Source organism: Paenibacillus sp. MAEPY2 (assembly GCF_000499205.1).
GTDB lineage: Bacteria > Bacillota > Bacilli > Paenibacillales > Paenibacillaceae > Paenibacillus > Paenibacillus vandeheii.
Genome location: NZ_AWUK01000016.1, coordinates 1 through 115343 on the forward strand (window position 1 = coordinate 1; position 115343 = coordinate 115343).

The following is a 115343-nucleotide window of genomic DNA, read 5'->3' on the forward strand; positions in this document are numbered from 1 at the left end:
AAAGTGCGTTGCAAGAGGTTGAACCTCTTGCAACGCACTTTTTAACATAGATTGGGTCATATTAATCTGAAGATTTGATTGTGATTGCTTAGTTAAATTGGCATTGAACTTTAATTAGTTTAAACTATAGTTTGTAGTTGGAAACAGAAATAGTAAATAAGAACGAAACTTTTCTGGAAGAGGTAGCTAAAATATGCGAGTAAAGAGATTCCATCTAGATGAAGAAGGTATCAATAAATTTTTTGGTTCTTTAGAAGCCAAAATTATGGAGATTTTGTGGAACAATAGCAAGATGACAATTAAACAAGTCCATGAGTTAATAAATGCAGAATCCCCCATCTCATTGAACGCAGTCATGACGGTAATGACAAGACTGACTGATAAAGATTATTTAATAAAAGAATCAAGTGGCCGGGGAAGAACGAGATTAACTTTTTTCTCAGCACCTACAACTAAAGAAGAATTTATTCAGGCGCAAACCCAAGCAGTCACTGATGGACTGATTGCTGACTTTGGTTCATATATGGTTCGTAATTTAATTGAAAGTTTGGACAAAGCCGACCCTGAGCTGATTCAACAACTAGAAAACAAATTGAAGGAATTAAAAAATGAATAGTTATTCGAAGATACTAATTGACCCAAAGCGGGCTTTGTTCGTGGCGATAGTTATATGCAGTTTGGTTATTTTTCAGATGGGCTATGTTATATATCATCAGCTTCAAGATGTACCAAGTAACGATAATATAATTTTATTGCTTCAGGCTACTATTACGGATATGTTTGTGAATCATGTAACTACCGAAATGATTATCAATGCTTTTATTGCCTTTTCAGTTATAACCTTTGGGTATCAAGTATTTAATCAATATTTACGTTATATGAATATGAAGAAACTCCTTTTCCAGATGGAGAAGTTAGAGTTATCTAATGGGTATTCAGAAAAATACAACTCCCTAAAAATAAAAATAAAAGTGGTATCACATCCAAACAAAATAGCAATGTCAGCTGGATTCTTTAAATCAGACATTATCCTTTCAACGAGTCTATTAGATCAATTTAATGATGAGGAAATTAGGGCAATTATTTACCATGAATATTATCATTGTACAAAACGTCATCCCTTTTACACGGTTATTTTAAAAATATTATCTGAATGTTATATTTTTTTGCCGGTAATAAAAAAATTAGCTAGCTACTATGAAGTTGAAATGGAATTAAAAGCAGATCAATTTGTAATAAATAAAATGAAAAGTACAAGACAGATAGGAAACGTTTTATTGAGTCTGATTAAGGAACATAAAAGGGAACCGATGCTTAAAGGTGTTCATTTAGCTCATGTAGCTATAAATTATCGACTGCAACAGATTATTTATCCTAATGCCAAGCTAACTGTCCCTATTTTAGAGACACATACGATTCTCGTCTCTATGATCACACCGATCGTTATGGGAATAATTCTGATAATCGACTGTGCCTAATATATATCTAAGTGAAAGCTTGTAACCTCATGACTTGAAGTTCTCGTTATTAAAAAGAATCGTGTGGGTGACCTCCCGAGAGTTAAACGTATGGCTACATCGGCAGATGGTGGTCCCTATCGCGAAGTAACCGTTGTGCATAGCGAAAAAAACTATGGTGCGCCGTCATTCCTCAAAGTAAATAAACGATTTTTTTCCTTATAGAAAAATGTGTAAATTCAAGTTGGTGTTTCCCTGGAAACTGGAGTGAGTTATCCCGTCGAACTAAAGATGAAAGCCATAGAAATGAGATTGGCGAGGTACCCTTGAAAGAAGTTATGAAAAAGCTGAATATACGGAATATCATATCTGAAAACGTGGATGGGGTAAGAAGAAGTTCATCGTCTGGAGCAACCCATAGGCAAGCATTATAAACTATGGCAAGTTGCACTCAACACAGGTTTCGATATAGATATCTTAGGATCACTGCTTGCTTCGATCAGAAGGTTTCATAATCTTTTAATTAATGATATTTCGTACTATGTCCAATATGTAAGATGAAACCTAAACTAGAAGATATTCCTAATGGAGTCGCTATTTTAGCGGCTTTTTTATGTTATCGGTACAAGTTCGTGTCCCGAGCCAAGGGTAAGAACTTGTACCGATTACCGATAAGGACAAGAACTTTTGATCCCATTATTTTCAATTATTTTTAGGATTGTTGTTGCGCTGATTGCGCAATTTACTGCACATAACTCAAGTTAGGCGTAGTTTATTTGAATTTCTTGCTAATATATCGACATAGTCTCTATCTCTACAACCGTGAACACTACATAACAAAATATTATTTTAATCTTCAAATTACTCTTCAACATAGAATGCTCCTGTTGGCGTGAATTTTCAAGGTGAACTTGAAGTTCAATATTCCTTTTGCTGAATCATGATAAAATAGATTTGTAGAGAAATTTGTTAGACTACGACTTGAGGGGGATAAAATGGAGACAGAGTTGATTTCCATAAGAGAAGAATACGAAGAACTTATTGGCCTAGCTTCCAACGCAACAGGAGTTGATAAAAGGCGCAGAGGATTTGCATTCGAGCGATTACTGTATAAGCTTTTTAATTTTGAACAACTTGAACCGCGCACAGGATACAGACCTTTGGGTGAGCAAATTGATGGCTCTATTTATCTTGACGGACGTATATATCTACTGGAAGCCAAGTGGCATGCAGAGCCACTACCAGCTTCAACCCTCTACCAGTTCAAAGGCAAGGTCGAAGGTAAGTTGGCAGGTACAATTGGAATATTTATTTCAATGTCAGGATATGCAGAAGACGCCGTTGATGCACTAGTTTTAGGTAAGACGCTAAATATTATTTTACTCGACCAAAGAGACTTAGATGTTGCTATAGCTCGTAGTCTTGGATTTACAAATGTTCTCAAACGTAAGCTTCGTATGGCTGCTGAGGAAGGAGCTATTTATTTCCCTTCTGAAGGTGAGATCGTGACCGCTGAAAAGAAAAAACTCGTAGAGATCGATCTTCTTCATTATGACCATGTCTCAGGTGGGGTAGTGACTACGCAAGCAATTGATGCAACTACAGCTGATTTATTAATTGTATGCGAAGGTGATACTGACCGTGAAATAATTGCCCTACTGTCTGAAAGGATTCTAGGTAAAGCGGGTTCAAATCGGTCAATTAAAATTACTGTTGCAAGGGGCAAGATCACAATTCCCCGTGTAGCGAATGCTTTGTGGAATACTTTTTATTCAGAATCTAAGGTCTTAATAGTGACCGATGGTGATGATGATCCTGTTAGGACAAAAGAAATGTTGCAGAAAGGCCTCGAATTTAACGAGTGGATTGCTGCTATCCCTAATCCTTCTATTGAAGTATGGCTTGACCTCGACGTTAGTCTGATGAAAAAATGGAGATTAGAGCATCGCCTTGAGCAATGTCGTCAAGCAGCGAGTAATTTAGAAATTGAAGAATTGCTGAAGAGAGATGAGCAGTTTGCTTTATTCCACGATGCAATCCTCGGGAAATGAGAGATCTTACTAGGTGAGAACTAGGAAATACTGCTGTTATAGAACCTTTATAATTTATTCAGGTAATTAAGAAACGATAATTGAAGGCTGATGCAAAGATGTTCTCACTGCATGTATCTCGCTAATTTTATTTTAAAGGAGTAATACATAATGAAACTATCAAAAGTCAAAGTTCTTAATTTCCGTAACTTAAAATGTATTGATATCAGTTTAAATAGAATTACGATTCTAATCGGTGAAAATAATAGTGGAAAAAGTAATTTACTAAAAGCCATCACACTTCCATTTTTAAACGACGAGGTAGGAAATTTAAGTAAAAAATTAGGATGGCATGACATAAATAATTCAGCTAAGGAAATGTATTTTAACTTTTTAAAGACAAACAAAGAACGAATAACGAACCAAGAAATAAACATAGAAGAGTTTATTAAGATTGTGCCTATAGTTACAGTAGATGTATCATTTTCTCCTGATGGATCAGACGAATATTACATACATAAATGGATTACTGCTATGGATGAAGAAGTGCCACAATACAGTATTCAATATAAATATGCTGTACAAGACCACCAAAAACTATTAGAACTAGTTACTAATATTCTGATGACGAACTCATCCATTGATAATATTAAAATGAACCTCCTACCCATTGAGTTTTACAAATATACGATACAAGTACCTCTCACAGAAGATCCAGTATCCTTTAGTGATCTTATTAATTTCAAATATAACTCCCTCGCTGCGGAGAGAGACGATTTTTCAATTAAGAATAACCAGTTAGGTTCTAGAGCTTTAGTGAATTTATTACAAAACAAGCTTAGTGATGAGCAGAAGGTAGCTGTAGAAAAATCTTATGAGGACTTTTTCTCAGATCTCAAGCACATCAGTAAATTAGAGGGAGTTTTTAATTGGCAAGAAGATTCTGCCTTAGAGAACGCAAAAGACTTTTTCAAAGAAATTACATTGCTCCCGAATATGCCAAGCATGGGTTCATTATTGAACAATCTAAGACTCGGTTTTGGCGAAGAATATTTGAACACTCAAGGATTAGGTTACCGTAACTTAATTTATTTGCTTGTGATGATAAATTCTTTAAAAGTACATACCGACAGTGCTTTAAATATATTAACAATTGAGGAGCCTGAGGCACATTTATGTGTCAGTAATGAGCATCTCCTTGCCAGTTTTTTTAATTCGATTTTGAATTCGAGTAGTAACTTACAGTTGTTCCTCTCAACACATAGCACAGAATTTGTTAATAAACTCGAATTACAAAACGTTGTTGTTTTAGCAAATGGATCTGCATTTTCTTTAAAGGACACAATTACCTCACAAGAATTGAACTATTTAGCCAAAAAGCCTAACTTAGATTTTCTAAAGTTTCTTTTCTCTAGAAATTGCATTTTAGTAGAGGGGCCCACTGAAGAGATGCTTATAAAGGCATACCTGAGTTCTAATGCTAATTCCTTGTACGATATAGAGGTTATAGCCTTGCATAAAGGCTTCACTAAGATGTTGGACATTTGGCTTAAAATAAACCAGTATACTACCAGTAGAATAGGAATTATTAGGGATTATGATGACCAACCAAATGCACAAATAAATCATGAAAGATATAATGAGTATTCAAACATATATGTAACGACAACAACTGAATATACTCTAGAACCAGAGTTCGTAAAGACGAGCACTAATTTTAAGAAAATGAATGAGTATTTTACTCAAAATCACGGGTGGGAGAAGTGCACAAGCCCTGAGGAGTTATCAGAACGTTGGAGATCGGCAAAAGCTTCTACTATGTTGAGGTTTTGTAGGGATTTTGGTAAAAATGAGCTTACCAATATAGTGCTACCTAAGCACATAGCTAATGTTCTTGAATTCTTAAAAAGTGGAGAGAAAAAATGAATATAATAGTTGCTGGAGCTGGGGCTGGGAAAACAACCTCTATGGCTAGTCATATTCTGAACCGGTTGGAAAAAGTTGAGGATGGAAAGATACTCTACGTAATTACTTACACTAATTCTGCAAAGAATAAAATTCGAGAATTGATTATTGAGAATAAAGGGATCATCCCGAAACAATTACGAATTGAAACCATCCATGCTTTCCTTCTCCATGAAGTCATTTACCCATTTCATCATTTACTATTCGAAGGACATTTTAATAGTGTTTCATATATAAATTTACCTACAAATAGAGCATTCTCTGCTGGGAAATTAAAGGAACTAAAACAAAATAATTATATCCACGTAGAGAAAGTGACGGAAACTGCTAAATGGATTCTGTGCAAGAAGACTGGTGACAATAGGTTAATTAAAGAGAAACGCGAAAAAATCATCAATACCATTTCAAGATATTTAGATTGTGTTTATATTGATGAGGCTCAAGACATGGATGAACATATGACTCAGATAGTCAAACTTTTAGATAATAAAGGGTTATATATATTCTTAATTGGAGATCCGAAGCAAGATTTACGTGGTCGTAATTTTTTCTCAAATTTGGTCATACAACATCAAGAGGCGGTTGTCTATGAACCTACTAATCATAGAAGTCCACTATCACATGTTAATTTCTCGAATCATTACATTCCTTTTGAACAAAAGCAAATTCCACTATCTAAGATAGAAGGGGAAATAAAATTTGTGCTCGAAAAAGAGATTGAATCAAGCGAAGATTTCTTTAATAACCAAAATTGGGATAGGATTTATATATATCAAAAAAACAATCGATTTAACACTCATGAAAAAGATAAAGCTAGCAATCATAATTTGATTTTTGAACTCGAGAAACTAATTTCTAGAACAACTGATAATGAGAAAGAAAGAAAATTAATTCAGTATGAATTGCTAAAAGATATTTTCTCTAGACTAAAAGATTCCAACAATAACGAAATATTATTACTCATAGAGAAAGTTTTAAATTTGAAATTGAACTCACAAGACAAAGCCAAGATACATGATTCATTGAAGATTGCTAATGAAAAATCCCATTCACCAGGTATTTTGGTAAACTCAATTGACTCTATAAAAGGACTAGAAGGAGAAAAGTGTTTATTCATTGTTACTACAGAAATTGCAGAGTATTTGCTTGGTATAAAAAAAGATCAGAATAAAATGATGAATTATCTATATGTAGCGCTCACAAGATCAAAGAGAGAACTTGTGCTATTTATCACCCTAGAGGTACACCTGAAATATACAATCCAAAACTGGGAGGCCTTTCTTTCTAGTAAAAAAATAAGTAAATACATCTCAGTTCCATTAGCGCCCTAGGAAGATTATTTAAATAACATGAAAGGGAAAAATAGAGTAATAATTGTACGATCAAAAAATCATACAGAGGAAGTGTTAACTTGATTAAAGAATACATAATACCCAATATTTCTATATATTTGGATTTGATAAGAACTAATGATTTTCACAATTATATTTTCAGAGGACAAAACGAAGCTTACAACGGAATTCAAGCTAGTGGTTTTAGATCATATTCAGGTAGCGCAGAGGCAAGTAAATATTATGATATTGAGGAAATGAAAAAGCAATTCTATAGTAAAGTAGTTAGAAAAATATCAGAAGAAGAGAAACAATATTTTTTAGCATTTTGCCAACATCACGGCTTACCTACAAATTTGGTTGACTTCACTACATCTCCTTTGGTCGCTCTATTCTTTGCTTGTTACGGAAAAGACCAACTTACTAGTAATGAAGCAGAAATCTACCTTATTAATAAGAAAAAGTTGATTGATATTACTCCATTACTTCTGCAGAATGAGAATTTTTTTGAATTGTTAATTCAAACTAAAGATGCTCAATTAAAGTTGTTTTCCAATTTACGAAAAATGTTCGCAAATCAAGCTCATGATTTGCCAAATTATATTAACAAACTGATCGAATGCTATGAATTAAACAATATAGATATCGATGGCGAAGAGCTGACTGAGAGTGTAGATCTGGATGAAGAATTCTTAGAGGATGATTATGACAATCTGAAAAAACTTACTGATTTTAAAGGGAAAAACGACGTTATCGAACTTTATTACTTTCTCGCTAATGAGATTTATGACGAAAATATTACTCATGGGGAAGTATATCACTTAAATAATGCAGAGTATTATTCTAATGAGGAACTGGGTATAAGAGTCTTTTTTGCTTTATTAATAAATTTGCTTCAGCTCCAATATAGAAACATTGATAAGCCCCTTAAACTGGATCTTAATGTTTACTTCACTTATCAACCTCCAGATCTTTTTGATAGAATTATTAATCAAAAGGGAATGTTCATTTACCAATTATATTTGTCAAAAACGGATGAACATAATAAACATAGAATGCTACGTTTTCAATCTATACAACCGGATTTTATTATTAAGATTCAGAATCATCAGGCAATTTTAAATGAACTCAACTTATTAGGAATAAATATCGAAAGTATTTATGGAGATTTTGATAACATTGCTAAATCGATTAAATTTAATCAACAGTATACTTTGAATTCTTAAAAAGAAAAGTCACAATTTAACGAAGTGAACTTTTTAATAATGTTAAGAAGATCATTTTTGACTTATTATTTAGAGACTAAGAGCATCTAACAGATCTAAGTAGTGGGGTCTAGCACATTCCTCCAAAAAAAAGAAACGTAAAGCTTAGATCCCTAGAAAGCTGCCGTTAGGCAGCTTCTTTGTTTTTTCTTTACTCAGATGATGAATAAATTTAATTTGAACCGTCAATACCATTCACTATCTTAAAAAAGGAGTAAACACATAGTGAGCATAGATAAAATAAGTCATTTTGTTCAATCACCCCACTACGAGGAGATGTTTTTCTCTGGAGCTAAAGTAAATATTCTAAGACAACTAATCAGTGAATATCAGGCTTCTCTTGGATTACAGCGGCTTGAGTGGGCTGAGCGGAATGTGGTCGGCAAATTCATTGCAACTAAACATTACGATTTGAATAATGATCAGTTATATGAGCTACTAGATAGTCATGGTGTGCTCCCTAAGACTGTTCGAATTAAATGGAATAGTTTAAATGAGCTGGAACAACACTCACTTCAGGAGAACTGTTTAGCCAGCAAGCCATACTTAAAATTCACTCCAAAGAGGATCAATCAAGAGGAACGTGATGGGGGACACATCAGCTACAGAAATGACTTGGTGAACTATGGCATAGACGGGTTATTAGCTAATTGGAAACAACAAAAATGGATCTACTCTAGGTTGTTTGATCAATGGAATGCTTTACGTGTTTCTGCTCTAACGGAGATGCTTAAGACCAAACAAATCACGATATCCCTGTCTGAAGGAAAGCTAAGTGTAGTTATACCTGATCCATGCGTCGATACTAACGCTGCATTTCAATGGGGAGGAACAGAACTACTACAGCGATGTGGAAAGATTGATATGGAACAAGTAAAGTTATTAGCAGCCAAAGGCTACTATTCGATGACTGAGGTTCAGAAACACTTAAAGGTAGTGGATGTAAGGACAAAGTATATTCTCCTGACATTAACAAGTGAACGTAATATGATGGAGGGAATGATTCAACAATCTAACCGGTATTCTTGGGTGAATCTACGTAGCCAAAAGGGATGGGAAGTTTAAATTGAATATGTAATAAAAAGCCGACGTCTAAAGACATCGGCTTTTTAGTTTAGTTATCAAAAATTTCAGATAAGAGCAGGTTAACCTTTTTGAGATCAGAAGACTTCATTGGCCAGAGCTTCTCATTGATCTCGTTTAATAGCTTTTCCTTGTCATTGTTTCCAACTTTAACATACTTACTGTAATGAAAAAGTTCGTGGACACTAACTTGGAGCGCATCTGCAATCTTTTGAAGGTTTAACAAGGTTATGTTTTTCTCGGCACGCTCAACGCCCCCAATATAGGAGAAGTGGAAGCCCGCCATTTCTCCTAATTCTTCCTGCGAATATCCTTGTTTTTTCCGTAATTCCCGGACACGTTGTCCCACTAATCTTAATACAGGTTCGTTCATTGCTACACCTCTAATTTAGTCTAAACAATGCGAAACCCTCGATACATTAATGTATATAGATTATTTTTAAAAAATGATAAGTTTATATATCATTTCAAATGGACATAAATAATAGGGGAGGTGGAGAGGATGAATGAAAAACTCAAACTCAAAGCAGGTATTGAAATTGCTACGGTAACGGCAAATGGAATTTTGTTTAACGGAAGAATGTATACCAATCGAGAAGTGATCAAAAAGAAGTGGTTTGACGCAGCTAGAGATCAAGGAGAGTGGAAGATTCCAATTGTTCATATCAAAGACTATCAAGAAGCAATTCTGATCATTTCTATAAAGTTTCAAGAGGTCAGTGTCGCTACATGGGTAAGCTTAGAAAAGAGAAACGTAAAGGATGTGAATGAGTACCACGATCGATTGAATCAACTAAAGCAGCTTAAGAAAAGCATTAGAAAACAGATAAACTAAATATAGAAAAAAAGCCTTGCTTAAAGCGAACAAGGCCCAATAGATCTATTATTTATTCATGTAAGCTCGACAAAATAAAGTACTTCTCAAGAGATTCAATATTTCGTTGGGCTAGCTGCTGTTTCAAATTGCGGATATTATTTGTTTCTGCATACTGAAAACCAAAAGAATGAGTAAGCTGGCGAACAGTAACCTCTGAAGTTCCAAATTTAGAAGCGTATTTTTTAACCATTGCCTGAATAGTACGCTTTGAAATTCGTTGACCATGTGATTCTCCGTTAGGTTTTGCTAAAAATAAGGCCGCCTCATCAGGATTAGGGGCATAAGTGCCAATTCTAACTTTCAAGTACTCATACAAAAAAGTTTTGGCACTTTCTCCAAACATGATTCGATGTTTCTTTCTTACTTGTGACTGTTGCCTGGTCACCATAACGTAGCCATCTTGGATGCAAATATCATTGAGATCCAGATTGACAATATCACTTACTAAGATTCCAGATTCCAATAACAAGGTGATGATGCTAACATCCCGGTTTCGATTTTGGTTATGAAACCATTGTGCTTGAGGATTATTTAGTTTTGACACGTCTTGTTGAACAAACTTAACGAATGCAGGGATTTCGTTGACACGTAGAATTTTGTCCTGCAATTGATGTGCGACTTCACTAGTGTTTTTAGGTCTTTTCATGGTAAAACTAGCAAAAACATTACGTCTTAAAATAGGGTTGCCGTCGTTATCAAATTCTTGATGTAGGGACCCAAACATGGATCGTAACGATAGAATTTTCCGGCACATAGAGGAATGTTGTAATTTCTTGGAATACGTTAAGTGATTCATATATTGTTTTACATGATCTGCATTTATATCATTAAACAAAGCTAAAGTCAGCTTACTTATTTCAACATGTGGCCATAGTTTTGGCGATATCCAGTTAAAGAATATACCAAAATCTCTTACGTACTCTAAAGCAGAAGAGGGAGAAAGGTTATTGTCTAACTTATTTTTTATGAAAATTTGTACGGGTTGAGGCATCTCATTCAATCGGATTAAGACTAGTTCTAAATCTTTACGTTCTTGTACTTTCATATTATCACGCACCCTTTGGTCCTTTTTCAGGTTGTGTTCCCACTGTGCTTATGTTTTATACATTCACGAGGTAATTTCTTAGGTCGGGTTATCATTTTGAAATTGTATTTTTAAACAATGTTTCAAGAGGCAAATTCAACGCTTCTAGAAGTAAATATAGATTATAAGCACTAATTACACGCCCACCTCTTTCAATATTAGCAATTGAAGATCGGGCAAGATGAAATTCCTGACATAGCTCCTCTTGTGTTTGATTCTTCAGCTTTCGAAGATCACGTAAACATCCTCCAAGCCATTTATAGAATTCTTTTTCAGACATCTTAGACTCCTCCATCTATCATTCTATTACTATTTAGTATGTTCATAGAGAGACAACATTTATACATAGATGTGTATAAGAATTTAATTTTTTGTTCATACATTAGAACAAGTAGGAAGGGATGATCATGATGGACAGAGGCGGATTCATAAAATATCAGCCAATTAAGATCCCGAGAGGAACAAAATATGGAAATAATTATTGGATTCCACGGGGAAATAAGATAGGAAAACGAACTCTTGATCTCTATAGTGATTTAGAATTCGAGCATTGGCTTACTGTGGAAACAAATCCTGAAGTAATTGGATACTGTGAGCAGCCTTTAGAGATATCATATCTCCTAAATGGGAGGCTGCGTAAATCGATCTTTGATATGTGGATTCTATATCGAGATCATTCTGAAACGTTTGTCGAAGTGAAATATGAAAAGGAATTAACTTCAACAGAGCCGAGGTATGATCGAACTAAACGTCAGATTGAGGCTCAACGAGAGTGGTGTAGAAAGAACAATATAGCTTATGAAGTTCGTACAGAAAAAACAATCAGAAAGGGGAGACACTCCATTGAAAATAGGATCGCAATTACGACCGCAGTACTAAACAGTAGAAAGCCAGTATGTACTTTAGAAGTACTACATAGCGTTTCTTTGCACAAGAAAACAATTTCAAATGTTTTTTGTGAATTACCTCAGTATCCAGAAGATCAGGTCAACCTAGCACTTAAATGGTTGTATTATGAAGGGCAGGTTTGTGCGAACATTGAAGATCAAATCTTTGGAAAGAGTTTGGAGGTTTATAGGAATGAGTAGAGAACGAGTGTATGAACAAAGCGGCTTAGCAATGGAACAAACGAATTTAGAATATTGGCCTACAGTTGATGAAAGCACTTTAGATGAATCAGAACGTTTTATATACATTAACCGTAAAAAAGCTGTGACAATGTATTTTCAAAGAGTCAGCTTAGAAGAAATCAAACAGGAAACCGGAATAGTGCGTCAAAACGTTAGGAGATTCACTAAACGTTGTATGCAATATGATCAAACAGGTATTGTTTGGGGATTTAGAGCATTGATTCCTCAAAAGAATGTAAAAGAATATCAATTGGATTTATTCACTAAGAAGCAGAACAACTTGCGAAGGACAGGAGAGTTCAATCGTTTCCTAGACAAATATCCTGATATTCGAGAGCTTTTAGAAGACCTTTTTCGTGGAAGAAAGGGACGCTCTATAGAACCAGTCATGAAAGTAAAGTACATTCATAAACGTTTCGTTGATGAATGCCGTAAGAAAGGAATTACACAAGCAGAATACCCCTTGAATACAGAATGGATGGGATATAAAGCAGTACAGCGGTATGTAAAACGGATTTCTTATGAATATTTTTCTAGATCTGCCGAACGACATGGGGACGATGCATTACAAAAAGCGAGACACGTTGGTGAAGGACAACAAAATCAACTTTCCAACTTGTTCCCCTTTCAGAAAGTCCAATTCGACGCCCACAGAATTGATGGTTACTTTGTGGTCGAAATACCTACTCCTGATGGGGATATTATGACTGAGGTATTAGAACGTTTCTGGGTTCTGACGATTATTGATGTAGCGACCAGAAATATTTTGGGATACCACATTAGTTTAAATCATGAATATAGTGCAAGTGATTTTATGCAATGCGCACGTAATGCTGTAATGCCACATAAACGATTAGAACTTACGATTCCAGGATTGTCCTACCATCCAGAAGGAGGCTTCCCATCAGAGAAGTTTCCGGAAATAGCCTGGGCTGTATGGGATGTTATTTGCTTGGACAATGCTAAAGCCCATTATGCTCGAATGGTGAAAAATCGCCTGGAGAACTTAATCGGTTGCTTCATGAATTTTGGACCGGTAGCTCTTCCCATGAGAAGAGGAATTATCGAACGTTTTTTTCAGACTTTAGAGGAAAACGGGTTTCACCGTTTACCTAACACTACAGGAAGTGGACCAAAGGATCCGAGAAGAAAAAATCCGGAACAACAAGCCATTCAATTGAATATCACTTATGATCATTTAAAACAACTCATTGATGTATTAATCTCAAATTATAATGGGACACCTCACGGTGGAATCTACCATCAAACTCCATTAGAACTCCTTGAGAAAAGAATGAACACCTCGGGGCTAATGCCACGAATTTTAGAGGAAGATAAAAGATCGGAGATACTCTTTATGCAAACGATACAAAAACGAACAATACGTGGATCATTAAAATCAGGTAAGAAGCCGTATATAGAATACGAAGGAGTTCCTTATCGAAGTGACAGACTTGCGAATTTAGCTTACTTGATAAATACCGAGATTACACTTCATGTGAACGTTGATGATCTTCGGACACTGAAAGCATTTCTACCCGATGGAAGCGAACTTGGATATTTGACAGCAAGCGGACGATGGTCTTTAACTCCACACTCTCTGCAAACAAGAAAAGCTATCAATTCCTTAGTAAGGAAGAAATTGATACATCTAACCACTTGGGATGATCCGATCTTTGTTTATACTAACTATATTATGAATCAAAAAAAATCTAAAAAAATGGTTAATAAACAGATCAAGATCATGGAGGAGAGTACGTATAAGCCTGACAACGCACCCAGTGAACAAAAAAAGGCTTTGGAAGAAGCTAGTTTCCAACATGAAAGGTTGGATAAAGTACGTCAAGAGCAAATGTATAAAGAACAGCTCAGTGAAATGGAAGATTACGATCGACTGGCCAAACAATTCAAAACCAAGATGTACTAATAAAGGAGAAGATCTACATGGATAAACAAATTGTACCTATTGGGACACACCCTATTGAAGTGGGCTTCTATAAACTCCCGACTAAAGAAGTGGTTCGATTAATGGAAAACATAAAAAAAATTGTAACGAACCGATTACCTGGGATGATTGTATATGGGCGCCCACGTTTAGGAAAAACAACCGCACTGAAGTTTGCATTAGAGAATTTACCAAATTATCTTCAATCACCAATCCCCATTTTTATAGCCAACAGTAACTCATACAGGGTCCCTAGTGAGGAGAAGTTTTACTCTGACCTACTGTATGATTTTAATTTCCCGTTTGTTGCACGTAGAAAACCTGGTGAAATGAGAAACCAAATTGTGAACTTGCTAAAAGAGAAAGCAGAAACTTCGGGTACAAGAAGAGTCATCGTAATTATGGATGAGGGCCAAAATTTAACCGAAGCTCATTATCAATGGTTAATAGACATCTATAATCAACTAGATCGTTCAAGGATCAGTATGTCAGTGATTTGTGTTGGCCAAGAAGAATTATTGACTAGAAGGACTTTTTTCCTTGGGCAAAGGAAATCACAAATTATCGGTCGTTTTATGACACATGAGCACCGTTTTTTTGGTATTACATCACAAGGAGACATTAAAAGTGTACTTCGCTGCTACGATTCAGCTGAAATTTCGGAGTACCCCGAAAACAGCAATTGTAGCTTTACGCAATACTTTTTTCCGGAAGGTTATGAAAAAGGACAGCGTTTAGAGAAAGACACTAATATTATTTATCGTCATTTCACTGACCTTCGTAAGCAGCATGGTGTAACATCAAAGCTTGAAATTCCAATGGAGTACTTTACCTATGCCGTGGAAAATGCTTTGAAAATATACGGAACTCATGGGGAGAAACTTGAATGGATTACTTCACAGCAGTGGTTGGAGGCCATTAAATTAACTGGTTATATTGAATCTGAGATCTATATGACACTGGCTCATAAGGAAGTTAAGGAATGAATATTGTCTGGAGGAAAGATTGGATACATGAGTACGAATCACCTTGGTCAGTATTTGAAAAATTAGCTTTAGTTAACCTAATAAATCGAAACGAGATTTTATATGTTTTTGGCAGCAAAAAAGTCAAAAAAATCAAACAGCACATTGGTGATACTCATCGTGATCTTTTGCGATTAAACGGATTTGATCTTGAGAAACTTCATCAAACACTGGATTACAAACTAAAAGAACATAGTGATAACATCATTATGCAGTTGCTTGCACCTTTTTACGATTTTTATGGCGTTTGGGATCCTTGGTTTCACGATGATTTGCAGTGGTGTCCGCAGTGCATGGAGGGGGGGTTCCATTCTTGGTTACATCAGTTTAAGCTCTTCGATACATGTGCATTTCATGAAAATAAACTTATTGATACCTGTCCAAAATGTATGCAGACAATACCTTTCTTATTGTCTAACAAACAGCTGGAAAGTGCTTTTCAATGTAAGTGTGGACATATACTTGCTACTCTTGGTTTTTCAAATTGGAACGATTGGAAGGAGTCCCCTCAATTAAATCAGTCTATACTTAGCTGGCTTGAATTTAACATGAATTCAGTAAACGAGCAGCAAACGAAATGGATTGTTCATGAACAACATTGTAATTTAACATTGTTACTTCAAAATGAGCCTGAAGAAATTAAGTATTTTGATCCAATAGAACCTATTCAACAAGATTATCTTTATTCAAACTTGTTTCGAAAAGAACAGCAAAAAATTTGCTCAAATGCCTTTCAAATAGTAGAAGAAAGTTTATTACAAGAATTCCTTGGGAACCATCAGGACTGCATCACTCAATTAATAGATCTAAGAAAAAAGGATGACATGTCTGATTTCCCAACAATTTGCCCCTATGCATATACTTATGTTTTTTGGAGAAAATCATTATTGATGGAAGAGCGTTTTTATGGATTTAATCCTTTCAATAATGAATTGATTTCTACTAAAGCTCCTTTATTAATTGAAGAGCATCTAGAGCACTTTACAACACAACTTATAAATTATCAAATAAAGATGCACAATAGTATTGATAGAAGAATTATATTGTGGGTTCTTGAAAAATTAGTCACTCAGTTTAGTGAAAATTTCTTCGATGCATGGTTTGATATAGCAGGGAAGGGATGTGAAGAGATCAGTGTTCCTCCTTGGAAAGAAGTCATTAAAATGAGAGACCGAGCGTTTCCGAATATTGCTCTCAAATGTAGAACTGATGAGCTAGGAACTTACGTCGAGTACCATCATGGTGAAAATACTGAGACGACACTGTTTAACAAATACGAATGCATATATCAAAATGAAAATATTCGACTCAACATTAAAGAAATGAGTTCTTATACACCACCAGCAGTTGCGCTAATGCTCAGAGGCAACACACCTGATGAGGATAAAAAGATACTCCAAAAATCAATTGAAGCATATGTGAAAAAATTAAATTTTTAAAACCGTTAAATCTTGTGATATGATGATATAACGGTTTTTTTGTTGTAAGAAAGGGCAGAATAACAACAATGGAACAATGTTCTTGTCCTTTAAGGAACAATGTTTTTGTCCTCAGACACAAAAAGTTGCCTACCAAGTGCCTAAGAAAAAGGCGTTTATACATATGTACAAATGACGGCTTTTGTGCATATGTATAAGGCTAAAAAGTCAAAGTTAGTCAAAGTCAAAATTATTTTTCATTACGACCCACCTTTTATATGCGATTTCAGATGGCTGATCTTCAATCGGAAACAAAAAACACTCTTTTTATAGAGTGTTTTAAAGCTATTCACCATGCTCCAAATGCTGTACAGCCACCATCAACGTTGAAACAGCTTCCTGTCACAAAACTAGCTTCATCTGAAGCTAAGAACGAAACCACGTTAGCGACCTCATTACTAGTTCCAAATCTCTTCATTGGTGCACGATTGATAATATTTTTTTCATCCGTATAACCGCCATCTGCTTGATCAGTTAGATCTAGTTCTGTTTTGATGTAAGCAGGTGCGCATTAACACGTGGAGTTTCGATTAGCGAAGTTAACCCAAGAGTTAAAACGAATGTCATAATTAACTTTATCAAATGCAAACACCTCATAGTTGGGATAATTTATTTTTCCCAAAATGAGGAGTTGAATACGGTTTAATTGGAATTAACCTGCCCGTTAACTTAATGAATTGAAGGGTAAGATGCCGATTAGATACACGCCTAATCGGCAACAGGAACATGTTCTTGTCCAATACGGTAATCGGTACAAGTTCTTGTCCTTGGCTCGGGACAAGAACTTGTACCGATAATATTTTTACCCCGTAATGCCTTGTTTTCTACCGTTACAAAATGTCGGAGGAAACAATGAAGCAATAAGGGTTACGGCATTCCCGGTCGTAACACTTATTTGTATAGTCAGACCATAGGCTGATAACTGCGTGCAACAGGCCAGTGTTTATTTTTCTAACGAACGGACGCTTTTTCTAAAGAAGGTAACAAAAGCCCCTATCAAGATTAGGCAGCCGGTCACCGTCAGCACCACCGCTGTTCCCGCTCCCGTTCCGTATTGATGCTGCAGCCTAGGCTCCAGCCAGCGATCGACCAACGGTCCTGTAATGATAAACGACAAAGGTGCGGTCAAAGCGTTGATTTGCCCTATTGCAGCGAACACTCTCCCATGCAAATGAGCGGGTATATGGATTTGAACGAGTGTGCTGAACAGCGCGCCCATCATCGGCAGCGGAATCATAAGCAGAAAGATGGATACAGCAAGAACCCATTGACGGTCCGCCAAACTGAATACGACAAACATAACGGCCGTCACAAGCGAACCGGCAAACATCGGGGTAAGTCGCTTGCGGAAGGTCAAGCCGCTCAGAACGAGCAGCGCTCCGCACAGCGCTCCCGCGTTCATAGCAGCCAGCACCAGCGAGGTTATCCGGTCGCTTCCGGTCCGGGCGAGTAAATGCGGGATTGCCAGCTCTAACGGACCGTTAAGCATCAGATTCCACCATGCCATGAAGAAAACGAACGCCAACAACCCTTTTCGCCTGAAGATGCAGGTGAATCCTTGAAGCCCTTGTTTCCAGAACCCCGGCTTATCTGCGGCTCCCTCCGTTTCTTGTTTGTGGACAGTCGTAGAGACCGGCAGCAGAAACGTCCCCACGGCGGCCGCCGCAAAAGCGGCTAAATCGATCAAGATAATACCCCGGATTCCCAACGGAGCATATAACATACCCGCCAGAAAAGGGGCAAGGACACCGGCCAACGGAAACATCAGCTCCTTCAACCCGTTGGCCTTATCCAGTTCATCCTCGGATACCAGTTCGTAGGTAAAGGCGGAGATCGCAGGACCTTGGAATGCTGCAAATATACCTTGAAGCGTAACGATGGAGTACAGCTGTGCGAGCGGCAGTTTACCGTCCGCGACGACAAACAGGAGCACCAGAGTTCCCGCCGCTTGTCCGGCGTCTGCGAAGATCATCAGCTTCTTTCGGTCAAAACGGTCAACGGCAAGCCCAGCCCATACGCCAAGAAATAAAGCCGGCAGTTCCTGAAACAAGGGAATCAGCAGTAGAGGCGTAACCGATCCATACGCCTTCACCAGCCAAAGTCCGACAGCAATGCCGGAAAGACGGCTTCCCAGCAGTGAAACCCCTTGTAAAATAAATAACAAATAAAGTGGCGATTTTAGTCTTAAAATCATCGATCTTCTCCTCATTTTGCGCAAACAAAAAAAGCTTTCATGACGAACATGAAAGCTTCGGACGACTATCCCGAAGGATACCTTGCCGTTTTGCGTTCTATTGGTTTCGTTATGACGGAGTCTGAACGGACGCATGAGAAAATAAGCCTTTACAGGCCTAAAAAATTGACGCGGCGTTCACATATGAAATTAGCTTAGTTTCTGTCATAACGAATAATGAGGGTCATATCGTATCGATTCTCCTTTGCAAGGCAAAAGGTATTTACTGAATAAATATAGCATGCATTCTGTCTTTAGTTCTAGAGGTCTTTCCAAAAGGCAGCATATTTTTTTGTTTCAATTTTTTCACATACATCTCAACTAATTTTTAAATCACCTTCTGCTGATTACATTACTTCGTATTTTGTTTTTTTCTTGCCCAAATATACACTGCTGTTGAGCCTACTAACGCAATAACCAAACTTGTTATCGCTATGCCCGTGTAACTGTTTTTCGACGTATGAGATTCGATTGCCGGGTAACCCCCAGCTCCGTCCACATTCGGATCGGCTCCTTGGGACTGTACCTCTTTGAGGAAACTAATCGTCTTGGCAGAATCCCATAATTGATTGTTGTCCATACCTCCCATGAGTGATTTCTTTTCTGAAGGTACGTCTGGTAGATTCACTTCTTTCCCATTGACTTTAGCAACCAGATAACGGATGTTTCCATCTTTAATCAACACCGGATTTAGAGTATCTATGTCAGTGGATAAAGACTTCGTCATTGTATTTAATGATCGATCCAACCTAGATGCGTCTCCTCCTGCAAGAACCACCCTAAACTCACCTTCAAATCGTTCGATACTGAGAAATGATTTGCCAACACCCTTGGATTGCACAATAAAGTCATACTGCCCTGTCGGCTTAGATACATCAATTAGACTGTCAGATACATGATTAAATTTTTCGGAGTCAAATAGGTGTACTTCAAAACCCGGGCCCAAAGTTACAGCCTTAACCTCCTCTTCATTCGCATAACCGTATCCTGCAGGGTCATCTAAAACTAATGTTTTAAACTCTTCCAACCCTTGCCCCTTAGCATAAATCTGAACATCTTCAGGTACAGTGCTGCTCGCATGAATACTTGGAGCAATCATGTAACTGACCATCAGACCAATACATATCGTTAAGAACATTCTCATATGTTTCATTATTATAGTCCTCCCAATTTAATCCTTATTGATAATGCCAAAAGTCTTTAAGTCCCCATCTCCATGTTCTATCCGCTCCTGTGCCACCGTTAAATTTTGAGTATTCCATTGAAGTTTTCACTCCATCCCATGGATCAAGATAATGCATATAATAAGTATATGTTGGTGTATTACTATATCCATAAATAGCAACCGCATGACCTATAAGAGCTGTAGGACTGTTCCATTTCCAGCTTACATAGACAGGGCGCCCACCATCAATTTGACTTTTAACTTGGGCAACATTAAGATTTCCGGAGTAATAATTGGAAGATACCCCGTAGTCATGCATTCCACTTTGTGCTTCTACCGTGGATGCGGATACATTAGCACACGAACTGGTTGACTTCACTGTCTTTACAAAGTCGCATTGATACACATTTTTTTTAGCCATGAACTTGAGTACACTTGAACTTACTGCAGCCCAGCACCATTCATCTTTCTCTTGCTTTGCAATTGGATATGACGGCAAATCTGTAGCATACGCTTGTGACATGAAACTTAGTGTAAATATTAATGCAAATACAGAGAATATCATCGATTTTTTATGTTTCATTTTAAACCTTCCTCCTCATTTCATCGAAATTGAATTGAAAAATTCAATAGCTCTTACCTGTGCCAATCTTCATGCAGCCCTCCCTTCTCATTCATCCAAAGTCATATTTTTCTTACACTATAAAAAACGCCCCTTTTAGTTGAAAAGTTTCCTTTTTTATCAATTTTTTATCAAAAAAAATATAATCCCTAGAGGGTCTGAATCTGAACAGATTGCTCCAAACTAAAAGGCATATCCCGGTAATCTGTACAGGTTCTAGCCTTTGCTCGGGACAAAATCTGTACTGATAAAATATAAAAGCCGCTATTTTAGCGGCTTCAATGGATTAGCAATCGGTACAACCCTTTATCCTCGACTTGAGAACCGATAACCGTCATATGAAATTACACATATGAAACTAAAAAAGCCACCACAAAAGAGTGGTGACTCATAAATAGTGAGTTTTAGAATTACAACCCTTTCACTACTTCTAGCCTTTTCATAACTTCCAAGTGTGCCATCCTATAATCTTCTAAAGCTTTTTTACCTTTCTCAGAGAGACCCCTTAACTCTTCTTCCTGCTCTCTAGCAGTCACATGATTGCCTAACCAATCTAAGACTGACTCTAACCATCTAGTCGTCTTACTCTTTCCCATCTTATCAAATGCAAATTTGTCAGCTTCTAACTCAGCGTAGTAAACATCCCCACGTGCCATGGCTTCAGCACGTTCTAAACCATCATAATCCTTCAGATGATTCAACTTAATATGACCTAATTCGTTATAAAAGGTGCAGAGCAGGTTGTCTTTATCTTTTTTTGTATCATTGAGCACAATAAATGATTTATCTATAAACTGATCACCAGCTTCAATAGCCCCATCAAAGCTAAACCTATGCATTGCGAACGCATGTCCAAATTCTTTTGCATGCATAACAACGATATCCTCGTACCAAAAATACTTATAAGGACGACTATGTCCATTAGTGAACGTTACAATCATTTCTTTGTCGAAATTAAATATAGGTTCCATTTTGACACCTCATCACATTTTTTTCGCTTTAATCGTTAAATCATCCTGATGTTTTAGAAGGACTTGGGAGCTTATGTTAAAACACTCGGTTTGGAGATCTTGATAATAATGCCTTCTTGATCGGCATCAAAACTAACACCAAGCGCTTCCCATAGATCAATAATGACTCTTCCAAAAGGCAAAAAGTCCCTTATACCATGCCAGTCAGGATAACTATTATAAAGTTCCTCTAATTCTTCACTGAAACGAACAAGATATGGAGTGTAATAATCCATTCGCATGCTTTCTAAGTATTCCTGCAATTTTAGACCATGAACTCTGCCTAGTAGATTTCCTGTAATATTTAGCAATAGATTTGATTCCTCTTGTATTTTGATAAATACCTTATACGAGTCTCCATCCATAACATATTCATGAAAAGTGTTACCCATTGTCTCTACTAAAGATAAGGCCAGACTTCGTACATCAGCATCTCTTAAACTGGTGGTTTCAGTGAATGAACTAATTGCCAAACGGTCTGCAATAAATTCCATCCACATAAATTCTCCTAACTTACAAGCGATGGTCATAAAATCATCTGTACGAGTGATCTCAAATGGTTCATACGAATGGAATCTCAAGCTATGATCATGAACATGCCCTAATTCGTGGTGCAGTGTATGAACAGCCCAATTTTTATATTTCTCATTCTCTTGGTTAAATAATGCCCAGAATAGAGGGGAATCTAAAAAAACCACATATCTCTGCTGAATACCCTCTTTATAACTGATAACCTTAGCTACTGCTGAACCAAATGAGGCTTCAGTGTATCCCTCCTGAACGTTCTTTAAGCGTTGGAATGATAAGATATCCTTTTTAAACTCACTTGTGTATACAACTGAATCGAGATAATTTATATTTAATTTCGAAGTTAGGTGAAGGACAAGGTTATATATAGATTTTGTTGCATCCTCTCTTTGCTGTTGATCCAGATCATCTATTCTCAAATCAATATCAAACATTTTTTCCTCCCACGTTTCCTAATTAGTTATTTAAAGAAGTTGTTAATCGATGTATATATGCTCTGGTCAACGGTTGAGTTCTCAGCGTTAACAACATAATTTTACAATATTAAACCTACGATTTAAACGCTGTAACCCCGAGTTTTCTTATGTTCTGCAAGAAATTAATGGTTCACATAAAAATCGGAATTTTCCAGCCTAAAGTTAAGGTGTGTATAAACTAAAAAAGACGCTCCCCTCATCAAAGATAGGGAGCGTCTTGATTTTCATCTTACTTAAGCTTTTTGTAATAAAAGCTCTCGAAGGCGATAAATTAGTGTAGCGGCCTCTGCACGTGTTAGACCCTGTTTAGGCCTGAAAGTATTATCTGGATATCCTTTTACTAATTGCTGTTCCATAGCCATCTTTACATCCTCGGCAGCCCATACTGAAATATCCGATTCATCAGAAAACTGCTGTATAGTTACTCCAGGTGCTACCCCTTCACTTAATAAAACATTGATTAGCATTTTAGCAGCTTGCTCACGATTTACAAGAGCCTCTGGACGAAATTCGAGTGTACTAAAACCTTTTGCTATCCCATTTACGATAGCTGCATTTAGCTCTCTCGCGTACCAAGCAGAATCCTTTATATCCTGAAAGGTTAATGTGATTGACTCGTCAGGATTAGCAGACATGGTGCGTACAATTAATGCTGCGAATTCCATTCGTGTAATCTGCTTATCTGGAGCAAACATCTCGAATGAAATGCCTTTAATTATACCGTCTTTGGCTAAGCTTTCAATTTCATTTTTAGCAAAATTAGTTGAGATATCTTTGAAGATATCTTTATCTGAATTTGTGTTACCTGGACTTACATTGTCGTCTGGTTTAATCTCATTTTCCTCTTCCTTAGTCTCTTCAGTATTCGAAGATGGATTTGGATTTGTGATGGTCGGTACAGACTGTGTCGAAGCTGAAACGGTTGTTTCTTCTAAGCTCAAACCGCCTGGATTCAAAGCTTTAATTTTGTACTCATATGAGGTTGCGGGATCCAAACCTGTTTCTGAAAAATGTTTTTGTCCGGCTTTTACTCGGCCAATTTCCTTGCCGCTGCGGTAGATGACCAGAGACGTAAAGCCTTTCGTATCTACTTGTATAAAATCTAACGTCACAGTTTGTGTTGTGCTTGTCGCTGTGATGTTACTTGGAGCTAGTGGCAACGTCCACAGCTCTACAAGTATGCTCTCTGATGGAACACCATCGCTATTCTCCACGATTATATGCACTGGATACGACGTTCCTGGTTCCAAGCCATCAATGCGGATCGGCAGCGTGTCTCCACGCCACAACTCCGTTCCTTTCTCATCGATCACTACATATTCTTGAGCGTGATCTACTTCTGGGAATCGAATTTCAACCCAATCGTTCCAGCTCTCTACTTCCAAGTCTTTGACGGATACTGGGTCCGTGGCCGTGGTTGTGATCAGTTTGATTCCTTGGCCTTCACCGCCCTGGTTTACTGGCTTAATCTCGTATTCGTAAGCCGTTCCTGGTTGCAAATCCGTATCCTTGTAGATTACTTCTCCGCTACCGGCGTCCACCTTGGTAATTTCTTGTCCATCACGTAAGATCACGTATTCCTGAATTGCTTGTCCCACCGTCTTCAGCTCAATCGTTACCGATGTGGACTTAACCTCCGTAATTTTCGCATTAGCTTCATTTAATTCAGCTTTGGTAACTAGATGTACCTGAACGCCTTCAGAAGCATCTCCGGTCTTATTAATTGAGTACAATGTTAGATCATATGCATGGCCAACTTGCAATTGGATCAGTTGTGTAGCTGCTTGCGATCCGTTGTAATATACATGGCCATTAGCTTCATCTTTCAGCAAGTACCGCATGGATCCATGTGGCTCTGTCCATGTCAGAGATGCCTCAGTATAATCTGCATCTACCTGCAGTAATTCCGGTGCCTCGGTTTTTGTGCTCCACATAATCTCGGATGGTTTACCCATGCCAGTTACGTTTTCGGCAGCTACTGAAAATTGATACTCGGTACCTGGCTGTAGATCGGATATCCGAAGGGACGGTTCTGTAACCTCTACACGATTTCCTTGCTCATCCGTCACCCAGTACCTCTCAGCTGTTGTATCTGCAGTCCAGCCCAGTACCAACTCTCTTTCGCCTACTGTCTGAACCTGCAAGCTAGATGGCCGAGCTGGTTTCGTCGTAAAGTTAAAGGAAAGTGGTACTCCGAAACCCGAATTGTTCCCTGCTTGCACAGTACCTGTATATGCTGTGCTGCCCTTCAGCTGCCGCATTACGTAATGTACGTCAGAAGAGATAAACTGAGTACCATCATGCAGTTCAATCTTGTAGAAGGACGCTCCTGTGACTGAGCTCAGTTGTACCTGGGCTTGTACTTCCTCAATGTCACTCACCAGAATTGATCCAACTTGCTCTGGTAAGGTTAATGTTCGAATCAATTGGGCCTTACCTTGACCAGTGTTGTTAATTGCCACAAGTGATACGGTGTACTCCGTGCCCGCTGTTAGTCCAGTAACGGTGTACTGAAGATTTGGTCCCTGGTAATCTGCTACTGGAAGTCCGTTAAGATCAAACACCTGTAGATGGTACGTGTGTGCGCTTTGCACACCATTCCATTGCGCTGTAAATCCTGTAGTGCTGTAGCTATACAAGTTCAAGGATTTATCTTGAGCGGGTAACGTCATTAAGTTCAACGGATCTGATACCTCTCCCTCACCAGTCTCATTACCAGCAGCAATTGTATAAGTGTACGCTGTACCTGATTCAAGTCCCGTATCTTCATAGCTAAGGTCTTGATCTCCTCCGTTAAACACCAGAGTATCACCCTGGTATAAATCATAGTATGTGGCTGTGGTTACGCTTTGCCACTGGGTCGTAATGCTGTTTTCTTTAATCTCTACTGACGTGAATCCCATTGGAGTAGATGGTAAGGTCAAAAAGCCGGTGCTAGTTGCTACGCTTGCTCCTGTTGCATTTATTGCCTGAACTTGCAACGTATATAGACTACCCGGATTCAAGCCAGTTAGAGTGTGTTGTGTGTCCGAAATCACTGTGTCTTGTCGAGTCTGCCCCTGATTATCAGTCAGTACCAATCTGTATTCCGTCGCACTTTGGACTGGATCAATTGTTACATTCATCTCACCAGGCGTCCGGTAGATAGGGTTAATATTCACTAACGGGCTGTCCGGATTTGTCAGCACTTCGGTGCGCGCTTCAGCTGACCCCACATGATTGTTTACCGTCAATTGGTAAGCATAATTTTCCCCACCTACCAGGTGCTGATCGATATATTCACTTGCCGGATATTCCAATGTTGTTTCTTTACCTGTGTTTAAATTTTTGACTGTGTATGTGTAACCATCCGTATATCGATTGCTTGGTAGGTTCCATTGCAGTCTAACTTCGGACGCGCTCAGCGCAGTCGCATCCAACGTAGGAACATCTGGTACATCTTGCAACTGATATGGATTGGATGTATGTGTTCCAACATTGCCGGCATGGTCAGTAACTTGAGTATGAACAAACCAGGTTCCTTCTCCATCATCCACACTCACTTGTCCATTGCTAGGCAGTGTTTGCCATGAACCGCTTGGTGTAGCATTCTGACTTACCTCATAATAGATTGGATCGGCCACCCCAGATAAACGATCTGTTGCCGTAATCTGTACATCAGTGCCCTGTGTAGACCAGTTCAGGCCATTAGGTCCGAGTACTACTTCTGGGAGTTCTTTGTCTATCTGAATGGTAAATTTGATTTCCGGACTCGTAAGCCCAACTGCATCTACTGCCCGAGCAGTGATGATAAATTCTCCAGAGTCCGTCAGAGTACCCCGGTCACCGCTAAGGTACGATCCGTTTCCAATTTTGTATTCATATGTGACATCGGTTGCATCCTGGCTACCGCCTAACTCAAAAGATACGTCTTGATTGGACCAGGATGTATCTGAGACGGTGTGTATTGGAGCTGTTGGAGCTGTGCGGTCGATAAATACCTGCGCATGTGCCTCTGCACTAACATTTCCAGCGTTATCGATTGTCCGGCCCCAGACATCAGTGATACCCTCAATATCCACTTGTACAGGACCTATATATGGCTCCCAGTTACCTCTTCCCACTTTGACTTGGCTATTGGCCACCCCGCTCAGATCATCTTGCCCATCGATCAATGTGATTTCAACTGGATCTTGAGTAGGCTTATCTGAAGTTAGATTCAGTTCTGGTGTACCTGGTGCTTCCTTATCGACTTTAGCAATCACTTGGGATGATTCTCCAATGTTTCCTGCTTTGTCAACGGTGCGAACTTGATATGTCCACTCCCCCGAATCCTGAATAACTACAGGCGCTATATACTTCGTCCATGTTTGTCCGTCTCTTGTAAACTCGGTATAATCTGGGCCGCTGTCAGCATCGGCACCATCTGAAGCAACAAGTGTTACGTTTGTATTCGTCCATGAATCATTGGACAGGTATACATCCGGACGGCTCGGCAATGTCTTATCAATGCTTATGGTCTGATGTAATTCTGTACCTACATTTCCGAGCTTATCGATTGACACAGCCGTTAACTCATGAACACCCTCATCTTGTAAAACAATGGTTCCCTTATAATCCTCCCAGGAGCCATTATTCAACTTATACTGTGTTTTCTCTGTCCCTACACCGGTATCAACACCTGGCGTTAGAACGATCGATACTGTTTCTTTCGTCCAGTCCCCACTAGGTGTTACAGTAATTCCTGGTTTACTCGGTCCAGTGCGGTCTATTTTAACGACAGCTGAAGCCGTAGCACCAGTATTGTTCGCCTTATCGGTGGTTGCTGTCTCAATGGTCGTATGTCCTTCTTGATCTATTTGAAACGGGGAACCATTGTAATCTTGCCAATTACCCCAGCTTCCATTGTTAATTCGGTATTGCGTTCCCTTAACTCCGCTTCCGCCGGCTTTATCAGTTCCCGGAGTGATCGTAACAGTTACGGGTGCTTTGGTCCAAGCTGTCTCGGACAAACTTACACTAGGAATTGTAGGTGCTGTCTTATCGATCAAAATTTGCCCAGTGTAGTTAGCTGTTGAAACGCCACCATTAGGGTCAGTGGCTTTAACAACAATGTTTGTATAAGCTCCCTCAGCAAGTTGACTTCCACTCCATGTTAACGACCATGTTTTAGTGCTCGCTGTACCGGTAACTGTAACATTTTTCTCCACGCCATTTATTGTCGCGGAAACAACGACGTTATCATTATCCGGATCTGACACAGTCCCTGTAATACTCACATTACCTGCACTTCCTAATTGGTTAGTCTGAGTTATCTGAATTACCGGGTTACTGTTGAGAATCCCGTAATATACGTACCTTGTACTACCGGAGTATCCATTGTCGGGATACGCATTCCTACTTTGTGCAGTGACTCTCCCGTCATAGACTTCTCTAGATGAATACGTTGGGCTTACCCATTGCTGCCCAGTTGCGTATGCCGTACATGTTGCAGTACCTCCACCAGGAGGCTGAGTGTATTGGGTACAATATTGATAGGACTGATAATATCCACCGCCAGTTTGGTAAGATTCAGTATGATATGTGTCCCATGCGTATGTAGCCGCAGAAGCAGGTGGAGGAGGAAAATAACTGAATATCATGGCAGCTATTACAAACAGAATCAATGATTTTCTCTTCATATCTTTTCCTTTCTATTCAATCTCTAAAGAACTAATTGATTAATAATAGTAGACAGTAACTCAATCCTATTGTTCACAGTCGCATCACTGAGAGCACAAAACCTCCTTTCGATAAAAACAAAAAAGCGGCATACTGAGAGTTCCACAAAATAAGAGAACTCTAGCACGCCGCATCTACGGTAGTGTTAGTGTGTATTCAATTCATTGTTTATAAGTATATCTTGATTTACATCTAAAATCAATTTAAACTTCCATCCAATCAACAAAAAGAGAAATTTATAGATTCTAAAATTTTGACTCATATTGATTTGCTTTATCCGAGATAGTGTCCTTCAAGTGTCCAACTTTAACACAAAGAACCGATCCTCATCTATCAAGGATCGGCATACCCATCAAACTGAGAGAGGGAAAAATGGTCATAGTCATAGCATATCCCTCCTGATCAGATATATACATTGTTATGAATAAATTTTTTATCAATAAGTTTAACTTTGCAATTCAGTAATATCAACGTTCATGTACTCTGTAAGCATTAAGGTAATGTCTACTTTAACTTTACTCCACAACAATGTCATTTTATGCTGGTATCCTCTTATGGAGTAGTCTACCGATAAACTGAGATCGGATCTACTCTCCTCAATGATTTTTATTTGATGTTTCTTTAGACTTAATTTTGTTTTGTACATTTCTAAGGCAATCTTCTTCTGAGTATTGTCTAGATAATCGACATACACGGATTTCATCTTAAAATTTGAAGACGAAATTTTATTTTTATCAACTTCTAGACAACTCAATAAATACGGGAGTTCTACAACCTTCTTTACGAGAGCAAGTTGTTCAGAAGTCTGCCTCACCGTACTCGCCTCCACCTTCCAGTTTTACCGAAACCAATTGATCAAAATCAACAAATTCAAACCCATTATCCATCTCTATCTTGATTTTCTTTCCCATCGTACTAATGGACGTGACAATCCCATGCAGATACCAGTTACCCGACTCGTTAAAAACTTCAAAGTTTGCTGATAAAGTATAATTTAGCGACATCTCTAAATTTTGTGCAATGATCTCCCACTCATCTTCATGAATATGCGGTTTGGACTGATAATGAATCTGTGTCCGATGCTCATTAATTCGTTCTTTATGTTGCGGCAACATCATCCGGTTCGACTCCCATAACCCATTGGCTTCAAGCTTTTTACTCATTTGTAATGTCCTCCAATCTTAGATGCTCTATCGATCGCTTGACCGGCAGCCGTAATCGAGCTTGCTCTTAGTATGGCAATGTCGCCAAATCGATCCTTAATGTCGTCCATTACCTGATCAATGGCCCGTTTCTGCTCTTGATCATCAAAGAAAGATAGTTGATATGTATCCGCGTTGGATAATTGAGAAAGGGATACACCTACACGCCGTACAGGTTGCCCGTCCCAGTAGTGATGGAATATGCGTTTAGCTATCTTGCATACATCAACTGTTATGTTTGTAGGGTCAGGCAGTTTAACTTGCCTGTGGAACCCTGTTGGATGGTCGAAATCGGCCCCAGACACACTTAAAGACACCACACTACCCATAAGTCCCTTTTTACGGGCCCTTCTGCAGACTTCTGTGCAAATGTCCTGTATAACCACTTCGATCTCCCAGGCCTCCGCATAGTCTCTAGGCAGGGTCATTCCGTTCCCGATATCCTTTTGTGTACTATGGGTGTCGACGGTTACCGGTGAATTATCGAGTCCATTGGCTACTCTCCAGATAACTTCTCCGTTTACTCCCCACTTACTTCTAAGTTTAGATAACGGCGTATTCGCAAGATCTTTAATAGTACGAATCCCCATCTTCCATAAATGTTTTTCCATCCTTGAGCCAATACCCCACATATCACGGATGGGTTTGTCTCCAATGTGAAGATGCAACTCCTCTTTCTTTAAGTGGAATATACCTCCATCAACTTTTTTAGCAATCATGTCGCAGCATAGTTTACTTATGATTTTGTTTTCGCCAATGCCGGCTCGAGCATAAACGCCAGTCTCGTTATAGATTTTGTCTTGGATTTGTTTAGCTAAATCCATTGGATCATTGCCGAAGAGATGCATAGACCCTGTAAAATCAGCGAATAATTCGTCTATACTGTACGGTTCGACCAGATCTGTAAACTCCTCAATTATAGACATGATTTGGGTAGATACTTCGATGTATTCCTGCATATGAGGTTTTACAATGATTAAATCAGGACATTTCTGAAGAGATTGCCAGAGAGGTTCAGCGGTAGAAACACCTTTAGCTTTGGCTAACGGACAAGCGGCAAGAATAATTCCGGAACGTCTTGCTGGATCACCAGCCACAGCTAAAGGTCTGTTTTTGTGTTGAGGCATTTTTGCCTTTTCGACTGAAGCATAAAACGACTGCATGTCAATAAGCATAATGGTTCGCTGCTTAGTCACGGTAATCACCCCTGTACATTTAGAACGTATGTTTGTATATATTATAAACCGAACGCACGTTCCTTATGCAAGAGGTAAATTTTATATTTTCAAGGAGACGTCTAAATTAGATCAAAAAAACGACCAGCTCAGTGGCTGGTCGTCGCTTATAATTCCTTGTATACCATGGTATAGAAGCTATTTTTCATTTTCTCATTGTATACAATCGCTTGTGGAACCTTACTCTCTACCATTCCCTCAGCCAATTCAATAACTCGGCCCCCGTAAACTTCCTTGCGAACGGAAGGTGGAATGTCAAAAAGGTCCATCCATTTCCAATGTATCTGAATTTTAAGGGCATCCACTAATCGGCTCTGTATTAATGATGCTCCTGCAGGCGCTTCTTTTCTTCTTACAGCCCTTTCTCCCCAAGCTTCATCTAAAACTTCTTTGGACGGACCATACGCTTCCACATGTGCGCTTTTTACTATTCGTTTATTAAACAATTTTACTTTGTTCTTATCTGTTACCGGTCCATGAATCATCATAATTTTTTTACCATATAGATTACTCGGTTGTTGATTAATGGGATGACGTTGAGTTATTACTATAGCCACCGTTTTTGAGATTGGAATAAAATATCCCTTTCCTCTACCATATCCATACCGATCTGCATTAATCGTTGTATACCCTAAGTCACTAAGAACAAATGGGATATCAGTTCTGTTATGTAACACTCTCCATTCTGCATTGCAAAACAAACCACAATAAATTTGAAAATCAATGAGTCTATTCATATTGGTGTTGTCTTGACTATTAAACTCTAACTGTTTATTAAGAAGTTCTAATGATGGTGCTCGATCGAAGAGTAATTTTTCAAAATCTTCTCCACGACAAAAGAGTTGCGACACGAAGGGCACTAGAACTGTTACCCATAATACTCCATCAAAAGTTGGTCCTCCTTTATGTTGCTCTAGAGCTTGAACAGCTAATGATAAGTTTTTTTCTACATAGGTCCACGTTCTGTCAACATATCGTTCATCATCGAGATAAGTTGTATCTTGAATGGTATAAATATGCTCTCTAAACCCCACATTGCCCGCTTTTACTGGAACGGCCGTTTCCATCCCATCTCGTCTAAAGAAAACGGGGCGGCTTCGTTTACGTGGAATAGTCTCATTGTTGGAGAAATTCGCAATGTGAGCTGCTGGTATAACGTGTTGCTTTCCTCCAGGTTGGCTTGATTGTACTGTCAAAGAATCTCCTCCTCAAAAATAAAAAAGCCGCTAATAGCGACTTTGAATGCGACAAATTTCCGATGGGAAACCGGTAGTTTCGTCGTAGTCCAAACTGCAGCTTGTCTAATTAAGTTTGCTAAATAGAAGTTTAGCTTCAATATTTTATGCAATTACTCAATCTCTAGCAGCCGCTCTCAGTTAATAATTTCCCACCTTAAATCGGGCAATTTAACGAGATACGTTGGTGCTAAAGTTCTTATGTTCCCATTCCATGACCATTCATCTCTGTAATTCCCCTCTCAACACACTATAAACATATAAATTCAACTACATCCTATTAAGTAGCACTTACACTCGTAGGTTAGCTCCCTATACCATGATTACTCACTTGAAGTTTCCCTTCCCTTCTTTTTTAAGTGTAATCGTGCTTCAAGATCATTAAGTTTTAATTTATCCGCCCATTCCGTGGCCATTCATTATCGATCACTCCAGTACATTCGACTTTAGGTAAATTATATAATAAGTAAATATTTAGGTCACGCCACTTACTGATTCTTAATCAGTTTAGATCAAATTTTTTTTTGAAGAAGTGAAATGTCTTAACTTTCGTAGAAATTCTGTTCCAAAATCCGGATACTACGTGGAATACTTTCTTTCCGAGTGATAAACCCCTTTTTCTCAAGCCGTTCCAAATAACTATAGGCGGTGGAAGATGAGGTCAAACCCAGCAAATCACCAAGTTCTCGTGTTGTTGGAGGATACCCATTATCACGATAGTAATCTTTAATGGCCTGAAAGGCTTCCTCTTCTCTCTGGGTAAGTTGCAGCATGAGTCAGATCCTCCTTAGGTGTATAACATTATAAGAACATGTGTTTGTATTATACCATAAATTTTATTTAGCAACCTAAAAAACGGCAGCATCTTTCGTAACGAATTACTGCCTTTCACAATATATTTTTGTACTTTATTCATGTGATACAATATAAAAAAATGAAAAGGAGAGTATTTAATGCCTAAGGTTTCATTGGATCTGGCACACCTGGAGTACATACAGTCATTATTCCCTGAAAAATCTGCTTCACCCATTGGCGAACAAGCTATTAAGTTGATTCATGAAGCTATTAACTCATCCCATAGAGCATGTGAGTGTTTAGAATTCGATTGGTTTTTTAATCAGAAGAATGATGACAGATTGTTAAAAGATTTTATAGACCTACCTATGCAAATCAAGATGATGAATGTAACTGAGTTTTTTGGAAGTTTTGAAGAACGGGTATACATAAGGGTAATTAATGCTTTAAAGAGAAGAGGCTGCAACTCCATGAATCAACTTATGGATCTTTCGATCTACCAAATTTCCTGTACCCGTAACTTAGGGGATCGAAGTCAACTAGCCATCCTACGTGCTCTACAATCACTAACAGAAAAAGAGCCCTCTTAGATAGGAGCTCTTGTAGTTATTTCTAATTTTTCTTTAATTGCCGCCTCATTAGAAAGCCGCCACCTTTTCAGAGGTTGACGGCTTTTTTGGTGGAATCGATATACACTATATTTTAATGACTAATCAAGATACACATACTCTTTTGAAATTAAAAAGTTATAAGTGATAACAGGGTTCATACAATTCTTTAAAATCTTTAACCATCATCTTCTTTGTTAGATACTAATCTTACTGATCTACCACAGTGGTTTATGTAATTTTATTATCTTCTGGATAGATCCCTGTTATTACTATTTCGGGATTTTTTAATTCCACCTTTTTTCCAACATTAAGGTTGAGTACGATATTATAAGGATCAGTCCCTACATATTTCGATGTTTTTATCATAATACTATTCTTATCAACTTTGACTAATAAATCTTTTTTACGAGGCTGCCTTCCACAGGGTTATAGTTACCTACTGAAATTATCTACTTGAGATTTTTTGAGTATTCTGAGGTAGATATAAAGTGGCAGCGTAGAAGCCATCATCAACCCCCATTTTAGCTGGCAGGCCGGTAACCCATTTTGCTTCAATGTATGCCTCATCGATATCTATGTATTTGACATCAGTATCTTCCTTCAATGACACAATTCCCTCTCCAGATTGATTACTTGTATCAGACAATTCCACTGTAATTCCCTTACTTGAAAAATGGTATTCTTTTATCTGAAGACGGAGCAACGGCAATGCGGGAATGTAATCATTTACAATATGTTCACTGACCCATTTTGCGATTTCAGCTTGTTTGGATGCTTCAGTAAGTTCAACAGGTTTATTGGTTCCTTGATATATGGCATAACTAAACAGTCCTGCTATTAAACCAATGAATACACCCGCCACTACTGCTCCAATCCAATCATCAAAATCTAAGAATTCGTGAATCCCATAGATTATCCCTATAATTACGAGAATGAAGAACAACGCAATAGGAATCCAAAACCATGTATAAACCGGTTCGCCTTGAATAGGAATATCAAGTGTTTCTCTAAACACTTTAAATGTACTGATAATCTCTTCTTTTGACATGTGTTTTGGCACACCTGCTTTCAAATGATTGTATCTGCATAATATCATCATGATATCAAAATGTAAACCAAGATATACATTATTATTGTTTTTGTTTTACGAAATTTACAACAAGAAAAAGAGCTACCTTATTTGGCAGCTCTGGTGGATAAGAAAAACATCTGAGTTTGATTATACAGGTTGGGATCTAGGTTCCCCAGCCATGACCCATGGTAGTTAGAATTTGCGAAGAAGCAATGGCTACACTAGATAGGACCAAGAGATACTTCAATTTTCTGAGCATTAAGTTTATACACCTCACTAGTCAATTGATTAAACCTTTTCCTCGCCTCATTACCGGCACATTCCCGATACATTTCGAAGAGGGACATACTGTTAATTAGGTTTTTTACACTATTTATTCTAATAGAAACGTCAAAACTTTCTAATACATATTTTAAGGCAGTATCGTAATCTTCTTTCTCATTGAAATAATAAACAGCCAATTCGTTCAAAAATTGAGCGTTGCTCTCATTTAAGATTATCGCTTTATATTCTGATTGTTGGGTCGGAAGAATGTGTTCTGAAAATCTGTGAAGGACATGGTCTACGTTCATTCTATACTTATTTGCTGCTTGAATAATATTCTGAAGAGCTATATAGATCTCATCCTCATGAGAGGCTATGTAATCAGCATATTCATTTAGAATATCTACTTCACCAGCCATTAAGCGATACAAGTAAGTATTTGCTACTCCCCATTCTTGGAACTGAGAAATAAACCGCTGAGCTTCTTCATCCGTTTCTTTAATCCATTCATCAGCAGTAGAGTATAAACCCACAAAGTGTAATGCCCTATTATAATCCCCACAGTGCTCACTTGCAGTAGAGCGGGCTAAATAAGCATATAGAATGTAATAATAGGTTGGACGTGACGATAGGGGCTTCTCCTTCCTCCTGAGTGACGTATTGTACTGTAAATCATATTGAATCTTTGCTCTATCTAACATCAGTTTGGCTAGTTCATCAACCTTGATCCACTTATGTACAGAGCCATAGACATGCATGAGTTGCTTCAATGCATCGAGTTGATAGGATTCATCCAGGCGGCTTATATAAAGTTCAAATTGTGCTGCTAGCCTAAGATTCTCCTCTAAGTTTTCTCCTAGCTTAATGTCAAATAACCGATACTGACAAAGGGCCAACCTTTCCGAGTGTTGCATTTTTTCAGCTTCGCTAACCATTTCATAAATAACTTCAGCGGCTTTTAAATTCCCCTGAGCATAGAAATCTTCAGCATAATCAAAAAGAACTTTAACGTAGCTTAAATTGTCCCAATAGGCTGATGCTAAACTATGAATGCAATCCATTCGGTTTAGTTCCGCACATTTTAATAAAAATGGTCCTATTCTTCGTAAAGACGGTTGTTTGATGCAAATATTGACGTAAGACGAAAAGAATGTGTCTTCAGGCAAACCCATGCCTGCAGTAATCGCAACCAACTGATTAAAGGAGATGGGCCTCCCTTGCAAGATACGGCTCAATGTTCCTGAATTTAAGCCGGATTGTTCTGCAAAATGGGAAACCTTCATTTCATGTTTTTCCATATATGATATCAATGATGACTGAATGAATTCTGGAGATTCCAAGACAACACCACCTTAAAAATAAAAAAAACATAATTTGGCTTAAAAATGCAATTAAAGTATATTAGTGAATTAAACAGTGGTCAACTGCACGCAGTAGTTAATACGATCTAACACGATTTACATCGTTTCGTACAGTAAGAACTATACAATAGTAACGATTACTGTACTCAATCACTAATTATATACATGACAAATAATTCGTGCAATATAGTACGCGTATTATATTACGTGATATATAATTTGAATCTCCTCTATCATTATACGTAAAAAGGGAGATCTTGCATTGAAATTGAGGGACGCCCGAGAATCGGCTAATTTCACTCAAGAATCATTAGTATGGGAAATCAGTAATTATACTAAATGTTCTTTGCGGAATTATCAAAAAATTGAAAAGGGTCTGGTATCACCAAACATAACACTTGCTTTGGTCATCTGTGAAATCTTAAAGGTTGATCCAAGGGTAATTGATGAATGGAAATATTAAAAAAGAAAGACACATCAAAGTAACGATGTGTCTTTCTTAATGCAGTCTTCTCTGGCTCTTTCACCCAGCGTTCCTTAAAGAAGTCTTATCCGGTAATACGCTCACTTTCATGGTCTTTACGAATCTCATTAGCCAGGCGAATTAACAAATTTGTATCTACCGCATTAAGAACATCATTTTCAAGTTGCGTATATTTTTCTTGAAGCTGAGTATTCAAGCGGTTTGCTTCTGTTAATTCATCAGACAATAAAACGGTTAATTGTCTAAGTTTAGTTAACTCGTTAGTTATAAAGCTAATTGTGTCGTTAATATCGTTAACGAATTCGGAAGAATTAGGATGCACATCCACTGTATTTGTTGTTACCAGATCCTCTTTTGGTTTAGGTGTTTCTAGTTCTGCATGATTAATTGAAACAATATGCTTGTTTTGCGAACGTTTGGCCTTAGCTTCTTCAATTTTATCGCTGTATTGTTTTCGTAGTGTAGAATTCCATCGAAAGCCACAAGCCTCTTTCGTTCGATAAAGTTTCTCTGCTGCCTCAACAAAAGCTTTTAATTGAGTACTTCCGGATTCTATGTGGAGTAAGACTGTCTGTGCTAATAAAATATCTTCTTCAATTCCCCAAATATCTTTGCGTGTTTTCATTCCAATCGCCCCTTACTATTGATATAGTTAATCTCATTTATATCCATATAGAAGTCCATATATTCATACAATCTACGAAACGTGATAGATCAATTTTTCCACTCTAAATTCCGCACTATAGATTAAACTTGTAAATCAAAATAAAAGCTTGTACTTAAAACAAGCTCCATCCTGCAGGTATGGCATATTTAAATGCAATAAGACTCCCCAGGAATCGAAAAAGTAATCCATTTGATAATAATACTCGATATAGATTATGATAATAAACGAATTGGTTTATTATTGAAGTTTGGAGGTATTCAGATTTGGCCATCGTAGACGACATGCGGAAAAAGATCGAAGAACTTGAAGCTAATATAGCGGTTTATGAGGATATTAGCAGTAATTTACCTAGTGACATTAATTATATTGTTCAGAGTCTACTTAACCATCAATTAAACGACCTACGTTTCAGGTTGGAACGTTTCACTTTTCTTAAATCAGAAAAACAATGTAGCCAGTGTCAAAACTGGATCAAGGAACATGAGGAACCGGTCCTACTCAATTATCAGTACAATAAGATGAAGCCTCTTCACATGACCCTCTGTACTAATTGCATGTCTGCTATGGATAAAGTGATGGTTACCAATGAAGCTGAATCTAAATGGGGATTGCGGCCAGGAACGATTAAGCAAGATCGGCATCTTGGGAAGCTCAGGGAATTTGAAGATATGGGGCTTATCGTGAATAGCGGGAGATATATAAAAGTACACGAACTTGTAATGCGGGCATACTATGAACCTAAACAGCTTGAAAAAGTAGCAAAGAAAGATAGAAAAACCAAAAAAACTAAAAATGAAAAAGAGGCGCCTCAAGAATAAATCTTGGGACACCTCTTTATTTACGTTTTATCGGGGGTCGCAGTACATACTACACAAGGTCAGTCTTCGCTCTTTTTTCTTCTTATCTTGAAAGATAAATATCACTCGGTCACTATATGATCGGATGTCCTTAATGCCTTTGATAACGATACTTATTCCCTCACTTCCCACTAGATATAGTGTTTTTCGTTTCATGGCTATGGAGCAAAGATTGAAGGGCTGACTCAATATTCCTGTTACCCAACTTTGTAATTCACTGAAATATGCTTGCATAGTCACTCCAATTAACCGATTCTGAACTTCTTCTATGGGCATATTAACGTTATCATAGGTTTCTGGAAACATACATAGTGGAGGATCTGCAGCAGGAATATCGCTCACTTTAAAATATGCTTTTGAATTAGATTCATAATCAAAATAACCTTCAAACAAGTACTTCTCCTCATATTCCAATAAAGAATGTACCGGTTTACGCAAATTCATATATGCTCGCTTTCTTCCCCATTTAATTGGCGAGGGAATACTTGTATCAAGAAGCACTCTCGAATACCACATGTGATCAAGAACAATGGGAATCGAGAACTCAATATTCTCATCCTCATAACAGACGGATCCTGTTTTTCCGCTCCATTGACTCATTTGGTGAAGCATGAGGTAAGATTCATATATTTGAGTCCGGTGTGTTAGAGTGTTTGTTAATTGAGCAGCGGTATCTTCTAAAGTCATCTGTTCCATAGTTAGTCCCTCCAATTATCGATTAATATTGGAATTCAATTTGATCCAGTAGCAATTCTTTATGGTCAGAACTGTTTAAAATGAACAGCTCAAGCAAATCTTCAGGTGAACAGTGATTTGGTAATGATAGTTTAGTAAAACACTCAAATAAACGTTTCCAATATGGATATTTTTCTGCGCCCAATAACCAATCGAAATCCGGACGGCCTAAAAGTATTGAAAACTTTTGATTGAAGAAAAAGTATAAAGGCTCATAGTGAAATGAGCTCCCATAAAGCAGTATCTCCTCAACGCTCTCATTACCTGGATAGGGATACAGCTGCAGGTATCTTCTAATTTCTTGTAAAGGTACTTCTAGTGGATGTTCTTCATTTGCATCAGCTAGCTGTAGACGATCAGACTGCACAAATATGGTAGTTAAGTTGTCCTCCATTTGTACCGCAACATGGTCATAACCGTTGCAGCCTTTGGAAATACCATATCTTTGGGTTAGACCATCAATTGTTGTATATACCACCCGGTTACCTGGATAACGGACAGAACATATGTCGGGGAAAAACTCCTCGTTTAAGCAAGGCTGTACCATAAATTCTGTTGAGTTCATGATGAACATTCCTCTCTTATAGAAAATAAAAAAAGTCCTTAATGGCTAGTAACAGCCTATTAAGGACTTTTTGGTGCTGAATGTATCAGTGTAGAGTTTAATTTAGAAATTCCATGAATCTTGATAAAAATTAGATTTAGGAATTACGTAGATTTCCGAGATTAATGGAATTTTAATTTCTGTGTGTCCCTGCGGAAGATTTAAAATTACCGATTGGGGTCTACTCTTGGTATATAGCACCTGGACAGCTTTCCCTGCGATCATCATCCCTTTCACAACCATCTGAATGTCATCTTCAGGCTGAATCGATCTGGCAGCCATACACACAGCCTGGTACCGTTCTGCCCATGCTATATCACCATGACTCACACGATCAACACCAACGGTTTCGAGTTTCACTTTGTTGTTGTTTTCATCGATTAGAAATCGTGGTTCCCATGTAGCATGGAACATGGCTGATGAGAATGGACCTGGATCATGGGGAAAGAATCGATGAATGATCTCCCAAAAACGATGGGATATCGCCAATCCTTCCGGAAGCTCACGGGCCTTAACTTTCTTGATGATTTCTACCACCTCAATTTGAGAAAGGGGCAGATTGTATTCTCTCCAGAATGTAAGAAGAATCGTGCGTATATCGATGGTTAAATCCCCATAACCGGTACTAAAACCACCTCTGTTTCGGTAATACCCTGTACAGCCACCATATCGAATTTCTTGTACACCTTTTAATAGCCTCCTCATTTTGTAATGAGGACCCAGCTCTTCAGGATATGCATCAACGAGATTACTTAATGACTTATCCTCTTTAACGACTGTGCATGCCCAGCAGCCAAAGCGGGCAGAAGATCCGGAACACCCTTTGACGGCATCATTTTCATTCTGGATGATGGCTCCAATGGGGCACTCCATCATTCCTGAAGCAAGCCCGTAGATATTGATAAGATTGTGATTGGAGTACTCTTCGTTCCAAGGAGCTGGAGTCCGGACTAAGTAAGTGGCCACATCAGCAGCGGTCCAATGGCGTATCGGGGGCGCAGTTCTTAATCCCCCTCTCAAAACATGTACACCATAAAAATCATTGCTAAAATGGTGTTCAATGGACTTAGATCGATTACTGGATTCAGCTGATCTCACTCCGAGGACCTGGCAGACTAACTCATTGTTAGAGAAGCGTTCAAGTAAATCATTTTGTCCTGGGTTTATTTTAAGTCGCTCAACGCACCACTTAAATGTTGCTGATGGTGGAATGAATCCATCTCCAAACACGCAAGCCGTGTAAGTTTGGTCTGATTCGGGTTCTACTATAGTAAATCGATCGATACTAAATCCGTTAATAAATAATTGATCAAGCTTATTCGTTACGACTGATTGCATTGTACGAATATGTTGCTCGATGATCGGGTTCTCTACTCCTGTACTGGCTGAGATAATATAAAGCTTGTCCTGATACATCGGATTCGCTAATACAAATTCCACACATAACTGTAGTAGTACGCTGGAGTCTTTCCCTCCGGAATATGCTATGACTACCTTCTCATTCTCTTCAAAAATACGTTTTACAGCTTCCTGTGAATACGCAATTAATTGAGAATCGATGGTATCTTGAATCACCATAGCCTCTTTTGGAAGAGGTTCTGTGTCTACAAGATATTCAGTGATATCAAATAGAGCCTGGCTCTCATACTCATTTGTATGTCTGACACGTATATTTGGCCACTCATTTGGGAGGTTAACGCCATAAGGGGGGATTTGTTGAGTTGTAAAGAAGATCTCAAGCAAGAAGGAAAACTCACTTGAAACTCTAAACCAAAGCATAAACTTATGTTTCGGAGATTGAAGGTGCACACTGTATGGTTTTTGGAATGCGTCGATAAAGGTTTGTTCTGGCACACAACATTGTGTCTGCAGATTTCCTTCCAAATCTTCTATTAGTTTAGCTAAAGGATGGTACTCAGGTTCCGATAGAACACTTGACCAGTGCACGTTTGTTTCTTTTCCAATCAGTTCTTCAATCGGTTCCTCATTAATAAAATGATGTATCGCAACATAGAAATTTGATAACTGAAATACGGAAGTCCATTTTCTAACGGTCCCGAAGTACACACAGCCGGCATCTTTTAGTAGCCGCCATAACTGAACAGATTGTTGGTTATGTTTGTGTAAATGCAGAACAGGTTTAATTTTACTAACCGTTTCTTTGAATTTGTAGGTGTCTTGTTCCATAGTAATAACAGCTCAAATAAACAAAATTAACGAAGGCAAAAAGCCCTCATTAATAATTCTTATAAGAGCTTTCCTCCATTTAATTGTTTTTTAAAAGAAAAGAAGCGCACTTCGTTATGAAGTGCACTTCTTATGGATTTATTTAGTTGCAGCAACCTGGTTGTAAGGTGATCGTCTTAATTCCTCAAGATCACGAGAAATCACATCTTTAGTCATGGAAGGTGTTCCAGCAACCCAGTTTGAAGATATCCGTCGCTGTTGCACCTCATGAAAGGCTTTAATTGTATCGTAATCAGAGGAGGAGGCAGGACGACGAGCGTTGACTTGTAATTGTCCTTTAAGCATTCGCTTCATTAGTTCCACTCCTTCAAGTAAAAATTCCGAATTTTGAAAATCTCCAGAAAAGCCAAACTTATTTGGTAATATAAATTTACCACGATCCGTTCGGATATTCAATGAGATGCGGTAGTCCTCAACAAGTGACTCCTTCATCACGTGTAGCTTGTCCCACACAGATATGCCGCCAAAAACCGGATATCTTTTATCGACGTTATCAAGATAACCGAAATCGCCGAACCAGGTATACATTGCTTCAGCGTTATAAGGCATAATGTCTAATGTTTCGAACTCCCTTACATTCAGCACATGTCCGAATTCATGTTGTAAAGACTGAGCACAGCGCTCATGTAAATTTAACATGTTCAAGTTTTCCAGCAGAAAACTTTGAGAGTCAGGGCTCATTAGCTCTTTTATGACAAGTTGAAAGGCTTCATTCTTATACAAAATTTTTTCTTTTTCAATCCTTAACTCTGTATTATCAGGTAGTAAAATGATACATTCTTTGTTCATGCTTGGTGATTTATACATTAGTGCAATCCCATCTCCATGAAGATGAGAACGAAATTTGAAGTAAAGATTGAATACCTCTACCTCCTGCAGCATAGCGCCCCGTTGGATTGCCTTTTTGATACCACCATTCATTTCATATTTGGTTCTAGGCGGCTCTTGATTCGGTAATATTTGATCCGTATGTTGTATGAGTTCCAGAATCAAACCTAATTTGGCTCTTACATTTTTGAACCTCGGTTTTTCGAACTCTAACCAATCTGTTTCCTCCATAATTGCTTCGATTTCATCATCTTCTGTATTAATGACTACTTCTACATCATCATCAAACTCTGCAGGAGTAATGTTGGATACATAGTCAAATTTAAGGTCCTTATTCACTGTTTATTCTCCCTTAACTGGCCTTGTAATAGCTCTATTATAGTATTTTATTTGTATAATTAATATGATCGACATGGCCAAACATCATAACTACATGGCCACTTTTCGTTGTATAACTTCCGTTTGCAGTTTCCAAGTTCCAATCCATAAGGACTGGGGTTAGAGTGTTTTTTAAATCATTTAAAAAATGTTCATCGAATAAATCGTTCCGCATAAATCCATAGGCGACTGAATTACATTCCGCCTCTAAACTGTAGGGGATCCATTGAGTTGTAGTAGATTCATGTTCCGCGATCTTCATAAGTTTAAACCAATGAGATGGAAGAAGTCCTTCATCCACCTCAACGATACACAGGACTGCTGCTTTTTGATTATTCACGAAATACCTCTCCTTTGTTTAATAAATTGTTGAAGTACTGATCGTAATATAATTTGAGTTGTTCATATGCAAGGATCGTATTGTTGATTTGACCTTTACCATATTTCTCATGTAACTCACTTACAGTGAGTGCATTAAATGACGCAAGTAGCTCGTTGAAATAGCTGGTATCTACAATTTCTTCGATATCCAATTCAGCTGCTTCTACTACAAGCAGGTTGTACATCTCGTCTTGATTCATGATCTTTTTCAACCTATGAAAGTGATATTCATATTCACTTTTCTCAGCTAATTCCAAGACCCACTTAGGAATCTCTTCCATTTTCAGTACCCCCTTTGTTGAAATAAAAAAGAGCTTGCCCGTAAACAGGCAAACTCATAAAAATTATTGAATAAATAGTATTATGCACTTTAGCTCATATCAAATTATTAATGGGTAGAAGTAATCTACTGCTCATTGTTTCAGACATTTGCTTCGTATCATCTTGGAATTGATGCCTCAAGTTCATACGTAAACTCAAATTCGTTTACTTCGTAAAGAAAGCAAACTCCTGCGGAATTTTAGTGAATTCTAATTTGAGTCTTCATAATAGCATTATGCATCCACTATACAAAATTGTTATACCATTTTCAACTGAACATGATATTAGTCACAATGAGCTCTTAATTGATGATCTATGGATTGCCCCAAAATCTTCGCCACCGGAAAAGCAACACCATTTCCAATGAGTTTATATTGATTTGTTAATTTTACGTCATCCGGAATCACAAAAGAATCGTCAAAACCCATTAATCGGAGAAATTCACGTACAGTAATCCTGCGGTCTTGAACGGGATGAAGGAAGGCTCGGCCATCCTTCCCGATATTAAACCCTATCATTGGACTGATGGAGTTCCAATCTAACCTCCGAACCCCTACCCACTGATTGCGAGGATGTTCTATTAGATCATGGATGCGCTCTGGCGTTGGACTAGTCCAAGTTACCACGTGATTCGGTATATGAATTCGTTGATGTAATTCTGTAGGGAACGGTAAATCTCCAATTGCTTCTCCTACTGTCTTATGGATGTATGGTGGGCGCGGGAATTGAAATGGAAAATTTAGATCCTTTCGTATACCCACAATAAAAATTCTGCTCCGGCTCTGGGCCACTCCAAAATCTGATGCGTTGAGAGTACCTACAGTTATGATATATCCGTATTCCTCAAATGCATCAATCAAATCTTGAAGTGCAGACTTATATCGTTGATACAACCCAAGCACATTTTCAAAAAGGAATGCCTTTGGTTGGATCCGCTTTATCCCCTCAAGGTAGGCCCACACTAATTTACCATGCCTACCGAATTGTCCTCTAGCAGCAATATTGTTTGAGGTATAGTCAAAACACGGCGGTCCCCCAAAGACAACATCTACAGTTGGAAGACTCGACTGAGTGAGTACTTGTTCGAAATCCCCTACCACAATGTGTTCGCCAATATTATGCTTATAACATAGTGCTGGCTGAGCATGGAGTTCGTTGGCCCACACAATGTCAAAAGAATCCTTTAGTCCATAATCTAAGAGTCCACCGCCTGAAAAACAGGATAAAGCAGTGAATTTTTTTTCGTTTTGTAGTTTTTGCATTTATTAGCCCTCTTTTTTAGAAACTCACAGTTTCTAAAGAGGGCAACCAATCAAGTAATCCTGGGGTGGATTACGTACACTTGCTAAATGGCTTTCTTATACCCCGGTCCATTTGCTGTAATGGTTTTATGGATTACTAAAGACCCAGTCCGGTATCAATCATATTCAACACTGTGGTATAGATACCAGATTGTTCATCCAACCCGTTAACCGGGAAATGCTTTGCTACGTTTCCTTTCCTTCCGAATAGTTCGAAGTACATCAAACCAAGGGCTATCCATATATTGGTCCCTGTCATCTTCGTAGCATTGGTACAAGTTAAAACAGCTGGGTTGTCCTTGATATTCACAATTTGAACATTCGTTCTCAATAAATCTAGCTGCTTCATCATTAGACATCATGTACAGTAGCTCAAGAGACAGAGTACCCACGAACCAATCACCCTGTTGGAAGTTATCATCATTCAGTAAGGCACCTGGGATGACAAGAATATGCTTTGCCACACCAAGCGGGACATCGCGGTCACATTTCAATTTTCGTTTACGCCCATCTAAAAAACCGCGATTATATATCGCGGTTTTTAGCTTGCCATCCAACGGCACAAAATAGAATTTCTCTGTACCGGATATGATTTTTTGAAATAACAGTTGCAATCGTCCTTTACTATTTACGTGAACTGAAACGAGTTTCGCTTTTGGCATATATCCTCCTTGAAAACTAATTTAAAGCTTCCAGCTCCAACGTCATTCGCTGATTGAGTTTTTTGATTTTGCTGTTTCCCATAGCAATGAGATTTTTTATTTCGGTTATTGTTAAATGTTGTAGCAAACGAGGTTGGTCCAATATAGCCTCAATACCTGGTAATCGGCAATTTGAAGCTAAGCGATTAAGCTCAATACTTCCGTTGGCATGGGCAATATCAGTTAGCCATTCTCCAAGCTTAACTAAAGCCTGATCCACTTCTTTCATTTGTAGAATTATTTGCCGTCTATTCATACGCCCACCTCTTCTACACAATCGCGATCCTCAAAACAGTGGATAACGAAGTAATAGTGGTCTACCATAGAAAGATAATAGCCAAACCTTTTCAATTGAGATCCCAGATCAATCAATAAAGAACAATCACGTTCACCTGTATCCGGGTTTATTAAACCGTAGTTTATAGCTAAACTTGCTTGTCCTTCATACGTAACTGTAATGGTATGTACATTCGGTGATGGAACATAATCCGTAGGATCGATATATTCATGGACTTCGTCCTTCCCGCCATCTCCAATGTAAGCTTTGCCATTGAAATATATAGTCACATTGTTAAAAAGGCTATATTTCTTAAAAACATCTCTTATACCATCTGCAATGTTCTCCATGGTACATCGATGAGCTTCGCTTTTAGATAGGTATGATTTATCTAAGATCCAAGAACTATCTGAAAGAGTTCGATATTCCAGACCAACTGAAGGTCTATAGCGGAATTGAACCGGACAATTATAGCTATCTATGCCCGTCCAAAAAGTGTGCTCTTCCTCTGGGATAGTAATGTTGTACACGCAATTAAAGCGTTCTTCAATGTATTGTTGAACTTCGGTTGTCAAAATGTCTCCTCCTCGTTTTTCCCTTTATTGAAGGTGGTTCCCTGGCCGAAGAAATGTAAGCCAGCCATCACCAACATCTTTCATAATGATTCTGTCTAGTGAACGTTTAGATTCGTACACCCAACCAAAGAAGTGCTCTTCAGTTTCATATTGGTCCGGGTAAACCTCCCAGACATGCCCTACACCTTCATATTCATCTAGAAGAGCATGGCTAGAAACCGTACCGATTTGACGAAGCTGGTTGTAATGTAGCTCAATTGAAACGTGACTGCAGATGTAGTCCATAATTTCTCCTTGTACGAAATTGATTCGATTTGGTGGATCTTTCTCTTTTCTGTTCTTGCTCTTTTTGGGCTGCAGCTAACTTCAATCGTTCTAACCGAAGTTGTTCTTTCTTTTGTTCCCCCCGTCGAAGCATCTCCAAAATGTAAAATCGATTCACACCAGAGATTTTTTCTCCGTTGTACTTGTATTCATCAATTGGGTGGAGCATCAATTGTTCCAAATCCGTCATCACCGGTAGCCATGGTCCACAAATATCACCGTAATCTGGGTGATAGCTGCTGTACCAAAACGATCCGTTTTCCTCTTTTTTGATTGCGTACAAAGAGGCGTTTAAATCTTTTAATCCATGAAGCAAAATGACTGCTACATCACAGAGAAAAAGCTCAAAATCCATTGTTTTCTTCATCGAACTCGCCTTCCTTCCGTTTTTATGTATAAAAAAAGACGCCTAGCTACTTTTCAGTAGTTAAGCGTCTTATAAAACCGTTAAGGGTTTGGTATATTATGAATTAAATCTGAACTGACATTTTAATTGGTAATTAGCTAGCACCCTATTAGAAACTGGGCGATCTGAACTAAACTTACTTTCGTGCCATCTTTTCAGAATAAAAAGTACACACATTAACCCTCAATCCATATGTCCTATGCGAAATTAGATAGCTGTCATCATGCTAATACATGTTCACAGTGTAACCGCTCTGAGGGAAATCATTTAATGTAATATAACTACATTCTATATGAAAATTACCGATTACTCAACCTGTTATTACACCTGCTCTTCGTACAACTTTTCAACATCAGGCCATTCATCAGCGGTTAACAATTCTAAATTGTTATTGTCATCAAGAACATAGAATAATAAATCATAAGAATCGTTGTGTTCATCTTCCAGTTTGCAGAGAACGATGTATCTTTTTGATTCACCCGCAAGTATGTTCAAGACACGATACTCCGCGATGAAATCTGTAATCTCGTTTCTTAAGGTCAAAATATCCGACAGCTCAATTTGAATTGTGTTTGTTTCCGGAACTGGTTTTGTAATAGCATTCAGAACTATATATTCGTTGACCTTCATAATGACACTGTCGGGATCCATACCCGTAACGTCAAGTCCGAAATGAAGTGCTTGGGTTTCCGCTTCTTCAATGTTTTCAACAATAGATAGATTATTAATCATATATATGTCCTCCAATATTTAAATGTATTGTGCTTAACATGGTCCGCCTATCCCATGACGGAAAGCACCTGCGGGATAGGTCCACTTTTCCTTATCTTCTAAAATGATGTCTGAAGGTGTGATTTCACCTGTTACTAACTGGTGAATAGCTTTTTGCTGATTATGCTGTACACAACTTGGCGCATTCCCCACATACTCATTTAGACTAAGCTTGTTATCGAGTGTAAAGTTTAAATCAATCTCAGCCAGTACGATATTTTCGTAATAATCTGGGAGAATCTCTTTTATTCCAGCAAAGTGAGAGGGGCTGCTGAAAATACAACAAGCACAAGAAGCCCTTCCCCATCCGACAACATAACAAGGATGTGGGATCACTCTGTTTCGCTTCAATACTTCCCATACATCCTTTTCAGAATAGTCAATAATATTTCTATAATGGTGGACAAACCTCTTTTTCCTTGAAGGGGCATGTGCTCTGTGAAGTTCCATCATATTGTATTTAGCACGGTTGTTGCTTTCTCCCCTACGTTCACCACTAACAATTAGGATTTTACAATTTTCCTGAGTATCTAATTGTTTTTTGATAGCTACATCACTAACTTCAATTTTTAAGGCACTACTGCAGTATCTGGTTTGCAAGTTCGGGCTTTTAGCAGGGAAACGATAGCGATAACCGTAGCTCTTCAATTCATCTTCAAGGGTTTGTTTAGTCTCTAGGTTTCCTTCCTCCTCAGCTCGTTGAAGAAGCATCTTTAGTTCCTCGCTCCTTGACCAGGCTCCAGGCTCTATACGTTTCATCTTGGCATCAGCATCTTGAAACTGTACAGGACGCTTAGATCCTAGCCTGTACACTTCTCCCCAGAAACCTTCTTCCCGATAAGAGAAACGAATTTCTAAACCAAATACTGCTGCGAAGGCAGTACAGTATGGTTTGGTTGCTGGCCAATCCATTTTTTTATTAGATCCGCCATCAATGTCGTGATGTAGAAGGATAATTTTAGATCGCGGAACCCCTTTTTCAAGGAGATCTAATACGGAAGCAACGGAATCTTTCCCTCCACTGAAAAGCACAAAAATTTTATGATAACTTTCCAACGGATCAATATGATCCAAGTATATTTTCTGCATATGAGGTGTATCCGTTCTTCCAGGTACGTTAGGAAAAATGTTTGTATTATTACCGTATATCCTGTTGCTTTTGTAACCATATACCACCGGTGTGGCTTCGTTACATTTTCGGTCACGAACTAAATGAGGTTGATCTTGAAAGATATCCTCTAAAAATTCAAACGATAACTGTACATTAGAGTTGGCCAATACATAACCTCCTACATTTTATTAGACATAGAACAGGTATAGCTTTAAAAGCTATACCTGTTTTGAATTATTGTGGTTTAGATTAGTCTGCCGTTCTGTTTTAAAACATAAACCCGAGTTGTCCCTTCTGATTCATTTGAATGCCGAATGGTTGCGAAGTAGTCTTTTTAGAAGTATTTTTACTTCTGAAAAACATCTCCGCAATTTTATTTGCGATAGATTTAACGATTCGACAATCTACGCTTTGACCAAGCATTTCATAGATGCGTGTTTCTGGAACATATGGTGGAAATACAAACCAATCCGGAACAGAAAGAATACGCCGAATTTCTTCAATCGTCAGAAATCTGAAGGACTGTTTATCCTCTGAAAGAAGATATGTACTTGATGCAGATTGGGCTCGGTATCGCTTAGGGATGCACTGTATTTCTGTGACCTCAGGGGTGACGAACGTCTTTTCAAGACTACGATTTTTCCAACTATTATTCTTTTCCGCCTTTGACTCAAAACTTTCCATGAATTTATGGAGTGGTTTCCAAAGATGGGAAACTCTTTTGCCATCTAAGTAATCTCTCAGTTTTCGCTTTCGGATACTCTTTGGTGTCTTTGGGAATGAAAATGACTTAAAGTCTTCTTCATTACGAACTGCAACAACATAGGTTCGTTTTCTTCGTGCGATCGAACCAAAATCATGCGCTTCTATCGTTGATTCGCTCCAAAAGGGAAACTCATCTGAAAGTAAATCTTTAATCGTTTTGTAAGCGTCAGTGGAATAGAAACCAGTCACATTCTCCATAAAAATTGCACGGCACTTTGTACTACGGATTAGCTCCGTTGTTGCTAATGCAAGGTTGTTGAATATCCCAGCCTCCATTAAACCCAATGTTGAAACCTCATTACACGGCAACGTTACAATGGTTATATCCGATTCAGCTACAGTGTTACAATCAAGAAGATCCCCAGTGTATAAGTAGCTCTGCGGGAAGTTTTCGCGATATACGGCACTACTATCGTCATCAAGCTCTATAGCTCCAACAGATGAGAAATAGCCCGTGTCTGAAAAACTGCTGCTCACGATGCCTGCCCCACTACAGATGGTGAAAGTCCTGATCCGTTTGTCTGAGCTGCTAACCAAGGAATCTTGAGTAAATAATTCAAAATGAAGAGGTCGAATGAAGACCCTACTCATGTGATCATCCTTGAAGACACACATTTCTACTTTGTTCTCAACGTCAATAATACTTCGATAGCTTTCCTTCGCAGTATCGACAATAGGTCGTAAAACGCCATTACTCTTCCGTGATGACACATGCACGACATGATCTTCATCTGTGATAGGCTCTGATTGTATGATGATTTGTTTTGAATCTACATCAGTAGCTATGAACAATTTTTGTCCAGGTTCAAAGCCAGCTGCTTCGCATACTAAAGAATAAAGCCAGAGACGCGGCTTCATCGCTTTCTTGGTTACTTTGTAAACTTTCTTAAGCATTAAATTCATATGGATTTCCCCCTCTGTGTATTGGTCCTAAATTAGATAGAGTAATAACGACGAATGTTTTCTGTTGTCGGCAGATAATACAAGTCTCGAATCAAAGGATGATCATCATAAGTGACGATGATATCGGCGCCAGGCATTCCTTGATACAGCGACTCCAGTAGTACATTCAATGCAACATGTTCATTTTTTTTATAGAAGTGGCGATACAACTGGTTACCTTTTTCAACAAAAGGGGGATCCACAAAGATGGTTGTTCCCTCAAGTGACCAGTAGTATTCTTCAATGACATGTAATGCATCTTCATTTAGAACAGTTATGCGATCACTTAATGTATGAATCTTTTCAATTCGTTGAATCAGACGATCCGGGTTCCACCGGGACAATCGTTTGACTGCTTCGCCGTTTCTCCCTCCAAGGGGGTTGGCTTTATAGATACCGGAATAAGCTAAACGATTGACAAGTAAGGTATACCAGGCTGCATCTAAGGTTGTGCAGTTGGGGTAATCCTTTTTAATGATTTTTTGAGCATTAAAATAGTCCTTTTCGGATGGTGATGAGCTAGATTGCAACCGATAAATTAAATCATATGGTGCATGTTTTATCGTCCAGTACAAAGCATAAATACCGAAGTCCACATCATTAAGAACTAGCCTTTTGACTACTCCTGCTTCAAGTAGTGCAAATTCGGCACTCGCACCGCCGGCATAGGCACCAACAAGGCATTCAGATTTTGTCTCCCTGATTTTCGAATGGATAGCCGGTATCATTTTTGATTTTCCACCAGGATACCGAAGGCAAGAAAGCTGCTTATTAAATTTTATTTTGGGTGCAGCGAGCCTAGGGGTGGATTCCTCCTTCTGTCCTTTTTCTTCTAGTAATAAGGTGAACCGGTGTTCATTACTAGAATTGAAATAGGTAAAACCATCGCAGTAATCGCACCAAAACCCCTCTTCACTTGAATCAATATCATCAAGCGTGTCCTCTAAGGGTCCACAAAACCTACATACCAGCTCCATAGACATCTCTGAAGTATCAACCCTTTCATTGGAAAATAAAGAAGCTGAACAAGATGTTCAGCTTCTTTATTGTTTAGTGATGTTAGTAGACATAATACGATTCAACTATTACGCCATACCTTTGAATGTCCTCGATAAAGTACACATGGGATCTATACGCCTTAGCATTCATTGCTGTCCCCCATGTATCTGCATCTGAAGTGAGTGTATTTCCACGTATTTTATCTGTAGAGGAGATAAACTCTCCAGCGTCACAAACCGGTAGTGTAATTCTTTCTGTCTTGTCATAGAGCGCTATCTCCACATCGACGGGATCTATAGGTGAAAATTGTTCCAAGATATATTTTTGGGTGATTAAATGCCATTCAGCAGACGAAACATGCTCTGCTTTAATATTAAGACAGTATTCAAAATCAATATCTGTCCAAACCTGGATGACATGCTCCGATGTTTCCTTTTGAATTCGAGACCGGCTTAAACTGATTAGAAATTCTAAACGCGACTCATACTCGTTTTGTTGACGATTCTCAAGCGTAACGATCATTATTGTATTATTTTCTCGAACCAGATAGAACCAACCAAAGCCAGTTATGTTCTTTATATCAAGACTGTCGTCTACAGAGACGTGATAAAAACGATACTGTTGATTGGTCATATACTTATTCTCTACATTAAGAGCTTGTTGCAGATAATATGAATCCTGTTGAGAAATAACACGAAGTTTAAGAGTAATAGTATCAGTATCAGGTTTTTCAGTTTCGGAATTTGCATGTGAAGGTGGGATAGCTATTGCTAGTTGAGTTTCTTGTCTGTCACAGTTCAAATTTAGTAAATCATCGATTGAATTACATTTTTCAAACATAGTCCCCTTTAGTAAAGCTTTAATGACTATGTCATCAATCATCTTCTCCTTCGAGATATAATTGTTATTAAACAGGTATTGGCCCAGCTCTAAACAGCGATTTAAATCTTCTTCAAAACGGATACTTGCAGCTACACCATATTGTTCACCGATAAAGTACTGGCTATAGTCATTGAACTTTTGTTCCCAAATTTCGTCCTGTACAGTGATCATACAGTTCATCTCCTTATGGTTTTTAGTATGTACTAACAGCTTCATAAAGGTTCGCGTAACGAATGTCCTCTTCAATAAGATTGATCCACTCTGCTACTTTAGCTCGATTATTAACATTGATATAATCATGAATTGAATCAAATTGATTCTCCTCACGAACTATGGAAAGGGCGAAAATAAGATCCATTTCTGTATACCTATCTACTAGATGGCTTTGATCTGTGTCGGAATATACCGGGTAGGCCCGATAACATCCATCTACTTTGCTAAAACACATTCCAATCATTTGTTTTACTTTGAACTTCTCTTCCCATTTGACGGGATTTACCTTCAGAATTAACATCTCAGTGTCCTGTACTTTTTTCATTTAAATTTTTCTCCTTTGGCCTAAACGCAAAAAAACGGAATCCTCAGATTAAGAGAATTCCGTTTATAAATGCGATAGCAGTATTAGTTTTTTAAAATAAACAAACAAAAAATGCATAACCCACTGGAATCGTAAATTAAAGCTAATATCGGCTTTCCAGAAAAGAACAACGCCGTCATACCAAATATGTTCGCGTTTTCTTACATTGTTTCCACGATTCCAAAAAAAGAACCATGTCCGTTTCATTAGGTTAACATCATCATACAATAGTATGTACATGTCTCAGATGAAAACAATGAAGAAATGGACTTGTTATATGACTATAATTTTATCCTAATCGTGGATGGATTTCAATTAAGAATGTATATTTTTTAATTCCGGGTCAATGACAAGTTCAGGTAAGCTGAATAAATAATTTATTTTGAAAATTTTATTAATATGAAATAGAACAATACCCCTCCTATAACTCCAAAAAAGGCATATAAATCTGTAAACATATACGCTATAAAGATTGAGGTTACAATTGTCACAACGGTTCCGATAATAATGTTAGAAAATCTATAGACCATAAATCCTAGAAATCCAGAGATCAAAGTCACGAGTAAAAAAGGAATAAAAAGGTACATTTTTGCTAACCTCCTAACTTGCACTAAATTTTTACAATGATATACTCGGTTCATACTAAATATTGGGAGGTAATAATTTTGATCAGAAAGATTCCAGCTTTTAGAACAATATCCTTAGCTCTTATCCTTTTCTTACTGGGTACGTTCGTTTACCCCTTATCTTATTCCAGTGCTACTGCTAGCTTCTCAGAAGAGGACTACCAAAAAATTGCTGAGCATATGAGAGAAGATGGGTCCTCACAGGATGATATTAACAGTGTAATTAACAAATTAAAAAATGGAGAAATTTTAGATGCGGATAAACCAAACTCAACTGCTTTTAGAACATCGGATTCCAATAACAACGGAAGTCTGACGGTCACTTCTGAAAATCCAACGATACACCAGAAGTTCGAGGATGGTTCATATAAGAAATTAAGATTAGTAATAGAACCTACGGATGTATCTACTACTGCTTCCAATGGAGCATCCTTATATTTCAAGGTTGAAGGAACAAGTGTCTTTGGAACAGCGAGTTTCAATACCTCTGCATTCATAGACACGCACATCGGTAGTAGCTACATTACTGGTGTGTCGGGCACCTCCATTCATTCCATTATGGGAGTATATTCTGACGAAAAGTTGGTAATTGATAGACTTACTGAAATTAGGAGTAAAAGTATCCCTGCAGAAGCCCATTTATCTTATAAGCATACCAGTTTCGGTGGTGTATCAGCTAAAACAAGGGAGCTAAGAGTTAAAATTGGAGATCATATTGACGATCGTTACGGAATAGCAGTTACTTTTACTGATGGCAGAGGTTCTTATCAGTAAGTATCAACCGGCCGATAAAGTCATATTCAACAAATTCAATGTTCAACGATCCCAACCCGCTTATGTACTATTAACCTTTTTAATCTAGGTTCAATATAATAATTGGTAGAACCCTTGCCCGCTTCTGCGAAACAAGGGTTCTACACATGTTTGTATGATTGTTTCTTTTACCACAGATAATTTTGAATACAAAAAACCGCCACACTATAAGGCGGCGGTAATGAGTGCATGCATGCTATTGATGATATTTTCTCCTTGGTACTATTAATGTGTTATTGGTCTGAAGACTGGCTTACCATTCATAAACAGGTAAATCCGGACGTATTTCAGCATCTCTCTCCAGCAAAATCCATTCGGAATCGTGGCTTTGAGCATATCTAAAAATGCCTTCTACACAGTCAGGTAAATCAAAACTCTTAAGATTTTCATCTTTATGTGGAACATAAATGAAGAAACCATTAATGTCAAAGCCAGCCTCTTTCGGGTAATATGAAAAAGTTCCAAATTGACCTTGAAGTAGTGCGTTATTAATCTCTTCGGTAATGTGACTGATACTTAGTACAAGCATTGTTTCTTTTTCAGGTTGATGCTGCAGCAATGAAGGGTCGTCTTCTGCTGTCTCAAACATGATTGTTGAACCAGCTTTATCTTCACCGAGTATTTCTTCAGATTCTTCACCCTCATCTGAACGCTTTTTATATTCAGCATATGAAATACCGGTCCAAGCTTCGAAAGCAGCAGCTGCCCTTTCAAATGCATTAGCCCCGATATAAGGTTTGATTTCTTCGATAAGGTCTCCATGTATACATACAAATAGAACGATCTGTGTACTCATTTTATTCCTACTCTCTATTAGATTTCTAGATTTTAATTTTTTTGAGTAGCTATCAATCTGATATTTACTTGTTGGCTGAGTCATTTTTCTTGTTGAGTAAATTCAAGAGATCATCTAGCTCTACTGATTTCTTGATCACGTGCTCATCTTGAAAATTAAAGTCATGTTGAACTACTAAACATTCTAATTCTCTTCGCCTAACTTCAATGAGGTCATTCAATTCAATATTTTGCAACATTGGTATTCAGCTCCTTGAAGAAGAATGAAAAAACGCAGACGAGTAACGTCTACGATTCTTGTTGTTTTATTCTGATTCACTTTGATGTGACAGTATCTGTTGCTTCTCGATAGGGTATGTTTTTACCTTATACTTATGTTTAAGATTTATATACGACTTGTGGTGGGCTATTCGCTGTTCAGAGAACAGTGTATTGAAATAGGAAATCACTTCAAGAGCCGCATATTTATTGGTAAGGAGTTTTTGAGGTTCCTTGCTAAGCTGCTGTATGCATGCTGCACCTGGGGCAATCGGGTCATCGTCTAATAACATATCGGGAAATGCTGAACAGACAGGATCAAGAATAGTCTCGTCGTTCCAACGAATCCCGCAGACAATTTGTCCGGTCCAGCCGGTAGCATTATAGGCTTCTCTTTCTTCAGAAGTCCAGGAATCCATAGAACGTTCGTCCTGAGGCACACGAGAACCTTCAACCCCTGCATCCACATAAATCATATAAGGTTGCGACATGAAGAAGGCATGCATGAGCTGGCGGCTAAAGTTATTATCCACGGTACCAATGAGTACTGGGATTTTCATGTTACAGTAGTAGTCCTTAAGAAATGCATCATCAAATAATGCTTCCATTGTTTCTAAGGTACTTACATATTGCTCTGCATAAGAAAATACAGGTACTTCATAATGTCTCCCGTATCGCCTTGCTAGAACGTCTGCCTTCTTCTGTCCTACATCGGAGGGTAGAAATAATTGATTTTTGAGATTATGTTTTTCAACGATATCTGGATCAGCTAGAAGATAACTACCCTTAACTGAGAAGATATTCATGAGTTGCGTTAATTGTTGAACCACAGCAGATCCGTTTGCACCGGTTCCTAATTGAACGATTTGGAAAAGGGGTTTCATGTCTGGGTGAAAGATGATCATAGCGCACTCTCTTTCTGAATGCGATAATCATAAGCATTTGTTGCTGGAGGAAAAGGAGAAGTAAACACCTTATTGAGGTCTACCAATTGATATTGACCATCTACAAACACACGACAAGAGATCTTAGGAAAAAAACAATCTAGTCTCCCAATAATCGTATATAAGCATCTGCCAATCTCACTGTTATTGTCCTGCTCTGATGGGGTTATTTCTAAAGTGTGATGAGAATGTAACTCCATTACTTTTATCATTTGAGCATCATCAATTTCGGTTTTCTCAGGGACAACATTCTCTGATGAAACTACTTGATGTGGGATTGAAAGATGATAGCCTTTGACATGATGAAAGTAAATCTCACCATAAATTTCTAATTGATCCTTACTGTATTCCCTACATAGAGAGATAAATTCCTCAAGGATAATATACGGGATTGGCGGTAATTTAAACTGTATACCCTCATGCAGTTGATCACATACAGGCACGTATGATGCTTTTGTACAGACCGAGTAGACTTCACCATCCCTGATGTGATACACATGTCCGTCAGCAGAGGGAACATACATATTGTATTTCCGATCAGCAGCAGCTTCCTTTAGAGACGTAAACACTCCAGTGGATGCTCCTCTTTTACGGCCGTGAACCTGCGGTATGATTAGGTTATTAGGGAATAAGGTTAACGTTACATAATCTCGATCGCTCATTTCGCCGTACTCTTCAGCTAGTTTAAGCCTCAAGTCTTCGGTATTTATAGTGCGCCGGCCATCTTTTGCTTCCGGATCTTCAATACCTTGTTCAATTTCCTCGTTACTAAAGTATTGGGTTATGGGAGTCAACTCACCATCATATTTAATGTGTGTTTCGAGATTAACTTCTAAAGTCTCAAATGTTATATTTTCTTTCTTGGTAGCCGGCTTATTCATCGAAAGTTGATTCTTTCGTTGTTTCCGTTTTTCGTTTTCTACAGTAGTTGTTGTTAACGTTGTTTGTTCCTCCGGACTCAGAAATCCGAACAAATCGCCTTGAACAAAAGTATTATCAGTCATTATTAAACCCTCCAATTAGATCTTCGTTTGTTTTTCTAATAATTGTTGAATTGTTATTTTTTCAGTGAGAAGCCAGGCATCCGGGAAATCTGTATCCTGCATCTTACTGTATAACTCACGTAACTCTGTGATCCCAGAAGTGTTTCGATGCCCATCAAAGTAACAATTTGTACTTGGAGATCCAAAAAACAAATTGTGCAATGTAGCGCATTGGTTTATATCTGTTATCGTGGGTAGTGAATTACCACCCATACAAACAGAGCCGTTGGTCACATTGGCATAAGGGTACTTAAATAATTCAGTGTCTGAACTGATTCGGCTCTGCTTTACCGCAAAGCAGAACATTTGATCTACCCTTCTGCTTTTCATATCAATTAAATAAACAAATAACAAATGAGGGTGACCTATCTTTTCTAAAGGATCATTGTAATAGTACATATCCCATTTTTGTTTTGGGACACTGCAGACTACAATTTCTTTTTTTGATTTTTCCATACGGATATACTTAACAATTCCTTTATTCATGAAAGGTGTCTCGTACGAAGGTTTTCCTACTTTCCTTATCCCGCAAATACTCAATCTTTCCATACCTTTTCGATGACCTATGATAGTAAGAGGATGTAATTCTCTCAGCTCGGTATCGATAATGGCTTCAGCAAATTGGTTGAAGGTCATCGAGTAGTCAGATAAGACGACATTATTTTGATTCTTTATTTGAACTTGGCACGTTGGTATAGAAGAGTGGACTCCTTCACTCCAAGTAACACTATAGTGTCGTCGGGAATCTCTATTATTCATGTATATCGTCCTTTTCGAGATACTCACTGATTAAGGCTGCCATCTTCATTAAATGCTCAAGAAATTGGCTGTGGTATCCATAGTAATTTTCTTCAAGATGAAGGGTAATAGTGTCGTCGATTATTTCAATGTTTAAGCTGGCCATCGAATAGTCACAGTTCACCCTTGTTATGAAAGGTTGAATGGATTGCGTGTATTCACTCTGGCTCTGTAATACCAATGACAGTTCTCCACCGGATATAGCATATTTAGCTTCGTCTTCATTGTGAGGTATTCTTTTTATATCGAACTTATGAAAAACCAGTCTAAGTAACTCGTCGAAAATATCAAATGTCGGGCCAATTCCGTAAGTGTTCCAGATTCGCCATTCCTTTGCTGCGCTTAAATTTGTCGGGTTTATTCCATAATCATGAGCAAGCTTAAGCATCCGAAAATTATCAGTAGATGACCTTATAGACTCTATATCTTCATTATTGAACATCAGCATGAGAATGTTTCCTTTCTCTTTTAATTAAATGAAGTCATCATTACTTTCAGTTCGCATATATCTGAAGTGTCCGCAATAATGTCTATGATTTGTTTGTTCGTAGAATATGTTAAAGTAATTGTTTTTTGCATTTTGTTCATAATCCCATGAATATGCGTTGTCGTATGAATCTAGATAAAAGGATTGATTCAACACGGTGTTAACATCCTCTATGGAGAATGATGAGAAATCAATTTCATTTAGCGGTGTATCACTAAAGATCAATTCAACGATTTTATAAAGCTCCTCCTTCGTTGAGGTGCTATTCTCTTCATGTTTCTCTTTTAATGATTTCTCGAATTTATTCCAGTCCAATCGGAGGAATTCCATATGCTCGCCACCTTTGAAGTAGAATAATAATGGATGCTCCCTTCTATAAAGGAAGCATCCATTCATACTTGTCTATTTTCTACGGTACGGTAAGATAATTTGAATATTACCCTTACTCTCTTGTGGCTCTATAAGAACTGGACTTAGTTCTCCAGTAAAGCTGATCCGGACCATTTTCGAATGGTAGGCTTTAATTGCATCCAAAAAATATCTTGTATTAATCGAGATATCAATTTCGTCACCAACGTAATCTTGGACAAAAATCTCTTCAGCTACGGATGCAAATGAAGATTCATGCGTTTTCAGCTCAATAGATGCAGCATTGTTAGGGTTGGTTTTTATGAGGGTAATTCCCCCATCGTTGCCTTCCGCTTTAACAATATACTGTCGTTCTAGAGAAGCAAGTAGCTCGGTACGATGTACCAAGAAACTAACTTTCATTGAGTCCCCATCAGGACGAATTCTACTTACATCAGGATAACTTCCCTCGAGAATGGTTGTACTGAAGGTTGTATTTCCTGACTTAATCACTAATCTCCCTTTAACTAAAGAAATATCCACCTTGTTACTTCCAATAAGTCTCGATATTTTTTCGAGGGGCTTAGCTGCTATAGTTATTCCACCATTCCCGAACTCTTGAATAGAATCCGTTTGGTAAGAGGCTATGGCTAATCTATGCCGGTTGGTTGTAGTAAAGACAAGGTCTTGCTCCGTCAGGTTAATATTAACGCCAGTAAGAATAGGCGTGTTTTCGTCCGTGGAGGCTGCGAATAAGGTTTTATTTAATAGATCCAGAAAGTGAGAAGAATCCAATTGAAGGAGAGCCTTCCCCTTCGGAATGACAAACTGGGGGAATTCTACAGCACTCAGACCCTGCATTTTAAAGTTTGCGTTCACTTTTTCATCAACTGACGTTACTTTAATCAGTTTCTGATCCGTCAGTTTTTCATCAGGATGATCAGAAACGGTAATACAGACTGCGGACCCCATTTTTCTTACAATTTCAATAATGAGTGGTGGGATCATTACTGACCCTACCTCATCTACGCTTAATTCATTTTCCTTCGACGGTATGAAATGCTCCGTTGAATTCACGGTATTATCCGTAACCAAGTTTAGTCCTTTTTTTGTTGCATGAAATTTGATATTCATACAGATCGGTACTCTTTCAGATTTCTCTAATGTCTCTTTAACTTTTGTTAAGCCATCCAAGAGTGTCTTCGTTTTCATTGTAATTTTCATGTTAAAATCTTCCCTTCTTTTAGTTAAAGTAAGAATAAAAAAAGACATAGCCTACTCTTGATCAAGTAGATTATGTCTTTAACTTTTTCGTGTCCCAACTCCTAAAATAGTAAGCAGGCTTGCAAGTAAACCATTAAACTGGATAACATCCATTAGACCGACAAAGTAAATACGCTTTTCTACTAAGTTGCCAGTCCGTTTCGTTTGGGTAGCAAAAATAATCTTCCCGTATTCTTCTGATACTTCTCCTACCATAGAAAACGAATTCTGGGATAGGTTGTATTTCGCCATACATATCTGATGTGCTAAGAATAGATTGTCCGGACATATAGCACGGATTAACTTAGCTTTTGATTTCTTCCAAAGCTTGCTTGCTAGCTCATTTGCATGTTGTAAGTGTTTATAGCAAGTAGAGATAAATGTCACCACTCTGGTACGTCTGTCTACTGCAGCAGCTAAACATAATATGGACCATGAATCTTCTGACATATCTGAGCCAATTCTTCGCCAGATCTGTATTTCAGTATTCTGATCAGCCTCATGACTTGCTTTCAAGACTTCGCTTGTGATCTGGCTTTCTTTACTTATGTAACTACAGACCTCTTTGTTTTTTACCCAATATGATAACTTCAAGGTCGGCATACCTGGAACGATTGCGGAAATTGCGTCCCAACCGTATTGATTCCTCTTTTTCAAACGAAACTTGAACATCTGTGATAACCTCCTGAAATTTTGTTCAATATGCAAAAAAAACGCATGATTCCGCTTTGTAAAGCGAATCCATGCGTTTAGATGCCAAATATTGAGTTTTAGACTTGTTGGTGAAATAAAAAAGATTCTTAGCATTGAATCAACTTGATTATTGATTCAATATGTATTGCCATCACTCTATTCAATGAAATAAAGTGTACACAATCTTATTCTTCATCCTAATGAAAATACATTAGTCCCAAAATGCTATCCAATCCATTATCATCTCGTGGAGTACATAATTTAAATAGCATTGAAGAATACAAAAACAAAAGAATTAGCTTTATTTTACACTAATATTTATGAAAAATAAAGTTTCATTCTTGAGTGTTCAATATGGTATAGATTAATGTCGGTCCTGAACTGACTAGACAATAATTAAATATCTAATAAGTGACTTCGAAATAGTTGTCTTACTCCGAATACATGATACTCTCGATCTGTAAGAAACATATTGACTGCGGAGTTGAGAAAATAATGAAATACCCATATATGGATCAAGCATTTGTACATAAGGCAAAGCAAGTAGAGAAGAGATTTAGAAAACGAATTCAGTCAGGGGAGCATTCCTATAGGACGGGCATGGGGTGTATTTTAGGGGTAAAAGAAATCACCGCTCAGCATATTATCTTTAAAATCAATTCGACCCAGGGCGTTCATAGAATTACAAGAGTTCGATTTCGCCAGGCTCTTACATATGCGTTATTTTATCGCAATGTCAGTAGAAAAGAACTGGAGAAATTCGACCCATTCACGTCACACTTAATGGCTTTGTTAAATGCTGCATTAAGTGACCTTAGCTCCAGGATTATTACTCTAGCTAATCGAAAATTATGCCTGGTCATAAAAGGTGTTCGATACTTTTTTTCGGGTTTAGAGGCATCACCAAAAGATAGAGAGCTGATTTCTAAGTTAGGTGGTAAGTTTGTACTTCTAAGTAATTACTATCTACGCGAGTATAGTGAAGAGCGAATCTACAATATACTTAATCACTGTCATGATCTGGGGCTACATATCATTATTGATTCAGGTACTTTCAGCGTGATGAAAGCTCAACGTAGGAATAAGGATGTTGATCCGATATGCCTGAAACAATACAGTACCTTGATTCAGAAGATTAAACCACTCATTATCGGCTACTTCAATTTGGATGTTGAGAACCTTAAACAGACAGAGGAGAACTTTGAATATCTCTCTCAATCCGTAAAGATCCCACCTTACCCTGTCTGGCATGAATCTTATGGTTGGGATACGTTAGAGCGTTGGGTAAATAGCTCAATACATCTTACCATTGCAATCGGTGGAACAGTTTTTATGTTATCTCAAAATCAAAAACGTAAGTTCTTTCAAAAGATATTCAGTCAGTATAGTGATCGGCAGACTTTTCATTGGTTGGGTGGATCCAATGGGCTACTACATGAATTCCCGTTCCTTTCTACAGATTCTACAGGATATAATGTGGGCAGAAGATTCAAGCGTTTGCTGCCTCTAAACTCATCCCAGAAGATAGCTGCAGCATCTATGACATCCATGGAGTGCTTGGAATATAACATCAGGCAAATGGTTAAGCTGGAAGATTCCCACGTACCGTTACAAACAGAATTTATGATTTAAACATAAATACGAAAAAAAGAGGTTGGACAAATGTCCAACCTCTTTAATGATTAAAAAATCAAAAATCAAATACTAACTGATCTTGAATAATAGCCTCACTATTTTTCATCTTTATCCGTACAGGTGTTGTTTTGTATTGGATGATATCTATCTTTAATGTTTTCTCTGCTTTAGAAACGGAAATCCCTTGAATATGATCCATACCAATAGAATTCTTTTCTTCCACTTTTCTCGGTATTTCTGGTTCAAAATCAGAAACACCACATAATCGTTTGGTCTCTGCTGTTAAGATTTTGAAGGCTTCACTAATAGCCGCAGGATAATCTTCTTCGGAAACAACGTTGAGTTTTTCATCAATATCTTTCTCAGCTGCACTTTTCCAAGTCTCCGTAAGTTCCGCTGCAGATAGATTGTTCGCTAAATCCCGTGTTAGTCCGGATTCATTGTCCGTTGCGAATTTTGCAATCTTATCTGAACGTTCAATTCTACCTTCTACTAATAAAGCAGCAATTCTTTTCTTCATCAGATGCTCGAATTGTTTCATCTGATGCGTATTTTTAGCGACATAAAATCGTACTGTACATTCCTTGGTTTGGCCTATTCTCCACGCTCTACGTCCGGCTTGCCGAACGGCATTTATATCATCATTTAGCTGCCAGAACATAAGGTTCGGCCACTCTAGCAAATCTAAGCCAACTTGGACTAACGCTGCATTCATGATCAGCACCTTAGTCCCTTGTTGCTTTTGTTCCTCTAACCAATCGAACCTGCCCATACTTGTTGTAGTGGACTTGTCCAGGATGGTAGCGTCGATGTTCGCCTCTGAAAGGATCTTTTGTATTCGCTCATTGGTCTTATATTTGTTCGTGAAGTTGGTAAAGATAATACATCCTCGATCATTAGCCAGCTCTTTCCGGATATCCTCTACCAATTTCTGTTCTACTGCAGTTGTATAACTTTCATCAAACACTTTAGGGGAAACTCGTGAGAGTAGTTTTCCTTTATCATCAGTAAACTCAACAGTACAATCATGGCTTGGTTGTGCAGCATAATTCAAAACAGCAGAAGTGTAGTAAGACCAAGCCTTACTTCCTAAATCAGACTGTATTTTCATACATGTATCGTACAATTCCTGTTCAAATTCACGGTATGCTTGACCATGTTCATCTTCCAGATCGACAATTACAGGTTCTTCTCTTAAACTCACCAAAGGTAATCCTAAATCAGAAAGCTCAACGAATACTGACTTATGAAGTAGGTGCTTCGCGACCAATTGAGGGGCGATGCCCGGTTTCTCTTTTAGAGAGACCTTTTCAGCACGACGATTCGTCGTACGGCCGGCATTTCCATCATTCACATCATGGTAAGTCACTTTTTCAAGAACGCCGTATTTTTGGGCCCATAGCTCTTTAGATGTGGAGTGTTCGAAACCCTCGTTAATAAGGGATTGAGGATCTGATCGCCACAACGTAGATTGAATAGATGATGAAATTCCGCTGGTTAGTGTTCCGGTGAGAAACATTGCTTTGCTACAGCTTTTTAATAGTTTGTGAAAAGAAAGTCCCCGCCCACTATTTGAAGCCTTCATTTGTTGGATCTCATCAAATATACCTAGCTTGAAATGGCCCTTCAGGTGTTTTTGGAAGATTTCTGCAATCATCCAGCGAACCTTGTTTCGGTCCTCTCCCCGACTTTTTAATGCTGGCCGGGCTAATGTACAATTTTTCTTGATCTTGTGTTTTTTTGGTTCCTGATCATCTTTGATTGAAGGGGACTTGCATTCACATTGGAGTTGTCTTATGAAGGAAGTATATCTGTTGACATAACTGCGTGGTAATCCAGCAGGTGTAATTGTTTTATCTAAGCGTGCTTCGTTTAATTCCTCAATTGTTGGTGGGTACTTCGGATATTCAACAATATCTTTCCACGAAGCAACAATGCCAGCTTCAGCATCTTTTGGTTTAGGGGATTTAATTGGTTGATAACAATCTGGACAACGCCAATTTTGTGTTCTATGGTTCCAGATCGCGCTACAGATAAATTTATTAGCGGTAAGCTTCATTCGATCCGTTGAGACTAACACAAATTCAATGGTACCGGATGGGACTTTGCTTTCTTTACTCTTGACCTTGCGTACGTAATCAAGAGCATCTTCAGTCGAGTTAATAACCCGTATCCGTGTATGATGTTCGCCTAACACCTTAGGGATCTCTTCTCCTGCCCATTTAGGTATCGTTATTGACGGGGCAGTAATTAAAACAGAAATTCCCGAATGACTCCCCCGACTATGTTGTTCTTGCGATAATACGTAAGATGCTGTTAAGGACATCTGCGTTTTACCACACCCCATGTCAGCATTTAAGAAAGCGGAGTATCCCTCTTTCAAAATTGTTAGGATCCCCATTACTGCTCTTGCTTGTGCAGGAAGACAGATGCGATTGGTCATGCCGATATACTTCGTGTATGTCTGTCCATTATATAGTGGCTTTAAGTACATCTCCATCTTGGTAGAGAGAATTTCTGCATTTTTCCGGAGATAGTCTTCAGTTGTCATTCCGTCATCAAATACCACATTTGAGGTCGTATTGGTCGAAGAGAAAACATTGAGGGTACCATCAATGATAGCCTGGTCAATACAAGATAAGACCTCCTCTTCCTTCATCGTATTAATTTGAATGGTGGTAATCGTTTCTTCCATATCATCAAGATCCGTTTGAATTGTTTTTATGTTAGTCCATTTATCCTTTGGAATAAGCGAAAGGTATAAATCTGCCCAATCACGAGTTTTTGGTAAGTTGAATTTTTGAGCAATGAATTGACCTGCAAGTTCATTGATGTTTCCTCGAGACATTAATATTCTTGGTGGATGAGCCTTATTGTTAGCGTCCGCCTCCAAACAAGCTTCATTGTATTCTTGGACAATGGCCACTCTTGGAAGTAAAAAGGTATGACACACCTTGCTATGAACTTCTTCGATCCTTCTATAATTTCGTGTACTTTTGTAGAATTTCACCTCACCAGAGAAGAAATTGGTTACCATAACCTCTTTTTGTTCGTAAAACAAAGCATGAATCGCGCGGCAAGCACTTAAGCTGCCGGCAAGGGAAATCCCAATTAAAGTTAAGTCATCTTCATTTAGTAGAATCATTTTGACAAAGGCCTCAAATACTTTGCCTTCCTTTTCTGTTCTAATAATGCGTAAATCCTTTGTTATATAGAGTAGAAATGCCTCAAATTCGCTTGATTCGGGCCTATCCATGCTACCAGAATACATTTCATATAATGAAGACACCGTATGAGGACCAATCGGATACTGTTGAATAGATTCCCACCCTTTACGGGAGGGATTACTACAGTATTCTTTGATACTGGCAATCATCGGTCTGCTCATTTGTTTTAAGGAAGGATTCATTTCAATTAAACTCTCGTTTTTTTCTAAGATGGATGTTGTCATAAGTTGCGATAGCTCTTAATTTGAGGCTATCTTTCCTCTCTTTCAATTATGGATTTTAATTATTTTAGGTCGATATGTCCATTTGGAGTGAACACGCGAATTATTGACTTTCTTGTATAACTTTCTATCGTTTTAGATGTTCTTGTTTCCGGATCGTATTCGGTCCTTTTACTAAGGTGGGATTCATCTTTAGCAACCAACAAGTGGTCTCCCATATGTTCAGGAAGAGCTCCGGATTGGATTGCTTGAACCTGGTGAGTGATCTTAAGTGGCATTGCTGGGTTCTGAATATGATCGCTTTGTAGACGTACATCATCTACTAAGGAGAAAATTTTATCTAAGAATCGAATTTCCTTACTTGAGTTTTTCACATCATCAATCGTTACAATTGTCGATGTGAATATAGTTGTGGGTTTGACTTGTGGGGGAACCACATAGCTTACATCGTCCTCGGTATCTAATGGTTTTAGACACTCTGGACCGCGATATGAAATGTCATTTAAGTATTCTATGAGGTGTTCTTTGTTGGTGGAGTTTTTTTGATGGTTTTTCTGGGAACCACGTAGATATCCAAATACAATCACTTGCTTAAAGTCATAGTAGTTGTCGTCTGTAAAACGATACACTTTTATATCCTCGAGTCTGGAAACAATGATCTTAGACAGTTCCGCTAATGTATACTGTGGCACATTTAAAATAACAAGTGCTGATGTAGAAAGCATGTTATTGGATTGGGTAAGATCTTTAAAAAACCGATATTCACTTCTTTCATTCTTTAACTGCATAAATGGAGGGTTTAGATACATTAATGAAAATGTATCATGACTTATGCGTGTGTCTTCATATCCACACTGTAGCAGATGGTCAACATTCCTTTTAGCTTCATAAGCTCGAGTTTTTTCGATCTCAATCCCATAAGATTCAACCAAGTCCTGGTTTGAAAAGTGGTTTTTAATTTGAAGTAATGCTGAGCCGGTACCGGCACAAGGATCAAATATAGAAAACGGATAATCGTGTTCTTGATGCACACGTCTTAAAATTAGTTCCATTTCTTTTGTAGGGGTAGGATAAAATCCTCCCTTTGATTCACTACCAAGTCTGGCCATTGTATATCCTCCTCTGATTGTTTGTTGTTGAACATTAAAAGAAAGAGCCCACTTAGTTGTGGACTCTCATTTGAATTTTTAGAATTCACCTCCAGGCCGTAGTAAACCAACAACCTTTATTTGTTTGAAGGTACTTGGATAATCTGTCCTGGATGGATTGTTGCATTGATTTTATTGATAGATTGAATGAGGGACACAGCTTGTCTTGGATCACCATTGTAATAACGCTGGCTGATGTCGTACAACGTATCACCACTCTCAACAACGTAACTTACGTACTCTGTGTCTATTTGATTGACATCAGTGAATACATTGATGGCAAAAATCGAGATACAGACAATAGAGACAGAAGTCATCCAAACTTTAGTCCTGCGGAGAGAACGTTTAAGTTTTAAACAGATTTCTTCGAGCCCCTCAAGGATTTTAATCATTGTAAGTGCGAATAGACGAACTGTTCTTCTTTTCATTTTTAATATGCCCCCTTATTTGGAATAAAAAAAGGCAGTGTCCTGTTTTAGACACTGCCAAATTTATAAAAAAAGAGAAGTCTTCCGCCTAATTGGACAGAAAGACTTCTCTTATATCAATAGATGATTTGAGATTTTAAAAAAAACTTGATATTTCAACTTAATGGTTTGTTAGCAAAGGTTTACTCATTTATGAAGTAATACCATGCGTAACCGTAACGTCTTCACAGGCGATGCTGCAAACGTCCCCTCAGAGATCTATACTTTAAAGATAAAAGTATATCCTGAATCAATTCCTAATAGTTATCTTCATCTGCTTGATGTTCATAACGTGCACGAATTGAGTTTATCTGAGGTAAGAAAATGATATATGCCGCTATTGTATCATCATTTTTCGGTTAACTTCAAGCACATCATTGTTTACATATCGGTGGCTAAAAGTAATGTCTTCTGATTTCTAAATTAACTTTAAGAAAGTTTCTAAATCAAATAAAAGGGTAGATATTCACTTTAAATAAGCGATTATCTACCCTTTCTTTAATTGTTATTGAAGTTTGCAAGCAATGACGCGGTTGGGAATCCAGTGATTTGTGTAGACCCGTCTGTTGAAATAAGAATTTCTACATCACGAGAAACAAAATCAGTGTAGGAGTATCTGTTGCTGATGAAATGTAATGTTTGATTATCACTCCCATGTAGTCCCTGAAAAGAAGCAGCTGTTGAATCAAAACGGCCATCAATCAGAACATCGATGTTGGCCAAGATATCATTGCCGTATTTCAAATTACGAATCTCATTCATATAGAACCCGCTAAATACAACGATCGTATACCCAAGTCTCTTTAGTTTTGTGGTCATTTCAAGCAATGCTTTCGGTTGAAGGAAAGGCTCTCCCCCACTTATTGTGATATCACTTACTGTATCCGGAATGGAACAGATGATCTGGGATAACGACATACTCACTCCGCCATCAAGGGAATGAGTTTTAGGGTTAAAACAACCTGGACATTGAAACTTGCACCCTTGAAAATGGATAACCGTTCTAACTCCAGGTCCATTCACTTCGGAATAAGGAGTTATTTCGTGGATCTTTATCATCATCTTAGGGTACGGCCTCCTCTTGTTACTGACTTGTTTTTGGTGCGACTTGAAGCAAGTTTATACTCACTTTTGAATGATCGCTCGGAAACCTTACCAAGGCCTTTTTCATAAGGTTCTGTTGCAGCTTCGCAACCGTCCCCGTTATATCCGATAGCTTCGATCGTTAACTCACCATCTGGACTGATTAATATGATTACTTCCTTCATATATACTCTCCTCTTTAATTAGCTTTGTTGAATTCTCATTTTGATAGCGCCGTTAGGCAGCTTTTGTTTAATGATGGTATGCCCCTGGCTTTGAGCAACCATGACAGCGACTGCAATCTGATACTCCTGCAGTAACCGGCCGGCATTCTTACCGATCTCCTTTTCAACGTGTCCTCCCCACCAATCGGTACGAAGTTCATATTTCTTTTCGACTTTAATGACACCAACGTCATAGGGACCTTTTAACTGAATAACGTAGTCGGCGTGAAATTCTTGGGCCTTACTGTACGCTCGAACAACCCCACCTTTAACAAATGTCAGTTTTAACTCTTTGACTGCACGCTCAAGTGCAGGAATGTTTGTAATGATTGTTTCGATACGAGATGTGTGTGACATGTGAATTCCTCCAATAAGTTAGATTAATAATGTGTTAGATTATGAGAGCCTTCTGGAAGGTCTACTTGTTGACTCAACTTTTCTACGTTGTGGCTTTTTAGTCACCGGTGCTGATGCACTACGAGCATATTGATTAGCCCATTCCCGCATAGCACTGATTTCATCTCGTCGTTGGCTGGACAGTGGAATCGTTTGATCTGCAGCCGATATAAGATGTTCAGTGAGAAGTTCACTTTTTTCGAAGAATGCTAAGGCAATACCGTCTACAATGACTTGTTCCAGCTCAGCACCTACAAAACCGTCTGTGACCTGAGAAACACTGTCCAAGTCGAAGTCCAGGGCAGTACGTCCGCGTTTCTCGAGATGGATACTTATAATCTCTTTCCTTTCATTCGGGTCAGGAAGATCGAACCAGAATATTTCATCAAACCTTCCCTTCCGTAGCAATTCAGGAGGTAGATTGGTAATATTATTGCCCGTGGCCAATACAAATACATCTTGTTCTTTCTCTTGCATCCAGGTGAGTAATTCTCCAAATACACGAGAGGTTACACCAGAGGAATCGTTCCCTATACCAGAGAGCGCCTTCTCAATCTCATCAATCCATAGAATACAGGGGCTCATGGCTTCAGAAGTTCGCAGAGCGGTCTGCATGTTGGCTTCGGATTCTCCAACATACGAACCAAATACTTTTCCGATATTGAATCGTAAGATGGGTAATTCCCACAGGTTTCCCAATGCGCGGGCTGAAGCGGACTTTCCGCCGCCAGAAACACCACAGAGTAGAACCCCTTTAGGTGACTGCACACCAAACTCCTTGGCTTCTTCGGAAAAGGCTTCCTTTCGAATGGCTCCCCATTTCTTGAATTCACTAGCTCCCCCGATATCGGATATTTTATTGCTAGGGGGAATAAATTCTAAAATACCAGTCTTCTTAATGATACTTGCCTTTTCTTGTTGAATAGTTTTAACCGCTTCTGCAGCAAATTCCCGGTGTTTGGTCCAGGCTAATGCGTAGACATTTTCAGCTTCCGTCACAGTTAATCCTAAGGAATTCTTTAGAATCAGAGATCTATATTCCGCATTAATCTTGACATTTTGTGGTTTGGTAAGCCGGTCTAAGATTTCACCGTACTCACCAATAGTTAACGGACTAAATGTTGTAACAGCGATTTCCTTCTCAACTTCTGGAGGAATCACTGTTTTAGGGCTGACAAAAACGATGTAATTTGTAGCAGCCACGCATCCCTTAATCGAATCCTTAAGTAGTTGAAGAATATATGGATTGTCCATGTAATGGTGGAAGTTTTTAAGGACGTAAATTCTGTTAAACACGTCCTCTTCATTGATAAATTCCAACGCCTCTTGTGGGGTAGTCTTGGTTGTTCCAGCAGCATCTTCGGATATAAATTGTGATGAGTCTTGTTCTTCAGATTGAATCGGTTCACTGCCTTCTTCAACGAAGTCTTCGGTATCTGAAAAGGATTCTTTAATGTGGTCCACAAAGCCATTAGTACAGGACCAAACTTTCATGGATAGATGAGGATCATTAGCAACGATATCGGATAGAGAATCAAGACATCTTTGTTCCTCGAATGTATTGATCCAAATAGCCGGGTAGCATGCATGGATATAATTCTCAATAGTTTTAGTTTCACTCATTTTTGAACACTCCTCAGTTTTTTTGATTTTTATAAAAAAGAAAAGAGACCTTACCCCTTTTTCGGGATAAAGATCTCAGTGTGAAAACTATAGTTAGTCGAATAAGGATAATTGACGTGTGCCACGACTTCGAGGCTTTCGTTTGGTTTTTAGTGATGAAACGGCGTGAAGCATACGTTTCATATCAGTAATGGATGAGTTCATCTCTTGTAGATCGCTAGTGAGTAGGCCTTGATAATCTTGAATGACATCAAACGAAAGGTTGGTCTCATTCACAATACTTGAGATTTCAGAAGGTGTTAAACTTTCCCGATTCTCATAAGCATTTCTTAAATTTGTTAAAGCCGAATTCAACTGACTCACTGTGGCTGTACGGACCAGGTCCATTGTATCTTTGGTTTTAATGAGAGGTATCATATATGCTGAGCTACACTCCAGAAGATTTACAAATCTGACGAAGGCACGCAATGTTTCCTCATGTTTTATAGGGATAAAGTAAACGCCCCCAGATGTCTTTACCATTACCGGCGACATATTTTTAATGGACGATATACACATGTGACGTACTGCAGAATCGTCATGGGTAGTTTGGTATTGTACAAATAACTCTTGTACCCTATCTACCAACGGTTTAATATCCGGATTGATAATATCTGAATGTAATAGACGGATATCTCTCTCGAAAGTGATGACGGCCTCGTTTGTGTTATACTGCAATTTTTCGTCTTGTTGGGGATCAATTACCTCCCTTACAATGCTCCGGACAATGCGTTCAGAGTCATTAACAATTTCACGTACGAGAATTCTCTCAGATCTCTTACCATCCTCCGCTGCTTGTTTGCTTTCTATCGCTTTGGTGGATCTTCGGAATGCATCGGGGATCCTTATTTGGCCAGGCAACAAGTCTTCATCAATTCCCGAAACTCTAACGTGTGACTCTAATACGTTTCGGTCAATTAGTTTTAATCCGATAGAGTACCATACTAGGTAACCCATCAGCTCCACATTATCTTTGTCTTCCATTCCAACTGCAGTAATTTCCTGTGCCATTTCCAGCGACATTTTTCTCATATTTATCGATCCCTTCAAGGTTAGTTATTATGGATATTGAATGAGAAGTCCAATTGTTCATAATGGACTGGCTTCATTCTGGTTGGTAAGATGATTTTTATTTGTGACTGCACCTCGGCTGATGAGTAAGGAGCAGCTTTTACTTGTGATTGTCGGAATTCATTGAAAAAATCAAGCGGAATCGTTTTAATCAAGTCTGCAGATCCATCTTCATTTAAACGTAAATATCGAACAGATTTTGTGCGCAAACTTGCGATCCACTCAACTCCACATTCCGAACAGTACCACTGCCTACCACCTCGGTAGAAGCAGTTCCCATGGACGATGTGTTCAACGTTGAATGGACAACACCGGACAGAAAGAATTCTTGGTTGTAATGAATCTATATTGATACTGCCTTGGTAGTTGCCATGAATCCTTGAAGATTTTTGTTTCTTTCTCGGCATTACAGGCATCTCCTTTGAATAAAAAAGGGAAACCCTTCAATGAAGAAGGATTTCCCTTTTGATATTTTGGTAAATTCATTCACAAGTATGATTCAGAGAATCAATGAACCTGAATTAGAATGGCAGATCATCGTCAGAGATATCGATTGGCTCTGGATTCCCATACTGTGAATTATCATAATTTGAGCGTGAATTAGATTCAGTTTGACGATTAGTCTGATGGTTATTATTGCTTCGGTTTGATTCAAGAAAACGAACATTATCAGCAATAACCTCTGTAACGTAGACCCGTTTTCCTTCATTATTTTCGTAGTTTCTGACCTGTAATCTACCTTCAACCGCTACTAATCTACCTTTTCTACAGTAGTTTGCTACGGTCTCAGCGAGTTGTCTCCATACTATAATCGGAATGAAATCTGTCTCTTGTTCACCTTGATTCTTATATGGACGGTCTACGGCAAGCGTAAAACTCGTTACAGCTACTCCCGCCGGCGTATACCTCAAATCCGGGTCTTTAGTTAATCTACCCGTCAGGATTACACGGTTCAACATAGGTCACTAGCCTCTTCTCTTATCATTGTCTTAATGCTGATTGATATACATCTATAAGGCCTCGAGAAATATTGTTTACTCCTTCAGCCCAGGTAGGTGATTGATTACCAGAGCCATAAGCCTCCAATACTTCATCCACCAAATTGTAGTCCAGTTCTTTAGATAGGTTCTCCAGGTATTCAATACCTTGCTGAAACTGGTTATTCTCAATGCACAAAATTAAATGGACCAATGCATCTCTTTTTTTGGAGTCGAGATATTGAAGCCATTCAGCCCAGATCCAATCATGGATTTTTTTTATATAGTTCTTGTCACGAACTTTCTTTTGAGGGGTTCTATTATCTAAAAAACCGATTAATTTAAGCTGAGTAGCACTTAATAACTCAGCGGGATGCTTTTTATTTCTCCGCTTCTGGAGCTTCGCTAAATTAACCCCGTTTTTCTGACGAAGGTCATTTAGGATCTCTTCTCGAGGTCGGTTCTCTACTTTTTGGATAAAATCAAGAATCCCCCCGTTTTCTGCGCAAGTGAAGCATTTGTACACACCTTTTAAGCGGTTTAATGAGAGTTTATATTTGCCTTTGGACAAGCTATCACCGCACCAAGGACAACAAAATTCAGTTTGCTCTTTATTAAGTGTATTGGATCTTACTTGCAGACCGGCCGATACAGCATAGTCCACAATATCAGGCAAGTAACTTGCGGTGCTCATTTTGATTCACCCCTTGGATGTAAGAATGCGGGATCTGAACCCAGTCCCTTTTCATCGTTATCTTTTTAGACATGAAAACAGTTCTAGCTGATGCAATCTCTGGCTGATGACTAAAGATAGTCTGGAAGATATACAAAACCACCTCTGTATGCCAGCACGATCGTTTAAGTTGGATTGCGGGACATTCATGTGCAATGACAATCTGACCCTTTATGTAAGTAGCTGCAACGAGATAGTTACCTTCCCCTTTTGAAGAAGATAATGCTACAAAAATAGTGAGCGGGTTTGTCTCGTTCTGATTTTGTTGTGTAAATACAGCGTGTACTTGATCAAGTTTTTTTGGTTTTTCACTCCTCACAGGAAATTCCTCCTTAATTTTTTTATTTATAAAGTAAAAAAAGCCCACATCCGTTTGGGATGTAGACTTTTTGGAAGATCACCTAAAGTGATTATGTATATAAAATTAAATTATCGAAAGCATGATGAAACCAAGTAATTAAGATAGGAAAAGTAAACTCTTAACTGATCCTTCCACATAATATTGCCCTTTCATAAATGAATCCGCAATTTTACCAATGACTCTTGATATACAATTTGTATATCGATCCATTAATTTCACTATAGTATTATCATCGTCTTATAGACGTTCATAATGATGTGAAATAGTATTGGTACCAGGAAATTAAATATACGTTAATTATACTGAGATATTGTTGCTGTATCAAGTGAAATAATGTATTTCATCTTGTTACGTCATCTTATCTTGGATTTAGCATATGAACTAGGAAAGTCTCTAATCTCCCAAAATCAGTTTCTCCGTAACGAGTTTTAATATTCGGTGCTAGTTCTAATTCGCTTTTCCTTTGTCCAGGTGCTGTCTCTTTCGATCCTTTGTGTAATTGGAATATTTCCCAAGGGACTGCGTTTGTGATTTGATTAAACTTCTTATCAAGTTTATCACAATAACCGGTAGCATTTATACTTTGGACTGGAAATGCAAAGTTCCGATATAGCATGAAATTGTTCTTCGTATAGTTTTGAATTTTAGTTGAAAAGTAGGCAACTCCATCATATTCTTCAGATTGTTGAATCCACTGTAAAAGTAATTGAGGAATTATATATTCAGGTTTAAAACTGTCTTCAGGATTCAAAACACGAACCGAACAGCATAATATTAATGGATAATGAAGAATATAGGTTCGAATCATATCCTTGTAGCTTTTAGTTGTTGAGTCTGAGCAATCCAGTTTAAGAAATTCCTCGAGAGAGTCTGCAATTACCGCCGGAGGAATAGATATATCAAAGCTTCTTAAATTTTCAGTCGGTAAGAAGAGGGAAGTGTGCGTACGAATTAAGTCTGGTCGCCCCAGTTCTTCCCAACAGGTAAGTGGAGTTGATCCTAGATATAGGCAGGGTAAGCCAGGGATACTGTATCTATTTGTTTTTACCCACCCCCTATGTTCAAAAGGTATGTGAAACATTTGATTCCTACTGTACTGGTTATTTGAATTTCCAATTCTCATTTTGAAATATAATGTGTCTTGATTACCGTACCCTTTAAGAAGAGGAGTAATATTCAAACCTGCAAGTTTCTGCATACAATCGTCAAGTGCCTTATAGGATGAACCTGGTAATCCTTCGTAATAGCTATCTAAGGCCGATTTTAAGTCGTCACAAATTTTTTGTATTGTGTCTATTTCCTGTTCATTTAAGATTATTGAATAACACGAACTCTGTTTTATACTTGTGCAAAAAAAATCAAGCTTGTCTTTCATAAAACGTATAAAATCTACCTGTGATTTCTCTCTGCTTAAAGGTAGATTTAAATCATTTCTCAGGAATTGAACTAATGGTGAGAATACTTTAGCCCAATCTAGAAGATTTTTCACATGTTGCCTCGATTTGAACTGTTCCATAACACCAATCTCTCGATTATGAAGGGAGAATTCTGGACGAGGTATTAGCTTACCGTATAAGCTAAAGGCGATTTTGCTAATCTCATCCTCACAATAATGTTTGCTCTTCATTTTTTCTTCAATTTCATTGACTAAATGTGTGTAATCTTCTTGCAATCTAATCCCCCAAACAATTAATGTAACATTAGTATAATCCTTGATCGGGAAACTAGCCTAGCATTCTCAAAAAAAGCATCCATTCTCTTAAACAAGAAAAGGATGCTTTACGTAGGTTATTCGGTTGTACAATTAAACCGAGAGGGACTGAGAGGTTAATTGAGCGTGCTTAACAAACGTTCGGCTGCTGGATTGGAAACAGGTTGTATTGGTTCCTGAATCAGTTTTGGACGACTTTTAAATGGAGGGATAAGCTCAGATTTTAACTCCCCGTTTTCAACATAAGAGAAGCTAACAGAGAGATCTTCTTTCAGAAGATTATGGTCCGTTGTTATTCTAAATAAATGAGTTTCCTTAATATCTAGAAATGCGTTTGCTTCAGTTAACTGACTTGCGACAATAAGAACCTTTTCCTTATTATCCCCGAACCGAATCTGATTCAGAACCTTCTCACGCTGGCCCTTGTCTCTTAAGGTAGCAATCTGAAATTGCATGCCTCGGACTGTGCAAAGGGCATCAAATGGAACATGTGAAGCATCCATCTGGGTAGCTGGATCTACTTCGTAAAAACGTGAATAAAACTGGGAAACCATTAATTTACTTAGAACCTCTACCGTTAGAGCCTTTTGAAACTTCGGATATCCAAGTAACTTACGAGCCGGATTAGATAAGCTATAGATTGGTAACAATTTATTATTCTCTTTTCCTGTCATCGTGTGCTCAACCAGGTATCCTTTATCCAACAGGAAAGAAACGTTCTTTTTTCCTCGTCTGATGTTCCCAGGGTTCAATATTTTCGCTAATTGTACCCTGGTTGCAAAGTAGAGGAACCCCATCTTCTCTACCACCAGTCGTTGTGCGGTATTCAATGTTGAGGGCTTTAGTTTGATCGTATCAGAGGGCTGCCGTCCCCAACTTATAAAATACTTGTTGCCTATATGAAATGGCGAAAGATCCGAACTCATGATGAATGTCCTCCCTGTTTTAAAGGGGAGACCATGTTGGCCTCCCCTTCGTTTGGTTTTAATCGTAAAGGCGTTAAATGGCAAATCAATCAGAGTTAAATCACTTTACTTTGGATACTGCCACCCATTTCACTTTTCGTAACATCAATTCGTTGCACTCGAACACGCACGGTATCTCCCTTTTTAACTTTACCTACCTTCGGTTTCGGCTGCCGGCACAGGATGTCTACCCCTTCTGATAAGTTGACGAACACACCGTACTCAACAACGCCCGAAACGCGGCCCTTGTAGATATTGCCCTCCGTGTATCGGGTAGCGCATTCTGGCCAAGGGTTTTTGTAAAGCTGTTTGCTGCTTACTTTCAGCGTCTTACTTTCCTTCTCCAATCCGATGACCTTAACCCGAATGCTCTCCCCAGTTTTATAACGATCATGCATGTTGTCGATCCACTCATAGGATACCTCGTCCGCTTGAAGGTATGTTTTGATGGCACCAACATCCAGATGCAAAGAGCGATTATTGACTCGAGTAATTTTAGCTTCAATGATCATATTCTCTCGTAGCCGATCCCAAGTCAGTCCTTGAAGATGGTCAATAGCCTGTTTGCTTGATGCGCCAAAAATTGCTGAGTTACGGTCAAGTTGAAGAACTTTATAATAGATTGTTGTACCGACGGCATCTCTCAATTGTGCCCCATTTTCAAACTCAGTTTCGTCGATAGGGATAATTCCTTTGATATGACCTACGAATACAATACCGCATACCTTGCCAGCGTGAGTTTCAACACCATCCAGTTCAGCTTGCATAATACTTCGGTTCTGACGGGCTTGATAGACCAATTCCCAGGCTTCTTGCTCAATTTGACTTTGCAGCTGCTCCTCATTTTCGTTTACAACCTTCAACAGGACATCATTTTGGACAATATTACTCATTACTATCTCCTCCTTGAAATGGGTTATTCTTTAAATTTCCAAAAACTATTCGTGGTATCGGGTATTTCTTCTTCAATAACCGTTGACTGATCTGATGTCTTCTCTTGTATATCCTTTTGGGATTCTTGTTGAGCATCCGTCCTGGATTCTGATTTGATCCTTTCCGGATGGGATTTGTTCAGGCGTCGATCAGGAGGTGGCTCTGGCAGAGGAGCTTCTGCATAAAATCCTGAGATTTCTTTTTCACTGATCGCTGGCTTCACCTTTTCCTGCTGGGTCTGTATCGGTTCCACTTTTGGCTCTTTGTCTGCTTGATAGTCAATAATTTTGAATTCTGAATCTTCTTCAACTGTTGTAAATTCGTCATCTTGGCCATTAGTATCAAAGAATTCATTCTTTTCTACCAAGATGTTGTTATTATCCAATGTATCTCTCGCAAGAATGGGAGTTTCCAGAGTCAGTTCTGTTTGAAGAACCTCTTCGGTTGGAGAAGGTTTTTCTTCCTTGCGAGAAAGGATCAGTTTAGTTTTAAGAACAGAAAGTGCAGTAAACTTATCAGATAGATTTTGTGATATTATCTTCCATTGCTTCTCGTCTTTTTCGAGTCTCTTTTTAAAATCAAATTCGAAATCTTCCCAGGTGTATATGCGGTTGATGGGGATTTTCAGACTCTTCACAGATTTGACGTAAATAAAAGATAGGATCAGCATGCCAATTAGACATATCAGGCAGAATACATTAGTTAACACAGGCATCGTATTGCCAGAAAAGTTACTCATCATCCGGTTGATTATGCTTCCGATCATCCAGTCAAACGAAAGGATGCAACCATAAAGTGACAGGTAATTAACTTTTTTAACGCACTTGTATACGACAATATGTCCTGTTAAGCCAAGGATCCATATGAAGAACGGGATACCAAACCCCAATGGATATAATCCAAGAAATAAAGCCATTAATCCGATTATTGAAAAGAAGAACAAAGATGGTATGTAAAGCCGTAAAGCGATGGGTACGTATTTTAAAAGGATTTTCACGACATTAATTTGTACCTCCTTCAATAGCACCATCGACGAAGTTAACAACAATCTCTGATCCTGTAGCGTCAGAATATGCTAACAATGGTACATAGACAGAACAAGCTTTTTCGATTTCATGAGATAAGATTGTAGTGAGCTGTTCCCTCTTATGTGGGGATAGTTGATGGATTCTTTCAACCAACGAATGGTCACTTACACAATTTATAGCAAACTGGACTGCATTTGCTGCGTTCGTTTGGGTATTCAATGCCAAATCACTCCTTTCAATAGAAATAAAAAATGCGGCGTACTGAGAGTCCACATAGTAAGAAGACTCTAGCACGCCGCATCTACGGTAGTGTTAGTTAAAGTGTATTCAATTAATACTTCACTAGTTTATCATGATTTACATCAACAATCAAATTAAACTTGATATACCACTCACACTTAACCCTATCTGTAGTATAAATCTATCCTCAATACCTGTTAGTTTAAGGAGTTACCAAGTAAGCCAACCACTCGTGCGTTTATAATTATGTAAGAGCTCGTATTGCTCGCTACGCATGAGTCGTTTCATTTTTGTTCTATATTGTTGGTAATCATGCTTTCTATCAGCTTTACTTTCTTTGTTATAATGAACACTTTTAATTCCCTTACGGAAATCTTTGACCTTCTCTCTTCTGGGATCTTTGAGTTTATTACGATTTTCCAGACTTTGCTGGAGCACCTTTTCCCCAAGATATATCTCTTCCCATGTAAACATCTTCATCCCCGTTATGCCGGGTTAGATTTGGCTTTTGAAGCCATGACCTAAGCATAACTAATAGAAGAAGATCTTTGGATTAAACATGTAATCACCTCATATACTTTCTACCCTTATTTTAATATATAACGTAAAAGTTATTCACTTGTTTACTCACAACAAAAACTTTCTTCTAAGGTTGTATAATGATGCCTCAATTCTCCTTATAAGTGAGGGAGAAAACGGCAGCCGTCAGATGTTAGGGAAAAGCACTTGACGATTGATTCCCCCATTTCTTCTACTCTAAGTTGCCTATTGATTTAGGTTACTACAGTAAAACATTACACAATAATCGTTCCCTAAGGAGGAAATTAATCATGTCATGCTCTCAAACTAACCTAACACCTATCACCATGTCTCCTATTCCATCACCTGTTCTTTCTAGTGGCTTTACTGCTATCTCAGGTCAACGTCTTTACGTTTGCGATAATCCTGAACCTTTGGCTCCTAGCACTTTTACCACACCGATCATTACTCTATGGCAGGATTCTGTGCCAAGTTCGACTTCTGTTCGTTACCGGGTATTTATGTGGCACCATAATGACACTGCGCAAACAATTAAATACGGGTTGACCGTTGGGAATGGTGGAACAAATCCCATCACAGTAGGCTCAATTAAATACGAAACCACGGTTACATCTAACAATGGAGATATTTTGACTAATGCTGGTCTTTGTCTCTCCAAAGCACTTTTGGGTCAAACGTTAACTGCAGACAGTACAACAGTAAGCGTACCAGGTAATTCGGTACGGACTGTTAAAGAGTTCACACTCGCAGCTGGGCAAGTTCGGGGTCTAGTAATGGAGTTTACCCTTTCCAGCGCATCTGCCATGTCAGCTAAAATTCGTACTGTTGCAGGTAATAGTACTTCCGCTGTTCTAAATACACACCAAGGGGCTGTTGTAAGCTCCGTAAAAACACACCCACGAGGAACTTGGAACTATGCTGATGTCCAAGGTAGTAATGCGACACTTACTCTAGATAGCAGCGGTACATCTAATAGTGTTTCTGTTCTTGACCAACCTTCTGTGTTCCCAGGTACACTACCGAATAGTGCTGCTTATGGCGGTATCTACAAAACAAACTTAACAATTAAAAATAATTCTGGAGCTACGCAGACTGTAAACCTTTATCTCAATCCACGTGGCGGGCTATTTGCAGGCGCTGTCAAAGTAGGCAGTAATGCTGTGAACGGCGTTTCCAAAACCAGACCAACGGAAGTAGTGAAAATCGGAGCCTTCTCTCTGTCCAATGGACAATCGATCACTGTACCTGTTCAAGTGACTGCAGGTGGGGGTAGCTCGACACCGATCGCATTCTTTGCTAAAAAGGCTTAATTGTTTTACCAATAATACAAGCGATTCCTAATTTTAGGGGTCGCTTTTTTGCTTTTCATACCATTTTCCCCTATTATTTAGATGAATTGAAACTTTTTGATAACTCACAGCGTTTAGATTATATCTTTCTTTGGAGGCGAAGATTATATGAAACGTATTGTTAAAATTGGACTCGCAGGGGTGTTGCTCACATCCGTATTCAGCGCAGGCGCGTATGCAGCATCCGTAGTTCCTAAGGTCTTTATTCATGGTAATGACATTAAAAGCGGCAGTACAGCTCCAAAACTGATAGATGGTTCAGTATATGTTCCGCTTCGTACCATTTCGGAGGGACTTGGAGTAGATATTCAGTGGGACAATAAAAACAAAACAGTACATGTGAATTCTGACCCACAATTTAAATCCGAAACTGGTAGTGTGACTTATGTGAATCAACGTGACTTAGCTTTTAATTGGATCATGGCATATGATGATCGACGGAAAGAAGATGTGCTTGCCTTAAATGCACCTGGATTCAAAACAGATATCTACAATGAAAGCTTTCCTTCTGGAACCTATAACATGGCAAGTATTGTTGATATGCAGCCTGTAGATCGTAACGATACAAGCATCACTGTACGAATAGTTCAACGAGTCACTGCAGAAGATGATTACAATGTGAAAGTTGAGAAATGGAAGTTTACCTTTGAGGGAACAGATAAAATTAAATCAGTTATGGTTGTACCTAAATCAACGCAATATTTTGATCGCTATACTTTGTTCCCTGGAACCAGTTTTGGAGAATGATTGGAGAAAGCCGGGTATTCCCGGCTTTTTTTGTTAGCATGTGTAAAGTAAACTTCTGGTAATATTAATGCAATCCTGATTGGATACATAATAGTTCTTCATTTATTTTCTCTTTTAGATACGAATTGCTCATGATCGAACGATACAAATCGCCGTTAAATCGATGGATGACCTTTGCAGCAACCCTACGGCCGTAAATGTCATTTAAAGCATCAGATGCTTGGCCCTTGGTCCATCCTTGATCATAATCAATTCGATTTCTTTCGAGTTGGTCTCGTTGAGCAGGACTCATCGCTAGATTACGCCACCTTGCCTCTTTCAATATTATTTTTGTCTTTATATTGCTAAGGAAATTCTCCGCAATTCCTTGAGCGTACTCCAGGGATAATGGCTCGTGATGTAAAGGATATAACTGCTTGTTTTGATTTTCGAAGATGATCCACCAGTGCTCTTCCTCTTTAATCAGGTAACAATACTGTTGGTTTCCGATACTGATATAGTACGCTCGATCCGAAAATGAATTCCAAAGGTAGATCGTTTTGGTGGAGAAAAGGTTTATTTCGCGCATTTTTTTGCCATACTCGAATGCTATTTGTTTTAACCTCTCGTGAAATTCGACAACGGATTCTCCTTCTTCCATGACAACACCAAGGAATAGGTCAAGTTCCTCTTCCTCTTCTTCCTCCAAGTCCAATCGTCCAGGAGGGAAAAGATTGCTCAATGTCATCAGGGAGTGATCTTCAGTGACACCTACCACATCTAAAACCAAACAATCCATTTTATCCGGATATAGACGGGTACCACGACCAATGCACTGAATGTAAAGACTTTCGCTCTTCGTTGGACGGGCCATGAGGATACAACTGACACTTGGTTCATCGAAACCTTCTGTAAGGATCATGCAATTGACCAGCACTTGAATAACACCGGTTGAAAATTCCTGGAGTATTTTAGACCTGGCCTCCTCTGGCAAAGATCCATCTATTGCTTTAGCCCTAACATCATACTTGGCAAGACCTTCTGCTATATCGTAGGCCTGCTTAACGTTAACAGCAAAAACAATGGTTTTACGAGATTCACCGTGCTCCAGATAAGCTTGCACGATCGTGTCAATGACGCTCTCTTTACCCATCTGTTCTCCAAGCTGCTTCTCATTATAATCTCCAGCCATCGTTTCAACAGACTGAAGATCTAATTCATCAATGACGATTTTTTTTCCTCGGACATCACAAAGGTAACGTGCAAGGATGAGATCCAGTATGGATTTTTCCAACACGATTTCTTCGTAGACTTGACCCAATGCTTGTCGATCCAAACGATTAGGGGTAGCTGTGATGCCTAACAGGGGGGGACCGTCTGCCTCAAAACAACCTAAACTCTCCAATACTTTCATGGATCCTTTAGATACACTGTGATGAGCTTCATCATAAATGACCAGGCCTGGCTTTACCATTTGTCTCCCTCGGATAAGGGTTTGGGTGGATGCAACGATTACGTCAGCTTCTTGTTCATTATCCACCCCTTTGACTTTGCCGACTTTAACGTCACCCCAGACCAATTTCATTTTTTCTGCAGTCTGTTTGAGCAGTTCATGACGGTGGGCGATAAAGACGATCGGCAAGCCGTTATTGTATCGGTCCCTGAACAGCTTAGAGATGGAGGCTGCAACGATCGTTTTACCTGCGCCTGTTGGCAAAACAATGAGCTGCCTTTTTACACCCAGTATCAGTTTGTTGAAAAAGGTCTTTTGAGCCTCTATTTGATAATCTCTTAAAGCGATTTCCAAAGAAACCAACCCCTTTTATTCATTTAGCTGAAATGGATCAGCCTCAAAATCCTCAATCTCTGTAACTCCATATAATGCTCGGAGTGAGTCAAATTCCTCAGCAAAGTTCGGATCCCCACCTCTTACTCTCTTAAGATAATCTTCTTCTTCAAAGTAGAAGATCTTATCGACTGTGGCCGCATCAAGATAGTCAGATATAATAAGGGCCTTTTGCGGATTGAGGCGTCTGACCTCATCTGATGTGACTGCCTGCCTTTCGGCCGTAGAAACCGTCTTTTTATCCGGAACCAAACCAAAAACGCTAGACGATACGCTCTCAATAGGTATAGTAGCTGTTCCACAGAACCAAGAAGCATACTCACTGGATACTTGGGAAAGACCGCTTAAAAATACTTTGGTCTTCAAGTTGTTTAAAAGGTTGGCTGCCTTATCCTCTCCATACTTTTGTCTTAGCTGTTCCACCCCTTGAATACCCAGGGCCAGACCCATACGTCTCGAGCGTGCTGTTGCTGCGACCGTGTCAATGATCGGAATAATTCCCAAGTTTGCAAACTCGTCCAAAAAGAACAGAACTGGGAAGCCATCGGTGATGTCCTGGAGCCTTTGGAGGAGCTGTTGGTACAGTACAGCCATAAGTGGGGCAGCATAAAGCGATTTGGTCTCTGGAACAGATACAAAAAGAACCACAGGCTTCTTTTGGTCACCATTCATTCCATACCTTAAATGCCGTGGTTGGATATCATTTCGTTCAGCAAAATGGACTACTCGATCATCCATAAATAGCTGCATATTCGTAGCAATAGTCACTTTGATACTCGCTAAAATCTTTTCAGAACCCGCTGCTTGTTTAAAGAGTGCATATTCACGCCGGCATAATTTATACTTGGCAAATAGAACGTCCATCTCTTCCATATCCATGAAGAGAATGATGTCCATGGCTTCCCCGATTCGAGGGCATTCCGGATTACGATATTTAACATAGAGGAAAGCTGAAACTAAAAGCGGTAATGACATATTAAGCCATGTTGAGTCCCCTCCCCCCTTCCCTTGTATTTCGAAGGCCAGACCCCCATTCATCAATATGAGTTGGGCTATTTCTTTGATTTCCGCATAATCCTTTGCAACAGCAAGCGGATTGTATCCTGGGAAATGATTTTCAAATGGTGATAAACGTATCGTTTCGAAACCACGGCGACGCAATTCCGGACCGGTCTTCCAGTACAGTTCTCCCTTGGGGTCGGTGACAACTGCAGATACTCCTTCATCTAAATCTAAAAGGTTAGGAATAAAAAAAGTACTCGACTTACCTGAACCGGTAGGTCCTACTAAGGCTAGGTGTTCATAGGATAGTTTCTGTGACATTCGAACATTTTGACCGAGGATAAACCCACCTTTCCCCATAATCGGTCGTAAGGTTCTGTAATCCATCAGACTTGCGGTACCGCGGTTATTTGTAGATGCTGCAGCTGAGCTCATTTGGACCTGCCTCCTTCGTTTATTGAAGAACAAAAAAGGCGTCTGAAGAAACCAGGGGATGCCCTGTGTCTCTCCAAACGCCTTACTTGGGGTAGTTTGGTTAAGGATATGTCTTTGTACAAATTCTAACCTATAACCAGTGGCGGTGACAACTGTCCACTATTGGTTACTCAGAAGCATTGTCGGAACTCACTCGTTTCTCTCGGGTCTGTTTACGCTTCTTTTTTATGGCGATGTCCATCTCAATTACGATGATGAAGACAACTGCAAACAATAACACCGTTAGCCAGGGGATATCGATACCAAAAATAAGGCTGCAAAGTACAACAGTAACAACGTAACCCGAGATGTTCTTCAAATATAATCCTGATCTGCTTTTAAAGAATTCTTTCATCATTCTGACCCACTCCCCATATAAGAACATTCTACAGGAAATGATGGTAGTAAGTATGTACCGGTCTCTTTGGATGAACGAATTGGGAAAATATCAAAAAGCATACGAAGTTCATAAGAAGAATCTAGATGATAGTTCTCTCTAAAATATGAAATGAGTTCAGAGGTGACTTCTGGTGTATCAAAGAAAGAAGGATCTACATAGACGGATAGCTGCTCAGTCATATATCCATACTGTATGACACTAAAGAGGATCACATCTACATACTGGCTTTGATTAGTGTTGTGAGAATGACGGCTACTAAGAATGACATTTTTGTTCTCAAATTGGCTTCCTACATAAGTTGGCTTTGAAAATCGAGCTCTTTCAATGAAATAATTCTTTTTTTCAAAGATGGGCTTGCCGTGAAGCGTGGTGAATTTCGGAACGATATTCTTACGCATGGCCAGCTGAGAAATCGTCCGAAGTCTCCGGTAATACTGTGCATAGGATGTAGCAGCGTCAACTATAGGATCAGAAAGATCATTGTTATCTACGTATTCTTTAAATGAGTAAAATATTAATTCGGCTACTTCTGCAGGAGCATTGTCCATAATGAATGACATATCACGATAAATCGAAAGCTCCGGGGCAAACGTGACATTAGGATTGTTTTCTTGGATGTTGCGGATTTGTAACGTCGCTTGACTCTGGTTACCAAACGGCAGGCAACAGAACACGTACCATTGTTGATTATGGTTTGTAAAATACTGCAGAAGCGGTCGCAGTTTTAGATCACTCAGTGTGTCTACTCTGGCAACCTGCCAATGTTGCATAGTTAATTCCTTAAGGTCAGCTTCTTCTACGTTAATGGGTGCCTCGATATACAAGATTTGCCCAGACGCTTGATTAAAGTGAACCTTAAGATCAATATATCGGTCGTTAAGCAGTTGGAAATGAATTTTTATTCTATTCAGCTCATCGAGCGATACAGATTCATTTGAAAAACGAATTTTATAGTGAGTAAATCGATTTACTATATCCATAATCAGTCTCCTTCTGATTTATCATCAGAAGTGCTGATCTCCATTTATATTTGATGAGCTTTAAAATGAGCTTTAAAAGCACATCTCCAACGATAAAGTTGGCTTGGAGCTCCATTCGTGCCGGGAGGTGCTCATTACCGGATAAAGAGAAAGTGGGAATTAATATGTGTACGAGGAAGCCTTGTCTAGAGCGTCCTTGCATAATGTGAGTGCAGCGCTCAACTCAGATTTCGTTGTTTGATACAGTTCTTCGTGAGGCTCACTTGAGCTTAAATCGACTATTTCACTTAACTGCTTGAGTGCTTTGAACAAATCTGGAGCTGCTGCCATGAGTTTAGCTAATTCTAATGCTTGCTCCTGAGGGAGTGATGGTTGAACAAGAACTGTGGCTAACACCTCATCTGAATCAGGTTGAAACGTTTGGTGCGTGTCTTGAAATAAGTCTGGTCCAGTTAAGACTTGGCGTCGGATCGAATAATCACTAGATTCTACACAAAGTTGTAGACCTGTTACATTTGTAATTGCTGGTGTTTCTTTAAATGTTGAATTCATGGTAATAACCTCCTGAAATGATGTTGGATATTCTATACATGAAGCATAAGTCTGTTTTTAAATATTACAACTCTATCAAATCATTGAAGAAATTTAATGATGTCATTCCAAGTGGCTAATATCGTTAGTCCGATCATTAATAGAAATCCTGCAAAGTGTATCCAGCCCTCTTTTTCTGCAGAGATTGGACGAACCATTCCAATCAAAGTTACGAGAACTCTACCACCATCCAGAGCCGGCAAGGGCAGCAAGTTGAAAATGGCTACATTGAGATTCATGATTGCGGCCCAAATCATTAAATTTTGAATCGTTGAATAACTTGCTATATCGAATGTCTGTTTCATTACTCCTGCAGGACCTGATAGGTTAGATAACGCTTCGTTCCCTAAAATGATGTCCTTTAAACCGTAAATCAAGATAGTAGAGTAATGCCAGGCATCCTTCAATGTCTTTTCAAACACGTTCATAGACGAAAAATAGGAAAACAAGATATTGGTCAACAAGATAAGAGCAAGTGCCACCAGGATATTTGCTAATGGACCAGCTAAAAGAATACTTAACTTTTGAATAGATGATTTACTTGATAATAATGAATCATAGTTAGATACCGGGATGATCCTTCTTCTTTTGCCAACGCATATATAGGCATTCTCACTGAGAGGGAGCGTATACAGATCCTCACCATTTAAAAATGTTAATTTCCGATGTTTGTGATCTAGTTTTTTGATTAACACCTTCTCCAGATCTTGATCGTCATTAACCCTATCATAAATGGCAACTATTCCTTCTTCATTTTTATCAAGGTAAAGCTCCTGATCAATAATAAAGTAGGTTTCATCGTCCCCGGCCATTCGTACATAACCACCAATCGGAAATAAGCGTAGGACAAATCTAGTTTGTTTCATCGTAAAAGAAAATAGTCTGGGGCCCATTCCTATAGAGAATTCTGGGCATCCTACATTAGCTTTTTTCGCGATTATAAAATGGCCAAATTCATGGGAGATAACCAGCAACATGAATATCATAACAACGGCCAAAATGGAAAGTATCATCTATTTCCTCCTAAATACTCTGGTAGTGAGAAAAATGATTGCCTATAGTAATTTTTCATGACTTTGAGGAGGAGGATATTTTGAAGCATTATAAAATGCCATCTTCAAACCCATTGATTAATATCATTAATTAAAACAATAAATTAATACCATTAAGGAATGGAAAAGAACCCTACTAGCCCTTGCACAGCGCAGGTTTCCGGGTATCGCTCTATTTTTTTCCTACTTAATCAATTCATGATAGGCAACGTATAAAACAGCAATCCCAATCCACATATTCAACGGATAACCAAAGTAATCATTAAACCCATGTTAAGCAATCCATCAACACAACATGTTTGATATTACCAACAAATATGATTATCAGGTAACACATGCTTATACTCGTTATCCACAACCTAAAAGGATATAAAAAACTGATTTAGTTTTTTAGTATTTTTGAAATTTAATTGGTTAGTACCGTTTTTTTGATAATTATGAAACAAACATGAGACATCTCAACATTCTTTTAGTTTTCAGCCAGCCAAAATTCGTACATTAAACTTTGGAGATCTTTCATCTTATGAAGAACCGTTTGGAGTTTTGAATCGCGCTGGTTGAGATAGATAGAACGATTACCCCTTTGCAAAGCATGGATCCACATGGATTCAATAAGGTGTAATTTCTTCTCTAAGTTATTTCGGTGTGCTTTAGCATCGAGAAGCTCTTTGATCTTGTTCGGATCCTTCCCTTCTTTTTTTGCAATCCGTGAAGCATCTTCTATTAATGAAGATGTTAAATCGTATTCTAATGTGATACCTAATGCAACAAATCGTTCTGATGATTCAGCTACATTTTTGAAATAAGCGGAAATCTCATCTAGCTGTTTCTCATCTTGAATTTCTGAGTAAATCATAGAGTGAAAGGCAGATGAATACAGTAGATCATCAAGAGCTCCAACAAAAATATTGTATGCCAGGTCATAACCCACTTGGCTATAATAGTACTCCATGACTTTTGCCAACTGATTTTTAACTCGTTGGTCGATGACTTCTACAACAAAGCCAGCAGCGTACATTTTTTGAGAAACCCAAAGCAGAGCTCCTTCACTATCGAAAGAGCCCATTTCTTCAAATTCAGGATTCAATCCATGTACGACGACAAGCCAATCTCTTTTTTGCCTACATTCCAACCGTAAATTGAGATACTTGCCGGCTTTTTCAATAATGCTATTCATTTCTCCAACGGTTCGAACATTGAACGTACCGGAATCACGAGTGCCAGACGAGATGAGGTTTTTAACATATGTGACGTATTTTCTACTGGGTAAATAAACATGCTGACATAGCATGTCCAGAACAAATCGTTGAACACGACGATCCTCCGCCATAAATTCAGGTGAGGATAAGAATTTGAAATACTTCACATAGAGGGCTGTGTCTGTACCGCTGTAATCAACAATCGATGATGGATTTACAAAAAGCCTACCATCCTTCTCGTAGATTTCTCCTGTATATTTTGATTCAGATATAATTCGTTTTAATGCGGAAACAGATATGGAAAGCCTATCTTTAATTTCATTTCGTGTTAATGGGATCTCGCCATTGTAAGCAGCGATATTCCCGAGGAGCAGTTTGAATTGAAGTTTCTTTGGAGTATCGTACGTAGTATTTGAAGCTTTAAACATTTCTACCGAATGTTTCATTTTAAGAATCCCTTTCTCCTCACAACCTAAGAAGCGGCATAGAAAAATAAAGGGTTTTGCTTGGAAAATCGAAAAAAATATGATAAAATAATCTCAATAAGTTTCGTTTCCTTACAAAACCCTGCCAGGTGAATTTCTAATAGAGGTTGGTCGGTCAAAACTCTCCTCTACTAGAAATAGGTTGGGTTTTTTTTTATGTATTTTTTTTGAAAATGAAAACGCACTTGCTGATTAGCATGTGCGTATGGTGGTCTCGTAAATGAAAAAGATGACCTTCGCTAGAATCACAACTAGAGAGTTACCGTATAACATGGTCGTATCTTTCTTGTTGCAAAGCATGAGCATGCTAAGTTATTCATAGAATACAGCACTTTTAGAATGAACCCTTCAAATAGGTACTAAATTTTTTGTAACTATTATCTCCTGCTTTATCTAATGAAGAGATCTTTTAAAATGGTTTCATTTCTACTGATGTCAATTATAACAGTCATTAAATTGTATATCAAGATAAACACATTTTTTTTCATTGATTACACTCTACTTTTATTTATTTATGTATCGTTCTAATAAACATCAGATAAATATTTATTTTGAACTAACGTTCCTTATTTTCACAAGCTACTGCATTGTAATTGTAGGCAAATTGGTGTGCTGCTTAAGTTGTTCGCTGTGCCCCTTGAGGGTAACGCTCTCAGTCGGCAGGGGTTGTCCCCCCTGAACTTCCTCCAGTTGATGGATTTTTCTATCTGTTCAATGAAACATTGTTACATCTGTTTTCAACCTAAACAACTAAAATCTAAGTTAACAATTATACTCTTTAAATCGTAATCGTTATCTCTTGTATAATGTAACAAGTTCAATAAACAATGTTCGTTTAAACAAACACCACTGAATAAAATTCTGTAGTCATTGTCATTCACTTCTTCTAAGTAAGCTAAGTCATACGCACTGAGTAAGTCTAATTCTTCATTAAACCTTGTCTCAGAAATGGGTAGTAGTCTTCTGATTAAAGTTTCTCTAATTCCTAAAGCATCTTTGCCCTTAACATATTCCGAGCGTACAAGTAAAGCATAAAAAAACTCGCGAGTTATTCTTGGTAACTCTGATAATTGTTTAATAAGTCTGTTAAATGCTTCATTGATTATTGGAATATTTAAACTAACAGTCTCTTTTTGGTTAATATGTTCAACTAATCTTTCGCAACCGTTGTATAGGTAGGTAGGTCGTTGTTCTAGCCGGTCTAATAAAGATGTCGATTCTCCCGATGGTGTCGTCCCAATCTCAAAATCACTAAATAGTCTAATAAGATCACTTTGAAGCAAGTCATACACCTGTTTAACTTTTTCAACTGGAAGGGTAAGCAGAATTCTTTCTAAATCATTAAAATCCCAGATATCATTCTCAGCAACAAATTGAAGTTCGGTTGCGAGTTCAGAATTGATGGAGTAACTACGTTGCTTTGATCCTAAAATAAGAATAATATAACGATCATACCGCGATTTTTGATCCGTAGTTATCTTTTCTAGAGTTAAGTTTACCTTGCTTGAACTTTTATCAGTAGTTACTTGGATACCCAGCCTCTGAACTTCATCCCCCAAATCTAATCCTGGTTCATTTGATCTTGAGGTATTTAGGTTAACTAAGTTATACCCGTAGATTAAATTCACCAGTTCTTTGATGAAATCCTCACAATATTTGTTTAAATCAGTAAGACCTAAACTACTTCTGGTTTGAAGAACGAAACTTAATTGTCCAAGCCCGTCTAGTATATCCCCTAGTATTTTTCCTCTCGTTAGCATTTCTAAATGCCTCCCCAAATTATATTATTTTTCTTTTTTTCATGCGTTAATTTTAATTATTCAGTAAATATCAATATTCTCAATATTAATCTATGGAATAGCAGATGACAAACAATTACATTTTGTCAGGTTCAAAAGTGACTGTCCTTTATTTTAATGAAAAGTCGTTATAGAATAATCCAGAACACTCATTGTTTTGTATACTTCTTAAATTGAATCGGACTTGTAAGGGTATAATGAAAACGTAAAAGGCCTTCACTGCTGTAACAGTTAAGACCGACGAGTTATCAAGTTGTTGTGTTGATGTAACCGGGTCACGGCAATTTGCTCTGGAATAACTTCATCAAAAAACCACCATCAGGTCCCAACCTTAGTCGGTGGTTTTTTCGTTTTGGCTTGCTGTCTACGACGTTTGATCAATATATAGATTCTCAATATATTTAGCACCGACCGTGCTAATGCAGACAATCTTCTGGTGATCATGCAAAAACCTGTTACAGGCAATCACCTCCCTTTTCTTCGGAATGCAAAAATTCTCGATTGAAACATTGAACTCTTTACTCAACCGCTATATCAAATGTAACATCTGCTACCTTCCATGGTCGGAGTGACCTTTCTCTGAAAAAGTGAACATGAATGGATAAATCATGATCAAATTCATCGCCCATCTCGCTTCCTTGTTCTGATGCAACTACTTTTAGTACCGCAGTGGTATCACTCTTTTGGACGGAAGATGGGTCAACCTCTAAATCGTAAAGCTCACGTACGATCTTTCTCGATTTAGCAATTTGTTCATTCCTAATTTTTAACTGACTGAAAGCAGCTTGATAACCAGGTGAAAGGTAGGCGTTGGATCCATTCATGTATTCGGAAGTATCTTCATAATCAATGTTTCTCAAGTCTTGGGCTACAACCATCGCGATTTCTTCTACACTTAATGAAGGTTCGGCAATGTCTGCAGTTGTTTCATTTGATGGCTGGGAAACTTCTATGGTTTGCTCCGTTGTAGGGTTGGATATTGGGGCTTCCTTGGCCTGTGTATCATGGATTTCGTACGCGCTTAGCGGGCCATTTACGGTGCACCCACCAAGGAGAGCGGAAATAATGATGGTAAACATAATCCTGCTGCAATGCATGATTTCTCTTCCTCCTTGCAGAAAATTAGGGTTGATTAAATGGCTAAGGGAAGGTAAAATCGCCTCTTTTTCCTGGCTTTGTAATATACAATACTTACGTAGTATTTTTATACTGCGCCAGTTTCTTGCCGAGATTGTATTCGCTCGTATTCCCCATACTCTCCCTCCCCATCACTTCAGTGTTAAAACACTCTCTTATGAGCTAAGGAAAAAGGGATAAGTTATCCCCTACCCCTCTAGTCTCTGGTATGAAAAATCGTTGGTCACAATTGTTCCGCTGAAGCCGATTTTACCCTCATAAAGTACCTTTCCTTCGCGGTTAGTCAATGACCCAACACCTATCTTTTGGTCATCAGATATGGTTCCTTTAAAGACTCTCTTATCCGGTAGTAATAAGGCCCCTTCTTTAAGAGATTGACGCCCGAATGTCCCCTCAAAGAAGGCAGATCCATTTGCAGAAAGTACGCCGCTTACAATCTCACCTTTATTAAATAGACCTTTGATTTTTATCTTACCATCGCTTGATAGGTTCACGGTTCCTTCTCCATTCGGGAGACCATTTAACCAGGTACCCGTATATACGATATCTAATTTCTGTGAGAGCAACGTTCCCTGTCCATTTGGTTTGTCCGATTGATTCATCTGTCCAACATACTTACTTCCCCAATTTATCTTCATACCACTATTCCCTGGTATAGCCCAACCATCATTCGTAAAGATTCGTACGTCCTGCGTAGTCACCTCATTTAGTTCAGGAAGATTTACATCGACTGTTTGACCCATGGATACCCAGTGAACAGTACCTCCGATTGTCTCCACGAAGGTGATCGGTACAAACGTTTCCTTATTAATCAGTACTGCCGGGCTACCCATATCCTTTCGTTCTCCATTGAACAAAATGTAACGTGAGCCGGCATTCTCACCAACGCCTGATCCAGAATGAACTATTATTTCTTGGCCATTCTGAATTTTTATAAGGGCATCCATCGTGTTATCTTGGTACTTGATTTCGGCACCCAATGGTTCAAGTATTTTTCTTACCGGTACCATAGTAATTTCTCCAATTTTAAATGGTTTAGAGCCAGCTAACTCTTGTGATACTCCATTAATAAGGATATGTACTGGGGCGTCTTCTTGAGCAAACACTTGTTGTATATTTGGTGCTGAGCAAGCCGTTGTTAATAAAGCAGTACTTATGGATAGCAGCACCGCCATTCTTCTAATTGTCATCAATTTACCTCCAGGAAGTATTTTCTCTATCAATTGTAATCCATTTATACGCACTATGTAAATCATGTATTACATTAATTAATTATAATTTTTTTTTTTGGTTATGTTTCTATACATGAGTGGTGTGCAATTCATTATCCTCAACTGTGCATAGAATAAATGGGTCTAGCAACAAAAAAAGAGTAGTCTGTTAAACTAACAGACCACTCATTGAGCTAACGTTCCCTTTGGCTAATTGACACTTTATAACAAAATGGAGAATTCGGTTAATTTCAGGTTTTTGTAAGACTTTCGGTAATTCCAAGTTTTTTCATCTCGCTCATATGAAACTTTCTCCAGGCCTTATACTCCTCACGATGTTTAAAGAACATTACGTTATGGATCTTATAATATTCCTCATCATCGAGAAATCCATATGGTCCTGAAAGTTCGTTGCTTGTCCGCTGTAACAATTGGAATAGAGCATCATCCATACCTTCCTCATTATCAAAACTAGTGGAAAAATACATACTAGCCACAAACGCCTTTATCTCCGTTTCCTTGCAATTGGAACTTAGGTGATTAAAGAGATTTTTATACTTTATGAATGGAGAGCGCATTAAGAAGGTTGCTAAGTCTGACATTAAAGGTACATTAATAATCCGGTCTGTGTAAAAACTTTTTGCCATTAAAAACTCAACCATAAAGTCGAAACTAGCATTAACATAATCAGCAGGATACACCAATGAAGATAATTTCTTACTAAAATAATTTTTTTTGATTTCTCTCCATCTTTTTTCTTTTATAAAGTCCTGTATGTGATCACTAAGAAGGTCCAGATGTGGATCTATTTCTGGTTTTAGCAACTCATACATGGTTTGCGCCAAAATCCATGCAGCGCGATGATTGGAAAGTTTTTTTCCACTTTTAACTGATGTTCCGAAATCAAGAATTTTAATCTTTTGAATGGGTGTTATGATGATGTTATCTGAATGCAGATCTCCGTGATATATATTCTGATCATGAATATGATCAAGAGTTTCGATTATTTGCTTCGCTACCAAAGCTCTCTCATGAAAAGAGGGATGATTTTTTAACCAATTCCTCAAAGTCATACCGTTGATGAGATCTAGCTCTGCATAGATGTACCCTTCCGAAACTCCAGAATACTTTATATTTACCACATTAGGATGTTCAGCTTTTTTTAACTTTTTTGACTCTAACAATGCCTTCTCATCTTTCAGCCATACTTTTATTGCTAGGGCTGAATCTAAACGTGTGTCTATGCATTCCAACACAAATCCATTTATTCCCGCCCCTAAAAAGGAAACTATCTTTCGGTCTGAAAAAGTAACCATATCCTCCTCAATGTTTACAACATTCTCTTCGGGGTGGACAAAAACAAATGTCTTTTCTACAAAATGTCCCTGTACCTTCTCATGATGACACCCATCTTTGAATAATAATGCCTGGATTCCACATTCGTTTCTTGTCATTTTATCCTTAGTATCCGCATCCTGATTCATTAAGTTTCTAGCACAGATAAGAATTTCTTTAAATGCTGTTACAGCCTCATTTCTATCGTTTGTCACTTTGACACTAGTTTCTTGGTCCAGATTCTTTTCATCATCCCAGAATCTTTTCTTGACTAGGTATGTAGGCATTTGCTCCATCTCCTTACATGTATAGGCATTACCATGAATGCCATCAATCAATTTATTATATTCAATGCGACGCTGTTATTATCCTGTCCTCTAGTTGAACAAAAGCAGCTAATCCACGTGGATAGCTGCTTCGTTAGTTATATTGAGTTGTAGTCCTAGTTAGCTTATAAAACTACTACTTTACGATAGCAACAGGCGACTTGTTTAAATCATATCGAGTAATCTGACTGCTGTCGTTCATGTAATATAGAATACCTCCACCCTCATACACAAACGAGAACGGAGAACCATCGATTTCAGAGGTATTCATGGTATGCAACAATTTTAATTTGGTTGTCGCCGACTTGCTTGCCTGATAGATGGATACTTGAGAATCCTCGACCAGCATCACTGTACCATCTGATGCCGTCTGATAGCTCTTTGCAGAAGCCTTAACTGTTTGCATAACACCTTTACGGTCTATAAAAATAAAGTTGCCATTAGATAGAATTCCTGTAAATCCAAATGAAAACACATCCTTACTTACACGCTCTGAATTGTTCTGACCTTCTCGGTAAATTAAGTTACTTATCTTTTTAGTCCAAGCTACTTTGCCCTCTTTTGTTTTTGCCGTAAAGCTCGTAACATTGTTGCCAAGGTTTTTTTCTAAATATAGATATCCGTCATAACCCAGGCCAGCAAATACTCCTTCTTTGAAATCAAAATTATATCGAAATTGTTCTTTTAATTTTGAATCATAATAAGTCATACGACTTGAAGTTTTGCTTGTCCTATTAATGGTCTGCAGATAACCATCTACAAAGCCGTAATATATCGATGCATTCCAAGTATTCTTGCCCAAAAACTTACCTTTTGGGTTGTACCGGTAACTAATAACACGATCAGAGGCTGTCTCCAGGTATACAAACAGGTTACCGTCAGGCATCAATGACACTCCCGACAACGAACGTATCTTCTCATTAAAGTACTTATCCCATAGCACATGTCCGTCCGGGTGATAAGCTCTTAAACGCTGTTTTACAACCCCAGCCGCATTTTTGATCGGTGTGAGAATATACACTGTACCATTTTTATCGACTTGCGCGTATGTACCGAAGAAGCTAAAGCTAAGATTAGTTCCTGCTGTATAGCTGGTGCTGGACATTAGTTTGCCGGTCTTTTTGTTAAGAATGTACATCTGGTTGTCCATGCTCAAATAATTGTACGTTGTATCAGTAATTCTAACGTTGCTATTCGACATGTAAGTGTGTTCTTCTGGAACTGAAAATGTCCAATCCGGCTTGGGCAGACTTGCAAATTGGTTGGCAGATACACTGCTTGGATTGAGGCTGCAAACAAATAAAACAATTACGAATGCGAGTAAACCGTGTGCACGTTTCAAAAAAAGTCACCTTCTCTATAATTTTGTAGGATTTACAACTGATATATCGTCATTTAATTCGATATTATGAATAGACGAAACGTTTAGTGCATAGGAAAACACTCAGTTAGCTTTCAACCATTATCTCTATTTAATGAGGTGCTAAATTGATTTAAAAAGAAGCACTCAACTCAGATCTCTTATAATTAGAGAAAGAGTGAGTGCTCCTTTAAAAAAATTAGTTCACATTAAATACGAATTCAGCAGCCTCACCAGATGTTGATCCTCGTTTGCCTTTAATCAAAAGCGTATATTCACCAGGAATCATACTTGAGGCAGAACGCTTAAATGTATATAAGATACGATCATCGACTAGTTTACCCACTCCATACGTGAAACGTTTATCTTCCGGATCACGGACTTCAAAAGTAAACTTCTGAGCAACACCATCTACATTATTAGCTACTGAAGCAGTGAATACCACGTAATCACCTTCAACCTGTGCAGAGTACTGCACGTCACTGGCAACCGGTGGTTCAATCATGGAAGAAAGTACAGTAACCGTTTTGGCTTCTGAGTAGGAAGATACTTTCCCAGAAGTGCTGTATGCCTCAACCTTTACAGTGTATACACCAGCAGTGTTAAATACGTACGTCTTCTCTTCACCACTCACTAGGGATGCTCTTGTCTGTTGTACACCTTTTTCATTGTGTACGACATAATACAATGTGTATTGATCCTGCCCAGTCCCTGTAACATGCAACACACCATCTTCATCAACGGAAGCAGAGACCAGTGTAGGTACAGGTGGCAGGTCTACAACAAATTTACTAGCGACTATTTCTTTCGGTTCTCCCAGGATGGAACCTGCTTTTGGAGTAATTCGATAACTGTATTCTGTATTTAACTCCAATCCAACATCCTTGTACGTACTTTGCGTTGTCAGATTGTAGGTTTTAAGAACAGCTCCGTTAAGCATGCGTTCCAGCTTATAACCAGTAGCTCCATCAACTTTATCCCACACAAGTGTATTCGTGTTTTTGGTCTGTGTTTTTACTTCGAACCGTGTCATTTTTAAGTTTTGTTTAACCAAACCATTTTTGATTGCAGTGATACGTTTATTAAGTTGTGTTTTTCTTGAACTTGTTTTCAGCTGACCCACTGCAACAGATGCTAATTCATAGTCGTTTTCTAGCAAGCTAGTTTCAGCAAATTCTACAAGTGTTTCAGCGTCCATGATCAACTCATCATCTGTGCGAGTAGTATCTATCTTCGTTTTAAGAGCTTCAAGTTTTGTTAGCATATCGCTCTTAGATGAATCCGGAAGAGGATTTACCAAGGCTAGGGCATAATAATAGGTATCCCACGTTTTTGCACTTGTTGCACGGGTTACAGCTAAATTAGCATTCTGTACGGCTTTTGTGAGGCTCACTTCGGCCTGCAGCTTAGCTAAGCTCTCTGTTAGTGCATTTTTCTCCATACTTGCCGGCAAAGCATCAATAGCTGTTTTAGCCTTCGTCAGATCCGCTTGTTTTTTCGAACTCTCAGCTGCACTTAATTTCTCTTTTGCAGCATTGATTGCATCCTGGCTTTCTCCTACAGTCGTAATCTTCAATTGAACATCGTTAAGAATTTCAACCAGATAAGATTTCCATGCACCTTCTCTGAGCTTGTCCACGAGGCCTTTAGCCGTATCCAGATCAGTCTGCAGCTGACTTTCTTCGGCTTTGAAAACAGCCTCTTTTGCTGGACCAAGATTCAGTTTAAAGTCAATAATGGATTGGACACTATCCAGCCGAAGATTCAGTTTAGATTGATCCTCAGGTTTCAGCTCAGCTACCTGAGTTCGAGCAACATCTACGTCCTCTTGATTTCTAGACAGTTCTGCAACCCGGACCGAATTTGTTGCTTCAGCCAGTTGATTATTGTACTTGTCTCTTTCATCAATGATGTTTTGCAACGCATCAAGACGGCTTTGGAATGCAGTTTGATCAACTGGAAGCAAGGAGTTTACGAGTTCACGCGCATCATCCAGGTCATCTTGCAGCACTGTTGATTCTGCCTTCTTTACAGCATCTTCCGCTTCCTGTAGCTTTTCTTGATAGTTTTTATTAGAATCGATCAACTCTTGAACCACATCAAGCCGTGTACCCAGCGTCGCTTTATCATAGGCTCTCAGTGCTTTGATTAAGTTACGAGCAGCTGTAACATCCTCTTGTAACAAGCTTGTTTCAGCCTTCTCAACGGCTTCTGTAGCCGATTTTAATGTTTGTTCATAAGAATCATCAATGATCTCTTGAAGATTATCGAGGCGCTCTGATAAGTCCACCTGATCTTTGTCTTTCAGTTTGTCTACCAGATCTCTAGCATGATCAAGATCGGCTTGATCCTTTGTCGATTCCGCCTTGTTAACCGCTTCAATTGCTTCTTCCAGTTGTTTTGTATATTCTTGATCACCGTTAATTTCCGTTTGGATTTTATCCAATCTTGCTGTAAGTGCTTCTTGGTCACTAGTACGCAATTTTTCAACCAACCCTCTTGCCGTATCTACATCTTCTTGAGATTTAGTAGACTCAGCTTTTACTACGCTTGAAACTGCATGTGTAAGTTGCACTTGATATTCCTTTTCGGTATCAATAATAACTTGTACAGCATCGAGTCGTGCTGTAAGATCTGTCTGGTCTTCATCTCGCAACACAGCAACTAATACTCTAGCTGTATCTACTTCTGCTTGCAATAAAGAGGCTTCAGCATTTTCTGTAGCAATAGTAGCGGATCGAATCTGGTTAGTATAATTTTCTATTATCAAATTTTGAACAATACCTAACCGTATTAGCAAATTACCTTGGATCCCATCTGGACGAAGGGCCTTAACTAGTATTAGAGCAGCGTTGACGTCGACTTGTAAAATACTTTGCTCGGCCTTTTCTACAGCAGCGGTTGCTTCAGCAAGTTGCTGAGTATATTTATTATCAATCTCAGTTTGTACATTATTTAATCTTTCATTTAATAAATTTTTGTTTACATAGTCTGCTGGACTTCTTATTTCACTTACCAATTGACGGGCTGTGTCCACATCTGTTTGGGAAAGCGATCGTTCAGCTTGTAATACACCTGCAAGTGCTTTTTCAAAAGTATCTAATCGTTGTTGAACGACATCCAAACGATCCGAAAGATCTTTTTTATCTGTTTCCTTTAACTCACTTACAGATGCTCGTGCAGCATCAATCATAAATTGATCGAGTATGGATTCAGCATCTTCAACGGCTTTTTTGGCCGCCAAAAGTTTATTAGCGTAATCCGCATCACCATTAATCCAAGTTTGGACTGCGTCTAAACGAGCAGAAAGTTCGTCCTTTACAGTTCCACGAATCAGTTCTACCTTATCGCGTGCTGCATCCACATCGCTCTGTGTTTTGGATGTTTCAGCTTTGATAACCGCATCTGTAGCATCCTGTACCTTCTGTTTATACGTAGGATCATTTTGATCAACGATTTCTTGAACAGCGTCTAGACGTGCATTCAAGGATTCTCTGTTTTCATCTTTCAAAGCTAAATTAGCAACAAATTCTCTTGCTTCATCAATATAAACCTGTTGCTTCATTACTTCCGCTAAGAAAACCTTACCGATACCTGAAGCATAGTTATCTTCTAAATATAGAAAATCAATAACATAGCTTGCTTCAGAGTATTTCCCGTACTGATTAGTTGCTCTTGCATAGTAAGTTGTATCTTTTTGAACGTATATCCCAGACGAAGTACCATAATCAGCCCAATAATCGTTACCCTCTGATCTATATTGACGTTTAGTTGCATCAGATGGCCAGTTAATGATTAGCGTAGTCGTACCATCTTTATCACTCGTATCTTTAAGCGTAAAGGTTGGCGGTGCTGGGACTGAATCATCGATTGCACTAATCGTAAATTCGTTAATATCCGAGGAAACTCCATATTCATTCGTGACACGGGCTTCAAGTAGTCCATTCTCTGTGAAGGTTACTGTTTCACCAGAGTTTACAGTTGTCCATTCACCATTCTTAAAACGATATTCCAGTTTCAACTCATCAACACTTGTCGGACTAGTAAAAAGAATTATCATCTCATTATTACTGTACTTAGCAGTCATTTCAGGTTTCGCAGGCTTGCTACCAATCCCCTTAATCAAGTACGTTCCAACTTTCGATGTTCCTTGTGGATTGGTTACTCTTGCCTCAAGTGTTCCATTCTCAGATAAAGTGATGGTATCTCCGGAATTGATCGTTTTCCACCCGGAGCCGTTAAACCGATATTCCAGTATAAGTGTTGTATAGTAATCTGGATTTGTAATGGTAACATCGATTGTGTTGTCCTTCACTTGGCCCACTTTAAAAGTCGGATCCGCCAGTTGCTGGTTTGCAACATTCAGCAATACGGGTACTTTTACAGCGTTCTGTTTGAATCCAAGTTGGCCGACCGAACTATTACCCCAACCCCAGACTTTTCCTTCATGATCAATAGCAACAGCATGATAAGAGCCCATATAGATATTTTTAATATTCAATGAATCATTGACCAGGACAGGCCGTGGATTTGTATTTTCTTTTGCATCTGCAAGTGTACCGGAAGAACTTGTTCCGGCACCCCACACTGATCCATCCGAACGTACGACTAAAGAGCTTCTAGATGATATAGCGATGTCAATAACATCGTTAATTTGAGCATCTTCACCAGTATTCAAGGTGCCAAACTTATGTGGAGAAGTCGCATAAGTAAGGATGCTACCAGACGAATTTCCATAACCAGTTTGTCCATAATCTGTCTTTCCCCAGCCCCAAACCGTACCATCATTCTTTAACGCCAACGTTGAGAACTCGTGACTTACAACTTTCTTGACGTTTGTAAGTACTTGAACCGGAGCCGTGACTGAAGTTCGATCACCATTTCCAACCTGTCCATAGTCATTACTTCCCCATGCCCAGAGGGTTCCGTCGCTTTTGATTGCATATGGTGTTCTATAACCGGCAACAATCTGTACGACATCGGTGAGACCGGCGACCTGTTTTGGGATATGCTTCGTTCCGTCTTCGCTCTCCCAGTACATTTTGCCCCAGGTCCATACCGTGCCGTCACTTTTCAACGCCATGGAGTAGCTGATTCCGGAAGCAACTTGGATCACATCACTGATTCCCTCTACAAGTTGAGGGGTATTAACATCATTGCGACTAGCATTTCCTAAACGACTACTACCGATAGATTGGCCCCAGGCATATACACGTCCATCTGAACGGACAGCTAGTGTAGCGTCTTGGCCATAGGCAACATCAACAATGTTATCCAATCCAAATTGATTAAAAAACAGAACATTAGTCCGTTCATTAGTAGCTAGTTGGTACTCCGCGTTGTCACCCGTTCCATACCAATTGTTATCGCTTGTTTGGATCAGCGTCGTGTCGTAATTTAAAGCAGCCTTGACTCCTGTAAAAGACGAAGCTGCACTTGTTTTATCTGGGTATATAAATGAACCAGATAGCATGGATGCTGCGATCACAGCCGACAACATCCCTTTCAAAAATCTACGCTTCTTCATTTCTTGCTTTCACTCTCCATCTATGTAATATTTTTATCATCGCTTTTAATGATACATGTTTTAACGAGATTTGTAGGCAACCAGACGAGTACATTATGTTCCCCAAACGGGTACATTTTCGAAGAGATTTAAGTAAGTACTACATTTATGTAAAATACATGTAAATCGTTGGAGCGGCCCAATAAGTTCACAAAAAAAACTAGCCAATGTTTTTACCACTGGCTAGCTTGTCTTTACTGTAACGTAATATCGTGCGAAACAGGTTCGCTGTAATCGGATCCTCTTTTTCCTTTGACAGTAATCGTATATGTTCCTGCTGGAGTCGTCGCTATGGATCTACGGTAGCTATATTCAATCCAATCACCCGCAAGCTTTCCAACTGAATAATTCAACCGTTTCCCATCGGCATCATGCAGCTCAAACTGCAGCTTTTCAATTTTTCCATCCACGGTGTTGGAGACCGATGCTCGGAATATAACATATCCGTTCTCTACGGTAACTTCTTCGAATTTAGCATTGACCGGTGTAGGAGGTTCTACCATCTCTGGTTTAACTTCGATGTTGACTGGATTTGTATAAGAGGAAACTCTCTCACTCTGATTATAAGCTTCCAGTTTCAACGTATAGGTGCCAGCCTTCGTAAATCCGTATGTTTTTTCCTCATTGTCTTTCAGGAGGGAACGTATTATCCGGACACCCTTTTCATTGTACAGTACATAATACAACCGGTATGCATCCGATCCTGCTCCACGAACATGTAGAATACCTTCAGCATCTACTTCACCAACCAATAACGTAGGCTCTGTTGGAAGCGTAACTTCAGCTGTGCTGGCTTGGAGCTCCTTGCCTTCACCGTAAGTTGAATTGACCCTCGGAGTGAGACGATATGTGTAAGAGGTGTTCAGAGCTAGGCTACTATCTTTATACGTGGTCTGAGTAGAAAGTGAGTATGTTTTCTCCAATACACCATCAAGAAGTCGCTCAAGCTTATAACCGGTAGCCCCATAGACTTTATCCCAGGTTAGTGTAATGGAGTCTTTTGTTTTCGTTTTTACTTCAAAACGTTGGACCACTAGTGATGATTTTGTAAGATACTCCTCAACGACCTTGAGTCTCTTGTTCAAAGCTGTTTTAGATGAACTGTTTTTTAAATTGGAAACCGCTTCAGAAGCTGATTTATAGTCACTCATCGTTTTATTGCTTTCTACTCGTTCTACCAGAAGCGTAGCATACCAGAGAACCATTTCTTCTTCATATGCACTGTCCATCTTAACTTTTAATGCTTCTAAACGAGTTTCAAGCTTCGTTTTTGCATCACTATCCGGAAGAGCATTGACTTGAGCTAGTGCAGCTCCATACAATTCAACCGTTTTTGCACTTTCAGCACGCGTAACTGCCAAAGTAGCGTTATTGGTTGCCGTTGTAAGATTCATCTTCACTTGAATAGTCGCCATTTGAAAGAGGAAATCATTTTTTACATTACTAGCAGGCAGTGCATTAATTTTTGTTTTAGCTTTATTCAGGTCACCTGCTTTGAGGCTTCCATCTGCGATATTCAAAAGCTGTTTAATCTCTTCAATTTCCGCGTGTAATGTATTCAATTCTTGAATGAGATCTTCAACCACTTTAAGACGAGTAGTTAAATAATCCTTATATGCACCCTCTTCAAGTTTTTCCACGGTTAGGCGTGCACTCTGAACATCTCCATCATTTTGCGTCTCTTCTGCCAGTTCTACCGCTTTTCTGGCACTTTCAGTGTTCTCCAAATAGGTAATGAATTTTTGAACACTATCAATACGTGTTAACAATTCCGTTTTGAATGTAGAATCTGGAAGCGCATTAACTAATGTTATAGCCACCTGAAGGTCAGAAGAACGATAACTGCTTTCGGCCACTTCGACAGCTTCTCGAGCCTTAGTCATTTCTTCAGTCTCCACAGGTTCAGTTGGTTCATTGTCGATTTGTTTTTGTACCTGATCTAATCGATCGTGGAGCGAGGTCTGATCTTCTTCGTTGAGCTCACCGACAAGGTCCCTTGCTTGATCCAGATCATCCTGGTTAAACGTGCTCTCGGCTTTCTCCACGGCTGCAATAGCTGCTTTTAATTGCTGAGCGTATTCTTCAGCTGCTGTTATCAACGTAAGGACTTCATTTAAGCGCTGTTCATAGGAAATGCGATCTTCTTCGTTTAACTGGCGCACCAGATCTTGCGCAACACTAACGTCCACACGATTTAGCGTCTCTTCCGCCTTGCTAACAGCGTCCTCAACCTGGTTCAGAAGCTTATCATAGGCTTGATTTCCATCAATCGTGTATTGAACCGCTTGGAGGCGACTCAAGAAAAAGGCCTGATCTGTTGACTTTAATTGTTCAACAAGTGCCTGAGCTGAATGAACCACTGCTTGATCTAGCGTCTTTTCGGCTTTTGAGACTTCCTCTTCTACACGGATTAAGAGTTGGCTATAAGCTTCTAACTCATCAATCCTGGCTTGAACTGTTTCTAAACGCTTCAAGAATACGGCTTGATCAGTTGCATTTAATTGCTCAATTAAGACTTGAGCTTCATCTACAGTCGATTGGTTCAGAGTTTCTTCTGCTTTAGCAACGGTTTGTTCCACACGTGCTAAAAGTTGATTATAGGCTTCTTTTGAATCAATTTTAGACTGAACCACTTGTAAACGTTCCAAAAGGTTCTCCTGATCCTCTGATTTCAACTTCAATGTTACATCTCGAGCTTGGTCTACAGCCTCTTGTGTCTCAAGGATTTCAGCTTGGGACACCAAAGTCTTAGCTTGGTTGACCAAATCGCTGTATTCAGCAATTGCATCATCGATCTTCTGTTGAACAACATCTAAACGGAGATTAAAACCGGTTTGGTCTCCAGTTTTGAGTACGGAAACAGCGGCTCTTGCGCTAGTTACATCTGACTGATTCAACGATTCCTCAGCCAGTGTCACTGCTTCTTCAGCTTGTAAAAGCTTAGCATAGTATCCAAACTGATCTACTGTTTTTGACGAAATTGTGCTGTTTGTCGCAGCATCTTTGACTCGCGCGTAAATTGTACCGTCATTCATAATCGTGAATGGACCCGCATATGTGTTCCAATTTACATTATCGAAGGAGTACTCCACTACTGCTGCATCCGCGGGTGGTTGCAACGATACCAATAAAGAACCTTCGCTCACATCACCAGAAATTAAAATGTCTGCTGGTTCAGGAGGTATGGTATCGATATTGGTTATCTCATATTTCGTAATCGATGAAATATTTCCAGCAGCATCTGTGGCCCGTGCTTCTACTATAGAGTTCTTACTGATAAGTAGCGCGAGTTGATATCGAGTCCAGGCTCCTCCATTATAGCGATATTCGTTAATATCTGATGAAGATTCATAGTTTATTGTTATTGTCACCGGATTTTTCGTTGGTTTAGTGCTGCTAGCTGAAATTGTGGGTGCTTTAGGCGGCGTTCTATCAATGTTTGATACGGTATGGTTGCTTATAGCTTTGGTTCCATCTCCAGAACCTGCAACAGCAATAATATTTGTATTATCATTTACGGTGATAGGACCGGTATAGTTGTTGTACGTTACTCCGTTATTAACACTATATCTTTTTATACTTGCTTCAATAGGATAGGATATTGTGATTTGTACGTTTGTGTTAGTTGGGGTAGATGGAGTCTGTGTAATCTTAGGGGCAGTGATTGTGGTGCCAAGTAGATCTGATAGCTTGTATCTGTCTGATCGATTGCCAGAACCGGACCCACCTGTATAGTAATAATATTCGGCAACAACATATTTCACTCCAATGCCGAGTTGGGGATCAATTGTATTAATTAGTTCCTCTAAGTAGATATTGGGGTTTTCAACATCTCCCACCCCATCACCAATCGTCTTCTTTACAGTACCATTGACAAGTAAATCGTATCGATATCCTGCAGCAGATGTATTTAAACGGAGACTTAAAGTCTTCCCTTCAAACACGATGGATGTGGCAGCTGCTGCCTTGCCTGGTTGATAAACTGTTGTGCATAAGATCATCAAGATGAGCGCCCATATCGTTACCTTCTGAGTCATTTGTTTATTGAGAGTAAACATTGGAAAAGTTTGATTCTCCTTTATCATTTGATTTTAAAAGAGCACCTTCGAAGGAAGGTGCTCTTTGGGTTGTTTTACTGGCGGATCCAGCCATCTGGGGTTCCAGAAGGGTTTGTATCCGGATCGATGCCGCCGGTAGCGACTGTATCCATATTTGTGAGAACTGTGTTACTGGAGTCACGCATGTATTGAGAGACCAGGAAGCCTACCCCTACTGCGAGGGCGATCCCGCCCAACATCAACATTCCATTTTCAGTCGTCAAGGATGCGGACTGTTCGTTTTTCATCCAGTTACGGATTTTTTGGTTCATGAACTTATTCACCTCCTGCTGTATAGAATCTTATTCATTTCAGTAAGTTGCACTTTCTTAGGACGTACAACAGCATCACAGATCTCATTTGAATATACCGTCCCAGAAATGCATTTATCGGCTGAAACGGACTAGTGAACTGTTCCTATTGCATTACTGACGAATCCAGCCATCTGGCGTACCAGACGGATTAGTATCCGGATCGATACCACCTGCAGCAACTGTATCCATGTTGGTCAATACCGTATTGCTTGAATCACGCATGTACTGGGATACCAGGAAGCCTACACCTACCGCGAGGGCGATCCCGCCCAACATCAACATTCCGTTTTCAGTCGTAAGAGACGCGGATTGTTCGTTCTTCATCCACTTGATGATTTTTTTGCTCATGAACTTCTTCACCTCCATTGAATTCTAATAATCATCCTTGGTCCAAATCCTAACGAAAGTAAATACAATCAACTCGTTGTTAAACGAATTATTATTCTGTTGCTCGCCATGATCATACAACTAGGGGCTTCAGAGAATCTCTCAACGCACCAAAGTATGTTCCAGAAAGTATCAGTTTGTTATTGGCGAACCCAGCCGTCTGGTGTACCTGATGGATTTGTATCCGGATCGATACCGCCTGCAGCGACTGTGTCCATATTGGTCAGTACTGTATTGCTCGAGTCACGCATGTATTGGGATACCAAGAAGCCTACACCTACTGCGAGGGCGATCCCGCCCAACATCAACATTCCGTTTTCCGTCGTAAGAGATGCGGATTGTTCGTTTTTCATCCAGTTTGTAACTTTTGTTTTTGCAGCTTGAAACATTTCTTTCATTCCTCCATATATGTGATTTTTCGGTTAAACCGCTCATTGCCGTTCACCGTTCTACATGAATAATCATACTAAAAATGCTAGGGTTTCGTAAGTTTCTTATCGGGTACATTTTTATCCCCCTTTGGGTAATTTTCTTGATATATAAGGAAAAAAAGCCCCTCAGACCCTTCTGAGAGGCTAACACTTATGGTTGCTCAAACCATATCAATAATCTTGTTGGCAATCTGTTGAACAGGGACATTCCACAAATTCTGAGGGTTATCTTCCAACATGGATCGGACCGTTTCATTAATTCCGCCCTTAGCCGTATCCAATTCGGATTGTACTGTATTCATCTTTTCAACAACCCGTTGATCAAAGTGGTTTTCATCTAGTATTTGTTGAATCAGGCGTTCTCTAACTACACGTTCAGCATGTAGATCAAGTTCAGTAGAGAGTACTCTGGAAGTTGGAACAACTTTTCCTACGCCATGGGCCTCCATTTTCTCTTCAAGCCAATCAATAAACTGCGGGGTAGTCATAGCATTAAGCTCAACCCGATTGGACTGTAACCAGTCTCTCCATTCGTAAGAAACATAATCGGCAACCGGTCTATACTTGGTGCTTTCAAACGTTTCTACTTGTAGCCCAAGTTCCTCCGCTTCGTCCGGGTCTAAACCTAAATTGATAACTTTGACCCTCCGACCTGGTCTAGCTAAAGTTGCTTCCTGAAGTGTTTCAAATATTTTAGTACCTGCAGCGTCCGCGTCATGAATGCAAAAGAACTGAATCTCTTCATCCGTTTCTCCTAATAAGTCAAACAAATCTTTCACTGCTCTTGAGGCATATCCTTTCGATGACAGTAAGGCACAGTCATATTTCTCCGGAAATCCCACGTCCCTAAGGCTTGCAAAATACCCCTCTTTCTCTATAAATATAATTTTGTTAAACGTCCACTGAGGTCTGTTATAATTCTGGACCGCTATAGTTCCAAGTGGTATTTCTTCTCCGGTATGTGGGTGATACAAGGTTCCTCTTGGATCCCTATACATTCCTACTATATTTCCGTAATATGCTTCATACTCCGTTATAACTTGGCAGAAGTAGTTATAGTTCAGCTGTTTACCGCCGAATGCCTCCATTATGTAAGGGCGAATAGCATAATATAATTGCCGCTGACTAAATATATATTTCCCATCTCCACTTGTCTTTTCAATAGCGCTATCTAAGTTTAGTATAATGACTTCTCGCTCATTATGGCCGGCAGAAGCTAGAGATTGATTATACTTTTTGACTTTGGCTACTGCCTTCTTCAATGCTTGTTCGATAGCGTCTGAGAATGGTCGGAAATCTGGCTCCTTACCATCTGATTTAATAGGTTGATGTGGTGTGCTTACATTCACGTAAAAGTTCGTGGGTCTCGATCTCAATGTAATGTACAACCCACCTCCGTATATATCAGAGGTTGCCTGCTTGGTAGAAACTCTTAAATCTGCAGCCACTGGAGTTTTGTTTACTAGGATGTTAATGCTCGACTGTTCTATTCTTTCTCCATCTGCATCACCATTATTCACAACCCATGCCTCTACAACGACAGGTATTTCAGCATGATGTCTTCCTCGTATCGAAGTAAGTTTAAAAGAGCTATAGGTCTTGTGATATTGAGTATCTCCAAAGTTTCGGTTTACTCCGCCTAGTTTTCGAGGGGGAACCTTTTTGATGTTTCTACGCAGTATACTCAATATCTCATCGGCAGAATTAAAGTCTACTTCAGCTGTAGTTATGGAATCGTCATAACCGATTTCTTCATGTACTGAGTTCATCAGCTCCTTTGTTTTGGAAGCCGTAGCACCAAACAACCCTAAAAACTCTCTAAGGGTCATAGAAGCAGAATTAACAAGTTCAAAAAATGCTTCTGATGTATACCAGTATGGCGACGATTTCCCTTTGTACATCTCGCCCCCTTTAGAGAACTGAATGGCCAATCTACCCCAAATCAAAGTATTTTCGTTAATGGACAGACCCAATCGTACTAAGATGGATGTTCCCTGATGTTCGTCATAACCAAGAAATTCCTTAACACTTGTCCCATCGTCTTGCGGGATGATTTTGTACTTCTCTCCTCGAGTAGTAACAATGATATAGCCGTTCGTCGAGATAACTGCACCTGTTACTACCCTTAAGCCATTACCAAGGGCACCGCGTGATGGTACTCTTAGGAGCTTCGAAGAGATCATCGGACGATTGATTGAAAAATATTGTTCCAGCCATTCGGGATCCATTCCTACTCCGTTGTCTACTACTTTAAAACTATAGCTATCAACCAATTCCAATTCACAATCACCTGCTGCATCAAGAGCATTATCTACTAGTTCCTTCACGACCAACTGGGGAATAAAGCTTCGATGAACACCAGCCTTCTGACACAAGGTATCAATATTTCTGAATAACTTCCAATCCTCACGAACAAGTTGCAATTCGATCACCTTTCTTCCTTTTATTTATGACGATTACATCGTAAGCCCATTTCGAAAAATGACAACTTGATGAACTGAACACAAAAACACGCTTAAGCACTGTCTGGCTTAAGCGTGTGGATCCCGTTCGATTATGTTTGTTATATAAGCTTTAATGTAATTCGAACTCAGTATTTTTAGGAAGCAAAAATCTGTTTTTTCAAAAATGTCAGGAACTCTGCGTCTCAATTAGTGTCATGTATACCGCTTCTGCTCTCTGTCGAGGATTTGCCATCAATAACTCAGCAACCGATTTACAGTTGAATTTTTCAGGTGACCAATCACAGACTACTCTCCCTAAATTTCTTACGTAAGTTTCAGCATCGTACGCTATTGCTTTTGCTTGAATTTCAATTGAAGCAATAGGCTCGTATGAGTAGCACGGTGTATCGTAATTCTCTAATCCCTCGTAATTCGTCAATTCAGCTAGCGCCTGGTCAAGTTGCTGATTGCTCATTTCCTTAGCCTGCATGCTTCTCCCTCCCCAAACTTACCTAAATTTCCGCTCAATGCAACGCTTCATCAACATCTCCTCCTTATTAAAGCCCTCTTTCAGACGCCATTTGATCAATTTTTTTATAAAAACCTTGCATTGAAACAGGTACATCGTTTTCAATACATTCGCGTACATAATACTTAAAGCCCTCACCAATTTCAGCTAGCCAATCAACACCGATTCCACCTTCATATGCGGAGTCTTCATAAGCTTCCAATTTGGCGAGAATATTCTGTGCCGTCATCATCATGTATTCTCCTTTTTTGGGAGGCCGCAAGTCTGCTCCCACTTTATTTTCTAATTTAGACTTTATCCTAATAAAAGAATGTTTCGTTAGTTAAGTACAATTTCAAATTTCCCGATTGAACGTTCACAATAAGCACAAGTTAAGTAAAATGATCGTTTATCTTCAGGCATTTCTTGAATATCTACAGGTGGAGAGATTGTCATCTTTGTTCCACATAAGCAATTCACATTTAAAGAAACCTGTATTGCGTTTGGTAATTGGGATAACTTTACTGTAGCTATGCTAATACACTCCTTTCTTATTTATTTCATGCCTTAACTATATTTTGAGAACCAGGGCAAAGACTTAAATTAAACCTGCGACTATCATAAAATCAAATCTTTAAATTACAACTATGATCCATAAATACAAAAAACACACCTGGAGTTGTATGCTCCAAGTGTGTCTAAATGACAATCCTGATCGACTAGAACCGTTTAACTTATTTTTAAAGTTGCATTATTCGTTTATTATTGCATCAATTCGTTGCATTTGCTCAAGTGTTAACTTCATTTCAAGTGACGACGGACTTGAGAAAAATACACTAAGCCTAACGGCTAATTCGGATCTTTTTGTCTTATCTAAAAGATCATCTAGCGATTCATACAAATAGTAGTCTGCTGCATATTCTGTTTTCTGTCTTAGTTCATCTGTAACATCAAATTGGTATTCCTGATAACCAATCTTAACGGTTACGTATTTCCTACCAACTTTAGTTACTACTCCTTCGACATATTTAGAATTACTGTATCTGCTTGTGTTAACACCCAAAGTTAAATATGCAGTATCTCCAGTCTTAAATTGATAGTTGGCCATTACTGTTTCACTCCTTATAGACTGCTATTATAATTTTTTTGATGCTGCAAATTGCTCTTCCCTATCAATTATCTCCTTTGTAATTAATCTTCTCTAAGTTCGGTGCTACTCGTTGATATAATTTAAAAACAATCCGCCTCTTGAACTTCTCAGAGATAATATTAGTGATGGAGACCTTCGAGATTGTGAGTTAACTTATCTATAAGTTGTTGATCCTTTCTTTCCAACTCAATAAATCTAAGACTACTTCACGATAATCCTTTTCAAAGGGATATCCCCCGGCAAGCTGAACACTGAAAGTTTCCTCGATTTTATCCCATTCATCACCAAGGTGAGACCATGCTAGGATGACTTCATCCAATGCTTTCAAAAAGTTTCCCAATTCAATTACCTCCTGGATAGTGTCTTCTTGACTTAAATTCAATTCTCTCTAGACTAAACTGATTGGTATATAGTTTGAGTAAATTCCCAGATTAGAATCGTTGATGGAAGTAAGTAGTAAGTTCACTTTTCCTTACGTCACTTAAATAGTTCGTTGACATTTCAATAGAGAAAATATATTTATCCAACGCTGTTTTAAAAGATAAGAAATCACCTGTTCTAACGAGACCAATGCTTTTTCGGAAGTAGTACTCTACTATGGATAGAGGTGTTTGAACTAATTCTTTAAAAGACTTATCGCCAAATTTCTCAATATAATCTGCAGGATCTAAATCTTGAGGCATGTGTGCGATCCAGAGACGAATCCCATAACGCTGCAGATTATGAATTGCTTTTGAAGTTGCTTTTTGACCGGCGAGATCACCGTCAAAACATATAATAGCTTGATCTGTATATTCACTAACCATACGAGAATGGTGGTTGGATACAGAGGTCCCCAAGGAAGCAACGCCAGTCTTACAACCAGATTGCCAGGCTGCCACAACATCTACGTATCCTTCAAAGAACACTAATTTTGTGTCTTCTGAGATCTGACCTTTTACTCTATTAAAATTGTACAAATGTTCGCTCTTTTTAAAGATTGGTGTTTCTTTCGTATTCAGATACTTCGGTTTTATCTTATCGTTCATTGCTCTGCCGCCGAAACCAACTACCTTCGAATCTGTGTCATAGATTGGAAAGACAATTCTACCTCGGAAATAATCATAATATTTTCCGGCATTATCATTTCGGCCGACCAAACCACATTCCAACATTAAAGCTAAGTTAAAACCTGCAGCCTGCAGGCTTTCGGTAGCGAACCCATTGATGTCAGGGGCATATCCGATATTAAATTCCTTGATAGCTTCGAGCGTGATTCCCCTTTTTTCTGTGAGGTAGGTTAAGGCTAACTTCCCATTACTACTCAGCAAATATTCATGATAGACATTAGCCAGGTAATCGTGGGCTTCGTACATCGATTTCACCTCATTAAAGCGTTCCGATGATTTACGCAGGAGGTGACTGTAGTTTTCGCCAATATAATCTTCCTGGATCTGCTTTATAACTTCGGTTGCAGTAGAATCCGGTTTTGATTTCTTAGCCATAGTAGATAAAAAATCATAGTAGTCGCCCATTTTTCCGCATACAGGACAGTTGAAAGATTGTTCTCTTTGGTCCACAATAAAAGTTGCTTTCGAGTCATCATGGAAGGGACAGAACGAATAGAAATGTTGACCCGATTGGCGTAATACTAGGAAGTCTTGTATCACGGTTACGATGTCTATCTTTTGGGCAGCTTTTGTTGCAAAATCTCTACACATCTCATCAAGACCAGTCATTTGAATCATTATTGGTTTCCTCCATTATGTTTAATTGTTATCGAGCGTTTTTAAGTATTGTGGGATCGATATCCGTTTCAGCTGGTGATCCTCTGTATTCTCTAGAATTACCGAAGGGAAAGTACCCTTGAGAAGAAATGATTTCATGAGTAAAGCATCTCCATCAAACGTGACCAGCTTACCTACTTTAGTCTTGAATGTTTTAGATAATTCATCCGTAAAGACCAAGTAAGCTAAACTACTTACGTTTTCAATCTCGAGACTATAATCAATATTTTGTCTTTCGCAGAAGGACGTTATAAATGAAGAGAGTCTGGCTAGTTCATTTTCTTCAGGCTGCCAGATACTACTGTACCCGTTATCCAGAGCATCTTGGAAAATAGCTAAAATCTTCTTCTCCCAATCTGGATCATGTATATGGTTCATTTCCAGCTCTTGCTCCAGTTTCAACATATGGAGTTGAGTGAAACTTTCACGTATATCTTTTACATGCCCTATAACCTCGATTAAGAGTTCTTCGTTTAGAATGCCGGCCATATTGCAAGACATTATAGTGAACCCGGCTGCCGTGGTTACCTTTTTGGATAAAAGCTCCTTGAATGAAGCCTCATCACTCGAGATGAGTTCTTCCAGATTTACACCTACAACAGCTCGTATTTTTTTTTCAGTCCCTGCTAGTAAGATAAGGTCGTCTTTGCAATAAGGCTCTTGAATAAATAAACGGTTCATAATTGATCTCCCCTATAAAATAGTAAAAAGCAGAAGGTAACTACCCCTCTGCTCTTTCAATGCTTTTGAAATCGGCTGCTATCCAATTTGGTTTAAAATTGCTGTTATTTGCTCTTGATGTTGCTTAATAATTTGCTCAATCAAACTCATGTCTTGTCTCGCTTGAACTATACGTTTTTCTGCAGCTGCCAGTATTTCCTCAGCAGCATTCAAGACAGCGATGGAATGCCCTTGAACTGAGCCCCACTGACGAATCTCGGTACGCGTTTGATGGATCATCTCCGTTTTAGCTTGGAGTTCATCGAAATCCAGCTTTTTAGATCTTCCGATACTGTCTACTAAAGCTGTTACATTCGCGAGTTCTCGTTCGATCTTGTTTTGGTAGATTTCTCTCTCATGTTTAGTGTCTCCATTCAACGCATCCAGCTTTTCTTTAGCGTACATTGATGCCCCTAATGATTGGCCTGCTAATCCTTCAAGTCGTTGTAGATCTAGCTTAACTTGGTTCCTCTGCAATAAGTCTAGGTTTTTCTGTATCTTTGTAGGTAAGGTTATTCCAGGATCTGCAGCAATATTTTGTGCATCGATCTCCTGTTTTAACTCTATTAGGTCTGTAGGAGTCGAAGAATAATCATTTGATTCCATATCCCTTTTGATATCTGACAAGACGCCTACCTGAAGATCAGAATATTCGATCTCAGAGCGGAAATCATTGTTTCCACATC

The 115343-nt window shown here is 38.7% G+C and carries 103 protein-coding genes and 1 pseudogene (1 of these 104 running past the window's edge); 19 read left to right on the forward strand and 85 right to left on the reverse strand.

Going from position 1 to position 115343, the window contains the following annotated elements:
* Positions 1–193 precede the first annotated feature (193 nt).
* The 8 genes and pseudogenes from P364_RS0114345 (at position 194) to P364_RS0114375 (ending at position 9113) form a co-directional block, all read left to right on the forward strand.
* Positions 194–616 (forward strand): BlaI/MecI/CopY family transcriptional regulator, encoded by a 423-nt coding sequence (locus tag P364_RS0114345; protein WP_024630797.1) that lies wholly within the window; start codon positions 194–196, stop codon positions 614–616.
* A gap of 40 nt (positions 617–656) precedes the next feature.
* Entirely contained in the window at positions 657–1478 is an 822-nt protein-coding gene (locus P364_RS0114350) for a M56 family metallopeptidase (RefSeq protein WP_161634268.1), read from the forward strand.
* A 234-nt stretch (positions 1479–1712) separates the two neighbouring features.
* Positions 1713–1844: pseudogene (locus P364_RS38225) on the forward strand (IS3 family transposase); the annotation flags it as partial.
* Positions 1845–2452: 608 nt separating this feature from the next.
* Entirely contained in the window at positions 2453–3508 is a 1056-nt protein-coding gene (locus P364_RS0114355; RefSeq protein ID WP_024630799.1) for a TOPRIM nucleotidyl transferase/hydrolase domain-containing protein, read from the forward strand.
* Positions 3509–3658: 150 nt separating this feature from the next.
* Positions 3659–5413, forward strand: a complete 1755-nt coding sequence (locus tag P364_RS0114360; RefSeq protein WP_024630800.1) for an ATP-dependent nuclease — start codon at positions 3659–3661, stop codon at positions 5411–5413.
* Positions 5410–6783 (forward strand): UvrD-helicase domain-containing protein, encoded by a 1374-nt coding sequence (locus tag P364_RS0114365; RefSeq protein WP_024630801.1) that lies wholly within the window; start codon positions 5410–5412, stop codon positions 6781–6783. The genes P364_RS0114360 and P364_RS0114365 overlap by 4 nt, the downstream gene beginning before the upstream one ends.
* A gap of 80 nt (positions 6784–6863) precedes the next feature.
* Positions 6864–8009 carry an FRG domain-containing protein gene (locus P364_RS0114370; protein ID WP_024630802.1) on the forward strand — a complete coding sequence of 382 codons (1146 nt, stop codon included), beginning with the start codon at positions 6864–6866 and terminating at the stop codon, positions 8007–8009.
* A gap of 264 nt (positions 8010–8273) precedes the next feature.
* The gene (locus P364_RS0114375; RefSeq protein ID WP_024630803.1) at positions 8274–9113 is read left to right on the forward strand and encodes a hypothetical protein; all 840 of its coding nucleotides are present in this window, start codon (positions 8274–8276) and stop codon (positions 9111–9113) included.
* 49 nt (positions 9114–9162) lie between these two features.
* Here the strand turns inward: P364_RS0114375 and P364_RS0114380 are convergent, their stop codons facing one another.
* Positions 9163–9504 (reverse strand): helix-turn-helix domain-containing protein, encoded by a 342-nt coding sequence (locus tag P364_RS0114380; RefSeq protein WP_024630804.1) that lies wholly within the window; start codon positions 9502–9504, stop codon positions 9163–9165.
* A gap of 129 nt (positions 9505–9633) precedes the next feature.
* On the opposite strand from P364_RS0114380, the gene P364_RS0114385 reads away from it, so the two are divergent.
* Positions 9634–9966 (forward strand): hypothetical protein, encoded by a 333-nt coding sequence (locus P364_RS0114385; protein WP_024630805.1) that lies wholly within the window; start codon positions 9634–9636, stop codon positions 9964–9966.
* A gap of 52 nt (positions 9967–10018) precedes the next feature.
* On the opposite strand, the gene P364_RS0114390 is transcribed toward P364_RS0114385, so the two are convergent.
* A complete protein-coding gene (locus P364_RS0114390) occupies positions 10019–11053 on the reverse strand; it encodes a tyrosine-type recombinase/integrase (protein ID WP_024630806.1) in 1035 nt (344 codons plus the stop codon).
* Between the two features lie 91 nt (positions 11054–11144).
* A complete protein-coding gene (locus P364_RS0114395; protein ID WP_024630807.1) occupies positions 11145–11372 on the reverse strand; it encodes a helix-turn-helix domain-containing protein in 228 nt (75 codons plus the stop codon).
* Positions 11373–11499: 127 nt separating this feature from the next.
* Here P364_RS0114395 and P364_RS36175 point away from each other — a divergent pair, with 127 nt between their 5' ends.
* The 4 genes from P364_RS36175 to P364_RS0114415 are packed head-to-tail and all read left to right on the forward strand — an operon-like array spanning position 11500 to position 16631.
* Complete coding sequence (locus tag P364_RS36175) at positions 11500–12180, forward strand: TnsA endonuclease N-terminal domain-containing protein (RefSeq protein ID WP_024630808.1); 681 nt, start codon at positions 11500–11502, stop codon at positions 12178–12180.
* Positions 12173–14149, forward strand: a complete 1977-nt coding sequence (locus P364_RS0114405) for a hypothetical protein (protein ID WP_024630809.1) — start codon at positions 12173–12175, stop codon at positions 14147–14149. The genes P364_RS36175 and P364_RS0114405 overlap by 8 nt, the downstream gene beginning before the upstream one ends.
* Positions 14150–14166: 17 nt before the next feature.
* Positions 14167–15153, forward strand: a complete 987-nt coding sequence (locus tag P364_RS0114410; RefSeq protein WP_024630810.1) for an ATP-binding protein — start codon at positions 14167–14169, stop codon at positions 15151–15153.
* A complete protein-coding gene (locus P364_RS0114415) occupies positions 15150–16631 on the forward strand; it encodes a hypothetical protein (RefSeq protein ID WP_024630811.1) in 1482 nt (493 codons plus the stop codon). The genes P364_RS0114410 and P364_RS0114415 overlap by 4 nt, the downstream gene beginning before the upstream one ends.
* A 328-nt stretch (positions 16632–16959) precedes the next feature.
* Here P364_RS0114415 and P364_RS38725 read toward each other — a convergent pair whose 3' ends face one another.
* The 11 genes from P364_RS38725 to P364_RS0114475 all read right to left on the reverse strand — a co-directional run bounded on the left by P364_RS38725 (position 16960) and on the right by P364_RS0114475 (position 32849).
* Positions 16960–17166, reverse strand: a complete 207-nt coding sequence (locus tag P364_RS38725; RefSeq protein WP_081717988.1) for an SDR family oxidoreductase — start codon at positions 17164–17166, stop codon at positions 16960–16962.
* Positions 17167–17613: 447 nt separating this feature from the next.
* Positions 17614–18864, reverse strand: coding sequence for an MFS transporter (locus P364_RS0114420; RefSeq protein WP_024630812.1), 1251 nt, complete (start codon positions 18862–18864; stop codon positions 17614–17616).
* Positions 18865–19255: 391 nt separating this feature from the next.
* Positions 19256–20056, reverse strand: coding sequence for a hypothetical protein (locus tag P364_RS0114425; RefSeq protein WP_024630813.1), 801 nt, complete (start codon positions 20054–20056; stop codon positions 19256–19258).
* 25 nt (positions 20057–20081) lie between these two features.
* Positions 20082–20651: a papain-like cysteine protease family protein gene (locus tag P364_RS0114430; protein WP_024630814.1), complete on the reverse strand. Its 570-nt coding sequence runs from the start codon at positions 20649–20651 to the stop codon at positions 20082–20084.
* Positions 20652–21100: 449 nt separating this feature from the next.
* Positions 21101–21661, reverse strand: coding sequence for a hypothetical protein (locus P364_RS0114435; RefSeq protein ID WP_024630815.1), 561 nt, complete (start codon positions 21659–21661; stop codon positions 21101–21103).
* Positions 21662–21732: 71 nt separating this feature from the next.
* Positions 21733–22662: a hypothetical protein gene (locus tag P364_RS0114440; protein ID WP_024630816.1), complete on the reverse strand. Its 930-nt coding sequence runs from the start codon at positions 22660–22662 to the stop codon at positions 21733–21735.
* A 275-nt stretch (positions 22663–22937) separates the two neighbouring features.
* Positions 22938–28364 carry an OmpL47-type beta-barrel domain-containing protein gene (locus tag P364_RS0114445; protein ID WP_081717990.1) on the reverse strand — a complete coding sequence of 1809 codons (5427 nt, stop codon included), beginning with the start codon at positions 28362–28364 and terminating at the stop codon, positions 22938–22940.
* 837 nt (positions 28365–29201) lie between these two features.
* The gene (locus P364_RS0114455) at positions 29202–29567 is read right to left on the reverse strand and encodes a YolD-like family protein (RefSeq protein ID WP_024630819.1); all 366 of its coding nucleotides are present in this window, start codon (positions 29565–29567) and stop codon (positions 29202–29204) included.
* Positions 29564–30802 (reverse strand): DNA polymerase IV, encoded by a 1239-nt coding sequence (locus P364_RS0114460; protein WP_024630820.1) that lies wholly within the window; start codon positions 30800–30802, stop codon positions 29564–29566. The genes P364_RS0114455 and P364_RS0114460 overlap by 4 nt, the downstream gene beginning before the upstream one ends.
* 146 nt (positions 30803–30948) lie before the next feature.
* Complete coding sequence (locus P364_RS0114465; protein ID WP_024630821.1) at positions 30949–32037, reverse strand: DUF4238 domain-containing protein; 1089 nt, start codon at positions 32035–32037, stop codon at positions 30949–30951.
* 581 nt (positions 32038–32618) lie between these two features.
* The gene (locus tag P364_RS0114475) at positions 32619–32849 is read right to left on the reverse strand and encodes a LexA family protein (RefSeq protein WP_024630822.1); all 231 of its coding nucleotides are present in this window, start codon (positions 32847–32849) and stop codon (positions 32619–32621) included.
* A gap of 180 nt (positions 32850–33029) precedes the next feature.
* Between P364_RS0114475 and P364_RS0114480 the strand changes: the two genes are divergently transcribed.
* Complete coding sequence (locus P364_RS0114480) at positions 33030–33461, forward strand: DNA-directed RNA polymerase subunit alpha C-terminal domain-containing protein (protein ID WP_024630823.1); 432 nt, start codon at positions 33030–33032, stop codon at positions 33459–33461.
* Positions 33462–33927: 466 nt separating this feature from the next.
* On the opposite strand, the gene P364_RS0114485 is transcribed toward P364_RS0114480, so the two are convergent.
* The 3 genes from P364_RS0114485 to P364_RS36180 all read right to left on the reverse strand — a co-directional run bounded on the left by P364_RS0114485 (position 33928) and on the right by P364_RS36180 (position 37288).
* Positions 33928–34530 carry a hypothetical protein gene (locus P364_RS0114485; protein ID WP_024630824.1) on the reverse strand — a complete coding sequence of 201 codons (603 nt, stop codon included), beginning with the start codon at positions 34528–34530 and terminating at the stop codon, positions 33928–33930.
* A gap of 245 nt (positions 34531–34775) precedes the next feature.
* Positions 34776–36158: a helix-turn-helix domain-containing protein gene (locus tag P364_RS0114490; protein WP_024630825.1), complete on the reverse strand. Its 1383-nt coding sequence runs from the start codon at positions 36156–36158 to the stop codon at positions 34776–34778.
* Positions 36159–36727: 569 nt separating this feature from the next.
* Positions 36728–37288: a hypothetical protein gene (locus tag P364_RS36180; RefSeq protein WP_024630826.1), complete on the reverse strand. Its 561-nt coding sequence runs from the start codon at positions 37286–37288 to the stop codon at positions 36728–36730.
* Positions 37289–37593: 305 nt separating this feature from the next.
* Between P364_RS36180 and P364_RS0114505 the strand changes: the two genes are divergently transcribed.
* A complete protein-coding gene (locus tag P364_RS0114505) occupies positions 37594–38148 on the forward strand; it encodes a hypothetical protein (RefSeq protein ID WP_024630827.1) in 555 nt (184 codons plus the stop codon).
* A 27-nt stretch (positions 38149–38175) separates the two neighbouring features.
* Here the strand turns inward: P364_RS0114505 and P364_RS0114510 are convergent, their stop codons facing one another.
* From P364_RS0114510 to P364_RS0114595, 17 genes are all read right to left on the reverse strand, one after another.
* Positions 38176–38883, reverse strand: a complete 708-nt coding sequence (locus tag P364_RS0114510) for a hypothetical protein (RefSeq protein ID WP_024630828.1) — start codon at positions 38881–38883, stop codon at positions 38176–38178.
* Positions 38884–38905: 22 nt separating this feature from the next.
* Positions 38906–39487 carry a hypothetical protein gene (locus tag P364_RS0114515; protein WP_024630829.1) on the reverse strand — a complete coding sequence of 194 codons (582 nt, stop codon included), beginning with the start codon at positions 39485–39487 and terminating at the stop codon, positions 38906–38908.
* A gap of 102 nt (positions 39488–39589) precedes the next feature.
* On the reverse strand, positions 39590–41713 hold the full coding sequence (locus tag P364_RS0114520) for a phosphoadenosine phosphosulfate reductase domain-containing protein (protein ID WP_024630830.1): 2124 nt from the start codon (positions 41711–41713) through the stop codon (positions 39590–39592).
* Positions 41714–41851: 138 nt separating this feature from the next.
* Positions 41852–42940 (reverse strand): hypothetical protein, encoded by a 1089-nt coding sequence (locus P364_RS0114525; protein ID WP_024630831.1) that lies wholly within the window; start codon positions 42938–42940, stop codon positions 41852–41854.
* A 37-nt stretch (positions 42941–42977) separates the two neighbouring features.
* Positions 42978–43319, reverse strand: a complete 342-nt coding sequence (locus P364_RS0114530; protein ID WP_024630832.1) for a hypothetical protein — start codon at positions 43317–43319, stop codon at positions 42978–42980.
* Positions 43312–43641: a hypothetical protein gene (locus tag P364_RS0114535; protein WP_024630833.1), complete on the reverse strand. Its 330-nt coding sequence runs from the start codon at positions 43639–43641 to the stop codon at positions 43312–43314. The genes P364_RS0114530 and P364_RS0114535 overlap by 8 nt, the downstream gene beginning before the upstream one ends.
* A gap of 324 nt (positions 43642–43965) precedes the next feature.
* Positions 43966–44943 carry a DNA cytosine methyltransferase gene (locus P364_RS36185; RefSeq protein ID WP_024630834.1) on the reverse strand — a complete coding sequence of 326 codons (978 nt, stop codon included), beginning with the start codon at positions 44941–44943 and terminating at the stop codon, positions 43966–43968.
* A 206-nt stretch (positions 44944–45149) separates the two neighbouring features.
* Positions 45150–45644 (reverse strand): hypothetical protein, encoded by a 495-nt coding sequence (locus P364_RS0114545; protein WP_024630835.1) that lies wholly within the window; start codon positions 45642–45644, stop codon positions 45150–45152.
* Positions 45645–45660: 16 nt separating this feature from the next.
* A complete protein-coding gene (locus tag P364_RS0114550; protein WP_024630836.1) occupies positions 45661–45939 on the reverse strand; it encodes a hypothetical protein in 279 nt (92 codons plus the stop codon).
* Positions 45936–46535 (reverse strand): hypothetical protein, encoded by a 600-nt coding sequence (locus tag P364_RS0114555; protein WP_024630837.1) that lies wholly within the window; start codon positions 46533–46535, stop codon positions 45936–45938. Before P364_RS0114555 ends, P364_RS0114550 begins: the two co-directional genes overlap by 4 nt.
* Before the next feature lie 253 nt (positions 46536–46788).
* Entirely contained in the window at positions 46789–47226 is a 438-nt protein-coding gene (locus P364_RS0114565; protein ID WP_024630839.1) for a hypothetical protein, read from the reverse strand.
* 360 nt (positions 47227–47586) lie between these two features.
* Positions 47587–47997, reverse strand: coding sequence for a hypothetical protein (locus P364_RS0114570; protein ID WP_024630840.1), 411 nt, complete (start codon positions 47995–47997; stop codon positions 47587–47589).
* A gap of 33 nt (positions 47998–48030) precedes the next feature.
* Positions 48031–49314 carry a phosphoadenosine phosphosulfate reductase domain-containing protein gene (locus P364_RS0114575; RefSeq protein WP_024630841.1) on the reverse strand — a complete coding sequence of 428 codons (1284 nt, stop codon included), beginning with the start codon at positions 49312–49314 and terminating at the stop codon, positions 48031–48033.
* A gap of 100 nt (positions 49315–49414) precedes the next feature.
* Complete coding sequence (locus P364_RS0114580) at positions 49415–50815, reverse strand: DNA cytosine methyltransferase (protein ID WP_024630842.1); 1401 nt, start codon at positions 50813–50815, stop codon at positions 49415–49417.
* A 32-nt stretch (positions 50816–50847) separates the two neighbouring features.
* Complete coding sequence (locus P364_RS0114585; protein WP_152532707.1) at positions 50848–51837, reverse strand: DNA adenine methylase; 990 nt, start codon at positions 51835–51837, stop codon at positions 50848–50850.
* A 76-nt stretch (positions 51838–51913) separates the two neighbouring features.
* Positions 51914–52906: a hypothetical protein gene (locus P364_RS0114590; protein WP_024630844.1), complete on the reverse strand. Its 993-nt coding sequence runs from the start codon at positions 52904–52906 to the stop codon at positions 51914–51916.
* Positions 52907–52928: 22 nt separating this feature from the next.
* On the reverse strand, positions 52929–53273 hold the full coding sequence (locus P364_RS0114595; RefSeq protein WP_024630845.1) for a hypothetical protein: 345 nt from the start codon (positions 53271–53273) through the stop codon (positions 52929–52931).
* Between the two features lie 704 nt (positions 53274–53977).
* Between P364_RS0114595 and P364_RS0114605 the strand changes: the two genes are divergently transcribed.
* A complete protein-coding gene (locus P364_RS0114605; protein ID WP_024630847.1) occupies positions 53978–54712 on the forward strand; it encodes a hypothetical protein in 735 nt (244 codons plus the stop codon).
* Positions 54713–55004: 292 nt separating this feature from the next.
* Here the strand turns inward: P364_RS0114605 and P364_RS0114610 are convergent, their stop codons facing one another.
* The 8 genes from P364_RS0114610 to P364_RS0114650 form a co-directional block, all read right to left on the reverse strand.
* Complete coding sequence (locus P364_RS0114610; RefSeq protein ID WP_024630848.1) at positions 55005–55547, reverse strand: DUF5983 family protein; 543 nt, start codon at positions 55545–55547, stop codon at positions 55005–55007.
* Between the two features lie 64 nt (positions 55548–55611).
* Complete coding sequence (locus P364_RS36890) at positions 55612–55785, reverse strand: Spo0E family sporulation regulatory protein-aspartic acid phosphatase (protein WP_081717991.1); 174 nt, start codon at positions 55783–55785, stop codon at positions 55612–55614.
* Between the two features lie 66 nt (positions 55786–55851).
* Entirely contained in the window at positions 55852–56709 is an 858-nt protein-coding gene (locus tag P364_RS0114620; protein WP_024630849.1) for a ThiF family adenylyltransferase, read from the reverse strand.
* Positions 56706–57752 carry a hypothetical protein gene (locus P364_RS0114625; RefSeq protein ID WP_024630850.1) on the reverse strand — a complete coding sequence of 349 codons (1047 nt, stop codon included), beginning with the start codon at positions 57750–57752 and terminating at the stop codon, positions 56706–56708. The genes P364_RS0114620 and P364_RS0114625 overlap by 4 nt, the downstream gene beginning before the upstream one ends.
* A 15-nt stretch (positions 57753–57767) precedes the next feature.
* Complete coding sequence (locus tag P364_RS0114630) at positions 57768–58550, reverse strand: hypothetical protein (protein ID WP_024630851.1); 783 nt, start codon at positions 58548–58550, stop codon at positions 57768–57770.
* Positions 58543–59037, reverse strand: coding sequence for a hypothetical protein (locus P364_RS0114635; RefSeq protein ID WP_024630852.1), 495 nt, complete (start codon positions 59035–59037; stop codon positions 58543–58545). The genes P364_RS0114630 and P364_RS0114635 overlap by 8 nt, the downstream gene beginning before the upstream one ends.
* 441 nt (positions 59038–59478) lie before the next feature.
* Positions 59479–60648 carry a DNA polymerase III subunit beta gene (gene dnaN, locus P364_RS0114645; protein ID WP_024630854.1) on the reverse strand — a complete coding sequence of 390 codons (1170 nt, stop codon included), beginning with the start codon at positions 60646–60648 and terminating at the stop codon, positions 59479–59481.
* Between the two features lie 78 nt (positions 60649–60726).
* A complete protein-coding gene (locus tag P364_RS0114650) occupies positions 60727–61359 on the reverse strand; it encodes a hypothetical protein (protein ID WP_024630855.1) in 633 nt (210 codons plus the stop codon).
* 516 nt (positions 61360–61875) lie between these two features.
* Between P364_RS0114650 and P364_RS0114655 the strand changes: the two genes are divergently transcribed.
* Positions 61876–63012 carry a hypothetical protein gene (locus tag P364_RS0114655; protein WP_024630856.1) on the forward strand — a complete coding sequence of 379 codons (1137 nt, stop codon included), beginning with the start codon at positions 61876–61878 and terminating at the stop codon, positions 63010–63012.
* A 58-nt stretch (positions 63013–63070) separates the two neighbouring features.
* Here P364_RS0114655 and P364_RS0114660 read toward each other — a convergent pair whose 3' ends face one another.
* The 18 genes from P364_RS0114660 to P364_RS35330 all read right to left on the reverse strand — a co-directional run bounded on the left by P364_RS0114660 (position 63071) and on the right by P364_RS35330 (position 79936).
* Positions 63071–66466 (reverse strand): hypothetical protein, encoded by a 3396-nt coding sequence (locus P364_RS0114660; protein WP_024630857.1) that lies wholly within the window; start codon positions 66464–66466, stop codon positions 63071–63073.
* A gap of 59 nt (positions 66467–66525) precedes the next feature.
* Positions 66526–67572, reverse strand: coding sequence for a DUF6094 domain-containing protein (locus P364_RS0114665; protein WP_024630858.1), 1047 nt, complete (start codon positions 67570–67572; stop codon positions 66526–66528).
* Positions 67573–67688: 116 nt separating this feature from the next.
* Positions 67689–68039 carry a LysM peptidoglycan-binding domain-containing protein gene (locus P364_RS0114670; protein ID WP_024630859.1) on the reverse strand — a complete coding sequence of 117 codons (351 nt, stop codon included), beginning with the start codon at positions 68037–68039 and terminating at the stop codon, positions 67689–67691.
* Positions 68040–68576: 537 nt separating this feature from the next.
* Positions 68577–69140, reverse strand: a complete 564-nt coding sequence (locus tag P364_RS0114675; protein WP_024630860.1) for a 4Fe-4S single cluster domain-containing protein — start codon at positions 69138–69140, stop codon at positions 68577–68579.
* Positions 69137–69346: a DUF2997 domain-containing protein gene (locus P364_RS0114680; protein ID WP_024630861.1), complete on the reverse strand. Its 210-nt coding sequence runs from the start codon at positions 69344–69346 to the stop codon at positions 69137–69139. The genes P364_RS0114675 and P364_RS0114680 overlap by 4 nt, the downstream gene beginning before the upstream one ends.
* Positions 69347–69364: 18 nt before the next feature.
* On the reverse strand, positions 69365–69742 hold the full coding sequence (locus tag P364_RS0114685) for a DUF1257 domain-containing protein (RefSeq protein ID WP_024630862.1): 378 nt from the start codon (positions 69740–69742) through the stop codon (positions 69365–69367).
* Positions 69743–69781: 39 nt separating this feature from the next.
* Positions 69782–71404 (reverse strand): AAA family ATPase, encoded by a 1623-nt coding sequence (locus tag P364_RS0114690; protein ID WP_024630863.1) that lies wholly within the window; start codon positions 71402–71404, stop codon positions 69782–69784.
* 93 nt (positions 71405–71497) lie between these two features.
* A complete protein-coding gene (locus tag P364_RS0114695) occupies positions 71498–72475 on the reverse strand; it encodes a DUF6744 family protein (protein WP_024630864.1) in 978 nt (325 codons plus the stop codon).
* Between the two features lie 20 nt (positions 72476–72495).
* Positions 72496–72921, reverse strand: a complete 426-nt coding sequence (locus tag P364_RS0114700; RefSeq protein WP_024630865.1) for a hypothetical protein — start codon at positions 72919–72921, stop codon at positions 72496–72498.
* 114 nt (positions 72922–73035) lie between these two features.
* Entirely contained in the window at positions 73036–73473 is a 438-nt protein-coding gene (gene ssb, locus P364_RS0114705) for a single-stranded DNA-binding protein (protein ID WP_024630866.1), read from the reverse strand.
* Positions 73474–73495: 22 nt separating this feature from the next.
* Positions 73496–74185, reverse strand: a complete 690-nt coding sequence (locus P364_RS0114710) for a CHC2 zinc finger domain-containing protein (protein WP_024630867.1) — start codon at positions 74183–74185, stop codon at positions 73496–73498.
* Positions 74160–74543, reverse strand: coding sequence for a hypothetical protein (locus P364_RS0114715; protein ID WP_024630868.1), 384 nt, complete (start codon positions 74541–74543; stop codon positions 74160–74162). The genes P364_RS0114710 and P364_RS0114715 overlap by 26 nt, the downstream gene beginning before the upstream one ends.
* A gap of 400 nt (positions 74544–74943) precedes the next feature.
* Complete coding sequence (locus P364_RS0114720; protein WP_024630869.1) at positions 74944–76257, reverse strand: RES domain-containing protein; 1314 nt, start codon at positions 76255–76257, stop codon at positions 74944–74946.
* Positions 76258–76412: 155 nt separating this feature from the next.
* Positions 76413–77222, reverse strand: coding sequence for a hypothetical protein (locus P364_RS0114725; RefSeq protein ID WP_024630870.1), 810 nt, complete (start codon positions 77220–77222; stop codon positions 76413–76415).
* 95 nt (positions 77223–77317) lie between these two features.
* Positions 77318–78154 carry a S1 RNA-binding domain-containing protein gene (locus tag P364_RS0114730; protein WP_024630871.1) on the reverse strand — a complete coding sequence of 279 codons (837 nt, stop codon included), beginning with the start codon at positions 78152–78154 and terminating at the stop codon, positions 77318–77320.
* Positions 78155–78177: 23 nt separating this feature from the next.
* Positions 78178–79191 (reverse strand): MFS transporter, encoded by a 1014-nt coding sequence (locus P364_RS0114735; protein ID WP_024630872.1) that lies wholly within the window; start codon positions 79189–79191, stop codon positions 78178–78180.
* 4 nt (positions 79192–79195) lie between these two features.
* Positions 79196–79441, reverse strand: a complete 246-nt coding sequence (locus tag P364_RS0114740; protein WP_024630873.1) for a hypothetical protein — start codon at positions 79439–79441, stop codon at positions 79196–79198.
* 231 nt (positions 79442–79672) lie between these two features.
* On the reverse strand, positions 79673–79936 hold the full coding sequence (locus tag P364_RS35330; protein ID WP_236642196.1) for a hypothetical protein: 264 nt from the start codon (positions 79934–79936) through the stop codon (positions 79673–79675).
* A 356-nt stretch (positions 79937–80292) separates the two neighbouring features.
* Here P364_RS35330 and P364_RS0114750 point away from each other — a divergent pair, with 356 nt between their 5' ends.
* Positions 80293–81312, forward strand: coding sequence for a hypothetical protein (locus P364_RS0114750; RefSeq protein ID WP_024630875.1), 1020 nt, complete (start codon positions 80293–80295; stop codon positions 81310–81312).
* Positions 81313–81459: 147 nt separating this feature from the next.
* Complete coding sequence (locus tag P364_RS35335) at positions 81460–82098, forward strand: copper amine oxidase N-terminal domain-containing protein (RefSeq protein WP_024630876.1); 639 nt, start codon at positions 81460–81462, stop codon at positions 82096–82098.
* A 64-nt stretch (positions 82099–82162) separates the two neighbouring features.
* Here the strand turns inward: P364_RS35335 and P364_RS0114760 are convergent, their stop codons facing one another.
* The 25 genes from P364_RS0114760 to P364_RS0114885 form a co-directional block, all read right to left on the reverse strand.
* Positions 82163–83884 (reverse strand): DEAD/DEAH box helicase, encoded by a 1722-nt coding sequence (locus P364_RS0114760; RefSeq protein ID WP_024630877.1) that lies wholly within the window; start codon positions 83882–83884, stop codon positions 82163–82165.
* A 15-nt stretch (positions 83885–83899) separates the two neighbouring features.
* Positions 83900–85360: a type IV secretory system conjugative DNA transfer family protein gene (locus P364_RS0114765; protein ID WP_024630878.1), complete on the reverse strand. Its 1461-nt coding sequence runs from the start codon at positions 85358–85360 to the stop codon at positions 83900–83902.
* Between the two features lie 166 nt (positions 85361–85526).
* On the reverse strand, positions 85527–85757 hold the full coding sequence (locus tag P364_RS0114770) for a hypothetical protein (protein WP_024630879.1): 231 nt from the start codon (positions 85755–85757) through the stop codon (positions 85527–85529).
* Positions 85754–86779 (reverse strand): hypothetical protein, encoded by a 1026-nt coding sequence (locus tag P364_RS0114775; protein ID WP_024630880.1) that lies wholly within the window; start codon positions 86777–86779, stop codon positions 85754–85756. The genes P364_RS0114770 and P364_RS0114775 overlap by 4 nt, the downstream gene beginning before the upstream one ends.
* Before the next feature lie 159 nt (positions 86780–86938).
* On the reverse strand, positions 86939–87331 hold the full coding sequence (locus P364_RS0114780) for a hypothetical protein (RefSeq protein ID WP_024630881.1): 393 nt from the start codon (positions 87329–87331) through the stop codon (positions 86939–86941).
* A gap of 80 nt (positions 87332–87411) precedes the next feature.
* Positions 87412–88383, reverse strand: a complete 972-nt coding sequence (locus tag P364_RS0114785) for a site-2 protease family protein (RefSeq protein ID WP_024630882.1) — start codon at positions 88381–88383, stop codon at positions 87412–87414.
* 508 nt (positions 88384–88891) lie between these two features.
* Entirely contained in the window at positions 88892–90067 is a 1176-nt protein-coding gene (locus tag P364_RS0114790) for a hypothetical protein (RefSeq protein ID WP_024630883.1), read from the reverse strand.
* 776 nt (positions 90068–90843) lie between these two features.
* Positions 90844–91866, reverse strand: coding sequence for an SMEK domain-containing protein (locus tag P364_RS36190; protein WP_024630884.1), 1023 nt, complete (start codon positions 91864–91866; stop codon positions 90844–90846).
* 557 nt (positions 91867–92423) lie between these two features.
* Complete coding sequence (locus P364_RS0114800) at positions 92424–93002, reverse strand: hypothetical protein (RefSeq protein ID WP_152532708.1); 579 nt, start codon at positions 93000–93002, stop codon at positions 92424–92426.
* A gap of 228 nt (positions 93003–93230) precedes the next feature.
* Positions 93231–94232 (reverse strand): stalk domain-containing protein, encoded by a 1002-nt coding sequence (locus P364_RS0114810; protein WP_024630887.1) that lies wholly within the window; start codon positions 94230–94232, stop codon positions 93231–93233.
* 272 nt (positions 94233–94504) lie between these two features.
* Positions 94505–95875 carry a protein kinase domain-containing protein gene (locus tag P364_RS0114815; protein WP_024630888.1) on the reverse strand — a complete coding sequence of 457 codons (1371 nt, stop codon included), beginning with the start codon at positions 95873–95875 and terminating at the stop codon, positions 94505–94507.
* Positions 95876–96050: 175 nt separating this feature from the next.
* The gene (locus P364_RS0114820; RefSeq protein WP_024630889.1) at positions 96051–97256 is read right to left on the reverse strand and encodes a hypothetical protein; all 1206 of its coding nucleotides are present in this window, start codon (positions 97254–97256) and stop codon (positions 96051–96053) included.
* Positions 97257–97473: 217 nt separating this feature from the next.
* Positions 97474–102801, reverse strand: a complete 5328-nt coding sequence (locus tag P364_RS0114825) for an RCC1 domain-containing protein (protein WP_024630890.1) — start codon at positions 102799–102801, stop codon at positions 97474–97476.
* Positions 102802–103034: 233 nt separating this feature from the next.
* Positions 103035–106898, reverse strand: coding sequence for a hypothetical protein (locus P364_RS0114830; protein ID WP_024630891.1), 3864 nt, complete (start codon positions 106896–106898; stop codon positions 103035–103037).
* 74 nt (positions 106899–106972) lie between these two features.
* Positions 106973–107209, reverse strand: coding sequence for a hypothetical protein (locus P364_RS0114835; protein WP_024630892.1), 237 nt, complete (start codon positions 107207–107209; stop codon positions 106973–106975).
* Positions 107210–107362: 153 nt separating this feature from the next.
* Entirely contained in the window at positions 107363–107599 is a 237-nt protein-coding gene (locus P364_RS0114840) for a hypothetical protein (RefSeq protein WP_024630893.1), read from the reverse strand.
* A 179-nt stretch (positions 107600–107778) separates the two neighbouring features.
* On the reverse strand, positions 107779–108027 hold the full coding sequence (locus tag P364_RS0114845; RefSeq protein ID WP_024630894.1) for a hypothetical protein: 249 nt from the start codon (positions 108025–108027) through the stop codon (positions 107779–107781).
* 203 nt (positions 108028–108230) lie between these two features.
* Entirely contained in the window at positions 108231–110501 is a 2271-nt protein-coding gene (locus P364_RS0114850; protein WP_024630895.1) for an ATP-binding protein, read from the reverse strand.
* A 199-nt stretch (positions 110502–110700) separates the two neighbouring features.
* The gene (locus P364_RS0114855) at positions 110701–111003 is read right to left on the reverse strand and encodes a hypothetical protein (protein ID WP_024630896.1); all 303 of its coding nucleotides are present in this window, start codon (positions 111001–111003) and stop codon (positions 110701–110703) included.
* 67 nt (positions 111004–111070) lie between these two features.
* A complete protein-coding gene (locus P364_RS0114860; protein ID WP_152532709.1) occupies positions 111071–111277 on the reverse strand; it encodes a hypothetical protein in 207 nt (68 codons plus the stop codon).
* A 495-nt stretch (positions 111278–111772) separates the two neighbouring features.
* Positions 111773–112129, reverse strand: coding sequence for a beta barrel domain-containing protein (locus P364_RS0114865; RefSeq protein WP_024630898.1), 357 nt, complete (start codon positions 112127–112129; stop codon positions 111773–111775).
* 199 nt (positions 112130–112328) lie between these two features.
* Positions 112329–112511, reverse strand: a complete 183-nt coding sequence (locus P364_RS0114870) for a hypothetical protein (protein ID WP_024630899.1) — start codon at positions 112509–112511, stop codon at positions 112329–112331.
* Positions 112512–112602: 91 nt separating this feature from the next.
* The gene (dnaG, locus tag P364_RS0114875; protein WP_024630900.1) at positions 112603–113898 is read right to left on the reverse strand and encodes a DNA primase; all 1296 of its coding nucleotides are present in this window, start codon (positions 113896–113898) and stop codon (positions 112603–112605) included.
* Between the two features lie 21 nt (positions 113899–113919).
* Entirely contained in the window at positions 113920–114618 is a 699-nt protein-coding gene (locus P364_RS0114880; RefSeq protein WP_024630901.1) for a hypothetical protein, read from the reverse strand.
* A 78-nt stretch (positions 114619–114696) separates the two neighbouring features.
* A protein-coding gene (locus P364_RS0114885; RefSeq protein WP_024630902.1) for a hypothetical protein crosses the window boundary here: on the reverse strand, positions 114697–115343 show its 3' portion. It continues 64 nt past the right edge of the window; only the last 647 of its 711 coding nucleotides appear in the window; its start codon lies off the right edge, out of view — the gene reads right to left on this strand; the stop codon is at positions 114697–114699.

Coding starts and splice junctions, on each gene's coding strand:
- P364_RS0114345 (WP_024630797.1), top strand. CDS start 194: ATGCGAGTAAAGAGATTCCATCTAGATGAAGAAGGTATCAATAAATTT.
- P364_RS0114355 (WP_024630799.1), top strand. CDS start 2,453: ATGGAGACAGAGTTGATTTCCATAAGAGAAGAATACGAAGAACTTATT.
- P364_RS0114360 (WP_024630800.1), top strand. CDS start 3,659: ATGAAACTATCAAAAGTCAAAGTTCTTAATTTCCGTAACTTAAAATGT.
- P364_RS0114365 (WP_024630801.1), top strand. CDS start 5,410: ATGAATATAATAGTTGCTGGAGCTGGGGCTGGGAAAACAACCTCTATG.
- P364_RS0114380 (WP_024630804.1), bottom strand. CDS start 9,504: ATGAACGAACCTGTATTAAGATTAGTGGGACAACGTGTCCGGGAATTA.
- P364_RS0114385 (WP_024630805.1), top strand. CDS start 9,634: ATGAATGAAAAACTCAAACTCAAAGCAGGTATTGAAATTGCTACGGTA.
- P364_RS0114390 (WP_024630806.1), bottom strand. CDS start 11,053: ATGAAAGTACAAGAACGTAAAGATTTAGAACTAGTCTTAATCCGATTG.
- P364_RS0114395 (WP_024630807.1), bottom strand. CDS start 11,372: ATGTCTGAAAAAGAATTCTATAAATGGCTTGGAGGATGTTTACGTGAT.
- P364_RS36175 (WP_024630808.1), top strand. CDS start 11,500: ATGATGGACAGAGGCGGATTCATAAAATATCAGCCAATTAAGATCCCG.
- P364_RS0114405 (WP_024630809.1), top strand. CDS start 12,173: ATGAGTAGAGAACGAGTGTATGAACAAAGCGGCTTAGCAATGGAACAA.
- P364_RS0114410 (WP_024630810.1), top strand. CDS start 14,167: ATGGATAAACAAATTGTACCTATTGGGACACACCCTATTGAAGTGGGC.
- P364_RS0114415 (WP_024630811.1), top strand. CDS start 15,150: ATGAATATTGTCTGGAGGAAAGATTGGATACATGAGTACGAATCACCT.
- P364_RS0114420 (WP_024630812.1), bottom strand. CDS start 18,864: ATGATTTTAAGACTAAAATCGCCACTTTATTTGTTATTTATTTTACAA.
- P364_RS0114425 (WP_024630813.1), bottom strand. CDS start 20,056: ATGAAACATATGAGAATGTTCTTAACGATATGTATTGGTCTGATGGTC.
- P364_RS0114430 (WP_024630814.1), bottom strand. CDS start 20,651: ATGAAACATAAAAAATCGATGATATTCTCTGTATTTGCATTAATATTT.
- P364_RS0114435 (WP_024630815.1), bottom strand. CDS start 21,661: ATGGAACCTATATTTAATTTCGACAAAGAAATGATTGTAACGTTCACT.
- P364_RS0114440 (WP_024630816.1), bottom strand. CDS start 22,662: ATGTTTGATATTGATTTGAGAATAGATGATCTGGATCAACAGCAAAGA.
- P364_RS0114445 (WP_081717990.1), bottom strand. CDS start 28,364: ATGAAGAGAAAATCATTGATTCTGTTTGTAATAGCTGCCATGATATTC.
- P364_RS0114455 (WP_024630819.1), bottom strand. CDS start 29,567: ATGAGTAAAAAGCTTGAAGCCAATGGGTTATGGGAGTCGAACCGGATG.
- P364_RS0114475 (WP_024630822.1), bottom strand. CDS start 32,849: ATGCTGCAACTTACCCAGAGAGAAGAGGAAGCCTTTCAGGCCATTAAA.
- P364_RS0114480 (WP_024630823.1), top strand. CDS start 33,030: ATGCCTAAGGTTTCATTGGATCTGGCACACCTGGAGTACATACAGTCA.
- P364_RS0114485 (WP_024630824.1), bottom strand. CDS start 34,530: ATGTCAAAAGAAGAGATTATCAGTACATTTAAAGTGTTTAGAGAAACA.
- P364_RS36180 (WP_024630826.1), bottom strand. CDS start 37,288: ATGAAAACACGCAAAGATATTTGGGGAATTGAAGAAGATATTTTATTA.
- P364_RS0114510 (WP_024630828.1), bottom strand. CDS start 38,883: ATGGAACAGATGACTTTAGAAGATACCGCTGCTCAATTAACAAACACT.
- P364_RS0114515 (WP_024630829.1), bottom strand. CDS start 39,487: ATGAACTCAACAGAATTTATGGTACAGCCTTGCTTAAACGAGGAGTTT.
- P364_RS0114520 (WP_024630830.1), bottom strand. CDS start 41,713: ATGGAACAAGACACCTACAAATTCAAAGAAACGGTTAGTAAAATTAAA.
- P364_RS0114535 (WP_024630833.1), bottom strand. CDS start 43,641: ATGGAAGAGATTCCTAAGTGGGTCTTGGAATTAGCTGAGAAAAGTGAA.
- P364_RS36185 (WP_024630834.1), bottom strand. CDS start 44,943: ATGCAAAAACTACAAAACGAAAAAAAATTCACTGCTTTATCCTGTTTT.
- P364_RS0114545 (WP_024630835.1), bottom strand. CDS start 45,644: ATGCCAAAAGCGAAACTCGTTTCAGTTCACGTAAATAGTAAAGGACGA.
- P364_RS0114550 (WP_024630836.1), bottom strand. CDS start 45,939: ATGAATAGACGGCAAATAATTCTACAAATGAAAGAAGTGGATCAGGCT.
- P364_RS0114565 (WP_024630839.1), bottom strand. CDS start 47,226: ATGAAGAAAACAATGGATTTTGAGCTTTTTCTCTGTGATGTAGCAGTC.
- P364_RS0114570 (WP_024630840.1), bottom strand. CDS start 47,997: ATGATTAATAATCTATCTATTGTTGAAAACATTGAAGAAGCGGAAACC.
- P364_RS0114580 (WP_024630842.1), bottom strand. CDS start 50,815: ATGAATTTAATGCTTAAGAAAGTTTACAAAGTAACCAAGAAAGCGATG.
- P364_RS0114585 (WP_152532707.1), bottom strand. CDS start 51,837: ATGTCTATGGAGCTGGTATGTAGGTTTTGTGGACCCTTAGAGGACACG.
- P364_RS0114590 (WP_024630844.1), bottom strand. CDS start 52,906: ATGATCACTGTACAGGACGAAATTTGGGAACAAAAGTTCAATGACTAT.
- P364_RS0114595 (WP_024630845.1), bottom strand. CDS start 53,273: ATGAAAAAAGTACAGGACACTGAGATGTTAATTCTGAAGGTAAATCCC.
- P364_RS0114610 (WP_024630848.1), bottom strand. CDS start 55,547: ATGAGTACACAGATCGTTCTATTTGTATGTATACATGGAGACCTTATC.
- P364_RS36890 (WP_081717991.1), bottom strand. CDS start 55,785: ATGTTGCAAAATATTGAATTGAATGACCTCATTGAAGTTAGGCGAAGA.
- P364_RS0114620 (WP_024630849.1), bottom strand. CDS start 56,709: ATGATCATCTTTCACCCAGACATGAAACCCCTTTTCCAAATCGTTCAA.
- P364_RS0114625 (WP_024630850.1), bottom strand. CDS start 57,752: ATGACTGATAATACTTTTGTTCAAGGCGATTTGTTCGGATTTCTGAGT.
- P364_RS0114630 (WP_024630851.1), bottom strand. CDS start 58,550: ATGAATAATAGAGATTCCCGACGACACTATAGTGTTACTTGGAGTGAA.
- P364_RS0114635 (WP_024630852.1), bottom strand. CDS start 59,037: ATGCTGATGTTCAATAATGAAGATATAGAGTCTATAAGGTCATCTACT.
- dnaN (WP_024630854.1), bottom strand. CDS start 60,648: ATGAAAATTACAATGAAAACGAAGACACTCTTGGATGGCTTAACAAAA.
- P364_RS0114650 (WP_024630855.1), bottom strand. CDS start 61,359: ATGTTCAAGTTTCGTTTGAAAAAGAGGAATCAATACGGTTGGGACGCA.
- P364_RS0114655 (WP_024630856.1), top strand. CDS start 61,876: ATGAAATACCCATATATGGATCAAGCATTTGTACATAAGGCAAAGCAA.
- P364_RS0114660 (WP_024630857.1), bottom strand. CDS start 66,466: ATGACAACATCCATCTTAGAAAAAAACGAGAGTTTAATTGAAATGAAT.
- P364_RS0114665 (WP_024630858.1), bottom strand. CDS start 67,572: ATGGCCAGACTTGGTAGTGAATCAAAGGGAGGATTTTATCCTACCCCT.
- P364_RS0114670 (WP_024630859.1), bottom strand. CDS start 68,039: ATGAAAAGAAGAACAGTTCGTCTATTCGCACTTACAATGATTAAAATC.
- P364_RS0114675 (WP_024630860.1), bottom strand. CDS start 69,140: ATGATGATAAAGATCCACGAAATAACTCCTTATTCCGAAGTGAATGGA.
- P364_RS0114680 (WP_024630861.1), bottom strand. CDS start 69,346: ATGAAGGAAGTAATCATATTAATCAGTCCAGATGGTGAGTTAACGATC.
- P364_RS0114685 (WP_024630862.1), bottom strand. CDS start 69,742: ATGTCACACACATCTCGTATCGAAACAATCATTACAAACATTCCTGCA.
- P364_RS0114690 (WP_024630863.1), bottom strand. CDS start 71,404: ATGAGTGAAACTAAAACTATTGAGAATTATATCCATGCATGCTACCCG.
- P364_RS0114695 (WP_024630864.1), bottom strand. CDS start 72,475: ATGAGAAAAATGTCGCTGGAAATGGCACAGGAAATTACTGCAGTTGGA.
- P364_RS0114700 (WP_024630865.1), bottom strand. CDS start 72,921: ATGCCGAGAAAGAAACAAAAATCTTCAAGGATTCATGGCAACTACCAA.
- ssb (WP_024630866.1), bottom strand. CDS start 73,473: ATGTTGAACCGTGTAATCCTGACGGGTAGATTAACTAAAGACCCGGAT.
- P364_RS0114710 (WP_024630867.1), bottom strand. CDS start 74,185: ATGAGCACCGCAAGTTACTTGCCTGATATTGTGGACTATGCTGTATCG.
- P364_RS0114725 (WP_024630870.1), bottom strand. CDS start 77,222: ATGAGTTCGGATCTTTCGCCATTTCATATAGGCAACAAGTATTTTATA.
- P364_RS0114730 (WP_024630871.1), bottom strand. CDS start 78,154: ATGAGTAATATTGTCCAAAATGATGTCCTGTTGAAGGTTGTAAACGAA.
- P364_RS35330 (WP_236642196.1), bottom strand. CDS start 79,936: ATGTTTACATGGGAAGAGATATATCTTGGGGAAAAGGTGCTCCAGCAA.
- P364_RS0114750 (WP_024630875.1), top strand. CDS start 80,293: ATGTCATGCTCTCAAACTAACCTAACACCTATCACCATGTCTCCTATT.
- P364_RS35335 (WP_024630876.1), top strand. CDS start 81,460: ATGAAACGTATTGTTAAAATTGGACTCGCAGGGGTGTTGCTCACATCC.
- P364_RS0114765 (WP_024630878.1), bottom strand. CDS start 85,360: ATGAGCTCAGCTGCAGCATCTACAAATAACCGCGGTACCGCAAGTCTG.
- P364_RS0114770 (WP_024630879.1), bottom strand. CDS start 85,757: ATGATGAAAGAATTCTTTAAAAGCAGATCAGGATTATATTTGAAGAAC.
- P364_RS0114775 (WP_024630880.1), bottom strand. CDS start 86,779: ATGGATATAGTAAATCGATTTACTCACTATAAAATTCGTTTTTCAAAT.
- P364_RS0114780 (WP_024630881.1), bottom strand. CDS start 87,331: ATGAATTCAACATTTAAAGAAACACCAGCAATTACAAATGTAACAGGT.
- P364_RS0114785 (WP_024630882.1), bottom strand. CDS start 88,383: ATGATACTTTCCATTTTGGCCGTTGTTATGATATTCATGTTGCTGGTT.
- P364_RS0114790 (WP_024630883.1), bottom strand. CDS start 90,067: ATGAAACATTCGGTAGAAATGTTTAAAGCTTCAAATACTACGTACGAT.
- P364_RS36190 (WP_024630884.1), bottom strand. CDS start 91,866: ATGCTAACGAGAGGAAAAATACTAGGGGATATACTAGACGGGCTTGGA.
- P364_RS0114800 (WP_152532708.1), bottom strand. CDS start 93,002: ATGCATTGCAGCAGGATTATGTTTACCATCATTATTTCCGCTCTCCTT.
- P364_RS0114810 (WP_024630887.1), bottom strand. CDS start 94,232: ATGACAATTAGAAGAATGGCGGTGCTGCTATCCATAAGTACTGCTTTA.
- P364_RS0114815 (WP_024630888.1), bottom strand. CDS start 95,875: ATGCCTACATACCTAGTCAAGAAAAGATTCTGGGATGATGAAAAGAAT.
- P364_RS0114825 (WP_024630890.1), bottom strand. CDS start 102,801: ATGAAGAAGCGTAGATTTTTGAAAGGGATGTTGTCGGCTGTGATCGCA.
- P364_RS0114830 (WP_024630891.1), bottom strand. CDS start 106,898: ATGTTTACTCTCAATAAACAAATGACTCAGAAGGTAACGATATGGGCG.
- P364_RS0114835 (WP_024630892.1), bottom strand. CDS start 107,209: ATGAACCAAAAAATCCGTAACTGGATGAAAAACGAACAGTCCGCATCC.
- P364_RS0114840 (WP_024630893.1), bottom strand. CDS start 107,599: ATGAGCAAAAAAATCATCAAGTGGATGAAGAACGAACAATCCGCGTCT.
- P364_RS0114845 (WP_024630894.1), bottom strand. CDS start 108,027: ATGTTTCAAGCTGCAAAAACAAAAGTTACAAACTGGATGAAAAACGAA.
- P364_RS0114855 (WP_024630896.1), bottom strand. CDS start 111,003: ATGCAGGCTAAGGAAATGAGCAATCAGCAACTTGACCAGGCGCTAGCT.
- P364_RS0114860 (WP_152532709.1), bottom strand. CDS start 111,277: ATGATGATGACGGCACAGAATATTCTCGCCAAATTGGAAGCTTATGAA.
- P364_RS0114865 (WP_024630898.1), bottom strand. CDS start 112,129: ATGGCCAACTATCAATTTAAGACTGGAGATACTGCATATTTAACTTTG.
- dnaG (WP_024630900.1), bottom strand. CDS start 113,898: ATGATTCAAATGACTGGTCTTGATGAGATGTGTAGAGATTTTGCAACA.
- P364_RS0114880 (WP_024630901.1), bottom strand. CDS start 114,618: ATGAACCGTTTATTTATTCAAGAGCCTTATTGCAAAGACGACCTTATC.